Genomic DNA, 115,343 nt, shown 5'->3' with positions numbered 1-115,343 from the left:
CTTGCCGTCATCGCGGCGGCCGAACTCCTTGTCCATGTTGGCGACGAACTGCGCGGCGGCCTCGTCGAGCGGCACCCGGTCCTGCGGCCGCTTGGGGCCGGCGAGGCTGGGCTGCACGTCGCCCAGGTCGAGCGCCAGGGTGTCGGTGAACACCGGGTCGGGCGACTTGCTGGTGCGGAACAGTCCCTGCTTCCTCGCGTAGGCCTCAACCAGCTCGTTCGCCTTGCCGCGACCGGTCACCTTCAGGTAGCGCAGCGTTTCCTCGTCGATCGGGAAGTAGCCGCAGGTCGCGCCATATTCCGGCGCCATGTTGGCGATGGTGGCGCGGTCGGCCAGCGGCATTTCGTTCAGGCCCGGGCCGTAGAACTCGACGAACTTGTTGACCACGCCCTTCTTGCGCAGCATCTGGGTCACGGTCAGCACCAGGTCGGTGGCCGTGGCGCCTTCACGCAGCTTGCCGGTGAGCTTGAAGCCGATCACGTCGGGGATCACCATCGGCAGCGGCTGGCCCAGCATTGCCGCCTCGGCCTCGATGCCGCCGACGCCCCAGCCCAGCACCGCCAGGCCGTTGACCATGGTGGTGTGGCTGTCGGTGCCGACCAGCGTGTCGGGGTAGGCGGTCAGCTCCTTGCCGTCCTTCTTCACGAACACGACGTGCGAGAGGTACTCGAGGTTGACCTGGTGGCAGATGCCGGTCCCCGGCGGCACGACGCGGAAATTGTCGAACGCCTGCTGGCCCCAGCGCAGGAAGCGGTAGCGCTCGCCGTTGCGCTCATACTCCAGCTTCACGTTCTCGCCGAAGGCGCGGCTGTTGCCGAAATTGTCGACGATGACCGAATGGTCGATGACCAGGTCGACCGGCACCAGCGGGTTGATCTTCTTGGGGTCGCCGCCCAGCTTGGCCATCGCGTCGCGCATCGCTGCCAGGTCGACCACGGCCGGGACGCCGGTGAAGTCCTGCATCAGCACGCGAGCGGGCCTGAAGTTGATCTCGTGGCTGGACTTGCCTTCCTTCAGCCAGCTGGCGAAGGCCGCAATGTCCGCCTTGGTGACGCTGCTGCCGTCCTCGTTGCGGACCAGGTTCTCCAGCAGCACCTTCAGCGAGTAGGGTAGCCGGCTGAGGTCGCCGACCTCCTTCTCCACCGCCTTCAAGCTGAAATATGTGTATTCCTTGTTGCCGACCTTGAGGGTTTTTCGGGCTTTGAAGCTGTTGGGATGCGCGGCCATTGTCCGTCTCTCCTGGGGTGCATCGTCGGGGGCAGCGGAATGTTAGCGTGAAAATAGGCCGCCCCTCCGGGAGGGGCAATCCGTCAAATCAGTTCGTTGTTTCACGCGCGCTTGTGACGCGCTAGAGCAGGCCTGACCGGATACGATCGGCGTGTGCTCGCGTTGTATGCTGGATGGGCAGGTTCGTGCGGCCCGATGGGTCCATCGCCGCTGGTCTGCCCTCCGGGTCGAGATATGGAGAACCAGGGCATGCGCGGTTTCCTCCTCGGGCTTGGTGTGGCGACGATGGTCGCGGCGCTGGCCGCGGCGCTGGCCGCGCCGCTGGCCGCGCAGACCGGCGTGCCGATGGACCGTGACTGGGACCCGATGGCGCGGGATTTCAATCGGCAGGAGGGCGGCGCTGACGGCCCGCCCAACCCGCTGCCGCATGGCCTGGTCGGCGCCATCAATTCCGTGGCCGCCGTGGATCGCGAGCTGGAGCGCAGGGAGCTGTCCGCCAAGGAGCGCGGCAGCCTCCTGATGCACCGCGCCATGCTCAATCTGACCTCCGGCAACCAGGCCCAGGCCGATCGTGACATCGAGCGGGCGCTGCGGACCGACCCGACATTGAAGTACGACCTGCTGGCGAGCCGGGCCCGCGACATGGCGGCGTCCGGCCGGACCCAGCCCGCCATCGACCTCGTCGACCGTGCCCTGCAGGACCAGCCGGGCTATGCGCCGTTGATCACGACCCGGGGCCAGGCGCGGATGATGCAGGGCGACTACGCGCTGGCCCTGGCCGACTTCAACCTGAACGCCGATACCAGCGACGTGGTGCGCCGGCTGCGGGCGCAGGCCTATTACACCAACGGTAACTACAAGGAAGCGGTCGGCGACCTGGATTATCTGTTGCAGACAGGCTCGTCGGTGTCGCGGCCGATCCATCTGGTGCTGTGGCGCTACGCCAACAATGTGAAGCTGCGCCGCGATGCGCGCGGGTTGCTGACGTCGGATCTGCGCAGCTACGGCGAGCCTGAGGCCTGGCCGGCGCCGATCGCCCGTTTCCTGGCCGGGCGCCTCACCGTCGGGGAGCTGGAGATCGCTGCCGAAACGGACAAGGACGCGCGGCAGTCCGACGGGCGCTGCCTGGCGTCCTACTTCATGGCCATGGACACAGTGCGGCAGGGTAATCAGGCCCGCGCCCGGGAGCTGCTGCGCCTGACCCAGGCGCGTTGCGGCATTACCCATTTCGCCAACTGGGCGGCGGCCGCCGAGCTCAAGCGCTTGCGTTGATCGCCAGCCTCGCCTCGCTCGGGATGGCAGCGCGGATGTCTGAATGCGCTCACATGCCTTCGCTGCCCAGCGGGCCGATGAAGCGGGCGATTTCCGTGATCACCCGGTCGGGCTGCTGCAGGTGCGGGCTGTGGCCGCAATCGGGGATCAGGCGCGTCTCGCAGTAGCCGGACACCTTGCCGGCGATGATGCCGAGCTGCAGCTCGCTGCCATACTCATCGTCTTCGCCCTGAATCGCCTGCACCGGGATCTCGACGCCCGGCAGCCGTCCGGCGGCATCCATCGGCTCGAAGCCCGGCGCCAGCCAGGCGTCGCTCCACAGCCGGAACGCACCATCGACATTGCTGCCGTGGTAGCGCGCCAGGCGGGCGCGCAGATCGCCGGTCTCGAACGCCGCCTTGGCCGTGACGATGCTGGCGACACAGACCGGCTCGTTGATCGCGTGGGCCGCCAGCGTCACCACGCCGTGCAGCGGCGCCGGGTTGGTCGCGGCGTAATTCAGCGCGATCGTGCCGCCATCGCTGTGGCCCACGAGGATGCAATCCGTGATCCCGACCGCGGCGAGCAGGCGGGGCAGGACATCATCGGCTTCGATCTCCATGTAGCGCAGGCCGGGGGCGGCCGGCCATGGTGAGGATTGGCCATAGCCGGTGCGGTCATACGCCAGTCCGCGGGAGCCGGTGTGGGTGCACAGCCGCGCCGGGAAATCCCGCCACATCTCCACGCAGCCCAGGCCCTCATGCAGGAAGACGAATGTCGGGCGCGACGAGCTGCCGTCCCGGCTGATCCAACGGGCGCGGATCCGTCGGTCCGGCAGATCGACATGGAAATCGGCCATGCTCTCCTACTTCGAGGCGAGCACCATCACCATCTGGCGGCCTTCCAGCTTGGGAAACTGCTCGATCTTCGACAGGTCGGCCGTGTCGTCGCGCACGCGTTCAAGCACCTTCATGCCCAGATCCTGGTGCGCCATCTCGCGGCCACGGAAGCGCAACGTGACTTTCACCTTGTCGCCTTCCCCGAGAAAGGTCCGCATCTGACGCATCTTCACATCGTAGTCGTGGTCGTCAATGCCGGGGCGCAGCTTGATTTCCTTGACCTCGATGACTTTCTGCTTCTTGCGGGCCTCGTTGGCCTTCTTCTGCATCTCGTACTTGAACTTGCCGAAATCCCCGATCTTGCACACCGGCGGATCGGCATTGGGCGAGATCTCGATCAGGTCCAAGCCGGCTTCCATCGCCATTTCGATGGCTTCCCGGGTGTCGAGCACCCCTATCATGTCGCCAGTCTCGCTGATCAGCCGGACATTGTAGGCCCGGATCTCGCGATTCACGCGCGGACCCTCGCGGGTGGGCGCGGATTGCTGCATCGGTCTGGCTATCGTCGTCTCCTGTGTTGATGCCCCCGCGGCAGGGCCGCGGGTGGCGGGACGCGGGCAGGGCCGACCGGACCCCACCCGACTTTATGCTGCGGCGCACCGTCTAACGTGGCGGACGCGCTTCCTCCAACAATCTATGGACAGCCTCGTCCAGCGCAAGGGTTTCCTGCTTTTCCGAGCCCAGGCGGCGGATCGCGACCGTGCGATTCTCGACGTCCCGCTTGCCCACGGCGATCAGCGCCGGCGTCTTGGCCAGCGAGTGCTCGCGGACCTTGTAGTTGATCTTCTCGTTGCGCCGGTCCGTCTCGACCCGCAGCCCTGCGGCCGCAAGGGCTGATGCGACCTCGCCGGCATAGGCATCGGCATCGTTCACGATCGTGCATACCACCGCTTGCGTCGGCGACATCCAGAGCGGGAACCGTCCCACATAATGCTCGATCAGGATGCCGATGAAGCGTTCGAACGAGCCGAAGATTGCGCGGTGCAGCATCACCGGTGTCCGGCGCGAGCTGTCCTCGGCCACGTAGTTCGCGCCGAGCAGGCCGGGCACCTGGAAGTCGACCTGCAGCGTGCCGCACTGCCAGTCCCGGCCGATGGCGTCACGCAGCACGAACTCCAGCTTGGGTCCGTAGAACGCACCTTCGCCGGGATTGATCTGGTACTGCAGGCCGGCAGCCAGCGACGCTTCCTTCAAGGCGTTCTCGGCTTGGTCCCATACGTCGTCGCTGCCGACGCGGACCGGCGGCCGGTCGGAGAACTTCACGAAGAAGTCAGGGAAGCCCATGTCGCCGTAGACGCGGCGCAGCAGCTCGCAGAACCGGATCGTCTCGTCCTTGATCTGGTCCTCGGTGCAGAAGATGTGCGCGTCGTCCTGCGTGAAGTTGCGCACCCGCATGATGCCGTGCAGGGCGCCGGACGGCTCGAAGCGGTGGCACGAGCCGAACTCGGCCAGCCGCAACGGCAGGTCGCGGTAGCTCTTGAGGCCCTGGTTGAAGATCTGCACGTGGCAGGGGCAGTTCATGGGTTTCAGCGCGAAGATACGCTGGGCCTGGTTGTCCATGAACGCGCGCAGGCCTTCCTCGTTCTCCGAGAGATACATGTTCTCGCGAAACTTGGCCCAGTGGCCGGACGCCTCCCACAGGCGTCGGTCGACGAGCTGGGGCGTCTTGACCTCGAGATAGCCTGCCTCGTCCAGGCGCCGTCGCAGGTAGTCCTCGAGGACACGCCACAGCGTCCAGCCCTTGGGGTGCCAGAACACCATGCCGGCGGCCTCTTCCTGCTGATGGAACAGGCCCATCTCCTTGCCGATCTTGCGATGGTCGCGCCGCTCAGCCTCCTCGAGCTGCGTCAGGTAGGCGTCGAGCTGCTTGCGGTCGAAAAAGGCCGTGCCGTAGACGCGCTGGAGCTGCGCATTCCTGGCATCGCCGCGCCAATAGGCCCCCGACACCCGCATCAGCTTGAAGGCCTTGCCCAGCTTGCCTGTCGACGGCAGGTGGGGGCCCTTGCACATGTCCAGCCACGTGCCCTGGCGGTACACCGTGATCTCTTCACCGGCGGGCAGCTCGTCGGACCATTCGGCCTTGAACGTCTCGCCGTGCTCCAGGAAGTGCTTCTTGAGCCTGGCCCGGTCCCAGACCTCGCGCTCGATCGGCAGGTCGCGGTCGACGATCTCCGCCATCCGCTTCTCGATCTTCTCGAAATCCTCGGGCGTGAACGGCTCGGCACGCGCGAAATCGTAGTAGAAGCCGCTTTCCGTTGCCGGACCGAACGTGATCTGCGTGCCCGGATAGAGCTCCTGCACGGCCTGCGCCAGCACGTGGGCCGCGTCGTGGCGCAGCAGCTCGAGCGCATCGGGATCCTTGGCCGTGACGATGGCAACCCTGGCGTCCTTGTCGATCGGACGCGCCAGATCACGCATCTCGCCATCCACCTTGATCGCCAGGGCAGCCTTGGCCAGGCCGGCGCCGATGCCGGCGGCAAGCTCGGCACCCGTCACGGGACGCTCGAAAGACCGGACGCTGCCGTCCGGCAGGGAAATATTGATCATGGGTACAGGCTCGAATTCGGAGAACAACCGCGCCGGCCGAACAGGTCCGGGCGCCGCAGCATCCATCGTCCGTGGCTGCTGCAGGGACACCTGGGGCCGGGGGGCCATCCCGCGCAGGAGAAAGCGCCCGGCCGCCTCAAGTTCGGTCGTGAGAAGTTCGAATACCCGCTTGGCGGGCATCATGCGGCGCAGGGCGCTGAATCATGCCGAACAGGTACTTTCAGGGTCGTGCTCTGTCAAGGCGTAGCAGTCGGCGTGCAAGCATCGGCCCATTTGGCCGGGGTGGACACGGTCCGGTCCAGCCTTCGCCCGGCGCATCACCGCGTGCGAGATCGTCGAACCATACGCGGCATGGATGCAGGGAAGCGATCGCACATGTCGAGGCATCGTCATATCAGATATCTAAAAATTAGATCGATAATCCGGAGATATATGTATTTTCGCTCCTGCTTCCTCTGCGACATAGTTGAACAAGCCGGCGTGCGAAGCGGCAATGAACGAAACGTTCGGAGGAGGATGCTCATGACGAGGCTGACTCGGTCCCATTTATTCCGAGCGGGAATGCTCGCGGCTTTCGGCGGCGCGCTTCTCTTCGGTGGCGCCACATCGGCCAGCGCCCAGGAGGCGTTCGAGCCGCAATGCTTCAAGCCGATGCCGGGCACGACGAAGACGCTGTCGTATCCGGCGAAGCCAGGGCCGTATCGCCTGGCGCTGGTCAACGGCTTCGTCGGCAACAGCTGGCGCATCCAGATGATCCAGAGCCTCAAGGCATGGGCGGCGCGACCGGAAAATGCCAAGAACTTCAAAGAGTTGAAGATCATCAGCACGGGCACCGACGTGGCCACGCAGATCGCCGCGATCGATAACCTCGTCGCTGCCGGCTACGACGGCATCATCTTCATCGCGGTCAACCCGACGTCCTTCGGCCCGACGATCGCGCGTGCCCGGCGTGCCGGCACGCTGCTGGTGTCGTTCGACAACGTCGTCGACAGCACCGACATCATGCTGGTCAACGAGCCGCAGATCGACTTCGAGCAGGTCAAGTCCCAGTTCGTTTTCGACAACCTCAAGACCAAGACCGGCAAGGTCCTGGAAATCCGCGGCCTGCCCGGCAACTCGGTCGATCGCGACCGCTCCATCGGCTTCCATAACGTCTTCGGCAAGAAGCCGGGGATCGAGATCGTGAGCGTCGTCGGCAACTGGGACGACGGCACGGTGCAGCGGGTGGTGTCCGATGCCATCGCGACGCACGGGCAGTTCATCGGCTTCGTCACACAGCATGGCACGACCGGCCTGATGAACGCGCTGCTCGACGCCAAGCATCCGAAGGTGCCCGTGGGCGGCGCCGGCGAGAACGGCTCGCTGCGCATCATCAACCAGAACGACTGGACCAGCATCGCCCGCGTGCAATCGCCGGCGCTGTCGGTGGTCGCGATGAAGGGGCTCATCGGGCTGCTGCAGGGCAAGAAGCTGCCGCAGCATGTCGGGCTGCCGGTGCCGACCCTCTACTCGAAGGACCTCAAGGACGGCGCCAACTATTCCTCGAAGCTGCCCGATAATTTCCAGGCCGGCGCCGACTTCAAGGAATGCGACGTCGTGCTGCCGATAGAAGAGCTGCTGAAGCAGACGCCTGACAACAACTAGCGTCCGGTCTCCTCGTCATGAGGAGCCGCGCGGCGGCCGTTCCGGAGCATGGGCTGCAGCCGCCTCGGGCTGCACGCCCTTCGGGCACGGTTCTGCAGGCTGCTCCTCAAGGATGGGGCGAGTTGGTTACCAAGGTTTGCGCCTGTGAGCATGAGTTCCGACGCATTGCATGCGCGCGCCAGCGCCGGATCGCGGGAGGGGGTGGACGCATCGACGCCGCTCCTCGCCTTGTCCGGCGTGTCGAAGCGATTCGGCGGCGTGCTCGCGCTCGACGCGGTCGACTTCGCGGCGTCGACGCATTCGATCCATGCCATCCTCGGCGAGAATGGCGCCGGCAAGAGCACCCTGATCAAGGTGATCGGCGGCGCCATACGCCCAGACACCGGGCATCTCGCGCTGGGCGGCCAGGAGACGGCATTCCAGACGCCGCGCGATGCGATCCGCCACGGCATCGCCTGCGTGTTCCAGGAGCTGTCGCTGATCCCGGACCTGTCGGTCGCCGACAACATCTGCATCACCGACGCGCCGCGCCGGCTCGGCCTCATTGACGTGCGGGCCCAGATCCGCCGCACGGAAGCGCTGCTGGCATCGATCGGCTGCGAGGACATCAATCCGCGCCTGCACGTGAAGGATCTGCCGCTGTCGCGCCGCCAGCTGATCGAGATCGCCAAGGCGCTGGGACGCGACCCGCGCATCCTGGTGCTCGATGAGGCGACCTCGGCGCTGACCGCCGCCGATGCCCAGCGGGTCTACAAGATCGTGCGCGACCTGCGTCGACGCGGCCTTTCCATTCTCTACATCTCGCATCGTATGCACGAGATCGAGGATCTCGCCGATACCTGCACCGTCTTCCGCAGCGGCTGCCGCATCGCGAGCTTCCGCAGCGGCGAGCATGGCCACGATGCGATCGTGCAGATGATGATCGGCCGCGAGATCACCCAGGTCTATCCCGCCAAGCCGGCGCCGGTGGCGGATCGTCCGACGGTGCTGGCGGTCGACAAGCTGTCATGGACCGACCGGCTGTCGGACATCACCCTGTCGGTCGGTCGCGGCGAGATCGTGGGCCTGGGCGGCCTCGACGGCCAGGGTCAGCGCGAGCTGCTGCTGGGCCTGTTCGGCGTGTTGCGCGAGATGACCGGCGGCGTGACGCTCGACGGCCGGCCGATCGCCATCAACGGCCCGGCGGCGGCGTGCGCGGCCGGGCTGCAGATGGCCCTGGTGCCGGAGGACCGCAAGACCGAAGGCCTGGTGATGGCCATGTCGGTGCGGGAGAACATGACCCTGGCGGCGCTCGGCCGTGTCTCGCGCGGCCTGCTGATCAATCACGCCACCGAAACCAAGCTGGTGTCCGAGGCGGCGCAGGCGCTGCGGATCAAGACGGAGACACTCGACAGTCCGGTCGGCAGCCTGTCGGGCGGCAACCAGCAGAAGGTCGTGCTGGCGAAGTGGCTGATGACCGAGCCACGCGTCATCCTGCTGATGGACCCGACCCGCGGCATCGATGTCGGCGCCAAGGAGGAGCTGTATCGCATCGTGCGCCGCCTCGCGGATGCCGGCGCCGGCATCCTGTTCTACAGCACCGACTACGACGAGCTGATCGGGATGTCCGATCGTATCGCGATCCTCTACCAGGGCCGTGTCGTGCGTGTCCTGACCGGCGAGGCGATGACCGAAGCCAACATCGTGGCCGCATCGCTCAGCCTGCAGACCGACGCCGTGCACTGAAAGAGCCCCGCGGTGAGCGAGAACACCCTGAACCCCACCACGGCGCCGGGCTTGGAGCGGACGACAGCGCAAAGCCGTCACGCCGGCATCTGGCTGCGGCACAACGCCGGCCAGCTGGGCGCGCTCGGCCTGTTCATCGTCCTGTTCCTGGTCTTCAACCTGCTGCACCCGCGCGGCTTCCAGCCGCTTGTCTTCCAGACCGCCGCCAACGAGGGCGCGGCGCTCGCCTTCGTCGCCATGGCCCAGACGGTGCCGGTGCTGACGGGCGGGCTGGATCTATCGGTGGGCGCCATCCTGGCGCTGACCAATTGCCTGGCGTCCAATGTCGTGAACGGATCGCCCGTGCAGGTGGCGCTGGGCGTCCTGCTGGTCCTGGCGACAGGCGCCGCCTGCGGCGCGCTGAACGGCCTCATCGTCGTGTACGGCCGGCTGCAGCCGATCATCGCCACGCTGGCGACCGGCGCGGCTTTCACCGGCGTGGCCTATCTGCTGCGGCCCGTGCCCGGCGGCGAGATCGATGCCGATCTCGGCGACATCATGACCGGCACCATCCTGGGCGTCCCGGTCGTGCTCCTGCTGCTGCTCGCCGCTTCCGGCATCTGGCTCGCCTTCAAGCGCTCGATGTTCGGGCGTGGCTGTTATGCCGCCGGCTCGTCCGAGAACGCCGCCTACATGTCGGGCCTGAACGTCGAGCGCGCCAAGATCGCGGCCTACGCGCTGAGCGGCTTCTTCGCGTCGATCGGCGGCCTGTTCCTCGCGTTCCAGACCCTGAGCGGCGATGCGCATATCAGCGGCGACTACACGCTGCGCTCCATCGCGGCCGTCGTGATCGGCGGCACATCGCTGCTGGGCGGCACCGGCGGCGCCATCGGATCGATCTTCGGCGCCTATGCGCTGCGGACGATCACGGGCGTGCTCTTCTTCACCGGCGTCTCGCCCCTGACGCAGCCGCTCTACGAAGGCCTGGTGCTCCTGGCCGCCATCAGCATCGGCGCTGCCCGGTTCCTGCAGATCAAGAACCGCCTCGACCTCATCAGCACCCAGGACGTGACCCGCGAGCAGGTCGGGGCGCGCCAGTTCGTGAAGGGGATCGACAACCCGGTGCTGGTCTCGTGCATCGCGGTGGTGGCGATCATCCTGATCGGCAGCATCTACCTGCCCGACTTCGCGTCGGTGAAATACCTGGTGCAGCAGCTGCGCATCGCCTCGTTCCTGGGCATCGTCGCGACCGGCGCCATGGTGGTGATCCTGCTCGGCCAGATCGACCTGTCCATTCCATGGGCGATGACGGCAGCGGCGATGGTGTCCACGGCGGTCGTCGGGCTGGGTGAGGCCTGGGCGCCGTTCGCCATTCCCGCCGGCCTCATGGTCGGCGTCGTGGTCGGCCTGTTCAACGGCATCGGTGTCGGCTACGTGCGTCTGCCGTCGATGATCCTCACGCTCGCGACCAATGCGGTCCTGCTGGGCCTGGCGGTCGTCTACACCGGCGGCTTCGCGCCCCAGACGAAAGCCTCGGGTCTGATGCGCTGGCTGGGCCGCGACAGCTCGGTGCTGGGCGTCCCCAACGTGCTGTGGGTCTGGCTGTTGCTGGGCGTCGGCGTGGCCGTGGTGCTGCGCCGCTCGGCGGTGGGCCGCGCGATCTTCGCCACCGGCAACCGCGAGGTCGCGAGCTACCTGTCCGGCATCCGCACCAGCCGGGTGATCTGCCTGGCCTTCGTCTTCAGCGGCGTCTGCAGCGCGCTCGGCGGCATCCTGCTGGCCGGCCGTCTCGACCAATCCTACCAGGGCATGGGCAACGACTACCTGCTGCCCGCCATCGCCGCCGTCGTGCTGGGCGGCACGCACATCCTGGGCGGCCGCGGCACCTATCTGGGCACGGCGGTCGGTGTGCTGGTCATCAGCCTCATCTCCAGCGTGCTCGCCGTCATGCAGATTCCGGAAGCGAGCCGCCAGATCATCTACGGCGCCGTCATCATCGCCATGCTGCTGCTGCACGGCCGCGGCGCCGCGCCGGGACGCTAGATCGACACGATCCCGCGACGATTTCATCACGGGCAAAGAGTGCAAGGAGGATGGCCATGGTGGCCGCGAAGAGAGCGGATATGAAGCTGGGCCTGTTCATGATGCCGCTGCACGACCCGCAGCGGAACTACACCAAGGTGCTGCAGGAGGACCGCGAGGCGATCCTGCTCGCCGAGAAGCTCGGCTTCAGCGAAGCCTGGGTCGGCGAGCACTACAGCGCCGCCACCGAGCCGATTCCCGATCCCCTGCAGTTCATGGCCACCCTGATCTCGGTCACCAGGACGATCAAGTTCGGCACCAGCGTGATCAACCTGCCGCAGCATCACCCGGCGCAGGTCGCCGGCAACTGCGCCATGTTCGACCATCTGAGCGAGGGCCGCTTCATCATGGGGGTCGGGCCGGGCGGCCTGGGCTCCGACTTCGAGCTGTTCAAGGTCACCGACAAGAACCGCTCCGAGATGATGGTCGAGGCGATCGAGATCATCCACCGCATCTGGAGCTCCGATCCGCCCTACCGCATACCGGGCAAGTACTGGGACATCACCATCGACAGCTCTTATCAGCCGCGCCTGGGCATCGGGCCGATGCTGAAGCCCTATCAGAAGCCGTTCCCGCCGCTGGCCGTGTCGGCCATGAGCCCGGGGTCGCTGACGGCCCGCCTGGCCGGCGAGCGCGGCTGGGGTCTGGTGTCGGCGAACTTCATGCCGGTCGGCCATGCCAAGAGCCACTGGGATCAGTACTGCGCCGGCGCCAAGGCGTCCAACCGCCGTGCCGACCGCGCCAACTGGCGGCTCGCGCGCAGCATCCTCGTCACCGAGACCGACAAGGAAGCCGCCGACTACCTCGCCAACGAGAAGAGCAGCGTCGGCTGGTACTACGCCTATCTGCGCGACAACCTGGGCACCTACAAGCTGCTGAAGATATTCAAGCCGGACGAGAGCATCCCCGACGATGCCGTCACCATCCCGCAATGCATCGACTGGATGGTGATCCACGGCAGTCCGAAGCGGGTTCTGGACCAGCTTGTCGCCCTGGTCGACGAGGTCGGCTTCTTCGGCACGCTGCTGCTCACGCACAAGGACTGGGACAAGCCCGATCTTCACAAGCGGTCGATGACCCTGCTGGCCGAGCAGGTGATGCCGCGGCTGCGCCAGCATCTGGGCGCGTTGCAGGCGGCCGAGTAGGCCGCCATCAGGCTCGGAAGGGAAACGACATGGCAAGCAAGAAGGCTCTGGTGATCGGCGGCCTCGGCGTGATCGGGCGCCGCCTGGTGCAGCATCTCTCCGGGCTGCCGGATTGGGAGACCGTCGCCGTCTCGCGGCGGTCGCCCGACTTCGAAAGCCGGGCGCGGTTCATCTCGGCCGATCTGCTGGATCGCGCCGACACGGCGGCGAAGCTGGGCGATCTCGGCGACATCACCCACATCTTCTATGCCGGGCTGGATGGCGGCATCCATGCGGAGAACGTCGAGCGCAACCTGGCGCTGCTGGTCAATCCGGTCGAGGTCGTCGAGCCGCAGGCGCCGAGCCTGCAGCGGATCGTGCTGATGCAGGGCGGCAAGGCCTATGGGCGGCATCTCGGCGCGTTCAAGACGCCGGCCAAGGAGACCGACCCGCGCTACATGACGCCGAACTTCTATTACGACCAGGAGGACTTCCTGCGCGACCGCGTGAAAGGCAAGGCCTGGACATGGTCGGCGCTGCGGCCGGAGGCCGTGGGCGGCTTCGCGGTCGGCAATCCGTTGAATCTGCTGCTCGTGCTGGGGGTCTACGCCGCGGTGCTGCGCGAGCTTGGCCAGCCGCTGCGCTTTCCCGGCAAGCCGGGAGCGTATCATGCCCTCACGCAGATGACCGACGCCGAGCTGCTGGCCGAGGCCACCGTGTGGGCGGCGACCGAGCCGAGCTGTGGCAACGAGGCGTTCAACATCACCAACGGCGACACGTTCCGATGGTCGAGCCTGTGGCCGCGTCTGGCCGATTTCTTCGGCATGGACACGGGCCACCCGCTGACGCTGACCCTGGCCACGGCCATGCGCGACAAGGCGCCGGTCTGGGACCGGGCGGTGCAGCGCCATGGCTTGCGGCCCTACAGCTACGACTCCATGGCGAACTGGGCGTTCGGCGATTTCATCCTCCACACCGACTGGGATGTCATCCTGTCCGACGGCAAGCGCTTCCGTCACGGCTTCACCAGGACGTTCGACAGCGAGGACCGCATCATCGAGACGCTGGGTCGCTTCCGCGCTGAGCGGATCATCCCATGACGGCGCCGTGCTGCCGAGCCGTGCTTGCGTGCGCCGCCCGCCGATGGCTTCCCTGCCATCCCTGGCGTGGCGGCAGACGATGTCGCGCCGTCGTCGTGCGCCGCACGCGATAGCCCGCTGGCCGCGCCTACATGGATGCCAAGCAGCTCCGCTATTTCGTGCGCATCGTGGAGACCGGCAGCATCTCGCGCGCGGCCGCCGACCTGCGTGTCGCGCAGTCGGCGCTGAGCCTGCATATCGCCAACCTGGAGCATGAGCTGGGTGTCCTGCTCCTGGTCCGCAAGAAGCGCGGCGTGACGCCGACCGAATGCGGCGAGCTGCTGTTCAACCGGGCCCGGTCGATCCTCGGCCAGTTCGAAAGCGCGGTGCAGGAGATCCGCAGCTTTGCCGCCAACCCGGCCGGCAACGTCACCCTGGGCCTGCCGGCCAGCATCGCGGCGTTCTTCGCGGCCCCGCTGCTGATGCAGCTCAAGAACCGGTATCCCAGCATCACGTTGCGGATCGTCGATGGCGTGCCGAGCCGCCTGCTGGCCGAGGTGCAGGAGTCGCGAATCGATCTCGCGCTGGTGGCCGAGGCGGGCACGAACTCGGCCCTGGGCGTCGAGCGGCTGCTGTCGGAGAAGCTCTACCTGGTCGGCGCCGGCCGTCGGCGTTTCGGCAATGCCCCGGCGGTGAAGACGGCCCGCCTGGCATCGCTGCCGCTCATCCTGCCCGGCCGCGACCACGGCATCCGCCTGCTGATCGAGGAGGTCGCCGCCAAGCTCGGGATCGAGCTGACGGTCAATTTCCAGGTCGATGCCGTGACCGCGATCAAGGATCTCGTGCGGCTGGAGTTCGGCGTCACCGTCCTGCCGGGCGCCGCCGTGCGCGACGAGATCAGGCGCGGCGAGTTCTGGGCCGTCGAGCTGGTCAACCCGACGCCCTTGCGCAACATCGTCCTGGTGCGCCCCGTCAAGCCGCCGCCGACACGCGCTTCGGATGCGGCGCGCAGCGTCATCCGCGATCTCATCGTCAAGCTCGTCAATGACGGCGACTGGCCGGCGACGCTGCTGTTCACGCCGACCAGCGAGCCCTACCTCTTCGTCGAGAGCGTCGACTGGCTCTGAGCTCCTCTCACACCGCGCGGCCCATGAGCTCGGCATAGAGGGCAAGCGTGCGCCGACACATCGTGTCGACTGAAAACAACGTGCGGACATGGCGCTGGGCGCGATGCGACAGGCTGGCGCGTTCGTCCGCCGTCAGCCGCAGCGCGTGATCGAGCGCCTGGGCGAGCGCCGCCGGGGCGCCGGCCGGAGCGGCCCAGCCGGTCTCGCCGGGCACGATGCCTTCGACGGCGCCGCTGTCGGCATCGCAGACCACCGGGCGGCTCATGGCCTGGGCCTCGATCGATGCGCGGCTGAACCCCTGGCCCTGGCCGCCCACGACGACCACGTCGGACAGCATGTAGGCCGCCGGCATGTCGTCGCAGAAGGCTGTGATCCCGACGATGCCGCCGAGGTCGCGGGCCTCGATGTAGCGTTTCAAATCGCCCTCGAAGGCGGTCGGCGTCGCTAGCGCGCCCAGCAGCAGGCAATAGATATCGCGCCGGCCGAGATGCTTGATGGCATCGATCAGGCGGGTCTGGCCACGGTCGCCATCCAGCCGGGCGGGAAACAGGATGATCCGGCGGTCATCCGGCAGCCGCCACTGCGCGGCGAGCTTGATCAGGCGTTCGGCACGCACCGTCGCGGGGTTGAAGTGGTCGAGGTTGATGCCGCTGGGAATGGTGACGACACGGCCGGTGCCGGCATGGCGGTTGGCCGTGGCGCTTTGCGCCACGAAGTCCGAGACGGCGATCACGGCATCGGCCTGCGCCTGCGCCGCCTCCATGCGGCGGGCGGACCACCGTTCGCCGCGGTCCGGCCAATGCGCGCTCGCCACGAACACGAGATTGGACGACCGCGCCAGCTGCCGGGCCGTCCATGCCGCGGCACGCGAGCGCGAATGCACGATGTCGACGCCATGGTCCGCGATCGACCGGCGCAGCCGGCGGACATTCCCCAGCGCCTGAAGCAGGCTGTCACGGTCGGGCGGCAATGCGATATGCGCCACCTTCAGGCGGCGCAGCTCGCCCAGCATGGGGCCGGGCGGCGACGCGATCACCGCGCGAGCACCTGAAGCGACCAGGGCGGCCGCGGTATCCACGGCGGCGCGGGCGATGCCGCCGCCGGCCAATGCCGGGACGATCTGCAGGACGGTGGGGAGGCGGCTCGCGTCGGCGATGGGCAAGGTGCTAGCGTCGGTCATCGTCATGATGGCGCCAACGCGCCGAAGCTACAAGGAACCGTTCTTGATGTCAGTCGACCCTGCAAGCCCGCGCACCTTATCACGGCCCGACGGTGCGACAATTGCATACCATCAGGTGCAGGGCTGCAATCCGACGGTTGTGTTCTTCGGCGGCTTTCGCTCCGACATGACCGGCACCAAGGCGATGGCGCTCGATGCCTGGGCGCGGCGTGCCGGGCAAGGCTTCGTGCGTTTCGACTATTTCGCGCATGGCCGGTCGTCGGGGGATTTCCGCGACGGCACCATCGGCCGATGGCTCGACGACGCGCTGACGGTGATCGACACGCTGACGGCCGGGCCGCTGGTGCTGATCGGCTCGAGCATGGGTGGCTGGCTGTCGCTGCTGGCCGCCCGCGAGCGTCCGGCGCGCGTGACCGGATGGATCGGCATCGCTGCGGCGCCCGACTTCACCGAGGATCTGATGCTGGCCAACCTGTCGCCCGAGGCGCGGGCGAAGCTGCAGCGCGACGGCGAGCTGCGGCGTCCCAGCCGCTATTCCGACGAGCCTGATGTCCTGACATGGCAGTTGATCGAGGAAGGCCGCCAGCATCTCGTCCTGCGCACGCCGCTGCGCATCGCCGGGCCGGTGCATCTCTTCCATGGCCTCAAGGATCCCGACGTGCCATGGGTGCTGTCGCAGCGTCTGCTGAGCCATATCGAGGCCCCGGATGTCGCCGCCACCTTCACCAAGGACGGCGACCACCGGCTCTCGACGCCGGCCGACATCGCCCGCCTGCTCGCGGTGGTGGCGGCGATGTGCGGGCGCTGACGCCTCGCTATCGCGATCGGTCCTGCTCGTCGGCGAGGATGGCACGCAGTCCTTCGCGATAGCTGGGGAAGGCCAGCGCGACCCCCAGCTCGCGCTTGATCAGCGTGTTCCGCACGCGCCGGCTCTCGGCATAGAACGAGCGGGCCATCGGCGACAGGCTCGCCTCGATGGCAGCGTAGTCGACCAGGGGCGGCGGCGGCACGCCCAGCAGCGTGCAGGCGAAGGCCACGACATCGGCTTGCGGCGAAGGCTCGTCGTCGGCGACGTTGTAGATCGCCCCCGGGCGTGGCTGCTGCATCGATGCCAGCACGGTGGCGGCGATGTCCGCGATATGGATGCGCGAGAACACCTGCCCGGCGCGCGCGATGCGCCGTGCCGTTCCGGCGCGGACCTGGTCCAGGGCGCTGCGCCCGGGGCCGTAGATGCCGGGCAGTCGGAAGATGTGGGTGGCGACCGCCAGGCGGGCACCCAGATCCAGCCATTGTCGTTCGGCGGTGAGGCGCCGGCGCGCCCGGTCGCTGGTCGGCGCCGCAGGCGTGGATTCGTCGATCCAGGCGCCGCCGTGATCGCCGTAGACGCCGGTTGTGCTCAGGTAGCCGATCCAGCGCAGTCCGGGCGCATGCCGCGCCAGGTCCTCGGCATGTGCCGTCAGCGCCGGATCGCCGGCCGCATCGGGAGGGATGGAGCACAGCAGGTGCGTGATGCCGGCGAAGGCAAGCGCGGGGTCGCGAAGCGGCGCGTCTGATCCGAAGCGCAGCGCCTCGTGGCCGTCGGCGCGAAGGGTCTGCAGCTTGTCGGCCGACCGCACCGTCCCGATGGCCGTGCAGCCGCGAGGGCGCGCCTTGTGCGCAAGCTGCTGCGCCGTGTCGCCGAAGCCGAATATGAAGAGGCGGATCGCGTCCATGCTGCTGCCTGTCGTTCGCTGCTTGCGCTGTCGCCGGCGCTGGCGCAAGTGTAGCCGTATGACACGTATCTTGCTGGTCGCGGCGGTGCTGTGTGGTGCCGTCGCGACGCCTTGGGCCGCCGGCCTGGCGCAATCGCCATCCACCGACCCGGCGCGGCGCTATGCCGACTGCATGGCGACCGCACGCGCCGATCCCAAGCGCGGCATCGAGATCGCACGGGCGTGGGAGAGCGCGGGCGGCGGGGCAGGGGCCCGGCATTGCCGCGCCATCGCGCTCTTCGAGCTGGGCGACCACGTCGAGGCCGGCAAGCAGCTGGAGACGCTGGCCCGCGAGATGACCGGCCAGAGCAATGCGCTGCGGGCCGAGATTTTCGCCCAGGCCGGCCAGGCCTACCAGGCGGCGCGCCTGGGCGAGCAGGCGCTGGCGGCGCAGAATGCGGCAATCCTGCTCAACTCGCAGAACCCCGAGATCTGGATCGACCGCAGCATCACCTATGCCGCTGTCGGCGCCTATCGCGAAGCGGTATCCGACCTCACGCATGCTTTGGCCCTGTCGCCAGGCCGCGGCGATGCTCTGGTTCTGCGCGCCGCGGCCTGGCGCCAGCTCGGCAATTTCAAGGCCGCGGTCACTGACGCGGACGCTGCGCTGCGCGCCAATTCCAATGCCTCCGACGCCTTGCTGGAGCGGGGCATGGCCCGGCGGGCGCTGCGGGACAGAAACGGCAGCGACGCCGACCTGCGCAAGGTGTTGAGCCTTGTATCCGACAGCAGCCAGCAGGCGGCCCAGGCTCGCGCTGGCCTTGCAGCGCCGCTGGGGCCGCCGCCCTCGGCGTCAGCGCCGCCGCCGGCACCACGCAAGCCTGCGGAAAAGCCGAAGTGACCTGGCCGGCCTCGCCGAGGCGGGGGATGGCGCGCTACACCGGCGCGGTCAGGTCGTAGCGGCCGGACACGCGATAGCGATCGAGGTACATGGGCAGGATCGCCTCGGCCGAATGCGGCGTGATGCCGAGCTCGGACAGGCCCGGCCGGCCCGGCGTGGTGACATTGTCACGGATCATCAGGTCGATCTGGTCGCGCGTGATCGGCGGCACCGGCAGGAACTCGGCGAAGAATGCGCCGATCTTGGCCGGCCAGACGGGCAGCGAAATCAAGCGGCGCTGGCGCTGGGTGATCCTCAGCGTCAGCTCGACCAGCTCGCGGTAGGTGTAGACCCGTGGTCCGCCGAGCTCGTACGCGCCGAAAGCGGTCGTCCGGTCGACGACGGCGTGCGCCACCGCGTCGGCGACATCGCCGACAAAGACGGGTTGGAACTTCGCCAGGCCGTCACCGAAGACCGGCATGAACGGCGCCATCTGGGCGGCGGACGCCAGGCGGTTGAAGAACCTGTCCTCGGGGCCGAACACGACGCTGGGGCGCAGGATGGTGACGCCCGGGAAAGCCCGGTTCATCTCGTGCTCGGCCTGCGCCTTGGACTCGACGAACGCGTTGCCCGTGCGCGGCTGCTGCGCGCCGATTCCCGAGATGTGGATCAGGCGCTGCGCGCCGGCCTTGGCCGACGCTTCGGCGATGTGGCGGGCGCCGTCGGCATGCACGGCCTTGTAGCGTTGCCGGCCGCGCTCGTAGGGGATGCCGACGGCATTGACCACGGCGTCGCTGCCGGCCACGGCCGCGGCCACCGAGGCCGGAAACCGGAGGTTGGCCTGCACCGCCATGACCTGGCCGACATCGCCGGCGATCCGGGTGAAGTCGGCCAGCTCCGGGCGGCGCACTGCGACGCGGATACGCATGCCGCGCGCCGCCAGCGCCCGCACGACGTAGCGCCCGATGAAGCCTGTGCCGCCGAAAACCGTGACCTGCCTGATATCCATGCGCCCGTGCACCCTGCCCTGATCGTGGCCCCAGGGCGTATAGTACAGCCTGACCAGTCGGGGAAAGAGGAACTCCCATGACTGCAGTTGTTGACATCGCGATGCGTGGGCTTTAGGTGTCCCGCCGTTCGCTCGCCGGACGGATAGTGCCCTGGTGGCGGAATTGGTAGACGCGCTAGATTCAGGTTCTAGTGCCTTAACGGGCGTGGAAGTTCGAGTCTTCTCCAGGGCACCATTCGGCGCGCCGTCCTTCGGGACGGCGCTCTGCGTTTGGGGAGTCTGCTTGCCGGAGCACCATGGCCATCCACCTTCATAAGGGCGACCTGCCGGAGGGCCTCGACCTTGGTCCGGTCGTGGCCATCGATACCGAGACGATGGGGCTCAATCCGCATCGCGACCGGTTGTGCCTGGCGCAGCTTTCGTCGGGCGACGGCAACGCCCATCTGGTGCAGTTCGCGCGGGGCCAGTACGACGCGCCGCGCCTGAAGGCGCTGCTTGCCGATCCGGCCTGCCTCAAGCTGTTCCACTACGCCCGTTTCGACGTCGCTGTGATGCGCCACTACCTGGGCGTCATGGCCACGCCGATCTACTGCACCAAGATCGCGGCCCGCCTGGTGCGCACCTACACTGACCGGTTCGGCCTCAAGGACCTGGTCAAGGAGCTGGTGGGGGTCGAGCTTTCCAAGCAGCAGCAATCGTCGGATTGGGGCGCCGAAACCCTGACCGACGAGCAGCTTGCCTACGCCGCATCGGACGTCCTGCACCTGCACAAGCTGAAGGCCAGGCTCGACATCCTGCTCGATCGCGAGGAGCGCCGGGAGCTGGCGGAGGCGGCGTTCCGCTTCATCCCCCACCGGGCGGCGCTTGACTTGGAAGGCTGGCCCGACGTCGATATTTTTGCGCATTGACCGCGCATTGTCGCGGCCGGCAACCTAAATTCAAATTATTTTTGACAGGCAGCGGCGTTTTGGCGCGCTTTTTGCTTTGCGGGAGCATGTCGGGCGCGCGTAATATTCTCATCCATGAAGAGTGCGTCGCGTACGACCCAGACCAGTCAACCTCCCCCCGGCGCCAGCCACGCGGCGGATGCTGCGAGCGCGCGCCGTGTCCTGGCGACCGAGGTCGCAGGGCTGCAGGCGCTGCAGGCTTCGTTGGGCGACGAGTTCGGCCGGGCGCTCGATGTCCTGGAGCAGGGTGACCGCATCATCGTGTCCGGAATGGGCAAGAGCGGCCATGTCGGGCGCAAGATTGCCGCGACCTTGGCGTCGACCGGCGCGCCGGCCTATTTCGTCCACCCGGCCGAAGCCTCGCACGGCGATCTTGGCATGATCGCGACGGGCGACGTGGTGCTCGCGCTGTCGAACTCCGGCGAGACCGCCGAGCTGGCGGGGCTGCTCTGGTACGTGAAGCGCTTCGGCATCCGGCTGGTGGCGATCACCGGCGGCGGCGGCAGCAACCTGGCGCAGGCGGCGGATGTGGCCCTGGTTCTTCCCGGCGTGCCGGAGGCCTGTCCCATGGGGCTGGCGCCGACCACGTCGACGACCATGACGCTTGCCTTGGGCGATGCCATCGCGATCGCCTTGCTGGAGCGCAAGGGCTTCACGCCGTCGCGGTTCGGCGACTTCCATCCCGGCGGCCGCCTGGGCCAGCGGCTGATCAAGGTCGGCGATCTGATGCATGTCGGGACCGAGCTGCCGGTGGTGGCGCCCGACACGTCCATGGCGGAGGCGCTGATCGAGATGAGCGCCAAGAGCTTCGGTTGCGTTGCCGTTGTCGATCCACAGCGGCGGCTCCTGGGCATCGTCACCGACGGCGACTTGCGCCGCCACATGAATGCCGGACTCCTGAGCCAGACAGCCAGCGAGATCATGACGACCCGGCCCAAGACCATCGCGGCCGAGGCGTTGGCGGCGGAGGCGGTGCGGATCATGAACGAGACGGGCAAGGGGATCACGAGCCTGTTCGTCGTCGCCGACGACCGGCTCGTCGGCCTCGTGCATGTGCACGACTGCCTGCGGGCGGGAGTGGCGTGAGCCATGGCATCCGCATCCGACATGCCGCTGCCGCAGGGCAAGGAAGGCAAGCGCGGCTCGCGCCTGGATGAGTTCATCGGGCTGAAGCGCGAGAGCAGCGAGCCGTGGATCGCGCGCTATGCCGACCACATCCGGATCCTGCTGCCGCTGGTGGCGCTGGCCGTCGTCCTGGCCGGCGTCATCGTGCCGATGTTCAGCGAGACCACCGGCATCCTTGTGCGCGACATGCCGCTCGAGACCAACCGCGGCATATATATGCGCATGGACCGGCCGCATTTCGCGGGCAATGACAACAACCATCGGCCCTATACGGTGACGGCGGACTACGCGATCCAGAAGTCGCGGGACGAGAAGGTCTATGACCTGTTCCAGCCCAAGGCCGACATCCTCGACAAGAAAAGCCGCTGGATCGCCCTCACGGCCGACACCGGCAAGTACGACCAGCAGCTGCGCATGCTCGACCTTTCCGGCAACGTGACCGTGTTCCAGGACAAGGGCTACACCGTGACCACCGACCGGGCCCGGGTGGATCTCGAGGCCAGCGCGGCCTTCGGCGACAGTCCGGTGCGTGGGCATGGTCCGGATGGACAGGTCGAGGCCGAGGGCTTCCATGCCAGCGAGCGCGGCGATCGCATCGTCTTCACCGGGCGCTCGCGCATCGTGCTGAGGGGGCATGACGACACGTCCGAGCCGGAAGCGCCACCCGCCGACACACCGTCATCAGGAGGCTGAGATGCGCCGCCTCGGTCCCTGGCTGTGCGTGGCGCTCCTGGCGGCGTCGCTGCCGGCGCTGGCCCAGAAATCGCCCAAGCCTGCCGCCGACGACAAGGGCGGCGACAAGAGCCAGACGGAGATCTCCGCCGATCAGGGCATCGAGTGGGACAAGAACTCCCATGTCTACATCGCGCGCGGCAATGCCAAGGTCACCCGCGGCGACCGCATGATCGAGGCCGACCGCATCATGGCCTATCACCGCGGCGAAGGGACGTCCAAGAGCGACATCTACCGTGTCGACGCCGAGGGCTCGGTGCGGATCACCAGTGGCGACAACGTGATGACCGGCGACCGCGGCATCTACGACAACGACAACAAGGTCGCCCGCCTGACCGGCCGCAACCTGTCGCTGGTCAGCCCCGACAGCAAGCTGACGGCGCGCGACAGCTTCGAGTACTGGGACGACAGGCACATGGCCGTGGCGCGCGGCAACGTCGTCGTGATCCGCGGCAGCGATGAAATGCGCGCCGACCAGGTCGTGGCGTATTTCGAGCCCAAGGACGGCAGCCAGCCCGATCCCCAGGGCGGCAGCCGCGGCAAGCAGCGCGTTGCGCGGATCGAGGCCTACGGCAAGGTCTACATCGCGTCATGCCAGGGCTATGCCCATGCCGACAAGGCGCTCTACGATCCCAACACCGGAACGGCCGTGCTGACCGGCAACGTGCGCATGACCCGCGGCCGTGAGCAGGTGAACGGCGAGACCGTCGAGATGAACACGCGCACCGGCTACACGCGGGTGGTCTCCGCCGGCAGCAACAGCGGCAGCGGTGGCCGGGTCGTGGCCTTGATCGAGCCCAACAAGGACGCTGCCACGCCTGACACCAAGCCGACCGATCGTCCCGGTGCGCCGGAATGTGACGACAAGAACAGCGGCGCGCCGGCCGGGGCGCAGCCCAAGAACGGCGGCGCGCCAACCGCCGCACAGCCCAAGCGGCAGCGTTGAAACGCTTCTGAGTAGGTGGAAGAAGCCCGATGTCGAGCCGTAGCGGACGTTGGAAACCCGGATCATCGACAGCATCAGCCCAGCGCTCGGGGCCGCGGCTGGTGTCGACGGATAGCGGCCTGCAGGCGCACGGGCTGTGCAAGACCTACAACAACCGGCCGGTCGTGCGCGACGTGTCGATCACGCTGCAGCGGGGCGAGGCCGTCGGCTTGCTGGGCCCCAACGGCGCCGGCAAGACCACCACGTTCTACATGGTCTGCGGACTGGTGCAGGCGGACGATGGCCGCGTCACGCTGGATGGCCGCGACATCACGCGGCTGCCGATGTTCCGCCGCGCCCGGCTTGGCATCGGCTATCTGCCGCAAGAAGCCTCGGTCTTCCGCTCCATGAGCGTCGCGGATAATATCCGTGCCGTCCTCGAGCTCGTCGAGCCCGACCGCCGTATACGCGAAAATACCGTCGACGCGCTGCTCGAAGAATTCAACGTCGAGCACCTGCGCAACGCGCCGGCGATGGCGTTGTCCGGCGGCGAGCGGCGGCGTGTCGAGATCGCCCGCGCGCTGGCGTCACGGCCGCACTTCATCCTGCTCGATGAGCCGCTGGCGGGCGTGGATCCGATCGCCGTCGAGGAAATCCGCGAGATGGTGACGCAGCTTCGTGACCGTGGGATCGGCGTGTTGATCACGGATCACAAGGTGCGCGAGACCTTGGACATCATCGACCGCGGCTACATCATGCATGCCGGACAGGTCCTGATCGAGGGCCGCCCGTCCGAGATCGTTGCCAACGAAGAGGTGCAGCGGGTCTATCTCGGCCGGCGGTTCACCCTCTGATGGCGGCGGGGCCGCGCATGATGGGGCTGGCGCCGCGCCTGCAGCTGGGGCAGCGGCAGACGCTGGTGATGACGCCGCAGCTGCAGCAGGCGATCAAGCTGCTTCAGCTGTCGCAGATCGAGCTGGCGAACTATGTCGAGCGCGAGCTGGAGACCAATCCGCTGCTCGCCGAGTCGCCACGCGAGGACGACGCGCCGGCCGTGCCGGAGCCCGCCGTCGAGCCGTCCCCGGCCCACAGCACCGATACCGCCGATACCCTGGCCGAAGGCGCTGCCGCCCTGGGCGAGGCCGACGAGCGTTGGTCGGGCGAATATGCCGACCGCGGCGGCGATGGCATGGCCTCGCGCGCGGCCGGACGCGCCGATGGCGAAGGATTGCCGGACGCGATGGCGCGGATCGCCGAAGGCGAGATGTCGCTGCAGCGTCACGTGCTGGCGCAGATCTCCGCCGAGATCCTCGATCCCATCGATCGCATGATCGCTGTGCGCCTCGTCGAGGCGCTCGAGCCGAGCGGGTACCTGGCCGCCGACGCCGATGGCATCGCCGCGGCGCTCGGTGTCGATCCGGCACGCCTGGAGGCAGTGCGTGCGCGGCTTCGGCAGCTCGATCCGCCCGGCATGTTCAGCCGGACGCTGATCGAGTGCCTGTCGGCGCAGCTCGCCGATCGCGATCGCCTCGATCCGGCCATGCAGGCGCTGCTCGACAATCTCGACCTGCTGGCACGGCGCGACCTGTCGGGGCTGCTGCGGCGATGCGGTGTCGATGCCGAGGATCTGGCGGCCATGATCGGCGAGATCCGTGCGCTTGATCCCAAGCCCGGCTTGCGCTTCAATCATGAGCCGGTTCGGGCCGTGATCCCCGACGTGCATCTGCGCCGCGTGCGTCACGCCGAGCAGGGTGAGGTCTGGGAGGTCGAGCTGAACACCGACGCGTTGCCGCGCGTGCTGGCGGATCGGCGCTACCACACGACCCTGAGTCGTGACGCACGCACGAAGGAGGCACGCGAGTTCATCGCCGAGCGTTGGCAGACGGCGAACTGGCTGGTCAAGGCCCTTGATCAGCGCGCCAACACCATCCTGAAGGTGGCGCGCGAGATTGCGCTGCAGCAGGAAGGATTCTTTCGCCACGGCGTGTCGGCCCTGCGGCCCTTGGTGCTGCGCGACGTCGCCATCGCCACCGGCCTGCACGAGAGCACGGTCAGCCGCGTCACATCCAACAAGTTCATCGCCACGCCCCGTGGCCTGTTCGAGCTGAAGTACTTCTTCACCAGCTCGGTGTCGGCGGCCTCGGGGGCTGAGGCCGTCTCGGCGGAGGCGGTGCGCTCGCGCATGCGGCGGCTGATCGACGGCGAGCCGCCGCATGCAACCTTGTCCGACGACCGGCTGGTCGAGCTGCTGCGCGGCGAAGGAATCGAGATTGCGCGGCGCACGGTCGCGAAGTATCGGGAGGCGATGCGGATCCCGTCATCGGTTCAGCGGCGGCGTGAGAAGTCGCTCTCGGGCGCCGGGATGGCCATTCAGGCTGCGGCTTTGTGAGCGATTGCTGTGCATAGCCCGGATTGAGGTGCGGGTTTCGGTAATTTTTCCAATAAAATCATGTGGTTGGGGTTTGCTTGACTCGCTGGGGACCGGTCCATATGGTGGCCTCATCCAGCGCCCTGGCCGGCTTTTTGTCAGTGGACGCAAAAATGGCGATGAACCTTACGGTCAGCGGCAAGCAAATCGATATCGGCGATGCGTTGCGTAGTCATGTGCAGAACGCGCTCGCATCGGCCGTGGCCAAGTATTTCGACGGGGCCCTCGAAGGGACGGTGACGTTCTCGCGGCATGCGCACGAGTTTCGTTCCGATATCATTGTGCATGTGGGTCGCAATATCATGGTTCAAAGCCATGGTGCTGCCACCGACCCGTATATCGCCTTCGATGCGGCATGCGACCATGCCGCCAAGCGATTGCGGCGGCACAAGCGGCGGCTGCGCGATCACAGCGCGCGGACCGTGCGTGACGCGGAGGAAACGCTTGCCCGGCAGTCGGTCATCGATGCCGAGCATGAAACGGCCGACGAAGCCGCCGGGCATGATCCTGTGGTCATCGCCGAGATGCAGACCAGCTTGCGGACCCTGACCGTCGGCGAAGCTGTGATGCAGCTCGATCTGGGGCAACTGCCGGCCTTGATGTTCCGCAATAGGGCCAATGGCTTGCTCAACATGGTCTACCGCCGGCCGGACGGAAACATCGGCTGGGTCGATCCACAGAATACGCCGGCCTCCTGACTGTCGCGCTGCACCGCCAAGCAACTCAAATAAGGCATGCCACGATGGAACTAGCGGACATCCTCGGGCCGGACGCTGTGATCGCCGACATGCGTGCGAGCAGCAAGAAGCAGGCGCTGCTTGAGGTGGCGCAGCGTGCCGCGACCGTGACCGGCTTGCACGAGCGGACAATCTTCGATGTCCTGCTGGAGCGCGAGCGGCTGGGGTCGACCGGGCTTGGCGGCGGCATTGCCATACCGCATGGCAAGATGTCAGGCCTTGGGCGCCTCTATGGCGTGTTCGCGCGGCTGGCGGCGCCGATCGATTTCGAGGCGATCGACGCCCGGCCGGTGGACCTGATGTTCGTGCTGCTGGCGCCGGAAAGCGCCGGTGCGGATCACCTCAAGGCGTTGTCCCGTGTCTCCCGCGCGCTGCGCGATCGCGTGCTGGTCGAGAAGCTGCGCGCCACCGATCGTGCCGACGCGCTTTACGCCCTCCTGGTCGAGCCGCAGAAGTCGCGCGCCGCATAGGCCGGCGCTGCCCGGTTTTCCTGGCCGGCAGGTCTGGAAACCAAGGCACAATAGATAACTTATCCACATCGTGGCTCACGTCGTCGTGGACGGTTGTGAGTTGGCACATGCGTCCAGCGCTTCACATTCGGCGCAGGCGACGCGCGCTGCCGTCATGGCAGTCGCGTCGCTGCCGTCACGGCAATTCTGGAGGCATGATGATTCGCGTTTTCCACTCGCCATGGCGCCCGAGGATGGCGCTGTTGGCGCTCGCGCTCATGGGCACGGCAGGCGCGGTCGCTGCAAGCCCGGATGATTCGCCATTCCTTGCCGCGAACAACGCCGCCATGGCCAAGATGATGGCGGCAATGGACATCAAGCCGTCGGGCGATGTCGATGCCGATTTCGTCGCGATGATGGTGCCGCATCATCAAGGCGCCATCGACATGGCGCAGGCGGTGCTGCGCTACGGCCGCAACGAGCAGATCAGGCGCATCGCGCAGGAGATCATCGTGACGCAGCAGCAGGAGATCGCGGCGATGCGCCTGGCGATCGGCCAGACGCCGCTCCCCGCACCGTCATCCCCGCAGCCCACACACCGGGAGCACTGACGTGAAGCATCGTGTCATTCGAGCCGCATTGCTGGCCGCAACGGCCGTCGCCACTCTGCCAGGCGCATGGGCCGGACAGGTCCCTGGCGCGGCATCCGCCCCGGACGTTCCCATCAGCCATCGCGATCGCGTCTATGCTGCGGAGCAGTTCTCCAACACTGTCTCCGTCACCGACCCCGCCGACAACAAGCTGCTCGGCGTCATCCGGCTGGGGGATCCCGCACCGGGCAATCTCAGTCCGCTCTATCGTGGGCAGCTGCTGGTGCATGGCATGGGCTTCTCGCCCGACCATCGCACGCTTGCCGTCGTCTCGATCGGCTCGAACTCGGTGACCTTCATCGACACCGCGACCAACGCCGTCAAGCGGGTCACCTATGTTGGCCGCTCACCACACGAAGCGTTCTTCACGCCCGACGGCAAGGAGGTCTGGGTGACGGTGCGCGGTGAGAACTACATCGCGGTCCTCGACGGCACGACCTACGAGGAGAAGAGCCGCATCGTCGTGCCCGGTGGCCCGGGCATGCAGATCTTCTCGCCCGACGGCAAGTACGGCTATGTCTGCTCGTCGTTCAATCCCGAGACCGTCGTGATCTCCGTCGCCGATCACCAGATCGTCGGACGGATCCCGCAACCCAGTTCGTTCTGCCCCGACATTGCAGCGACGCCGGACGGGACCCAGGTGTGGTTCACCCTCAAGGATGTCGGCAAGGTCGTGGCGTTCGACGCGCGGCCGCCTTTCGCCGTGCTCAAGACGATCGACATCGGCCCGATCACGAACCACGTCAACTTCGCCCGCAACGCCAACGGCACCTTTGCCTATGTCACGGTCGGCGGCCTCAACGAGGTGCAGGTGTTCCGCACCAGCGACTTCTCCAAGGTGTCGACGATCGCGGTCGGCAAGCTGCCGCACGGGCTCTGGCCGTCCGGCGACGGCACGCGGATTTATGTCGGGCTGGAGAACGATGACCGGCTCGCCGCTATCGACACGTTGAGCAACGCGGTGGTTGCGACCATTCCGGTCGGTCAGGCGCCGCAGGCGGTGGTCTATGTGCCGGGCGCGGTTCCCGAGGGGGATGGCCTCAAGGGGATCGAGCCGCTCGGGATCGCCGGCCAGGCCGCGCATCTGGCGCTCGTGCCGTCGGCACGCGGCAGCGGAGCCGACGCATCGAAGGCACCGACCAGCGTCTCCCTGTTCGATCAGGGGTTGCTGCAGGTGCTGCAGGCGTCGGTCACCGGCCTCGAGCCCAAGCGTCCCTATGTGCTGGCCCTGGCAAGCAAGCCCGACGGCAGTGGTCCGCTCGAGCCCCTGGCGGCGTTCACCACCAATCCTGCGGGATCGGCGATCGTCAATGCGCTGGGACCGATCCGGCAGGTTGTCCATGACATGGGGGCGACGCCGCGACGGTACCTGGTGATCGCCCCGGGCACAGCCGCCCAGCCCGGCACGCCGGTCCAGATCCAATCCAGGTGATCAGGGGTACGGCAAACAGCATGACGGCGCGTCGGAGGCCCGACGCGCCGTCATTGTCAATGAAGGAAGGGATGGGCTCAGTGCACCAGGGCCGGCTCCAGCTCGTTCTGCCGCACCAGCGCCTGGGCGACTTCGATGTTGGGGGCGCCGGCCAGAGGTCGGCCGTCGGCGGCGAATACGCCGATGGCGTGCTTACCATCGGGCAGCGTCACGGGCCGGATATACGCCACCTGCTCCAGTCCGAGGGATGCGAACTCGGCGGCGGACAGCGTCTTGAGGGGTGAGGATGTTGCTGCGAGCATGGGGTCCTCCTGTGACGAACCCGTGGGCATTCAGCCCGTGACGTCGATGGTCTTGCCGCGCGCCGTCTTCGCGGACGGGGCCGTGTCGATCCGGATGGTCTTCACCTTCGGCTCGACCGAGGGCCGCGCCAGGTCGATGGCGAGCAGGCCGTTCTCCAGCTTGGCGCCGGTCACCTCGATGCCGTCGGCCAGCATGAAGGTGCGATGGAACTGCCGCCCGGCGATCCCGCGATGCAGGTAGACCCGCTCGGGATCCTCCTGCTGCTTGCCGCGCACTGAAAGCTGATTTTCCACGACCTCGATCGTCAGGTCGCCTTCGCTGAACCCGGCCACCGCCAAGGTGATACGCAACCCGGCTTCACCGATCTTCTCGATATTATAGGGCGGATAGCCATCGCTGCCGCTCTTTGCCAGCCGGTCCAGCGACCGCTCAAGCTGCTCGAATCCCAGCAGAAACGGCGAACTGAACATCGATACTCTGTTCACGGCACCCTCCTCTGGCGAGCGAGCGGTCTGGCGAGGACCCCGTAGGCATCTCCGCGTGAAGGGCATGTGGGCCTTGCTGAGTGTGCGTTCAAGGCCTGTTCGCGCGACCATGCGCTCGCTTGCCTTGACCGGCGGTGGTCTGTATAACCCGGCCTCCTTTCGGGTGGCCTGGCGTAAAGGGCATGCCATGGCGGCTCGGAAACATCCCGACGACGTTTCGTCGATAGCGCTCTTGGTGGGCGCTAAGTCTTTGAAAAGAGGATGAAATGCCCAAAATGAAGACCAAGAGCGGAGCCAAGAAACGGTTCCGGCTCACCGCCTCGGGCAAGGTCAAGATCCCCGTGGCGGGCAAGCGTCACGGCATGCGCAAGCGCACCAATCGCTTCCTGCGCCAGGCCACCGGCACCGTGATCGCTGCCGAGGGCGATGCGCGCAAGATCAAGCAATACTTCCTGCCCAACGCGTGACGGAGCGCTGAACCATGGCCCGCGTCAAACGGGGTGTCACCAGCCACGCCCGCCACAAAAAGGTCCTCAAGCTCGCCAAGGGCTACCGGGGCCGCGCCCACAACACCTATCGCACGGCGCTGGAGAAGGTCGAGAAGGGTCTCCAATACGCCTATCGCGACCGGCGCGCCAAGAAGCGCAATTTCCGGGCGCTGTGGATCCAGCGTATCAACGCAGCCGTGCGCGAGCACGGCATGACCTACTCGGCGTTCGTCAACGGCATCGCCAAGGCCGGCATCGAGATCGACCGCAAGGTGATGGCCGATCTCGCGGCGCGCGAGCCGGCGGCGTTTAGGGCCCTGGTCGAACAAGCCCAGGCCGCCCTGAAGTAATCCGGCCGTCCGGCGCGAGCCGGCGGACGAAAGCAGTGAAAAGGGAAGTCGCGGGCGACCGGGCTTCCCTTTGCGCGTTTTGGGATAAATCATGGGGACGACGATGGACGAGCTGTCGACGATCCGGTCCGAGACGCTGGCGGCGGTGGCCGCGGCGCTGGACGCTCGCGCGCTCGACGCCGCGCGCGTGGCGGCGCTGGGCCGCAACGGCCGCGTCACGGGCCTGATGAAGACCCTGGGAACCCTGCCGCCCGACGCGCGCAAGGCGTTCGGCCAGACAGTGAACGCGCTGAAGGACGAGATCGCCGCCGCGCTCGATGCCCGCAAGGTGCAGATCGACAGCACGGCGCTCGCGGCGCGCCTGGAGGCCGAACGTCTCGACATCAGCCTGCCGGTGCGGCCGGAGCGCGCGGGGACGTTGCACCCGATCGGCCAGACCATCGACGAGATCTGCGCCATCTTCGGCGAGATGGGGTTCGTGTGGGCCGAAGGCCCCGACATCGAGGACGACTGGCACAACTTCGAGGCCCTGAACTTCCCGCCCGATCATCCGGCGCGGCAGATGCAGGACACGTTCTTCCTGCCGCCGCGTGCTGACGGCATGCCGATGGTGCTGCGCACCCACACCTCGCCCGTGCAGGTGCGCACCATGCTGGACAAGACCGTGCAGAAGCGGCTCGCCGATGGCGGCGCGCTGCGCGTGATCGTGCCCGGCCGTACCTTCCGCACCGACAGCGACCAGACCCACACGCCGATGTTCGCCCAGGTCGAAGGCCTGGTGATCGACCGCGCCACGCATATGGGCCACCTCAAGGGCTGCCTGACGGATTTCTGCCGCGCCTTCTTCGAGGTTGACGACGTGCCGGTGCGCTTCCGTCCGTCCTACTTCCCCTTCACCGAGCCGTCGGCCGAGGTCGATATCGGCTGCTCGTGGAAAGGCGGCGAGCTGCGGATCGGCGCCGGCGACAGCTGGCTCGAGATCCTGGGCAGCGGCATGGTGCATCCCAATGTGCTGCGCCATTGCGGCCTGGACCCCGAGGTCTACCAGGGTTTCGCCTTCGGCATGGGCATCGAACGCGTGGCGATGCTGAAGTACGGCATTCCCGACCTGCGCACCTTCTTCGAGTCCGACCTGCGCTGGCTGCGCCATTACGGCTTCTCCGCGCTCGACGTCCCGAGCCTGACCGGAGGGCTCAGCCGATGAACATGTCGGATCGTGGGCGTCCACGCCCGCATTCGCTCGCAGCGGAGCGGAGAGCGAACCCTTGTCGGCGCTGCGCGCCGATGCGCGCGGTCCAAAGAGGAATGACAGGGGCCAGCCGATGAAATTCACCTTCTCCTGGCTCAAGGAGCATCTCGACACCCAGGCATCGGTGTCCGAGATCGCCAACAAGCTCACCGCGCTGGGGCTCGAGGTCGAGCAGCTCGACGATCGCGCCGCCAGGCTCGCCGGGTTCATCACGGCCCATGTCGTGGAGGCCGTGCAGCATCCCAATGCCGACAAGCTGCGGGTCTGCACAGTCGACACCGGCAGCGGCGTCGTGCAGGTCGTTTGCGGCGCCCCCAACGCCCGCACCGGCATGAAGGGCGTGTTCGCGCCTTCGGGCACGCATATTCCCGGCACGGGGCTCGACCTGAAGCCGAGCAAGATCCGCGGCGTCGACAGCAACGGCATGCTGTGCTCGGAGCGCGAGCTTCTGCTGTCGGAGGATCACACCGGCATCATCGACCTGCCGGCCGACACGCCCATCGGCCTGCCGGCGGCGCAGGTGCTGGGTGTCGACGACCCGGTGATCGAGATCAAGGTGACGCCCAACCGCGCCGATGCGCTGGGCGTGATCGGCATCGCCCGTGACCTGGAAGCCGCCGGCATGGGCCGGCGCAAGGCACCGGATGTCGCCAAGGTTCCCGGTGCCTACAGGAGCCCGATGCGCTGGACGCACGGTTATGACGTGAAGCCGGGCGTGGCGTGCCCGGTCGTGGTCGGCCGCCATTTCCGCAACGTGAAGAACGGTCCCAGCCCGGCATGGCTGCAGCAGCGGCTGCGCGCCATCGGCCTGCGTCCGATCTCGGCGCTGGTCGATATCACCAACCTGGTGACGTTCGACCTCAACCGGCCATTGCATGTCTTCGATGCCGACAAGGTGGCCGGCGATCTGGTGATGCGCCAGGCCCGAGCCGGCGAGACGATCCTGGCGCTCGATGGCCGCACCTACACGCTCGACGAGACCATGGCCGTGATCGCCGGCAGCACGGCGGTGCACGGCATCGGCGGCATCATGGGCGGCGAGGATACGGGTGTGTCGGCGACGACCACGAACGTCTTCCTGGAGGTTGCCTACTTCGACCCGATCTCGGTCTCGGCCACCGGCCGCAAGCTCGGCATCCAGTCCGACGCGCGCTATCGTTTCGAGCGCGGCATCGATCCCGAATCGGTGTGGTGGGGCGCCGAGGTCGCGGCCCGGCTGATCCTCGAGCTGTGCGGCGGTGAGACCAGCGAGGTGGTTTCCAGCGGCGCCGTGCCGGCCTGGCAGCGCAGCTACCCGCTGCGTCCCGATCGCGCCCGCACCCTGGGCGGTGTCGACGTGCCTGAAGCGGCACAGCTCGACATCCTGCGCAAGCTCGGGTTCGGACCTTCCGGCGACGGGCCGTGGTCCGTGGCCGTGCCGTCCTGGCGCCCCGACGTCGTCGGCGAGGCCGACCTCGTCGAGGAGGTCGTGCGCGTGCACGGCTATGACAATGTCGCGGCGGTCTCCATGCCGCACCTGACCGCGACATCGCGGCCGGTGCGCACCCCCGAGCAGCGCCGCGTGCCCACCGCGCGCCGGGCGCTGGCGGTGCGCGGCCTTTGTGAGGCGGTGACGTCGTCATTCACCCACTCGGTGCTGGCCGACCTGTTTGGCGGCGTCGGCGATGACCTGCGGGTCGTCAACCCGATCGCGTCGGAGCTCGACGTGATGCGGCCGTCGATCCTGCCCAACCTGCTGCAGGCCTGCGGCCGCAACGAGGCGCGCGGGCTGAAGGATCCGGCGCTGTTCGAGGTTGGGCCGCAATACAAGGATGCGACGCCGGCCGGCCAGCGGACGGTGGCGGCCGGGGTACGCTATGGCAAGGGCCAGCCGCGTGGCTGGACCGGGCCCGAACGTGCGGTCGACACCTATGACGCCAAGGCCGATGCGCTGGCCGTGCTGGCCGCCGTCGGGGCGCCGCTCGACAATCTCGCGGCGCAGCCCAAGGCGCCGGCCTGGTATCACCCCGGGCGCTCGGGCGCGCTGCTGCTGGGCAACCAGCCGCTGGCCTGGTTCGGGGAGGTGCACCCCGACGTCCTGACGAAGCTCGACCTGCGCGGTCCGGCGACTGCGTTCGAGGTCCTCCTCGACGCCGTGCCACCCGTCAAGGCGCGGCCCAGCAAGGCGCGTCCGCCGTTGAAGCTGTCGCCGTTCCAGCCGCTGGAGCGCGATTTCGCCTTCATCGTCGACGGTACGATCGCCGCCGACGCGCTGGTGCGCGCCGCGCGCGGCGCTGACCGGGCGATGATTACGGCAGCGCAGGTGTTCGACGTCTATGCCGGCAAAGGTGTTCCCGACGGCAAGAAGTCGGTGGCGCTGTCGGTCACGATCCAGCCCACCGACAAGACGCTCACCGACGAGGAGATCGAGGCCGTCTCGCAGAAGGTGGTGGCCCAGGTCGCCAGGCAGACCGGCGGTGCGCTGCGGGGGTAGGACGGACGCTATCCCCGTGCGATCAGCCCCTGCGGCGATATCGTCATGCCGGTGAGGTCGCGGGCGCTGGAGAGGATGCGCCAGGAGAGCATCTTCTGGGCGTAGGTCAGCATCAGCGGCGCCACGGCGGGATCGCGCGACAGGTCGTTGAGGCAATGCGGGTCGGCGGCGAGATCGAAGAAGAGCGGCGGCAGCGCGGCGAAGTGCACGTACTTATAGGCCTCGTCGCGGATCACGGCGAGGGAGCAGGCGTCCATGGGCAGCCCCAGGGCGGCTTCGGCGTCGTGCCGTCCCAGGCCGCGGAAGTCGAACTCCCAGTGCGCCTCGCGCCGCCAGTCCGGCGCGTCGCGGCCATGCGCCAAAGGCAGCAGTGATCGGCCGTCGCACTGGCGTGGCACGGCCAGATCCAGCCACTCCAGGATCGTCGGCATCACGTCGACGGCTTCGGTGAAGCGGTCGAGCCGCCGCCCGCGGCCGGCATCGGCGGCCGGCAGCGGATCGCGCACGATCAGGGGTACGTGGAAGGCTTCATCGAAATAGCCTTGCTTGCCCAGCATCCAGTGGTCACCCAGCATCTCGCCGTGGTCGGAGGTCACGACGATCAGGGTGTCGTCGTACAGCCCCCAGGCCTTGAGCGCTTCCGTCAGCCGGCCGAGCTGGGCGTCGACCGCCGTGACCATGCCGTAGTAGGTCGCGCGCAGCTGCGCCAGGTCGGCATCGCTGAGATCGCTTACCCGTCCGCGGCCGGTCACGAAGAAGTCCGCCTGCTGCTGCTTGTCCAGATAGTGCGCCAGCAGCGCGTGCTGTCGTGCGGCGTCGGCAGGAGTCGGCGCGCGGTTGGGCGCCGGCATCGCGGCCGGATCGTAGAGGTCGTGATAGGGAAGCGGCGCGATGAACGGCGGATGCGGGCTGAGATACGCCACGTGGACGAACCATGGCCGGTCGCGGCGCACGGCGATGTAGTCGAGCACGCGGTCGGTCTGGAATGCTGCCAGGCTGTGCTCGGCGGCATAGCGCGCCGGCGCCCAGGTCGGCCCGCGGTCCTCGGGCTGCGAAGCCGGGCTGTAGATCACGTCCATGTCGACGGGCACGTCGTAGCCCTTGGCCTGCAGATGGGCGATCCAGGGCAGCGGCAGGGATGGCAGCAGCAGCTCGACCGCGAATCCCGGCAGCGGCGATTCGTAGGTGGTGAGCGCCGGATCGGCCGGATCGCGGCCGCTCGGGTCGACGGTGGTGTCGGTGTAGCCGAACAGCGCCGGCTCGTAGCCGCGCTTGCGGCTTTCCAGGGCCAGGTTGGTGAACCGCAGCGACAGCGGCGTGCCGTTGCGCATGACGCCGTTGTTATGCTGGTAGGTCCCCGTCAGCAGCGCGGCGCGTGACGGGCCGCACGGCGCCGCCTGCACGAAATGCCTGGTGCAGAGCACGCCGTCGGCCGCGAGCCGGTCCAGGTGCGGGGTCTTGAGGACCGGATTGCCGGCCGCGCCAAGCGCCTCGGCGCGCCATTGATCGATGACAATGAACAGGACATTGCGGCGCGCAGCCATGGCGGGTTCCCGGCCAGAGTGGGGCGAGGCCGATCTATGCCTCAAAAACGTCATGAATATCAATATGTTAGAGACAAGGGGCGGAACCTGTCGCGAAGCCGTTGCGCCGTGCGTCCCTGGCCTCTATCTACCCGGACCGCTTTCCCGTGCTTTGGAACCGCCGCCGGCCATGACCGAGCTCTCGCAGATCCGCAATTTCTCGATCGTGGCCCATATCGACCACGGCAAGTCGACCTTGGCCGACCGCCTGATCCAGCGCTGTGGAGCGATCGAGGCGCGCGAGTTCCATGATCAGCTGCTGGACAGCATGGACATCGAGCGCGAGCGCGGCATCACCATCAAGGCGCAGACCGTGCGGCTGGACTACACGGCCAGGAACGGCCAGCGCTACGTGCTGAACCTGATGGACACGCCGGGCCATGTCGACTTCGCCTACGAGGTGAGTCGATCCCTGGCCGCCTGTGAAGGCTCGCTGCTGGTGGTGGACGCGAGCCAGGGCGTCGAGGCCCAGACGCTGGCCAACGCCTATCACGCGATCGAGGCCGGCCACGAGCTGATCCCGGTGCTCAACAAGATCGACCTGCCGGCAGCCGATCCGGAGCGCGTCAAGAAGGAGATCGAGGACGTCGTCGGGCTCGACGCCTCGAACGCGATCCCGATCTCGGCCAAGACCGGACTGGGGATCGACGACGTGCTCGAAGCCCTGGTTGAGCGCCTGCCGCCGCCCAGCGGCGACCGCGCCGCGCCGCTGAAGGCCCTGCTGGTCGACAGCTGGTACGATCCGTATCTCGGCGTCGTCACCCTCGTGCGCGTGCGCGACGGCGTGCTGAGGAAGGGCATGAAGATCCGCATGATGTCGACCGGCGCCGCCTACGACATCGACAAGGTCGGCGTCTTCCGGCCCAAGCCCAGCGACGTCGCGGAGCTGGGCCCGGGCGACATCGGCTTCATCATTGCCGGCATCAAGACCATCTCGGACTGCAAGGTCGGCGACACCATCACCGAGGAGCGGCGGCCGGCCGATTATCCGCTGCCCGGCTTCAAGCCGTCGGTGCCGGTGGTGTTCTGCGGCCTGTTCCCGGTCGACGCCAGCGACTACGAGAACCTGCGCGATTCGCTGGCCAAGCTGCGGCTCAACGACGCCAGCTTCCACTTCGAGCCCGAGAGCAGCGCCGCGCTGGGCTTCGGCTTCCGCTGCGGCTTCCTGGGGCTGCTGCATCTTGAGATCGTGCAGGAGCGCCTGGAGCGCGAGTTCGACCTCGACCTCGTCACCACGGCACCCTCGGTGGTCTATCGCATCACGATGACCAACGGCGAGGCGATCGAGCTGCACAACCCGACCGACTATCCCGACCCGGCTCAGATCGAAACGGTGGCCGAGCCCTGGATCAAGGCCACGATCATCGTGCCCGACGAGTATCTCGGCCCGGTGCTGTCGCTGTGCCAGGAGCGCCGCGGCGTGCAGGTCGACCTCACCTATGCCGGCACGCGTGCGATGGTGGTCTACCGCCTGCCGCTCAACGAGGTGGTGTTCGACTTCTACGACCGGCTGAAGTCGGTGACGCGCGGCTATGCCAGCTTCGACTACGAGATGGCGGGCTACGAGGAGGGCGACCTGGTCAAGGTCACGATCCTGGTCAACGGCGAAACCGTCGATGCGCTGTCGATCATCGTGCATCGCAGCCACGCCGAAAGCCGCGGGCGGACGTTGTGCGAGCGGCTGAAGGACCTGATCCCCAAGCAGCTCTTCAAGATCGCGATCCAGGCCGCCATCGGTGGGCGCGTCATCGCGCGCGAGACCATCAGCGCCTTGCGCAAGGACGTGCTGGCCAAGTGCTACGGCGGCGACATCTCACGCAAAAGGAAGCTGCTGGAGAAGCAGAAGAAGGGCAAGAAGCGCATGCGGCAGATCGGCAATGTCGAGATCCCGCAATCGGCGTTCCTCGCCGCCCTGAAGACGGGCAGCTGAAGCGGGCCGGGGTATCGTGCCCCGGCCGGCCTCCACGCCCGCCACGAACGTCATGCCTGAACGTACAGCCATCCTCACCCTGGCGTGCCCGAACCGTCCGGGCATCGTCGCCGCGGTCTCGACCCTGTTGTTCGAGGCCGGCTGCAACATCCTCGATGCGCAGCAATTCGACGACGTCGAATCCGGGCGCTTCTTCATGCGCGTCGTCTTCAACCGGCTGGAGGAGAGCCGCGGCCACGCGGCCATCGCGGCGGCGCTGGGCGACCTGGGCAAGCGCTTCGGCATGGAGCTCACGATCCGTGAGAGCCAGGCCCGCAAGCGGGTCATGCTGCTGGTCTCGAGGTTCGACCATTGCCTGGCGGACCTGCTCTATCGCTGGCGCATCGGCGAGCTGCCGATGACGGTCACGGCGGTCGTCTCGAACCACGACCGCGGCAGCATCACGTCGAACGATCTGGGCGACCTGCCCTTCCACCATCTGCCGGTGACGCCGCAGACCAAGATGGAGCAGGAGGCACGCCTGTGGCAGCTGATCCAGGAAACGCAGACGGACCTGGTCGTGCTGGCGCGCTATATGCAGATCCTGTCGGACGGCCTCTCGGCGAAGCTGCTCGGGCGCTGCATCAACATCCACCATTCATTCCTGCCCGGCTTCAAGGGGGCACGACCCTATCACCAGGCGCATGCGCGCGGGGTCAAGCTGATCGGCGCCACGGCCCACTATGTCACCGCCAACCTCGATGAAGGTCCCATCGTCGAGCAGGATGTCGAGCGCATCTCGCACCGCGACACGCCCGACGACCTGGTGCGCAAGGGGCGCGATATCGAGCGCCGCGTGCTGGCGCGCGCGGTGCTGCACCATCTCGAGGACCGGGTGATCCTGAACGGGCGGAAGACCGTCGTCTTCACCGATTGACGGGCCGGCCGGCCGAGCCCGTCAGCGCCGCCGCCGGCGCCGGCGAGGGCCGCCGGTGCTGCTCTCCCCGCGGCGGCGGAAGATGTTGCCCACGACCAGGCAGAACAGGGCGGCGCCGCCGAACACCAGCAGCGCCGGCTGCAGCAGCACGGGCCGGACGGCATAGTCCCAGACCGCCTCATGCAGGTAGCGCTGGACCACCGCCTGCGCCAGGTTGAGGCTGGACGCGTGGACCTTGAACCACAATTCGCCCAGGGCGGTCAGGGCGTGCTCGCCGTTGTCGACATATTCGGCGACCTCGTAGACCCCGACCACCGCCGTGATAAGGAGCAATAGCCAGCCGAGCCCCCGCAAGACCGCCATCAATCGGCCCTCCCGCCGCCGTTTGTCACCTGAGGATTGGCCGACGCTAGCAGCCGGCCGGCCCGGATAAAAGCCGGCATAACCAGTTTCCCCTCGTACAATGGCGTTTTCCGGCAGTTGGCAAAGCCCCGCCGGGAGTATAGTTTGCGCCGCCGTCGGGGGCACCGCCCCGCGACGCGTCGTGGAGAGGTGGCCGAGCGGTTTAAGGCACACGCTTGGAAAGCGTGCGTGGTGTAACAGCCACCGCGGGTTCGAATCCCGCCCTCTCCGCCAACCAGACGCGCTAACTCTTCTCCAGCGCTCCGGCACAGGGAGCGTGCCCCGACCGGCGGGGTCTTCCGGTCGCAGAACGAACCCCGGCTAAGACGAATTCGTGAATCATCCCAGACAGGTTAGGTCGCCTTGGTCGCCTTTCCTCCCGGCCCTGATGGCTGAGCGCAGGATCGCCTTGAGTTTGGAAAAGACCTGCTCGATCGGATTGAGGTCCGGTCACAGACTTGCCCGAGCCGGATTCGCCGACGATTGCGACGGTCTCGCCGGGCATTGTGTCGAGGCTCACATCGTCAACCACACGTGTCGCGCTGCACCGATTGCGAAACTCGACCGAGAGTCTGTCGACCGCGAGCAGCGGCGTCATGGTGAGCCCTGCTTTGTCGCGAGCAACTGTTCAACTTTCTGCCGACGCAATTGCGATTCGGAGATCGGCACATGGCTCATGATGGCGAGTGGACGATCGGCCGCACGCACGATACCGGCAAGCCAGAGCACATCTGCTTCCGTCAGAACAAGTCGTGGGGCCACCGGATCAACGAATCGGCCTGCCACATCACAAGTCGCCAGCCGCCCACGTCCAGGATCTGATGCCGCATCGATCGTCCGAAGATCTTTTCGTTATCGGCCACGCTCAGATGATCCCGGTCGTGCCGACGATGTGAAATCGCGGCTGCGCAACAGGAGCGAAAGCCTCAGCGACCTCCCTTTTCATGACATCATCGATTCCATTGGCGCCATGGATGCCGACAGCGTGAAATGATTCTGCAGACTCATATTTTGATCACTGTTGATGCAGCTACGCTTGACTCCCGGACCTGAAGCGGGAACGTGTCTCTTGTATGGAAGCACGACGTCCCGGCGTTTTTGAACGCGGGCCAATTGCGTCAAAATTCTGCCGCCGGCTGACGATAGCGTGCGTGGCGGGATAGCGAGGCAAAGCGCATCGTCGATGAATCATAGCCAGAACGCCGCATTCGTCCCGACAGTGGCGAGTGGCCCGCAGAGCGCGGGCGGCGTGCCGATGGAGCGGCTGGCGGCCTTGCCGCCGGGCACGCGCATCGGGCGCTATGAGATCATCGCCGTGCTGGGCCAGGGCGGCTTCGGCATCACGTACCACGCGCGCGACACTCAGCTGGGGCGTGATATCGCGCTCAAGGAGTATCTGCCGGTCTCCTGCGCCGTGCGGCAGGGCGACCACACGGTCCTGCCGCGCTCGACCCAGACGGTGGAAACCTTCCGATGGGGGCGCGAGCGCTTCCGTGCCGAGGCCACGACCCTGGCGCGTCTCGAAAGCGTGCGCGGCGTCGTCGCCGTCCATGACTTCCTTGAAGCCAACGGCACCGCCTACATGGTGATGGCGCTGGTGAAAGGCGAGACGCTGGACGCGCTGCTGCGACGCGAGCGGCGGTTGTCGCCGGCAATGCTCGAGCGCTGGCTGTCGTCGGTCCTGGAGGGGCTGGAGCGCGTGCATGCGCTGGGCTTCCTGCATCGCGACATCAAGCCGTCCAACATCGTGATCGATGCCCAGGGGCAGCCGACCCTCATCGATTTCGGCACGGCCCGCCTGGCGCTGCAGGATCATACTCAGGCGATGACGGCCGTCTTCACACCGGGCTATGCGCCGCTCGAGCAGGCGAGCTCGGCGCATCAGGGGCCGTGGACCGACATCTACGCCTTGGGCGCCACGCTCTACCATGCTGTCACGGGCGCGCCGCCGCCCAACGCCAAGGATCGCACCGTGCGCGACACGATGGTGTCGGCGACCCAGGCTTGCGCCGGGCAGTATCCGGCCCCCTTGCTTGCCGGCATCGACGCCGCGCTCGCCATCCATCCGCAGCAGCGGCCGCAGACGATCGCGGCCTGGCGGCGCATGCTGTTGCCCGGCGCGCCGGCGGCGGCAGGCGTGCCATCGTCGAGGGCATCCCGTGCCGGCGCCCTCACGCCCAACTGGATCATGCCGGTACCGGGCGCAGGCGCGATCGCCATGGTGGCACCGCTCATGCCGGCAGCACCGGCAATGCCGAACGCGGCCGGCAATACAGATTTTGCTCCGCCGCCGCATGTCGTGGCCCGCCCGGCGCCTGGCGGCACCCGCGGCGGCCCGCCGCTCTGGCTGATCGTCCCCGTGATCGGGGTTCTGTCCCTGAGCCTGGTGGCGATGGTCGGCTACATGGTGTGGGAGGCCCAGGGCGAGGCGGCGCGCCACGCCGCCGGCCCGCCGGTGCAGTATGCCGACGCGCCGCGGCGCACGGATGCGCCGGCGCCGCGTCGTAGCGAGGAGGGCACGCCGCTGCCCGGCAACGGCGCGGCTTTCTCCGGCGGATCGGGCAATCCGGCGATCACCAACGATGCCGTGCGGCGTGCCATCGACGACACGGCCCGCCGTATCACACAGGAAATCACCCGGCAAGGCGGCATCGGCTCGGGCGAGCTGAAGGAATGGTGCTCGAACACACGGGGCCGCCCCCTGATCGACGTCGTCGTGGCATGCACCACGCTGATCACGCTCAGCCGCGACAAGCCGCCTGTCGTTGCCATCATCTATGCCAACCGCGCCGTCGCCTACCGGGATCTGGGCGAGCCGGTAGCGGCGTTGCGCGATCTCGACAAGGCGGTCGCCCTCGATCCGGACAGTGCCGAGCTGATCCGGGCGCGCGGCACCATGCATCTGCGCATGAAGCAGTACGAGCGCGCCATCGCCGACTTCGACACCGCCATCCGCCTCGATCCGCGCAACATCGATGCGATCCTCGGCCGCGGCAACGCCAATGCCGAGCGCGGACGCATCGACCTGGCGCTGCAGGACTACAACCTCGCGACTCAGCGCAACCCGACGGTGCCGGACCCGTTCTTCAACCGCGGCCGGGTCCACCTGATGAAGCGCGACTATCAGAACGCCGTCCTGGAGTTCAGCCAGGCGATCCGGCTCAACCCGACGCGCAGCGCGTACTTTGCCGCCCGCGGCGGCGCCTATGCGTTGAAGGGAGACTACCCCCTGGCGCTGGCCGATCTCGACCAGGCCATCCGCCTCAATCCACGCGACGCCGACTCGTTCTTCAATCGCAGCGGCGTGAAGCTGCGCATGGGCGACAAGGCAGGGGCCGACGCCGACATGGCCCGCGCCAAAGCCTTGAACCCGACGATCCAGTGAGGCGGACAGGATCCGCCGGAGGCAACCAAGGTGGCACAGAACACCTATTCAGCCGGACCGGGCATGGATCGCAACGCGCAAGCCGGGGATACCGCGATCGACACGTTCGGCACGCTGCCGGCCGGCGCGCGGGTCGGCCGCTACGAGATCGTCTCGGTGCTGGGGCGGGGCGGGTTCGGCATCACGTATCGTGCCCGTGACGTACAGCTGGCGCGCGACGTCGCGCTCAAGGAATATCTTCCGGTCCATTTCGCCGAACGCCACACCAATCAGCACGTGCTGCCGCGCTCGACGCAGGTCGCCGCCGACTTCACATGGGGCCGCGACCGCTTTCTGAACGAGGCCAGGACACTGGCACGGCTGGGCGGGGTGAGGGGCGTCGTTGCCGTCCATGACTTCCTGAAAGCCAACGGCACCGCCTACATGGTGATGGCGTTGATCCACGGCGAGCCGCTGGACGCGATCCTCAAGCGCGAGCGGCGTCTTCCCTTCGCCGTCCTGGAACGGCTGATCCATCCCTTGCTCGACGGCCTCGAGCGTGTGCACGCCGACGGCTTCCTGCATCGCGACATCAAGCCGGGCAATGTCATCGTCGGCGCGGACGGGCAGCCGACGCTGATCGATTTCGGCGCCGCCCGCATCACCCTGCATGATCGCACGCAGTCGCTGACGGTGATCTTCACGCCCGGCTACGCGCCGTTCGAGCAGACCAGCGCCAGCGGCCAGGGCCCGTGGACCGACATCTACGCGCTGGGCGCGACGCTCTATCACGGCATCACGGGCGCGCCGCCGCCCAATGCCATCGAGCGCATGCTGGGCGATCGGATGGTCGCGGCCGTCGATGCCGGGCAAGGACGCTGCCCACCTGCGTTCCTGGCCGCGATCGATGCGGCGCTGGTGCTGAAGCCGGAAGACCGGCCACAGACCATCGCCGCATGGCGGCGCATGCTGACAGGGGAAGTGGTCGCGGCGCCGCCAGCCCGGTCCCAGGCGTCGCCTGCCTGGCAGGCTTCGGCCACGGCGCCGGCGGCCGTCCCGCCGCCCGCCGCCAGCAACCCGGCATATGCGCCGCGCCGCCGCTGGCCGGCTTGGGCGGCGGTCGGATGTGCAGCCGTGGCGCTTCTGGTTGGCGGCGGATATCTGGCCTGGTCCAACTGGGCGGCCGTCAAGCCAGCATCGCAGACGGCATCAGCGCCGCCGCGCGAGCGCACGTCGGCGGCGCAAGCGCCGGTCGACGCCGCCACTATGGCGTTGCGCGATCAGTGCGCCAACATGCAGCGCGTCTACACGTCGGCGGTCGTCGTGCAGGCCTGCACCAGGCTCATCCAGTCGGACGGGCAGCCATCGTCGGATCGGGCGCGCGCCTACAGCGATCGCGGCATCGCCTACGGTGTCATGGGTGACCATGATGCCGCGATCCGCGACTTCGATGCCGCCATCCGGCTCGAGGCCGGCGATCCGCAATTCTACGAGAACCGGGCAAAGGCCTACGCCAGCAAGGGGCAGATCGAGCGGGCGGTTGCCGACTACAATCAGGCGATCGCCATCGATGGCCGCGATGCGGACCTGCTGGTCGGGCGCGGTGACATTCACCTGCAGGCCGGCAACACGGACCCGGCGTTGCGCGACTACGACCAGGCCATCAAGCTCGACCCCGGCAATGCGGCGGCGCGCTACAAGCGGGGACTGATCTTCGCCGGCAGGAAGCAGTTCGAGCAGGCCATCCGCGAGTACGACGTCGCAATCCAGTCAGCCCCCAACAACTTCGGTTTCCATACCAGGCGCGCCGAGGCCCATACCGCGATCGGCGATCTCGATCGTGCGCTGGCCGACTACGACGTCGCGGTCAAGGTCGATCCGCGCGATGCCACCGCCTACTACAGGCGCAGCCTGCTGAAGCGCCGGACGGGCGACACTGCCGGTGCCGAGGCCGACATGAGGCAAGCGAAGCTGCTCGATCCCAACATCAAGTGAGCTGCGATCATCATCTCGGCCTGACGCGACTGCAGCCGCAATCATCGGCCGGATTGCAAGCAGGCTTTTGCCGGGCCACACCCGCGACCCTGTCTACGCCCTTTTCAGGCGCAGCCCTATTTCTGTCGGAACGCCTGCCTGAAGGACATCGTCAGCGGCCCGACGACATAATCGAAGGCGGTGCGGCTCTCGGTCGGAATCAGCACCGTTGCCTGCATGCCGGGCTGAAAGCGTATGTGCGGCAGGCCGGCGAGCTCGGCCGCATCCGGACGGATCGAAGCGACGAAGTACGAGTTGCCGGTCTTCGGGTCGGTGAGCCGATCGGCGGAAACACGGACCACGTCGCCGTGGATGGCCGGTGTCGTACGCTGCTTGTAGGACGTCAGATGCAGCTCGGCCCGGGCGCCCGGGTGGACGTCGCTGATATCCTCGACGGCGATCTGCGCCTCGATTGTCAGCTCGTCCTCATCGGGCACGATATCGAGGAGCTTCTCGCCGCGCTGGATCACGCCCCCGATCGAGAACACGTTCAGACCCACGACGCGGCCGGCATAGGGCGAGCGGATCTCCATGCGGCTCAGCACAGCCTCGGCGTTGGTCCGCTTGGGGAGCACCTCGGCCAGCCGGGCGTGGACGTCGCGCAGATCCTTGGTGACCTCGGCCATGCGATCGTTGCCGAGCTGAGCGCTCTGCAGCTCCTGCTCGGCGATGGCCTGTCGAAAGCGGGCGATATTGGCCCGCGCATCGGCGATCTGCCCTTCAAGGCCGAACGCCGCACGCTCGAGCTGCAGCAGCCGGGCGCGTGGCAGGAGCATCTTCTCCACCAGAGGCGCCACGCTCTGGGCCTCGGCGCGCACAGATTCGATCTGCTCGACGTAGGCCTTCACCTGTGCTTCCGTACCGTCGATCTGCGACTGAAGCTGGTGGATCTTCTCGACGATGACCTTGCGCTGGCCCTCGATGGCGGCGCGCCGGGTCTCGAACTGCTGGACCTGGCCGGCCCAGATTCTTGTCGCGTAAGAACCGGCTTGTCCGGCGGCCAGCTCCGGCGGTTTGACCAGTTCCGGCTCTCCGGCCAATTCGGCCAGCAGGCGGACCTCGGTCGCGCGCAAGACGACGTACTGCTCGTAGAGGATATCGAGCTCCGCCTTGGCCTGTGTATCGTCGAGCACGATCAGCACATCTCCGGCCCTGACGCGGTCGTCTTCCTTCACGCGCAGCTCCTTGACGATCCCGCCATCGAGATGCTGCACGCTCTTGCGGTTGCCGTCGACCTTCACCACGCCGCTGGTGACGACCGCTCCATCGAGCGGCGCGGTGCCGGCCCACACGCCCAGGCCGCCGAAGAATGTGGCGATGATCAGCCAGCCGGCGAGAGCAGACCGAAAGCCCGAATCGTCCGGGACGTCGCTGATGGCCGTCACGCCGACCTCACGGCCTGAAGCTGCGGGCCGCGGGCCAGCCGCGCGAGGATCTCGGCGCCCGGGCCGAACAGCTCGACCTTGCCGTCCTTGAGCACCAGCAGCTTGTCGGCAAGGCCGACCGTGCTCAGGCGGTGGGAGACGAGGACGACGGTCGTGCCCTGTTGCCGGAGCTCGCGAATGCACTGGCTGAGCGCCGCGTCACCCTCGGCATCGAGGTTGGAGCTCGGCTCGTCGAGAACGACCAGGCTCGGATCGCCGTAGACGGCGCGCGCCAGCGCTAGGCGTTGGCGATAACCACCGGAAAGCACCGCGCCGCCTTCTCCCACCTGGGTGTCGTAGCCCTGCCGCAGGCGCAGGACCAGCTCATGCACGCCCGCCATGCGCGCGGCGCGGACAATCGCGTCGTCATCACCCGGCTTGAAGCGATTGATGTTGGCGGCGACCGTGTCGGCGAACAGCTCGATATCTTGCGGCAGGTAGCCGACATGCTGCCCCAGCGTGCCGCGTGCCCAGGCGCTGACGTCGGCGCCGTCGAGCCGCACCGCGCCGGCGCTCGGCGCCAGCACGCCGACAAGATGGCGTGCCAAGGTGGACTTGCCGGCGCCCGACGGGCCGATAACGCCCAGCACCTCGCCCGGTTGAAGCGCGAACGAGATGCCACGCAGCAGCGGCTTGGGGGTGCCCGCCACCGCGAAGCTCAGCTCCTCGACGGCAAGATGTCCGCTTGGCCGGGGCAGCGACACGGTCGGGGCGCTGACGGCACGGGCCGCGAAGAGATCGCTCAGGCGTCGCCATGCGCTACGCACGGAGACCAGCGTGCGCCAGGTGCCGACGATCTGCTCGACCGGCTGCAGGGCACGGCCAAGCAGCAGGCTCGCCGCGAACATCGCGCCGCCAGTCACATTGCGCTCGATGACTAGCCACGCGCCGAGCCCCAGGATCACGGACTGCATGGAGAGCCGCAAGAACTTCACGCCGCTCTGCATCGCCGCCGCGCGATCGGAGGCCACGACCTGACGCTCCAGCGTGCGATCGCGGTCCTGACCCCAGCGCCGCAGCAGACCCTCCGTCATGTCCATGGCGCGGATGGCATCGCGATTGCGCAGGCTCATCTCGGTGAAGCTGTAGTTGCGCGCTGCCGCGATGTTGGCGTCGGCCAGCGGGGCGCGTATCAGCCATTCATTGACCAGCGCCAACAGGATCAGCAGAAGGGCGCAGCCCAGCGCGAAGGCGCCAAGCGCCCAATGCAGCATGAAGATGACGACGATATAAAGCGGCGCCCAGGGCAGGTCGAAAATGGCATGGATGCCCGCGCCGCCAAGGAACTGGCGCACGCTGTCGAAGTCGCGCAGAAGCTCGCTGCGCGCCCCGCCTGCGCCTGCTCGACCGTCGATGATCGCCGTCATGACCTTTGGGGCTATCTGCCGGTCGAGGCGTACGCTTACGCGCGTAAGCACGCGTGCCCGCACGGCATCGAGGCCGGCCAGCGCCAGATAGGCCAGCAGCAAGACAAGCGTCAGCATCAGCAGCGTGATCTCGCTGCTGCTGGGCACTACGCGGTCATAAAGCTGCAGCATGTAGAGTGGACCGGCCAAATAGAGCAGGTTGATGGCCAGGCTGAAGGCAGCAGCGGTCCCCAGGTAGGGACCGCTGCTGCTGCGCACCAGACGTGCGATTTCTGTCTTCATGCGTGATGGAAATCGCTGGCGCCGAGACCGAGATTCACCCCCAGCAGCATGATCTTCATGTCGGCCGCATGGGTGTCCGTGGCAGTCACGGTCTCGGGCGTGTCCGTCGTGTTGACGAGCACTTGCGTGTTCCCGCCTGCCTCGACATACGCGACACTGTGCGCCTCCAGCGTCGCGCTGCCGCTGCCGGTGATGTCACCCTGGAACTGCGGCACACCATCAGTGGCTTTGATGCCCGCGATGTTGGTGAAATCGATCTTGTCGTAGCCCGGCTGGAAACCGGTGATCGTGTCGGGCGCCGTTGCCGTCGAATCGTCCACGGTGCCGTAGACATAGGTGGTCCCGCTGGAACCACCGGTCAGCACGTCGGCGCCGGCACCGCCCATGATCTCGGTGGTGCCGCTGGTGCCCTCGATGACATCGTCGCCGACCGTTCCGACCAGAGCCTGCGCGTGGTCGGTTTCGACCGCGCTCTGCCCTGCAGAAAGCGCCACGTCCGTCGCCGCGGCTCTGCTCGGATCGCCACCCGTCACCGTCACGTTCGGCCCCACCACGACGTTGCCGCCACTTGCGATCGCAAGCGTGCCGTCACCCTGGACATTGGCCAGCGTCGTCGGGTCGGTGCCCTCGCCGTAGTATTCACTGCCGATGCCTGTCAGTGTGATCTGCCCGCCGTCCAGAAAGCCGCCCACGCCGACCTCCTGCACGCCGTAGGTCGAGAACGAGTCATCAATGAAGGCTGCAGGTCCGTGAACGATCGCGCCGGCCCCGTGATTGTTCTCGAAGCCGCTTCCCTGCACCAACGTCATGCCGGATGTCGCGGCGATGCCCGGACCGCTGTTTTCCACGAAATATGCGCCCTTCACAGCGACGTCATGCGCGCCGTTGTCGACGATCAGGCCGGCGACGTCGTTCTTGCGGAAGCCGCCGCCCACCCATTCGATTCCGCTGACAATGCCGCCGCCAGCGCTGTTGGCGAAGCGCGCGCCACCCTGGCCGTCACCGTGCATCCATGAATTGAACACGGTGCCCTGCGAGATGTTGCCCACGACATCGAGGCCGATGCCGCCAACGTACTCGACGTTGACGTTGCTGATGCGCAAGTCCTGGATCGAACGATCGCTGCCGTCGGCGATGATCCTGATCCCGTCTCCCTCGCTGCCGTTGCCGAAGACCGAGAAGTTCGACAGCGTGAGGTTGCTCACGTCCACGCCGGGAGCGACGATGATCTCGATGACCGGCCTGCCATCGGTAATCTGCGAATCGATCTTGGCGCCGCCAAGGTCGACGCCTATGGCCGTCTGGCTCGAGTCGGTGATGTTGATGACGATCGGCGAAGTGACCGTGTAGGCCCCGTCCGTCAGGTGGGCGATGATGCCGCCTGCGATCCCCTCGGCCAGTGCCGCCTCCAGCGCGCTGCTGCCATCGCTGCTCGCGTTGTTCTGCGTTGTGGCGGCGGTGACCGGTGCCAGCATGGGCGACACCACGCCCTGCGCGTCGACCGACACATCGGCCATGTTGCCAGCGCCTGCATCGTTCACCGAGACAGCCGGCCCGGTGACGATCTTGCCGCTCTCGGCCGACAGGAACACCCCGCCGCTGCCCTGCAGGTCGGCCAGCGCAGTCGGGTCGGATCCCCCGCCTGTGTATGTGCTGGTGTTGCCGACAAGAGTCGCGCTGATCGTGTCGCCGCCGGCCAGATAGCCGCTGATGCCGACTGTCTGCGGGCCGGAGGTTACGAATTTGTCGTCGTAGAAGTTGCCATAGTTCTGGAACCACACCCCGGGACCATGATTGTCCTCGAACGTGCTGGAGCTCACGGAGGTGATGCCGTATGGCGCGCTGATGCCCGCCCCATTGTTGCCGACGAAGGAAGCACCGTCGATGCTCATGTCGCGGGCGCCATTGTCGAGCGTGAGGCCGTCGCCGCCATTGTCCTTGAAGCCGCCGCCAAACCAGCGCAGCGCGCTCACCTGACCGTCGTCGGCGCTGTGCGCAAAGTGAGCACCACCCTTGGCATTGTCGTTCATCCAGGAATTGGAGACGACACCCTCGAACACGCTGCCCTGCACATCGAGGCCGTAGCCGCCAACCTGCTCCACGGTCACGTTGTCGATGGACCAGTTGTAGACCCAGCGGTCGTTGCCGTCGGCGACGATCTCGATGCCATTGCCCTCGCTGCCGTTCCCCACGATCTTGAAGTTCGACAGAGTGAGGTAGCGGAGATCCACGCCGGCATCGGCGACGATCTGAATAAGAGGCTCGCCGCTGGTCACCTGCGATACAAGCGTGGCGCCGTGGCCGTCGATGCCGAGCGCACCTCGGTTGATGTCGGTGGCACGGACGACGATCGGCGACGTGATCGTATAGGTGCCGCCATCGAGATGGGCGACATGGCCGTCCTGAATGGCGGCGGTGATGGCTGCTCCGAGGTCACTCGTGGTCATGTTGGTACTCATGCGTACTTTGTGCGTCCCGCTTGAAATAATTGTGAGAGAATGATGCCGAGGGGTAACGACGGCACCGGTGTCACTCAACGCGTCACGCCGTCGCTTTGTGGAATAGTCGCCGTGCGGTGCCGCGTCGTCGGCACTGTCGGATCGATGCACGGCCGGCTTGCCACGGCACGAAGGTTGCCGCGGCTTTTGCGTCGATCACAACTGCGGCTGAAATGAGTTCGATGTCCCGCCGAGTGCGCGCTGGGCCGGTGTGCGAAATGCCGGTGACGCTGGCAAGGCTTGCGCCGACACCGCAAGATCCTTGCATCAGCGCCGGTGCATGAAGGTGGTGTCACGGTGCCGATCGACACCTGGAATCGCGGGTAGGTGACACATCTGTCATCCCGAGCGCAGCGAGGTAGCGCCAGGGTAAGCCCTGGAAAGGAGGAAGGGCATGTGAGTGACCTGAAACCTTTTGAAGCGATCCAGCGGGTTCGACTCCCGCGCGGTAGAGGCTGAGAGCCGGCCAGCCGGAAGCGAGTCTTGCCTGGGTACCTGCGAGGGTACTCTTGAAGCGTAGACAGCGTGTGCTGAAGCCCCGTGGCAAGCCCCGAAATCGCTCTGATCGCCGGAGCCTTCGTGGTCCTCGCTGCGGGGGCAGCATCGTCGCTGCGTGATTGGCCAGGAGCGACGGTCCGACCGGGGTCCTGGAGCGGGGCAGAGGCACAGGATGGGTCGCCAGGGAACCTGGGAGGTCCCGTATTGTCCACGCGACGAGAGCCGGGATTGTGGACCACCGGCGAAACAAAGGTCCTGGCCCGTGCGGCGCCTCCGGCCGTGCGGGAGCGCTGCGGCGAGCACGAAGACAGGAGGTCGGCGTGGTACCTGCGAGCGAACCCAATAAGCGAGCGGGGATGCGGTGCGGGGCGTCGTAGCGCCTTCATAGTACTGATGACGCTGGGGAACCGTGCTTGGCGGGACCCGGCCGAGGGAAGGGAGGCGCCGCGGCATGGAGAGCCATTGGCGGGCAACACGGGAGGGGACACTGAGCCTGGCGAACCTGTCCACGAAACGACAATGGATAGCCGATCTGGCGAGGAGCAAGCGCGGCGTGGCGCTGAGCTCGCTGCATCACGTGATCGACCTTGAGTGGATGCTGGAGGCGTGGCGGCTGACGCGCAAGGATGGCGCCCCGGGCATCGACGGCGTGGTGGCGGCCGACTACGAGGCGACCCTGCAGGCCAACCTTGAGGACCTGCTGGGGCGCATCAAGTCGGGCCGCTACCGGGCGCCGCCGGTGCGACGGACGTACATCCCGAAGGCGGACGGCACGCAACGGCCACTGGGCATCCCGACCCTGGAAGACAAGGTGGCGCAGCGGGCGATCGTCATGGTGCTGGAGGCGGTCTACGAGCAGGACTTTGTGGACTGTTCGTATGGCTTCCGACCGGGGCGCTCGGCCCATCAGGCGCTGCAGGATCTGCGCAATGCCTGCATGGACCGGAGACTGCGCTGGGTGCTGGACGTCGATATACGCAAGTACTTCGACACGATCTCGCACCCGCATCTGCGAGCCTTCCTCGACCAGCGGGTCACGGACGGTGTGATCCGTCGGATGATCGACAAGTGGCTGAAGGCAGGGGTCCTGGAAGACGGGCTCCTGCAGCACCCGACGCAGGGCTCGCCGCAAGGCGGGGTCGTATCGCCGTTGCTGGCCAACATCTTCCTGCACCACGTGCTGGACGAGTGGTACGTCAAGGCGGTGCGGCCCCGGATGCGCGGTCCGAGCACCCTGGTCCGGTACGCCGACGACTTCGTGATGGCGTTCGCGGCGGTCCGCGACGCCGAGCGGGTGCTGGCGGTGCTGGGCAAGCGCGTGGCGAAGTATGGGCTGATGCTCCATCCTGAGAAGACGCGCTTCGTCGACTTCCGGCCTCCCCGGTCGGGTGGGGACACCCACCCGGGCACGGGCGGCACGACGTTCGACTTCCTGGGCTTCACCCACGTGTGGGGCAAGTCACGGCGAGGCTACGACGTGGTGCGGCAGCAGACGGCCAAAAGCCGGCTGGCGCGGGGGCTGGCTGCGGTGGACGACTGGTGCCGGCGTCACCGGCATCGGTCGATCACGGAGCAGCACCGCCATCTGACACAGATGGCGCGAGGCCACTATGCCTACTATGGCATGTCGGGAAACTTCCGGCGGGTGGGGTGGTACGGGCATGAGCTCGTGCGGGTCTGGAAGAAGTGGCTGTCACGGCGGGACAACGAAAGTACGTTCTGCTGGAGTGACATGAACGAGCTGCTCAAGCGGCTGCCGTTGCCACGGCCCAGCATCATCCATCGCTACACCACGTGAGCGAAGCTCCAGCGCGAAGAACCGGATGCGGTAATTCTGCACGTCCGGATCTGTGGGGGGTGGGGGCGGAAACGTCCCCACCTACCCGGCGATCTCCCGCGAATGGCGCACCGTCCGTCGCTGGCAGGAGATCCCTCGCTGCGCTCGGGATGACAGGTGTGTCAGCGACCAGCGATTCCAAGTACTAGCGCTGCCGCGTCTCGTGCTCGTGGACCTCGCTCATGAACGGGGCCGCCACGGCGGCATTCAATTTGCAGTCCAGGAACACCGGTCCGTCCGGCTTGGCCAGCAGCGACGCCAGCGACTGCAACTCGTCGAGCGTGCGGACGGTCGCGGCGCGGAAGCCGAAAGCCTCGGCAATGGGCGCGAAGTCGACATCCGGGAACACCGACTTCGCCACCGGCAGGTTGCGCAGCTTGAGGAAATGCAGCTCGGCGCCGTAGGCGCAGTCGTTCATCAGCACAATGACCAGCGGCAGGTCCTCGCGCACCACGGTCTCCAGCTCGCCCATGGTCATCAGGAAGCCGCCGTCGCCGACCACCAGCACCGTCGTCTCGTCGGGGCGGCCGCGCGCCACGCCCAGCGCGGTGCCGAAGCCCATGCCGATCGACGCAAAATCGCTGGTGAACTTGAAGTGCCCGGGGTTCGGCACCGACAGGTACGGCACGATGCCGAGGAAGTTGCCGGCGTCGTAGACCAGGTTGCGCTGCTGCGGCAGCAGCCGGTCGAGCGCGACGCCCAGTGACCGATGATCGAGCGTGCGCGGCGTGTTGGCGGGCTGGAAGTCCTTGGCAGGGTCGAAATCGGCAAGGAACCGGCGGGTCGCCTCGGCGTGGAACGGCCGCTCGGCATTGGAGCCCGCCGGCAGGGCTTCGAGCAGGGCCTCGGCCGCCAGGCGTGCGTCGCCGACCACGGCGAGGTCGGCGGCTTGCCAGCGGCCGATATTGCCGCGCACCGCATCGACGTGGATCAGCGGCACCTTGGGCAAGGCATGGCCAAAGCTCATGGTCAGCAGGTTGAGGCTGGCGCCGAACACCAGGACGCAGTCCGCCTGGTCGATCAGGCGGCGTCCGGCCGAATGCGAGAACGAGCCGATGATGCCGAGGTCACCGGGATGGCCGCGGAACATGTCCTTGGCGCGCACCGTGGTGACCATCAGCGCGCCGATGCGCTCGGCCAGCGCCTCGATCGCGGCCTTGGCGCCGGCCCGGTGGGCGCCCACGCCGGCGATGATCAGCGGCTTGCGGCTCTGCTGCAGCAGGCTGGCAGCGGCCGCGATGGCCTGCGGTCGTGGTGCCACCGGCGCTGCGCGCGGCGGCCGCGGCGTCGGCGCCGGAACGCCGGCCGTAATCTCCATGTCGGCGAGCTGCACGCTGGTCGGCAGCAGCAACGCGGCCAGACCGCCCTGCATCGCGGTGCCGGCGGCGTCGGCCAGCGCCGCGCGCGCCGTGCCGGGACTGCTGGCGGCGAACACCCGGATGCCGGCAGCGCCCAGCACACCGGTGGCGTTGAAGCTCTTGTAGTCCGGCCCCATCGTGTTGGCGGCGCCGGCGGCGGCCGCCGCCTCGCCATAGATGATCAGCACCTTCGAGCCGGTGCGGTTGGCGTAGGTGGCGCCGTGCAGGCTGTTGGCGGTCGCCGGTCCACGGCCGATCACGGCGATGCCGAGCTTGCCGGTGGCGGAGGCGAAGCCCTCCGCCATGGCGATGGCGTTGTTCTCGTGACGAGCGCCGTAGAAGCGCACGCCCGAGCTGTCGAGGGCCGTGGCGAACACGGCGGTGTCGTCGCTCATCAGGCCGAAGACCTGCTCGACGCCGAGCGCCTTGATGTCCTCGGCCAGGATCTGGTGGGTCGGCACCCGTTGGACGTTGCCCTCTTGCCTGATCGCGCTGCTCATCGCTGTCCTCCGCATTTGTCAGCGTGTCGTCGCCGGGCCGCCGGGCGATCCGCCCCCTGCGGGCTAGGCCACGGGATCGAGCATGACCACGGGGATCTCGCGCGCGGTCGCCTTGCGCTGGTAGTCGGCATAGGGCGGCCAGAACACGACCGCCTCGTCCCATAGCCGCGTCCGCTCGGCGCCGGTCACGGTCCGGGCGCGCATCCGCTTCTTCTCGGTGCCGACCTGGACCTCGACCTCGGGATTGGCCAGGATGTTGCGATACCAGCCGGGATGCTCCGACGCGCCGCCCTTGGATGCGACCACGAAGTAGCTGCCGCCGTCCTCGCCGTAGAACAGCGGGAATAGGTACTTCTCGCCCGACTTGCGCCCCCTGGTGATCAGCAGCAGCGACGGCACGGTCAGCGTCGGGCCGTTGGGCAGCGTGATCGTGTACATGTGGCCGTCGGTGCCGCCGCTCGAGAGGTAGCGGTCGACATGGTCCTTCATCCACTGCGGGAGATTGGGGGCCAGCTTGACGTCGGTCATCGTTGTCTCCTCATGTGCTTGCGGTCGGCCATCAGGTCGGCAGCCGCGTCGACTGCCACGTTACCATTTGCCAGCGTCCGTCGCGCCGGGCGTAGACATCGGTGAAGCGCACGACGAAGGCATTGGGCGTGCCGTTCGAGGTGACCCTGATCTGGGCGAGCCCGGTCAGCACCACGGCCTCGCCGAGGTCTTGCGCTGTGACATCCGACGGGTCGACGCCGGTGTAGACGGTCGCGCCCGACACCATCGCGTCGATCAGGCTCCGCTTGGTGTCGACCCTCGCCGAGGAGTGGGTATAGACCAGGTCGTCGGCCAGCACGGTCTCGAGCATGGCGATGTCCTTCGTCGCCATCGCCTGCATGCGCTTCCTGTCGAGCTCGACGATCATCGATGCATTGTCCGCCATCGAGGTCCTCCGTGATCTGCCTTCCGGTCGGGTCCGACCTGCGGCCCGGCTCGAGGAGTGCATGGTCGCGGGCTGGTCCGCGTTCGGCAACCCAATTCGCGTCGTCGCCCCGATCCCGTGCCGGCGCTCTTGGCCGGCACGCCATCGAGCCGCTACGCTGGCGGCACATGCCAGGAGCCTCATCGTGACCGACCGTGCCCATGTCCTGCTGTGGACCGATTCCGCTGCCGCCTACCTCGATGCCGTCGCATCGGCGGGCTTGTCCGATCGCGTCGTGATCGACGCGCTCGCGCGCAAGGACCGGCCGTCACCGGAGCAGCTCGCCCGCACCGTCGCCATGATGGCGCCGGCGGTTCCGGCCGGCCTGCTGCCGGAGATGCCGAAGCTGCGCTGGGTCCAGGCGATGAGCGCCGGCGTCGAGGGCTGGCTGGCGCTGCCGGACCTGCCGCCCGGTCTCGTGCTCACCTGCGCGCGCGGTACGCATCGCGAATCGATGCCTGAGAACATCATCGGCGCGCTGTTCTACGTCAGCAAGCCGTATGCGATGGCGGTCGAGAACCAGAAGCGGCGCGCCTGGGTCGGCACCGTGGCGCAGCCGCTGACCGGCAAGACCCTGGGCATCCTTGGCCTCGGCGCCATTGGCCAGGAGGTCGCCCGGATCGCCGCGGCGCTGGGCATGCGCGTGATCGGCACGCGTCGCCGGCCGGCGCCGATGGCGCATGTCGCCGAGATTCTGCCGCCCGATCACACCGATACAGTGCTGGCGCAATCCGACATCCTGCTGCTGTTGCTGCCGGCGACGCCTGCCACCGAGAACCTGATCGATGCCCGCAGCCTGGGCCTGATGAAGCCCTCGGCATGGCTGCTGAATTTCGGCCGCGGCCACCTGATCAACGACAACGACCTGATCGCCGCCGTGAGGCAGAGGAAGATCGCCGGCGCCATGCTCGACGTCTTCCGGCAGGAACCGCTGCCGGCGGACCATCCGTTCTGGACGACCGAGGGCATCATCGTGCTGCCGCATATCGGTGGCCCGCACCCGCAGCGCGACAAGATCGTCGCCCGCCTGTTCGTGGACAACCTGGACAGGTTCCTGCGCGGCGCGCCGCTGAAGGAGGTCGTCGACCGCGACGCCGGCTACTAGGCTTCGCTGTCATCCGTCATGGCGCGAGCCATCCAAGGCCGCTGACACGATCCTCCGGCTCTGCTCTTATCGGCGGTGCAGACAGACCGGGGAAACGTCCATGAAGATCAGCACACAGGCCGATATCGACGCGCTGGAGCGCGTGCCCGTCACCGAGCGCATCCGCCACGCCAACGTCGTCGACCTGCTGCGCGATACCGCTAAGCAGAACGCTGACCGCGTCGCGTTCCGCTATCTGTCCGGCACCGGCCCGTCCGATCCCGTCCGCGACATCACCTATGCCGAGCTGCAGCGGCGCGTGACCCAGACCGCCAACCTGCTGCGCGCGCACGGCATCGGCCCGGACGATGTCGTCACGCTGCTGATGCCCAGCGTGCCGGAGACCTTCTTCGCGCTGTGGGGCGCCGAGATTGCCGCCGTCGCCAACCCGGTGAACTATTTCCTCGATGCCGCGCAGATCGCGGGCATCATGAAGGAGGCCGGCGCCAAGGCGCTGATCGCCGCCGATGCGTCGATCTTCCCCGATATCTGGCCCAAGGTCGACACGATCCGGGCCGCGATGCCGGACCTGAAGGTGTTCCGCGTCGGCGGCGGCGACACGCGCATCCCGGGCGTGATCGCTTACGAAAGCGGCCTCGATGAGCAGCCCGCCGACCGGCTGGTGGCGCCCAAGCCTGCCGATCGCGACACGGTGGCGGCGCTGTTCCATACCGGCGGCACGACGGGGCTGCCCAAGCTGGCGAAGCATACGCACGGCGCGCTCACGCTGATGGCCTGGACCAACACGCTGATGTTCGATCTCGGTCCCGGCACCGTGCTGCTCAACCCGCTGCCGCAGTTCCATGTCGGCGGCTCCCTGTTCGGCGCGCTGGCGCCGATCGCCAATGGCTGGACGGTCGTGATCCCGACGCCGCTGGGCGCGCGCAATCCCAACGTGGTGCGCGACTACTGGGGCATCGTCGCGCGCAACCGCGTCACAATCGGCGGCGCCGTCCCGACCAGCCTGGCCGCGATCATGAATGTGCCGCGCGAGGATCATGACATCTCGTCGCTCAAATGCTTCGTCACCGGCGGCTCGACCGTGCCGGTGGAGCTGATCCGCCGCATCGAGCGCGAGATCGGCACGCCGGTGGTCGAAGGCTACGGCATGACCGAGGTGCATTGCTATTCGACCATGAACCCGCTGCACGGCGAGCGTCGCACCGGATCGGTCGGGCTGCGCGTGCCCTATACGGCCGTTCGCATCGCCGACGTCGCGCCCGACGGCACCATCCGCCGCGACTGCGCCATCGGCGAGATCGGCCATGTCCTGATGCGGGGGCCGCAGGTGACGCCCGGCTACCTCGACCCCCGCCACGACCGGGGCGCGATGCTGGCCGATGGCTGGCTCGATTCGGGCGATCTCGGCCGGCTCGATGCCGAGGGCTATGTCTGGCTGACCGGCCGCTCGAAGGACCTCATCATTCGCGGCGGCCACAACATCGATCCGGCGGTGATCGAGGAGGCGCTGAACCGCCATCCCGCGGTCGAGACCGCGGCCGCGGTCGGCCTGCCCGACACCTATGCCGGCGAGCTGCCGATGGTCTTCGTGCAGCTGCGCCCCGGCGCCACCGCCACGGCGGAGGAGCTGCGCGAGTTCTGCCGCAAGGAGATTCCGGAACGGGCCGCGGTGCCGGTGCAGGTCGTGCCGATCCCGGTCATGCCGCTGACCGGGGTCGGCAAGATCTTCAAGCCGGCTCTGCGCCTGGAAGCGGCCAAGCGTGCCTTCGATGCGGCATTGGCGCCGCTGCACGCCGACGGCGTTGCCGCCACCGTGACGGTGCGCAACGACCCGACGCACGGCACCCTGGCGGAAGTCCGCGTGCCGGCCGGCGCGGCCATGCCCAGGGATGCGATCGTGGCGCGTTGCGGTGATCTGCTGGGCGGCTTCCAGATCCGCCACACGGTCGTGTTCGAACCCTGAATGGCGCCAAGCTCCGCCGAGTCAGCGTTTCCCTTCGATCGACTGCGCCAAGCTGCACCGGGCGGTGTTAGGCACCTTCGGACTTTCGGTTACGTAGGGCAGCAGGCCGTTGTCCATGTCCGCGAAGGTATCAACATCCTCACCACTTTTGCCGAGTTGGACCTTCGCAGAAATCCCGAGAGCCGTTGCACCTGAAGAGATGTTCATACCTCAACGATGATCCCGGTTGCGATGATTGCCAGTACAAGAGCCGAAATAACGATGTAGGGGTAGTCGCGCTCGCGCAGAAAGATGATCAGCATCAGCGCCACCCGAGCAACCGGCAGGAGAATGAATACCGCAACGCCGGCCTTCACCGCGTCATGCCCACTCAGAGGAACGACAAGCGAATCCTGGAGTGGCTCGACCGCCGTTAAGAGGACGCCGACAGCAATCAGAGCGGAAGCGAACCATGTTCCGTACCAGAGCAGCCCGGCAATGATCTGATCCCCGCGCTCAAAATTGTCTGCCGTAGGCTTCATGCTCACGCTCCGAGGATATGGATGCCGAAGGCGCTCAGGAGCATCTGAACCGCCAACAGCGCGAGAACGATCACGAAGAAGATGCGCACCTTGTCGGCTGGAAGCCCCATCAGCAGACGTGCGCCGACAAGCGCGCCGACGACCGAGCCAAGCGCGATGGGACCGGCAATACCCATGTCGATATCGCCCCGCACGAAGTATGCGCCCGCGCTTGCGGCCGCCGTCACCCCGATCATGAAGTTTGATGTGGCGGATGAGACTTTGATGGGGAGCCGCAAGGCAGTGTCCATCGCCGGGATTTTCAGGACGCCGGAGCCGATGCCCAGCAGCGCAGAGATCAGGCCCGCCCCGTACATTAGCACCATGCCGAGCGGGACTCGGGCAACCTGATACGGCACCTGCTGTCCCGACACATGATCGGGAAAGCTCGAGTGCAGGCGCAATGCCGCGGCCCAGTTCTTCACGTTCGGGGCATTCGCGTCGACCACCTCACGCCGCCGCACAAGCATCTGTTTCGCGGAAAGCGCCAGAATGGCCGCAAACAGGCCATACAGAAGCGAAGTCGAGACGATGCCGATCAGGAACACGCCGGTAAGCGCGCCGAGCGTGGTGGCCGTCTCAAGGACGATGGCAAGCCGGATGTTGGTCAAGCGACCTTTCAGGAAGGGAGCTGCGCTACCGCATGAGCAGGCGATCACCGAAACGATGCTCGCCCCGATCGCGACATGAATGTCTACGCCGAAAACCAGCGTCAGGATCGGCACGATAAAGATGCCGCTGGCCATGCCAAGCACGCCGCCGAGGGCACTTGCGCCGAAAGCGGCTACGGATAGCCACAAGATTTCCATCGCTCCGCCTTCGGGTCATGAACGTTCGCGCGGACGTCGGGCCAAGCGAGTGACGAAGCTGATCAAGTCGCCGCGATAGTGGAGCTTTTCGTAGTCGATGGGCCGATGCCCTTTTGTGTATGACGTGCGCTCGATCAGGAAGACCGCGCTGCCGGGTTCGACGGCGAGGGCCTGGGCTACACCCGGCGCGGCGGTGATGGCTTCAAGCCGATATTCCGCCTCGGTGAGCGGCACATCGTATTTGCCTTCAAGCAGCGAGAAGATCGGCTCGGCGTCCAGATCGTGAGTGACGACCTTCTCCCCGATCTCGCGCGGCAGGTAGGTTTCATCGAAGGACATGGCAACGCCATCGGCCAGCCGCACGCGCTGAATTCTCATGACGAGGCTGCCAGGGGGCACGGCGAGCTGCCGGGCAACGTCGGTATCGGCTGGCACAACCCGCTTATCCAGCAGCCGGGCGGTTGGCGTGCGGCCGAGCGCCTGCATGTCCTCGACGAAGCCGGTCAGATTAGTCAGTTCCTGGGTGATCTTGGGCTGCGCGACGAAGGTGCCTTTGCCGCGCCGGATTTCTACCAGGCCGCGCGCCACGAGATTTTCAATCGCTTTGCGAACCGTCGTACGGCTGACGCTGAAGCGCTCGATCAAACGATCTTCCGGCGGGAGCTGGCTGCCCGGAGGGAGGATCTCCATCGAAATGTCGGAAGCCAGAGTCGCTTCTACCTTGGCGTATAACGGCCTGTTCTCAAGTTCGTTGCTCATGAAGAGGTGGTGACATCATGACGTCGTTATGTCAATGAAAGCGTTAGAATGCGGCGCCCACCGTCCGCGCGCGGATCGCTCGCCAGCCGACGAACGAGTGTGCCATGCTGTGAACGAGGCGTTGACCGCAGGCCAGCACCCCAACGCAGTTGTTCAATGCGCCTGAGGTGCGGCCAGCGCGGCTGGAAGGCCGGGCGGACTTCTGCGCGCCCACCTTGCTGCGTCCCAGGCGACAAGGATGCGCACCATCGCGGCTCCTGTAAGAGCGCCGATGCTCGACGGTTCCGGTCTCATCGGATGGCGCTGCCCGGAGCAGGAGCGTACGATAGGCTTTATCGCTGCCCATGGAGGAACGCATGCTGCCGTTGAAGGTCTTCTGGCAGCCTGGTTGAACCAGCTGTCTGAGGCTCAAGGAGTTTCTATCGATCCGTGAGATCGAATTCGTATCGGTGAACGTGCTTGAGGATCCGGCCGGCCGCGCCGAGCTGGAGCGGCTGGGCGCGCGCTCGATCCCGGTGCTGTCGCGCGGCGATGCCTTTGTCTTCGGCCAGAGCCTGCCGCAGATCATCGCGTTCCTGGGCCTTGACGAAGCCGGCGGACCAGCGCTTTCGACAGCCGAGCTGCACGCGCGGCTCGACAAGTTCCTGACGGCGGCGCTGGAGCTGCTGCCGCTGATGCCGCACGACCGGCTTGGCATCCATGTCCCGGGGCGGCCGCGCAGCTACCGCGCGCTCGGCTTCCATCTTTTCCGAGTCGTGGTTGCGTTCCTCGATGCCGGCGATGGGGCGACGCTGGAGCAGGCCAGCTTCCGCGAGGAGCCCGCGGCCGATGCCGGCACCGCTTCCCTCGTGGCCTATGGTGAGGACGTGCGCCGGCGCTTCCGTGATTGGTGGGCGTCCGGCGACACCACGGCCACCCGGGTGCTGAGCACCTACTATGGGCCGCAAAGCCTGCACGAGCTGCTTGAGCGGACGACCTGGCATGCCGGCCAGCACGTGCGGCAATGGATGATGCTGCTGGAGCTGGAGGGCGTGGACCATCACCGCCCGCTGGTCGACGGCGACTTCGCCAAGCTGCCCATGCCGCGTGATGTCTGGGACGGCTGATGCCCGATGGTGCCGAGGTGTCCTACTCCTCGTTGCGCCAGCTTCCCAGGAGGAACACCTTTCGTCGGCGCCGGTTCTGCCCGGCAAGGTCTTGCATGTCGGACAGGCTTGAGCCTTCCATCCGCTTCCGGATGATCATCCTGGCGATCACGCCGATGATGAAGAACGGCGCAAGGTATATGAACGCGCCCGCAAGTGCCTTCATCGGTTGCTTCCCTGACCGCGGCATCGCGTAGCCCTGCCAGGGACAATACGCCCGCCGGCGGGTTGGCGCCAGAGCCCGCTGTCGCACCGAACCGCTGTAACACCGCCCGGCCGGCTGCGGGCGGTCGGCCCCCTTGCCCCGCTTGCACGCCGGGAACCGGACGGGCTTCATTTCGTTGCGACCCTCACAGGGACCTACGACGCATTCGCGCTTTTGGGGGGCGAATAATCATGAACGCTCTGCTGAGGCTTGTACCCGCCGGTCCACCCCGGCGGGCCGGGCATATCGCGAGCAAGACGACAACCGAGCAGCCTGGCAACGGCCACCAGCGTCCGTCGACCGTCCTCGTCGTGGAGGACGAGATACTCATCCGCATGCCGGTCGCCGACTATCTCCGCGACTGTGGCTACCGCGTGCTCGAGGCGTCGAATGCGGCGGAGGCCCAGGCCTTGTTCAGGGCCAGCGAGCCGATCGAGATTGTCTTCTCGGATGTGAACATGCCGGGCGGGATGAACGGGTTCGCCCTGGCGCAGTGGGTCCGCCAGGAATACCCCGATGTCAGGATCATCCTGACGTCCGGCATCGCGAGCACTGCCCGGAATGCGGAGCAGGTTTGTGCCGAGGGTTCGTTCCTGGAGAAGCCGTACTCCTATGAGGCGCTCGCCGCGCACATCAAGCGGCTGCTCGCGGCAGGCGTCTGAACCGCTGGCTCATCTATCCGTCACCGTCGTCGCCGAGCGCCGCGACCACGATCAGCTCCTTGCCGTATGCCGGCGGAGCGCCAAAGAAATCGCTATGCTCGGTCCTGACGCTGAAGCCGCAGAGCTCCAGCAGGTAGCGCAGCTCCCACCGGTAGGTCCACCGCACCGCCAGCTCGCGCGTGGCCGAGGCGATCACCGCGCCGTTGCCGTCGTGCTCGGTGTAGCGCCACAGGTCGTGGCGCACCTGGGCGACATGGTCGAGACGGCAGCTCAGGACGTCGGCCTCGTAGTACCGGCCGGTCGCGGGATGCATGCCGGCCAGCACCGGCCCCACGCCGCCGTCGCCGATCAGCACGTCCAGCCGCGGATCGTACAGATGCAGGGCCAGCCGGCCCGCGGGCCGCAGGTGGCGGCGGATCACGTGCAGGGCCTGGCGCTGCAGGTCGGCGGTCAGCAGCTGCTGGAATGACCGGAAGGGCACGATCACACAGCCGAAGCGCTGCCCGAGGTCGAGCCGGGTCATGTCGCCGTGCAGCAGCGTCAGCCGGTCGCGCACCGGCGCCGGCGCGGCCTGCCGCTTGCCGCGCGCGATCGCCAGCATCGCCTCGGCGGTGTCGACGCCCGTGATGTCCAGCCCCGCCGTCGCCAGGGGCAGGGCCACGCGTCCCGTGCCGCATCCCAGCTCGAGCACCGGCCCGCCTGTCGCGCGTGCCAGCCGCTCGTAGAAGGCGATGTCGCCGGCAAGCGGATGCTGGCCGGCGCCGTGGAACGCGTCATAGGCTTCGACAAAGATCGATCCGACGCCGTCGTAGAACGAACCCACCGATACTCTCCCGGCGTCCCCGCCTCTATCCGCCTATCGCAGCTCGCGAGGATCGAGCTTCAGGACGAAGGGCTTGCGCGCTTCCCCCGTGCTCGGCAGGGGCTGGCAGCGCGGGTCGAGCACGGCCCGCAGCGCCGCTGCCGCGAAAGCCCGCAGGGGCGCGTTCTGCGCCAGCGCCGCCTGGGTTTCGCCCGCGAGCTTCGCATCGTCGACCCGGCCATCGGATGTCATGTCGACGATGACGAGGACGGTCATCTGGGCCGGATCGCCGCCTGCGTTCCTGACCTGCCAGCAGCGCTTCAGCTTGCGCACCATCTGGGTATTCTCGCCCGTCGCCAGGGGCTCCGCGGCCGCGGCGGCCGTATCCGCCATTGGCCGCGGCTCGCCGGTGGCCGATGGTGGCGTGACGGGCTTGCAGAAACCGTAGACCTCGACGATCCGGTTGAGGTCGGCCGAGCGGGCCTCCTCGCCGCCATGGCGGCCGGCCAGGGCGTAGGGTTGCCGCCACGCATCGGGGATGGACATCGAAGCGGAGAAATAGAACCAGAGGAGAAACCGTGTCGCTTCCGACTGCGGGACGCGGCCGGACAATTGCAGCTTCTGCGCCGCGTCCCCGTTGGGCTCGAAGAAGGCGGCGCAGTAGCCCGCCCTCAACGCCAGGCTGCGTGCGGCCTGCTCGCCGGCTGCCGGCTGCTGCTCTGTCGCCGATCGCTGCTGGGCTGCTGCCGGGTTCGACAGGCAAACGCCCACCGCGATGCTGGCGATCAGCACGATGCGAGGCCACCCGGTCGTGGGACGTGCGCGCATGGGCCTATCCAGAATGCCTTCTTGAACCGCTGTCGGCAACAGCGCCCCGCCCGCCGACAGCTTGGCATCGCAAGATTGCAACGAGCCTACGCGAACGCCTGCCGGATGCGGGCCCAGTCGGCGAGCGCCTGCTCCTGGCCGGGCACGAGCTGGATCGTGAACTGGGTGTAGCCTGCAGAGCGCAGCGCATCGATGCGCTGCTTGATCTCTGCCTCGGTCGCCGTGAACGAGGTTGCGCGGATCAGGTCGGCCGTGACGAAGGATTTTTCTTCCGGCTTGATGAACATCAGATGCCCGCGATGGTTCTGCAGGTAGCGGGCATCGGCGGGCTCGAAGGTGCGCGCCAGCGCAATATAGCCATCCAGCTCGGCGCGGCGCTTGGTCGGCATGCTGACGCCGGGCGTCAGGCCGGACAGCGCCTCGTCGGCGGCCCGATGCAGCATCACAGCCGCACGCGGCCCGGCCTGCGCCATGGCTCGCGCCGAATCGGCCGGCTCGCCCTCTTGCAGCACGCAGCCCAGGGCGAAGGCGGTGGCGAGCAGGTCGCTGCCGGCACGTCCGGCCTTGCGCCATTCCTCCTGCATCGCCGTCACTTCCTTGATCCCGGTCTCGACATTGCCGACGAAATCGATCCACCCGGCGCCAAGCTTGGCCGTCAGCGCGCGGGTACGGGGGCCGAAAGCCGACAGGTGCAGCGCGATCGGGTCGTGGGTGTTGAAGAGGTCCATCTCGGGATTGAGGAAGCGGATTCTGCGCTGCTGGCCTTCCATCTCGAAATCGACGATCTCGCGGCGCAGGAGCCCGTACACCTGGTTGATGTAGGTCTCCATCGCCTTGATCTTCATCGCGCCGAACCCCATGGCGCGGCGGGCGGTGAAGCCGGTGCCGACACCGAAGTCGATACGGCCGGGCGCCAGCTGGTTGAGCGAGGCCAGCGCGCCGGCGGCAACCGGCGCGATGCGGTTCGATGGGACCAGCACACCGGTGCCCAGCCGGATGCGCTTCGTGTTGACCGCTGCCGCTCCCATGGCCACGAAGCAATCGGCGTTCAGCATCTGCGTGTCATAGAACCAGGTGTGCGTGAAGCCGAGCTCCTCGGCGCGTTGCACCACCTTCCAGGAATCCGCCGCCGTGGGCAGTGCGATACCGAAATCCATCGTTTCCCTCCCTCGCCGCCATGGAACCTGCGCGGCGCCGACCCTGCAGCCCGTGCTGCTGCCACACAGCAATGTCAATACGCGATCCGGCATCGCTGCCTGAAACGGTGATTGCCTCGAGGCCACGCGAGCGTGAGGATGGCGGCCATGAAGAGGCAAGACGAACCGGCCGTGGATGCCATCGCGCGGCTTGTGCCCGCGACCCTGCGGGCGCTGCATGCGCTGGAGTTCACCGGCCGCCATCTCGCGCCCGCGACCTTGCGCCAGCTGATCGATGCCGTCGCCGGTCGCGAGAGCGATGTGGCGGCGGCCCTGGAGGCGTCGCAGGCGCTGGCCTGGCCGGAGCGCCTGGGCCCGGTGCGGGATTGCCTGGAGCGTGCTGCTGCGGCGGCTGGCGAGGGCATCACCGGGCTGCTTGCCGCGGGCGATGCGCCGCAGCCGATGCTCGCGGCCTATCGTGCCTTGCGGGCCTACGCCCGCGCCGCCGAGGCGATCTACCCCATGGCGGCGCACCTGCGGCCCGTCAGCCAGTTCTTCCTCGAGTCGCCCGCGCGTGATGACGCTGCTTTGGCCGAACGCCTGGCCGCGATCGACCCGCGGCGCGAGCATGTCGGGGTGATGCATGTCGGCGGCCCGCCCGGCACGCGCGGCGCGTTCTCGCTGTACGTGCCGGAGTGGTACGACGCCGCCCGCGCCTGGCCGCTGGTCGTGGCGATGCATGGCGGCAGCGGCAATGGCGGGGCATTCCTGTGGAGCTGGCTGCGCGAGGCGCGCACCCGTGGCTTCATCCTGATGGCGCCCACCGCCAGCGGCTCGACCTGGTCGCTGATGGAGCCGGAGATGGACGGGCCGAGCATCGACCAGATGGTCGAGCAGGTGGCCGGCCAGTGGTCGATCGACGCGACGCGTCGGCTGCTGACCGGCATGAGCGATGGCGGCACGTTCACCTACGTGCTGGGCCTGCGCCAGGAATGCCGCTTCACCCATCTGGCGCCGATCGCCGCCAGCTTCCACCCGATGCTGATGGCCTTCGCCGACGCCGATCGCGTGCGCGGGCTGCCGGTCCATATCGTGCACGGCGCGCAGGACTGGATGTTCCCGCCGGAAATGGCCCGCGGCGCGCAGCTGGCGCTGACGCAGGCTGGTGCGGCCGTGGTCTATCGCGAGATCGCCGACCTCTCGCACACCTACCCGCGCGACGAGAACGCAGCGATCCTCGACTGGTTCCTGGGCACGGCTGCTGCATCCGCGTCGGCGGAGGCATAGCTGCCGCCAGCGCTGGAACGGCCGCTCCAGCGCGGCTTTGACGGCGACCGGCGCAGCAAGGCAGGGTGCGCATAGGAGATCGGACGCCAGTCCATCAATCGCCGGTGGCATGCCGGCGCGGGCCGGGGCAGATTTCGAGCGGCGAGTGCGAGTGGCGAGAAAGGAAACGCGACATGGCGAACAAGCTGAAGCAGCGGCTGAAGGCGGGCAAAGCGTGTGTCAACGGCTGGCTGGCGATCCCCAACGGCTTCTCGGCCGAGACCATGGCCCAGTGCGGCTGGGACAGCGTCACGGTCGACATGCAGCACGGCGTGCAGGACTACCAGTCGATGGTGCATTGCTTCCAGGCCATGGACCGCCATCCGGTGACGCCGCTGGTGCGCGTGCCCTGGAACGAGCCGGGCATCGTCGGCCGCGTGCTCGACGGCGGCGCCTGGGGCGTGATCTGCCCGATGATCAACACCGCGGCCGAGGCCAAGGCGCTGGTCTCCTACAGCCTCTACCCGCCCAAGGGCAAACGCAGCAACGGCCCGATCCGCGCCGGTGCCTACGGCGAGGCGACGCCCTACCAGGCGACCGCCAACGACGAGGTGCTGGTGATCCCGATGATCGAGACCCAGGAGGCGATCGACAACCTCGAGGCCATCCTCGACGTGCCCGGCGTCAACGGCGTCTATGTCGGCCCCAGCGATCTTGGCCTGTCGCTCGGCCTCAAGCCGATGCTCGATCGTGACGAGCCGCAGGTGCTGGCGATCTACGAAAAGCTGGTGCACGAGACCAGGAAGCGCGGCCAGTTCGCCGGCCTGCACAACGGCACCCCGGCCTACGCCGCGCGCATGATCGCCATGGGCTTCCAGTTCGTAACCATCGCCAACGACAGCGGCCTGATGGCCAAGGCCGCCCGCGAGGCGGTGCAGGCCACGCGCAAGGCCGCCGGCGACGTGGCGGCGCCGTAGCGCGTTGCAGGCGCAACGGGCGCCGAACGGCGCCCGTCCGCTGACATCAGCGTGTGACTCCCAGATTGGGGTCCGTCGGCGGCAGTCCCAGCAGTGAATCGACGCGCGCCACGACGGCGGGCGTCAGCGTCTTGTTCGACGCGGCGGCCAGCTGCCTGCGAGCGCCGGCGATCGCGGGATCGCGGCTCGACAGCGGCATGGAAAGCGCCGACAGCATGGCCTTGTCATAGGCCGCGATTGTGCCGACCCGCGAGTTCGGCGCGGCAACGCTGCGCGCCTGGGCTGACGCATGCGCGGCGTTCAACGCACCCAGCGCGCTGGCCAGCTGAGCGTTGCTGGCCGACACGGGCCCCCGACCACCGGGACTGTGGGCAACGGCGCCACGGCCGTTGCCCGCTCCGTTCGCCGTCGCGACGGCAGCCCCATGCCCGGCGCCGCTGCCATCGGCGTTGCCCAGGGCATTGCCGTTGCCGACTCCGTTGCCGCTCCCCGCGCCATTCCCGTTTCCATTCCCTGAACCGCCTCCACCACCTCCTCCTCCGCCGCCGCGTGCAACAGCTGCCTTGCCGTCCAGCGTCAGCAATGAGTTGAAGCCAACGGGTGCCGCGACAAGGGCCAGTCCCAGGGCAACGCTGATGCAGCAGGAGCTCCATCGGATGCATCGGATCGTAGGGCGACATTGCGACTGCATCTTGGCTCGGGTGGTCAGGTAGCGATCAGCGGCGCTGCGCAGTTTGTCCTGCATCGGTATCTGCTGCTCACGCTGCAAACGCCCCGCGCAGGAAGGTGGCGACCGCTTGCGCCACCAGGCGGTCGATATCGGCGCGCGCGTGCTGGGGCGGTGCCGCCTTGAGTAGCAGGCGGAGCTGGGCGTGGCCGAGCACCATGCCGAGGAACTGCTCGGCCGCCAGCCGGACATCGGCAACCATCAGGGCTGGCTGCCGTTCGAGATACGTGGCCAGGGCATCGGCAAGGCGCGCCGGCCCCGTACGGTAGATCAGCTTTCCCAACCCCGTGGTCCTGGCCGCTTCGACGACCACCAGGCGGTGCAGCGCCAGCGACCGCGCCGCCAGCGCGAGGTCTAGGTAGGCCCTGCCGACCTGCGTGAGCACCTGCTCGGGCGGCGCCTGGTCGACGGCCAGACGCCCGATATCGATCACCATGCCCTTCACCAGCGCGTCGATGATGGCGCCGAACAGGGCGTCCTTGCTGGTGAAGTGCGAGTAGATGGTCGCCTTGGAAACGCCAGCATGGAGGGCCACCATGTCCATGCTGGCGGCATCGTAGCCACGCTCGAGAAAGATCTGTGTCGCGGCGCCCAGCATGCGCGCGTGCTTGGCGCGGCTCAGCGGCCGGCCACGGCCGGGCCGATCATCGAGGACACCATTCTTCAAACGAGGAGATTGGTTCCCTGGCCGCCGCTTGTTGTCGGTCATTTTCTAAACTATACAGTATCGTTTTCCCAACTATAGCCGGTGCGTGCGAGGGTGCAAGGTGAAGCCAAGCTGGTTGACCGCGATAGGCCTCATTGGTGGCCTGGCTGTCGCCGGGTATGTCTGGTTGTCCCTGATGCCGCCGGGGCAGGCGGGGAAGCCGGCGCCGTCGGCCAATGCCGGGCCGGCCCCGGTTGCGGTCGAGATCACGCCGGTGGGGCGTGGCACCGTGCAGCGGGAACTGCAGGCCGTCGGCAGCCTGCGCTCCAATGAAGCGGTAATGATCCGCCCGGAGATCGCCGGGCGCATCACCCAGATCCTGTTCGACGAAGGTCAGAAGGCGCGCAAGGGCGACCCGCTTGTGCGGTTGGATGCCGCCATTGCCCAGGCGCAGGTGGACCAGGCCACGGCGAGCCTCATCCTGAGCCGCGCCAACCACGAGCGCGCCGCTGACCTGGTGCGCAAGGGCGTCGGCACCCAGCGGGCCTACGAGGAGGCGCTCGCCAAGCTGCGCGCCGACGAGGCAGCGCTTGCCCTGGCGCAGGCCACACTGGACAAGACGACGCTGGTCGCGCCGTTCGACGGCGTGCTGGGGCTTCGCCGGGTGAGCGTGGGCGACTACGTCAATCCCGGGCAGGACCTCGTCAACATCGAGAACATCGACACGCTGAAGGTCGATTTCCGCGTGCCGGAGATCCACGCGCTGCGGCTGGCGACGGGCCAATCCATCAAGGTCGTGCTCGATGCCATTCCGGACTCGGCCTTCGACGGCAAGGTCTACGCGATCGACCCGGCGCATGACCCCAATGGCCGCGCGGTGATCCTGCGCGCGCGCATTTCCAACAGCAAGGGCCACCTGCGCTCCGGCATGTTCGCGCGCGTGACCCTGCTCATCGACGAGCGCGACGATGCGATCATGATTCCCGAGACCGCGCTCGTGCCCGTCGGCGACGAGAAGTTCGTGTACCGGGTGGTCGACGACAACGCCGTCCTGACCAAGGTCCGGCTTGGCCAGCGCCGCGGCGGCAAGGTCGAGATCGTCGACGGCCTGACGGCCGATGCCATGATCGTCACCGAAGGCGCGATGAAGCTGCGTGACGGCGTTGCGGTGCGTCGTGCCGCGTCAAAGGCGCCGTAGCCCATGGTCCTGTCCGACATCTGCATCCGGCGGCCGGTCTTCGCGACGGTGCTGAGCCTGGTCGTCGTCCTGGTCGGCCTGGTCTCCTTCAACCGCCTCACGGTCCGCGAATACCCCAACATCGACCCGCCCGTCGTGCTCGTGAAGACCGTGTATCGCGGCGCGAGCGCGGAGGTGATGGAGAGCCAGGTCACGCGCGTGCTCGAGGAGTCCATCGCCGGCATCGAGGGCATCGACTACATGCGCTCGACGACGCGGCAGGAGGAGAGCCAGATCGCGGTGCGCTTCACGCTGTCGCGCGATCCGGACGCCTCCGCCAACGACGTGCGCGACCGCGTCGGCCGGGTGCGCGGGCGCCTGCCCGACGAGATCGACGAGCCGGTGATCTCGAAGGTGGAGGCCGACGCGCAGCCCATCCTCTACCTCGCCTTCTCTTCCAGCCGGCATACGCCGCTGGAGATCACGGATTTTGCCGATCGCTACGTCAAGGACCGCCTGCAGTCGATCGACGGCGTGGCCGAGGCGCGGATCTTCGGCGAGCGGCGCTACGCCATGCGCATCTGGCTCGATGCGGCGCGCCTGGCGGCCTACAACCTGACGCCGCAGGATGTCGAGAACGCCCTGCGGCGGCAGAATGTCGAGGTGCCGGCCGGGCGCATCGAGAGCAATGAAACGGAATTCACGGTCCTGGCGGAGACCGACCTGCGGGTGCCGGAGCAGTTCGGGGCGATCATCATCCGGGAGGTGTCGGGCTATCCCGTCCGCCTGCGCGACGTCGGCCGTGCCGAGCTGGGCGCGGCCGACGAGCGCGTCAGCGTGCGCTTCAACCAGAAGCCCGCGGTCGCGCTCGGGATCGTCAAACAGGCAGTGGCCAATCCGCTCGATATCTCCCGCAATGTGCGCGCCGAGCTGCCGCGCATCGAGGCCAGCCTGCCGGCCGGCATGAAGGTCGAGGTTGCCCACGACACCTCGGTCTTCATCCAGGCGTCGATCGATTCCGTCTATCGCACGATCGGGGAAGCCGTCGTGCTGGTCGTGATCGTGGTCTTCTTCTTCCTGCGCAACGTGCGCGCCACGCTCATCCCGGTCGTGACGATTCCAGCCTCCCTGCTGGGCGCGTTCGCGATCATGTACGCGCTCGGCTTCTCGGTGAACACGCTCACCCTGCTTGCCATGGTGCTGGCGATCGGGCTCGTCGTCGATGACGCGATCGTCGTGCTGGAGAACATCTATCGCCATGTCGAAGAGGGCATGTCGCCCATGGCGGCCGCCTTCAAGGGCAGCAAGGAGATCGGCTTCGCCGTCATCGCCATGACGCTGACCCTGGCGGCGGTCTACGCCCCGATCGGCTTCATGTCCGGAACGACCGGCCGGCTGTTCACCGAGTTCGCCTGGTCGCTGGCCGGCGCCGTGCTGATCTCGGGCTTCGTGGCCCTGACGCTCAGCCCGATGATGTGCGGGCGCCTGCTGCGCCACGATGCCCGGCATGGCTGGGCCTATAATCTCGTGGAGAACGCGCTCGAGCGCCTGGTCCGGGGCTACCGGTCGGCGCTCGGCGCCGCATTGCACGTGCGGCTCGTGGTCATCCTCCTGGGACTGGCGGTGGCCGGCAGCAGCTATTTCGTCTTCCGCACGATCAAGCCGGAGCTGTCGCCGGTCGAGGACCGTGGCACCATCATCGCGATCTTCATCGGGCCCGAAGGCGCCACGCTCAAGTTCATGGAGAAGTACGCCCATCGCATCGAAGGCATTCTCCATGGCATCCCCGAGGCGCAGGGCTATTTCGCGGTATCGGGCACGCCGATCATATCGCAGGGCATCACCTTCACACGGCTGACGCCGTGGGGCGAGCGCAGCCGCAAGCAGCAGGAGATCGTCAACCTTCTTGGCCCGCAGATGGCCGAATTGCCGGGCGTGATGGCCTTCGCCTCCAACCCGCCCTCGCTGGGGCAGAACGCGAGCTCCAAGCCGGTCTGGATCGCCATCCAGTCTTCGGGCGACTACGCCGGGCTCAACCGCATGGTCGAGGCGGTGATGCTGGCCGCCGAGAAGGAGCCGTCGCTGGCCAACCTCGAGACCCGGCTGAAGCTCAACAAGCCCGAGATCAAGGTGGCGGTCAATCGCGACAAGGCGAGCGACGTCGGCGCCGAGGTCGAGACCATCGGGCGCACCCTGGAGACCATGCTGGGCGGCCGCCAGGTCACGCGCTTCAAGCAGAACGGCAAGCAGTACGACGTCATCGTCCAGATCGCCGATATCGACCGGACCAATCCGGACGATCTTTCGCGGATCTACGTGCGCAGCCGCCAGGGCCAGATGATCCAGCTCTCCAACCTGGTCGATGTGCGCGAATCGGTTGCGCCGCGCGAGCTGGGCCGCATGAACCAGCTGCGTGCCGCCGACATCACCGCCAATATCGCGCCCGGCTACTCTCAGGGCGAGGCCCTGGCGGCCCTCGAGCGGGCGGCGCGCGGCGTGCTGCCGGCCTCGGTGCAGATCGACTACATCGGGCAATCCCGCGAGTACAAGCAGGCATCTGGGGACATCTACTTCACGTTCGTCCTGGCGCTGCTGTTCATCTATCTCGTGCTGGCGGCGCAGTTCGAAAGCTTCATCGATCCGCTCATCATCATGCTGACGGTGCCGCTGTCGATGACGGGCGCGCTGCTGGCGCTGAAGCTCGGCGGCGGCACGATGAACATCTACAGCCAGGTCGGCCTGGTCACGCTGGTCGGGCTCATCACCAAGAACGGCATCCTGATCGTGGAGTTCGCCAACCAGCTCCAGGATCAGGGCCGCTCGCGCCTGGACGCGGTGATCGAGGCCGCGACCCTGAGGCTGCGGCCCATCCTCATGACCACGGCGGCCATGGTCCTGGGCGCGGTGCCGCTGGTGACGGCGGGCGGCGCCGGCGCCGAAAGCCGCAACCAGATCGGGCTCGTGATCGTCGGTGGCCTCGTCCTGGGGACGGTGCTAACCCTCTTTGTCGTGCCCACGGTCTACACCCTGCTGGCGCGTGACCGCTCAGCAGGACGGTCGGCTGAGACGCGCGATCACCCGCATTCCGGCGAGCAGCGGCTGCCGGCGGAATGATGTGGTCAGCGGGTGACGCCCAGATTGGGGTCCGTCGGCGGTAGCCCCAGCAACGAATCGACCCGTGCCACAACAGGGGCCGTCAGCACCTTGTTCGAGGCTGCGGCCAATTGGCGGCGTGCGCTGACGATCGCGGCATCGCGTGTCGACAGCGGCATCGCCAGGGCCTGCGCCATGGCCTTGTCGTAGGCGGCGATCATGCCGACGCGGGAGTTCGGCGCGGCGACGCTGCGCGCCTGAGCCGACGCGTGCGCAGCATTCAAGGCGCCCAGCGCGCTTGCCAATCGACCGTTGCTGGCCGGCGCCGCGCTCCGGCCAGCGCCGCTCGCCGGGGCCGCGCCACGGCCGCTGTCCGTGCCGTTCGTGGTCGCGACAGCCGCGCTGTGCCCGCCGCCGTTGCCGGTCGCGTTGCCCACTGCATTGCCGTTCCCGTTCCCTGCGCCATTGCCGTTTCCCACACCGTTTCCACCGCCACCACCATTTCCTCCGCCTCCGCCACCGCCACCACGGGCGAATGCCGCCTTGCCATCGAGCGTCAGCGGCGAGGCAAGGCTGATCGGGGCTGCGACCAGAGCCAGGCTCAAGGTGACGGTCATCCATCGGCGGGGCTGGATAGTCATGATCCTCTCCTGTGCGGCGTCTGCTTTCGTCTCTTCGGACGGCACGACGTTAAAATCACAATGCGACTGATTCTTGGCTTGGCGCGTCAGGCAGGGGTCAGTCGGGGCGCCGGCTTTGAGGCGGTCAGCCCGCCGGCACGGGCGCGGCCGGGTCGAGCAGCCCCTCGCGCACCAGCTCGGCCCACAGGTCGGGCGGGATCGGCTGCTGCATGTGCCTGGTATTCTGCTGGACCTCGGCGATGCTCAGCGCGCCGGGGATCACCGAGCACACCGCGGGATGGGCCAGCGGGAACTGCAGCGCCGCGGCCGCGAGCGGCACGCGATGGCGGGCGCAGACCGCCTCGATCCGCTGCGCCCGCTCGGCGATGGCGGGCGGGGCGGCGGCATAGTCGTAGGTGGCTCCCGGCTTCGCGCCGCCGGCCAGGATGCCCGAGTTGAACGGTCCGCCCAGGATCACGGAAGCGCCGCGCTGCACGCAGGCCGGCATGAAGGCTGCCAGCGCCCCCTGCTCCAGCAGCGTGTAGCGTCCGGCGAGCAGGACGCAGTCGAAGTCTCCAGCCTGCAGGAAGCGCAGGCTGGTGTCGGACTCGTTCAGGCCGATGCCGATCGCGCCGATCACGCCGGCGCGGCGCAGCTCGTCGAGCGCCCTGAAGCCGCTGTCCATGACGGTGCGGAACCGTTCCTCGAGGACGGCGCGATCCTGGGTGGTCCAGAAATCGACGTCGTGCACCAGCGCCACATCGATGCGGGAGATGCCCATGCGCAGATGCGACTGCTCCAGCGAGCGCATGACACCGTCATAGGTATAGTCGAAGGTCGGCGCGAAGCCGGGCAGGCAGTTGGGCCGCAGGTCCGCGACGGTCTCGCCGGGCCGCAGCGTGCGCATGACGCGGCCGATCTTGGTCGACAGCACGTAGCTGGCGCGCGGCTTCTCGCGCAGCGCCGCGCCCATCCGCAGCTCGCTGCGGCCATAGCCGTAGAAGGGCGATGTGTCGAAGAAGTTGACACCGGCGTCATAGGCCGCATTCACCAGCGCGACGGCGTCGGCATCGGGAATCGTGACACGGAAGCCGCCGATCGGGGCGCCGCCGAGGCCCAGCTCGGTGACGTCCAGGGCCGTGCGGCCGATCCGGCGGCGCGGGAGTGTAGTCATGCGACCTCCATCGGATGGTCATGGTGATGCGGGCCGCTGGAAGCATACGCCATTCCGGAGCCCTTCATGCAGGTGGCATCGGGGTTGCATTCAGCGCCTTGCCCGGGGTCACCGAATCCCCTCAGACTGTGCCGGATATCGCGGGAGGCTTCTCCAGTGGCAACTACGCCCGATCCGATCGCCTTCGAGCTGTTCAAGAACGCGATCTTCTCGATCGCCGACGAGATGGCGCTCACCGTCGTGCGCACGACCTATTCCGGCGTGCTGAAGGACAACATGGATTTCTCCACCGGCTTCGCCGACGCCGAAGGCAAGCTGGTGGCGCAGGGCCTGACCCTGCCCGGGCATCTCGGCAGCGTGCCGACGGCGATGGAAGCCATCATGCGGCATTTCCGCGACGACATGGCGCCGGGCGACGTGTTCATCATGAACGACCCGTTCGACGGCGGCATGCACCTGCCGGATATCTTCGTCTTCAAGCCGCTGTACCATGAGGGCGAGCGCCTGGCTTTCGCCTGCACGGTCTGCCACCATACCGATGTCGGTGGCCGGGTCGCCGGCTCCAACGCCTCGGACTCGACCGAGATCTACGCCGAGGGCCTGCGCATCGCGCCGATGAAGTTCTACGAGGCCGGCAAGGTCAACAAGACCCTGATGAGCTTCATCGAGAAGAACGTGCGCCTGCCAGTGCGGGTGTTCGGCGACCTACGGGCGCAGCTCGCCGCCTGTCACATCGCCGAGACGCAGTTCGCCGACCTGGTGGGGAAATACGGTGCATCCCAGACCAGGTCCTTCATGCGCGAGACGATCGACTACGCCGAGCGCCTGACGCGGGCGGCGCTGGAGAAGCTGCCGGATGGCGAATGGAGCTTCGAGGACTGGATCGACGACGACGGTGTCGACTACGGCGTGCCGATCCGCCTGTTCGTCACCATCCGCAAGACAGGCGGCCACATGGTGGTCGACTGGACCGGCACCCATCCCCAGGTGAAGGGCGCCATCAACAACACGCTCTCGTTCACCAAGGCGGCGTCCTACACCGGCGTGCGCTCGGTGCTGCCGCCGGGCATCCCCAACAACGAGGGCGTGTTCCGCGCCATCGAGGTGATCTGCCCGCCCGGCACCGTGGGCAACGGCGTTTTGCCGGCGGCCTGCGCGGCGCGCGGGCTCACCGGCTTTCGCATGACCGACTGCATGTTCGGCGTGCTGGCCATGATGCTGCCCGACAAGGTCAAGGCGGCAGGCGACGGCGGCAACACCGGCATCTCGATCGGCGGCTACCACGCCGACCGCTCGCCCTTCATCTATGTCGACTTCACGTGCGGCGCCTGGGGTGCGCGCCCGTGGGAGGACGGGCTGGACGGCAACTCGCACATGATGGCCAACATGGCCTCGCATTCGATCGAGGTGACCGAGGTCGAGCAGCCGATCCAGATCACGGCCTACGAGTTCGTCGCCGACAAGGCCGGGGCCGGCAGATATCGCGGCGGCGTGCCGTTCCGCCGCGACTACCGCTTCCTCGAAGCCGAGGGCATGCTGCAGGTCCGCTCCGACCGGCGCGACCACCGGCCGTTCGGCCTGTATGGCGGCAATCCCGGCATGCCCTCGGAAAACTATCTCAACCCTGATGGCGAGAACCGTGTCCTGCCCAGCAAGCTCACCATGACCATCAGGCGCGGCGACGTGTTCCGCCACGTTCTGGCCGGAGCCGGTGGCTGGGGCGATCCGCTGGAGCGCGACCCAGCCGCCGTGCTCAAGGACGTGCGCAACGAGCTGCTGTCGCCGGCCAAGGCGCTGGCCGACTATGGCGTGGTGATCGACACCGCGCGCTGGACGATCGATGTGGCGGCCACAACCCGGCGGCGCGAGGCGATGCGCCGCGCCCGTGGCTGGCAAGCGGTGCCCAAGGTGCAGTGGCACGACCCGCAGCCGCTGGCGCGCGCGGCGGAGTAGCCGGACATGGTGCAGTACCGCGTCGGCGTCGATATCGGCGGCACCTTCACCGACATCGTCCTGCTGGGTGATGACGGCACGATCCACACCAAGAAGATCTCCTCCAGCGTCGGCAACTACGCCCAGGCGATTGTCGACGGCCTCGCCGAGGTCTTCCGCGAGACCGGGTTGGACGGCGCCGCGATCGCCGAGCTGCGGCACGGCACCACGGTCGCCTCCAACGCCATCCTGGAGCACAAGGGCGCGCGCGTCGGGCTGATCACCACCAAGGGCTTCCGCGACGTGCTGGAGATCCGCACCTTGCGGATGCCGCGGCTGTACGACCTGGCCTGGAGCAAGCCGCCGCCGCTGGTCGAGCGCTACCTGCGGCAGGTGGTCGACGAGCGCGTCGATGCGTTCGGCAAAGTCGACCGTGCGCTCGATCCGGCGGACGCCGAACGTGCCGTCGATGCGCTGCTGGCGCAGAAGGTCGAGGCGATCGCGATCTGCCTGCTGCATTCCTTCACCAATCCTGCGCACGAGCTCGCCATCAAGACCATCGTCGAGCGCAAGGCGCCCGGCCTGCCGCTCAGCGTGTCCTGCGAGGTGCTGCCCGAAATCAAGGAATACGAGCGGACCTCGACCACGGTGGTGAATGCCTATGTCATGCCCATCGTCGCGCGCTATCTGCGGGCGCTGCGCCAGGGCCTCGATGCCGCCGGCATCCCGGCACGCCTGCTGCTGATGCAGTCCAACGGCGGCCTCACCACCGACCAGGCCGCGGCCGAACGGCCGATGAACATCATCGAATCCGGCCCGGCCGGCGGCGTGATCGGCGCCCAGGCGCTGGCGCGGGCCAAGCAGCTGCCCAAGATCATCACCTTCGACATGGGCGGCACGACCGCGAAGGCGGCCATGGTCGAGGACGGCACCGTGACACGGGCGGCCGAGTACTCCGTCGGCGCCGGCATCATGATCGGCTCGCGCCTGCTGACCGGCGCCGGCTACACGCTCAAGGTGCCCGCGATCGACCTGGCGGAAGTCGGTGCCGGCGGCGGCTCGCTGGTCTGGATCGATCCCGCCGGCTCGCTGCAGATCGGGCCGGAAAGCGCCGGCGCCGCACCGGGGCCGGTCTGCTACGACAAGGGCGGCGAGATCCCGACCGTCACCGACGCCAACCTGCTGCTGGGCTATCTCAACCCGGCGCACCTGGTCGGCGGCGCGGTCAGGCTCAACGCCGCCAAGGCCGAGCAGGCCTTCGTCAAGAAGGTGGCGACGCCGCTGGGCCTGCCGCTCGATCAGGCGGCCCATGGCGCGCATCTGATCGCGGCGTCGAACATGATCCGCGCCATCAAGGCGGTGTCGACCGAGCGTGGCCGCGATCCCCGCGACTTCGCGCTGTTCGCCTTCGGCGGCAACGGTCCGGTGTTCGCCTGCGGCATGGCATCGGCGCTGGGCATGAGCCGCGTCGTCGTGCCGCCGTCGGCCGGGCTGTTCTCGTCGTTCGGGCTGCTCTACGCCGATGTCGAGCACCACTACGCGCGGACGTTTCGCCGCCTCTTGCGCAAGAGCGACCTCGACGAGATCCAGCGTGCCTGGGACGCGCTTGCGTCACAGGCCACGGCGCAGCTCGCGGCCGAAGGCTTCACCGGCGCCAGGATGCGCCTGCGGCGCGCCGCGGCGCTGCACTATCACGGACAGAGCTACGAGCTGACGGTGGCGGTGCCCGACGGGCCGATCGACGCAGCGATGGTGGCGCATCTGGAAGAGGCGTTCGGCCAGGAGCACGAGAAGACCTATGGCCACCGGGCCGGTCCCGAGGAGCCGGTCGAGCTCGTATCGATCCAGGTCGTGGGCCTGGGGCTGCGCGAAGGCGGTGGCGTGCCGCAGCGCGTGCGATCAAGCCGTGCGGAGCCGGTGCCGCCGCCGCCGCGCCGCGCCTATTTCGGGCCGGCGCATGGCTGGATGCAGACACCCGTCCTGCGGCGGTCGGATCTCGCGGCGGCGCAGGCCGGGCCGCTGATCGTCGAGGAGTACGACGCCACCTGCGTCGTTCCGCCCGGCGCCAGGGCCAGCCTCGATGCCGGCGGCAACATCGTGATCGAGCTGGGGTAGCGCTCAGTTCGACACCGCTCGTGCCAGCCAGAGGGCGATCCCGGGCCAGAGCGACAGGATCGCGATCATCACCAGCATGGTGACGACGAACGGTGCCGAGCCGATGATCACGTCGTCGATCTTGCCGCGCTGGCGCAGGCCCTGCACGACGTAGAGGTTGATGCCGACGGGCGGCGTGATCATGGCCAGCTCCATCAGGATCACCACCAGGATGCCGAACCAGATCGGGTCATAGCCGGCTTTGAACATGATCGGCGCGATGATCGGCACGGTCGCCACCATCATCGACAGCGTTTCCATGAACATGCCCAGGATGAAGTAGAAGATCACCACGACGACTAGCAACTCGACCGGGGTCAGGCCCAGCGACGTGATGTACCTGTTGATCTGGCCGGTGAGTCCGATCGAGGTGATGACGAAGTTCAGGAAATAGGCGGCGATCAGGATGGCCATGATCATCGCCGTGGTGCGCATGGTGCCTTCGAAGGCTTGCAGCAGCATGCGCGGGGTGAGGCGGCCGCGCCAGGCGGCGACGCCCAGCGCCGCGATCACGCCCAGCGCGGCGGACTCCGTGGCGGTCGCCCAGCCGGCATAGATCGAGCCGATCACCGCCAGGAAGATCACCAGCGGCGGCAGCAGGTCGGGCAGGGCGCGGATGCGCGCGTCCCAGCTGGTCGCCACACGCCGGCCGCCCAGGGCCGGGCGGGCCAGGCAGAAGATCAGCACGGTCAGGCTGAACAGGCCGGCCAGCAGCAGGCCGGGGATGATGCCGGCCAGGTAGAGCTTGGGGATCGACGTGTCGGTGAGCACGCCATAGACGATCATGTTGATCGAGGGCGGGATCAGGATGCCCAGCGTCCCGCCGGCGGCGATCGTGCCCAGGAACAGGCGTTCGGAGTAGCCGTGCTTCTCGATCTCGTCCATCGCCACGGTGCCGATCGTGGCCGCGGTTGCGACGCTGGAGCCGGAGGTGGCCGCGAACATGGCGCAGGCGGCGATGTTGGAGTGCATGAGGCCGCCGGGTAGCCACGGCATCCACAGCACCAGCGCGTTGTACATGCGTTCGGCCATGCCCGAGCGCAGCAGGATCTCGCCCAGCAGCACGAAGAACGGGATCGCGACCAGCAGGAAGTTGTTGGACGTGCCCCACGCCATCTCGCCCATCGCCAGCGACAGCGGCAGCTTGGAGAACAGCTCGGACAGGCCCAGGCCGAGGATGCCCAATCCTGCCGCGACCGGCACCGCCACCGCCAGCACGACGATCAGGATCACCAGCGCCGCCCAGATCATCATGTGCTGCGCTCGCTCGACTGGCGCTGCTTGAGATCGCGGATCTCGTCCTCGACCTCCTCTTCCGCCGAGCGCGTGCTGATCAGCCGCGCCATGCCGTTGAGCTCACTGCGGGCAGCCAGCGCCAGGGCATGCCCCAGCAGGACGATTCCCACGATGACGAAGCTGATCAGGCCCAGGATCCAGATCAACTGCGGGATCACCGTCGGCGTCTCGAGCGCCGACTGGCTGCGCGAGCCGGAGACCCAGGATTGTTCGACCACACCCCATCCATGCCAGGCGACCAGGCCGAAGAAGCCCAACAACGCCAGCACGCCCACGACGTCCAGCACCAGGCGCAACCGCATCGGGAAACGCACATAAAGCGAGTCGATGCGGATATGGGCCCGGTCGACCAGGGCGGCGCCCAGGGACCAGGCTGTGCCGATGGCCAGGGCATAGCCGGCCAGCTCGTCGGCACCGCCGATCGAAGCCGCGAAGAATTTGCGCAGGATGACGTCGATACCGATCAGGACCGCCGCCAGCAGCACCAGCGCGCCGCCGAACCACAGCCCGATCTGGGTGAAGCGGCGGAGCCAGGTCATGTCTCTTGCCGGGAGCGCGCCACTCCAGTGGCGTACCGGCCCGAAGGGCCGGCTCTTGTTTTGGCGTCCATCATCATCCGGCGCTACGCGCCGGTGCGCCACTGGAGTGGCGCGCTCCCGGCGGTCCTTTGTGTTCAGAAAGGCAGACGGTGCACATCACGGCATCGGCGCCTTCAGGCCGAGCAGCTTGCCGACGGTGTCGTTCCACTCCGCCACGCATTCCTTGCCGCAGCGCTTGGCCCAGTTGGCGAGCACCGCGCCCTCGACCAGCTTCTTGTGGGTCTCGGCCTCCGACGGCTTCACCGGCACGATCGTGATGCTGGCCAGCTTGCCCATGGTGCAGGGCTGCTTGTTGGTGTTGCAGTTGTCGGCTTCCTCGGCAGCCTTCTTCAGTGTCGCCCACATCTTGTCTTCGTAGGCCTTGACCTGCTCCTGCAGGAAGGCCTGCACCTTGGGATCGATCCGCTTCCAGGTGCCGAGGTTCACCGCGAGCACGTTGATGCTCCAGCCTAGCGACATCGGGTAGAGCGACTTGGTGACCTCGGGCCAGCCGGCCGTATTGCCCGACAGGCTGCCGGTGACGCCGCAATCGACGACGCCGTTGTTGAGCGCCGGCACCACCTCGGCGAACGCCATGCTGACCGCGGTGGCGCCGACGCCGCCCAGGAAGTCGCGCATGGTGTTGTTGAACACGCGGATCTTCTTGCCCTTCAGGTCGTCCAGCCCGCTCAGCACGTTGCGGCACCAGAACACCTGGGGCGGGTTGCCGCCGAACGCCAGCAGCTTGGCGTTCCAGTTCTTCTGCATCTGCCGGTCGATGACCTCGCGCCAGGCATTGCAGGCGGCACGTGCCTTGTCGGCATCCAGGGTCAGGCCGGCGAGATCGCAGCCCTCGAAGCGCGGGTCGTCGCCCGCCATCTTGGAGATGTCCATGCCGGCAAAGTCCATGACGCCCAGCTTGAGCAGCCGCAGCATGGTCTTGTCGTCGATGCCGGCCTGGTCGAGCGGCGTGATGTCGGCGGTGATGGCGCCGTTCGATGCCTTGGGCACCGTCTCGCGCCAGAACGGCACCTCGTCGACGATCGAGGCGACGGTCGGGCCGTTGAGGCCGACAACCTTGAACTGGGTCTTCGGCAGGTCCTGCGCATTGGCGCCGACGGTCATCACCGTCGCGAGCGCAATGCCAGATGTGAACCATCGCAGCATGGCTGGCCTCCCCCAACAGGTCTGTGGACTCGATATCCTCCGGCCGGCTTAGTCAATAGGGATGCCGCAATATGCGTGCCAACCCGCTGCGCTCGCGAAGGTGGCTGGCGGCTTCAGGCGCTGCGCGGCAGGCGGATGAGGGCGCGCAATCCGCCGGAGCGATTGGCCAGCACGACATCGCCGCCATGGGCGCGGGCGATGCTGCGGGCGATCGACAGGCCCAGCCCGACGCCGCCGGTCTCGCGGTTGCGCGAATGCTCCAGCCGCACGAAGGGCTGGAACACGCGGTCGAGGTCACAGTCGGGGATTCCCGGTCCGGCATCGTCGACGGTGATCTCGATGCCGTCCGTGGCCTGGCTCAGCGCGACGCGTGCCTGGCCGCCGTAGCGCACGGCGTTCTCGACGAGGTTGCGCAGCGCGCGCCGCAGCGCGTCGGGCCGGCAGCGATAGGTCATCGGCTCGGCCTCGGCGAAGCTCACGTTCCAGCCGAGGTCGGCGAGGTCGGCACAGGTGCTTTCCAGCAGGGCAGGGAAGTTGACCGTCCGGGTCGCTTCACCGGTTGCGTCCTCGCGCGCGAACACCAGCGTGGCCTCGGTCATGGCCTGCATCTCCTCGACCGTGCTCAGCAGCTTTTCCCGCGTCTCCTCGTCGCTCACGAATTCGGCCCGCAGGCGCAGCGACGTCAGCGGCGTGCGCAGATCGTGCCCGATGGCGGCCAGCATGCGCGTGCGATCCTCCACGAAGCGCCGCAGCCGGGTCTGCATGCGGTTGAACGCCTCGGCGGTGCGGCGCACATCGAGCGGCCCGCGTTCCGGCAGCGGCGCGACGTCCTCGCCGCGGCCGAGCTTCTCGGCCGCATTCCCGAGCTGCTGCAGCGGCTGGGCGATGCGCCGCGCGATGAAGACGGCAATGATCGACAGCGCCAGCGCCGTCAGACCCAGCGACAGGTAGGATTGCGACGACCACATCGACGGCATCCGCTTGGCGAAGAAGGCGTTCAGCCATCGTCCGTCGCCGAGCTGGACCGTAAGCCCCATCGCGTTGGCTTCTTCCAGGTAGAGGAACCGCGCCGGCCCGGTGAAGAGCCCTGCACGCGGCGGAAGATCGCGCCAGGCGGCGGCGTTCGTCGCCGCCGCTGCGGTGGCGATCCAGGATGCCCAGCCATCCGCCAGCGGGTCGGGTATGGGATGGCCGTGCCGGGTCCTGGTCATCATCCCTTCGGCGAGCTGGTTCCAGGCCTCGCGTGTCCATTTGCCGGCGTCGGTGGTGTTCTCGGTGGCCACCCAATAGCGCGTGTAGCTGGCGCCGACGGCGCGCAGGATCTCGGCGTGCAGCGCCGGCGGCGTGGCTTCCAGCAGGCGCGCCGTCGAGGCGCTGCGCATCAGGAACTCTTCCTTGGCGGCGCCCTTCAGCATGACGATGCGCTCGTCGCTGACGACGACGAACGCGATGGCCTGCGACAGCGCCAGCGCCAGCAGCAGCAGCCCCACCATCTGGCCGGTGAGGCTACGCGGCAGCAGGTGCCGGATCAGGGCGCGCATATCTCGCCCTCGAAGCTGTAGCCGCCGCCCCAATGGGTCTTGATCAGGATCGGGTTCTTCGGATCGGTCTCGATCTTCTTGCGCAGGCGGCTCACCTGGTTGTCGATGCTGCGGTCGAAGACGTCCGCGGCCTTGCCGACCGTGAGGTCGAGCAGTTGCTCGCGTGACAGCACCAGGCCGCGATGATCGAGGAAGACATGCAGCAGGCGGAACTCCGCCGTGCTCAGCGGTACCGCGACACCGTCGCTGTCGACCAGCTCGCGCCGGCCCAGCTCGAAGGTCCAGCGATCGAAGCGCACGACATCGGCCGGCCGGCGCCGCTGGCGCGGCGGCAGGCTGTTGGCACGCCGCAGCACGGCACGGATGCGCGCCAGCAGCTCGCGCGGATTGAACGGCTTGGTGAGGTAGTCGTCGGCGCCCATCTCGAGGCCGATGATGCGGTCCGTATCCTCGGTGACCGCGGTCAGCAGGATGATAGGCAGGTCCGTGGTCGCGCGCAGATGGCGGCAGAGCTGCAGGCCGTCCTCGCCCGGCATCATGATGTCGAGCACGACCAGATCGAGCGCGCTGCGCTCGTGCATGCGCCGGAACGCCGCCGCGCTTTCAGCCACGCTGACGCGGTAGCCGTTCTGGGTCAGGTAGCGGCCGACGAGCTCGCGGATATCCCGGTGGTCGTCGACCACGGCGACATGCGGTGTGGGTTCCATCGGTATTCTCTCGCACCCTGAAGCTATCACGGCGGGACAGGCGGGGCGCCGACAAAACTGTATCAAAGTTTGTCGTCACGGCCTTCTGCGGCACGCTGCGACAATTCAACAGGACCGATGGCAAAGTCCTGCCATAGCTTGGCGGCACTATCGCGGCGTCCCAGGGTCATTCCCCTCCAACCGCAGGTGCCCAAATGCTGAGCTCAGCACTACGCCGTGCGACATGGTCGAGCCAGAACGGCGCGGAAGACAATCTGTCGCGCTTTGTGCCACCGCTGCTGGCGATTGATCCGGCCGCGTTCGACGTGCCACGCCAGGCTACCGTGACGGTGCTGTTCGCCGATATCGTGGGCTTCACCCGGCTGTGCGAGGAGCTGGCGCCGGCCGATGCGATCTCCTTGCTGGGCGATTTCCATCGCCGCATGGCGCGGATCATCGCCGCCCACGGCGCCGGGATCGACGACTATATCGGTGACGGTGTCATGGCCGTCTGGGGTGGCATGCGCGACGCATCCGACGACGCAGCCCGCGCCCTGCGCTGCGCCGTCGCCATGCTGGATGCGGTCGCGCGTTGGAGCGACCGGAGCACCACCGACCCGGCGCGCTCGATCCGCATCGGCATCGGCCTGCACACGGGCCAGGCGATGATCGGCAACAGCGGCGATGCGCAGCGCGCCAAGCTGCTGGTGCTGGGCGATGCCGTCAACGTCGCCAGCCGGCTCGAGCGCGCGACCCGCCAGCACGGCGCCGCGCTCATCGTCTCGGACGATCTGATGCGGGCGGCCTGCCGCAATGCGCCTTTCAATATCGGCCTGGACGTGTGCCGGCGAAGCCCGCTGAGCCTGACCGTGCGTGGCCGGCGCCGCCCGGTCGACGTCTGGGTCATGCGCCACAGCCGCGACGCGCAGACCCGGCTCGCGCTGTGCCGGACGGACGCGGCGTGATGCCGATGTCGCGGGACATGCCCGGCATTTGTATCAAAGTGTGTCAGCACACCGGCCGGAGACAGTTCGCGACAATCGCGGGCGCCGGGGGACAACCTTCTGCGACAGCTCCCGCCTAGCGTCCCGCTGATATTTGGTGTCCACCCGATCGACGAGGTTCGGCATGGTCCGGCTGACCAACGCGCTCTTCGCGACCACCGGCAGGCGCGATCTTCCGGGGGATTCACGGATGGCGCCGCCCGTGCCGTCGCTCGGCGGTGCGTCGACTGTCGAGGCGCGGCGCCACGCCGCCCTCGATCACGGTCTTCTGCTGAAGGCGTTTGCTACCGGCAGCGCGCCCCTGATAGGCGCGCCGCAGGTGCTGGCGCTGCGGCCGATTCCGATCGTGGTGGTTGGCGGTGGCTTTGCCGGCGCCAGCTGCGCGCGCGAGCTGCAGCGCCACGGGGGGCGGCTGGCGATCACGCTGGTCGAGCCGCAGTCGCGCTTCACCGCCTTTCCGTTCGCCAATGCCGTGGTCGCCGGCCTGCGCGATCTGGAGCTGCAGCAATTCGGCTACGAGGCCTTGGCGCGGGACGGCATCACCGTCGTGCGCCGCCGCGCCGTCGCGATCGACGCGCAGGCTCGGCGTGTGACGCTGGACGATGGCAGCACGCTTGCCTATGCCCGGCTCGTGCTGGCGCCCGGCATCGATCTGCGCTTCGATGCCTTGCCCGGCTATGACCGCGCGGCGGCACAGGTCATGCCGCATGCCTGGAAGGGCGGGCGGCAGATCCTGGCCCTGCGCAGCCAATTGGAAGCGATGGAAGACGGCGGCATCGTCGTGATGTCCGTTCCGGCCGATCCGTTCCGATGCCCCCCGGGACCTTACGAGCGCGCCAGCCTCATCGCGCATTTCCTCAAGACGCGAAAGCCGCGCTCCAAGCTCGTCGTGCTGGACGCCAAGGACACATTCTCCAACCAGCACCTGTTCCAGGCCGCCTGGAAGGCGCTGTATCCGCGCCACCTGGAATGGGTGTCCTTGGCCGGCGGTGGCAAGGTCGTCGAGGTCGATGCCGTCGGCAGCATCCTGCGGACGGAGCGCGGCAGCCACCGCGGCAGTGTCATCAACGTCATCCCGCCGCAGCTTGCCGGTGCGATCGCGCACGCCGCCGGGATTGTCGATCGCACCGGCTGGTGTCCGATCGACCCAGTCTCGTTCGAATCTTCCCTGCAATCCGGCATCCACGTGATCGGCGATGCCGCGATTGCAGGCGCCATGCCCAAGTCGGCCTTCGCGGCTCATGCCCAGGCCAATGTCTGCGCCGGCGCCGTCGCGAGCCTGGTGCGTGGCCTGGCGCCCGTCGATCACCGGCTGACCAACACCAGCTACAGCCTGGTCGCACCGGACTACGGCATTTCGGTCGCCGGCATCTATCGTCCGGCAAACGGCGCGCTCACCGAGGTCACCGGCCGCACCAGCGCGGCCGAGGTGCCGCCTGCATCGCGCCAGGACGAGGCCCGCCACGCCGAGGCCTGGTTCCAGACCCTCACCCGCGTGGTGTTCGGTTGACACGGCAACGGCGCTGCGGGGACGCACGCATGCTGCCTCCTCGCCCCGCTGCACCCGGAAAATAGGACTGTCATCCCGAGCGCCAGCGAGGGATCTCCTGCGAAGGACGCACGGTGCGCCACTTGCGGGAGATCCTCGCTGGCGCTCGAGATGACAGATGTGTGAATACCGTAGCCCCACTGCCGCGGGGCGATCTCCGGAACACGAACCCCTCGGCCCGATGCGCGCCGGCCGGTCAATCGCGGATGAACTTTGACGGATCGACCTGCTCGCCGCGCAGCTGCCGCAGGGTCACCATGGCGCCGTCGCGGGAATCGTAGAGCGCTTTGCGCACCAGGCGTTCGGCGCGCCGGCCGTCACTTTTGCGGATGGCCACCGCCACGGCCATCCAGTCGGCTGCCGTCTCGAGCCGGCGCTGCGCGGTCAGAAAATCCAGCGGCCGTTCGCGCCAGATCAGGCCCCATAGCGATCCCTGGTTCTGCTGCCGCAGCATGCGGATGAGATGCGGGTTGCCGCAGCGACGGTACATGATGCCGCCGGTCCGCCCGACGGCGAGCGCAAAGGCGACCGGGTCCACATCCTCGGCCGCGGCCAGGCGCCGAACACCGTTGGTGTGCTCGACCAGCTCGGCCACCGCGTCGCCGGCATCGCTGCGCATCGCGAGGTTGCGCGCCGCCAGCCCCAGCAGCACGGCCCGGATGTTGAAGATGTCGGCGATGGCGTCGAGCGTGATGTCGACGACATAGGCGCCGCGCCGCGGGAACAGCTCGACCAGCCCGCGCTTCTCCAGCGCCCGGATCGCTTCGCGCACCGGCCCGCGGCTGACGCCGTAGAGTGTCGCGACCTCCTGCTCGGAGATCCGCTCGCGCCCGCGATAGTCGCCGTTGAGGATGGCGATGCCGAGATGGTCGGCGATCTGCTCGGGAATCGTGCGGGCACGCTCGCCGCGCCGGCGCTGCGCGGCGTCGGCGGAAATCGCGGTTCGGGCCGGGACCGTGTCCATCACTGCGCTCTGCAATGCCGCGGCGAGCGCCGCGATTCGCGCTCTCTACCAAGCTCGATGCATTTCAGGAAGTAGAATTGTCGACAAGTGACATTTGACATTGATATCGGGTTCGTGCTGCTTTCGGGTCAATGAACGGTAATTCACGGCAGCAGCGCCGCGTGAGATGGAGGAACGTTGTGCCCAGGACGTCGACGCTCTGCTTGGCGCTGTCGCTGTCATTGTTGTCCGGTCCCGTCTTGGCGCAGAGCGCGCCAGCGCGTGGCAGCCTGACCGTTGCGTTTGCGGCTGAACCGACGGTGATGGACCCGCTGAAGTATTCGGCCGGCGTCGACCACTACTTCATGGGCCAGATGTTCGAGCAGCTGGTGCGCCCCGACCCGACGCTGCGCAGCGTCAATTGGCTCGCCGAATCGTGGAAGGTTATAGAGGACAACGGCAAGCCGATCATCGACATCCACATTCGCAAGGGCGTGAAGTTCCACAACGGCGATCCGCTGACCAGCGCCGATTTCGAGTTCACCTTCAGCAAGCTGCGCGATCCCAAGATATCGCGCTGGTCGCACCTGCAGGCCTCGGTCGAACGCTTCGAGATCGTCGACGACCACCATTTCCGCCTGCATTTCAAGGAAGGCGACGGTTCCTACATCTCGGGCCAGCTGCAGTTGTGGGCTGTCCCCAAAGCCTACTACGAGCGCGTCGGCGAGGAGGGCTTCGCCAAGGCGCCGGTGGGCACGGGGCCGTGGAAGTTCGTCTCGCGTGTCGTGAAGGACGAGCTGAAGCTCGAGGCGTTCGACGACTACTGGAACAAGGAACACCGGCCCACAGTCAAGAACCTCACCATCAAGATCATCCCCGAGGATCTCACGCGCGTCGCGGCGTTCAAGACCGGCGCCGTCGACTGGGTCGACGCGGTGCCGCTGGCGATGGTCGAGGAATTCAAGAAGATGCCCGGCGTGAAGACGGTCAGTGTCGTGTCGGGCAACAACCTCTTTCTCGACTTCAATACGGACCAGCCCAACTCCCCCTTCCGCGATGTGCGGGTGCGGCAGGCGGCGGCGCATGCCATCGACGTCAATGCGATCATCAAGAGCGTGCTGTTCGGCCAGGGCGAGCGCTACGTGGAGGTCGGCAAGGGCGGCATCGGTTACGATCCCGAGCTCAAGCCCTATCCTTTCGACCCTAAGAAGGCGCGCGAGCTGCTGCGCCAGGCCGGGCATCCCAACGGATTCGAGACACCTTGCTACAATCTCACGACGCCGCGCGAACCCAATGTGAAGGAAGTGGGCGAGGCGATGTTCGCGTACCTCACGGCCGCGGGGATCCGCTGCAAGGTGCAGGGCCTGGAGTATGGCGCCTGGATCAACCTCATGCGGCGCGGCCGCAATGGGCCGCCGGAGATGGACGGCGTGATCAGCATGATGTGGAGCCAGAACCTGCCCGGCGATCCCGGCACGGCCTGGGCCGGCCATCTGCACAGCTTCGTGCCCGGCAAGGGCTGGGGCAGCTATTCCTTTGCCCAGGACGCCGAGGCCGACGCCATGGTCGAGCAGCTGAAGCTCACCATGGATCCGCAGAAGCGCGACGAGCTTGCCCGCAAGATCGCACGCTACAAGCATGAGAAGGTGCTGGGCGGCCTGACCACCTACCGCCCGATGATCACGCTCGCCTGGCGCGACGCCAAGGTCGATTTCAAGCCCTGGCCCTATCCCGGCTACTGGCGCGGCTTCCAGGAGATCGGGCTCAAGCAATGACGGGCCGGGAGCGCGCCACTCCAGTGGCGCACCTCCGGCGAAAGCGAATGCTTTCGCCTATGCGCGCAGGGCCGGGTCATGGCGGACGCCGGAACATGAGCCGGCCCTGCGGGCCGGCGCGCTAGGACCGTCGCTGATGCTCCTCTACATCCTCAAGCGCGTCGGCCAGGGGCTGATCAGCATCGTCGGCGCCAGCATCGTGATCTTCTTCGTCTCGCGGCTGAGCGGCGATCCGATCGTGCTGCTGCTGCCGACCGAAGCGCCGCCGGCCGTGGTCGAGCAGGTGCGTCGCGACATGGGCCTGGCCGAGCCGCTGTGGCGCCAGTACCTGATCTTCGCCGGCAACGCGCTGACCGGCGATTTCGGCAACTCCTACCGCTGGCAGGCGCCGGCGCTGTCGCTGGTGCTGGACCGTTTGCCGGCCACCATCTACCTCGCGTTGGCGGCGCTGCTGTTCTCCATCCTGCTGTCGGTGCCCTTCGGCGTGCTGTCGGCCGTCTATCGCGGCTCCTGGATCGACACGCTGGGCAAGGGCTTCGCCATGCTGGGCCAGGCGATGCCCAATTTCTGGGTCGGGCTGCTGCTGATCCTGGTGCTGGCCATCGGGTTCAACCTGCTGCCGGCCTACGGCTATGGCACGCCGGCCCATATCATCATGCCGGCGATCGCGCTGGGCTGGTATCCGGTGGCGGCGCAGACTCGCATCGTGCGTTCGGCGATGCTCGACGTGCTCGACAGCGACTACATCCGCATGGGCCGTGCCGTCGGCGCCAGCGAGCGCGTGCTGATCTGGAAATACGCGCTGCGCAACGCCGCGATTCCGCTGGTCACGATCCTGGGCGTCTATTTCGCCGCCATGCTGGGCGGCGCCTTCGTGGTCGAGACCATCTTCGCTTGGCCCGGCGTCGGCCGCACCGTGGTCGAGGCCGTGTTCTCGCGTGACTTCCCGGTGGTGCAGGCCGGCGTGCTGCTGACCTCGATCCTGTTCGTCACGTCGAACCTACTGGTCGACCTGTCCTATGGCCTGATCGATCCGAGGATCCGCTATGACCGCTGACGCCGGGGCGCTCGCGACGCTGCCGGCGCGGGGGCCGCTGGCGCTGCTGATGGCGCGGCTGCGCGGCCGCGGCCTGCCGTGGCTGTCGATGCTGATGCTGGCGATCGTCATCGTGGCCGCGATCGGCGGCGAGGCGCTGGCGCCGCACGATCCCAACGGCCTCGATCTCGGCGCCGCCTTCCGGCCGCCGGCCTGGGCCGAGAAGGGCAGCTGGGCCTATCCGCTGGGCACCGACAATCTCGGCCGCGACATCCTGAGCCGCATCATCGCCGGCGCGCGCGTGTCGGTGGTGTCGGCGCTGTACGCCATTGTCTTCGCCGGCAGTATCGGCGGCCTGATCGGCATGATCTCCGGCTATTTCGGCGGCATCGTCGATGCCGTCATCATGCGGCTGGTCGATATCCAGCTCTCGATCCCGGCGCTGGCGCTGGCGCTGGTGATCGCGGCCGTGTTCGGCGCCGACTTCGGCACCGTGATCGTGGTGATCATCGTCACCTACTGGACGTGGTACGCCCGCATCGTGCGCGGCGAGATCCTGTCGCTGAAGGAGCGCGAGTACGTGGCGCTGGCCAAGGTCGCGGGCTGCGGCACCGGCACGATCTTCTTCCGCCACCTGCTGCCCAACATCATGAACACGCTGCTGGTGCTGTCCACCCTGCAGGTGGGGCAGGTGATCATCTTCGAGGCGTCGCTGAGCTTCCTCGGCCTGGGCATCCAGGCCCCCGACGTGTCCTGGGGCCTGATGCTGTCGGACGCGCGCAACTATCTCACCAATGCCTGGTGGGCGATCACCATGCCCGGCATCGCCATCATGCTTACCTGCCTGTCGGCCAACATGGTGGGCGACTGGCTGCGCGACACCCTCGATCCCAAGCGGCGGCAGCTCTGACATGTCGCAACCGCTGCTGCGCGTCGAGAACCTGCGCACCCATCTCTTCCTCAAGCGCGGCGTCGTGAAGGCGGTCGACGGCGTGAACCTGCATGTCGATGCCGGCGAGACGCTGGGCCTGGTGGGCGAGTCCGGATCGGGCAAGAGCATGACCAGCCTGTCGATCCTGCGTCTTCTGCCGCGGCAGAGCGGCCGCATCGTCGAGGGCCATATCTGGGTCGACGGTGTCGATCTGGCCTCACTCAGCGAAGAGGAGATGGCGCGTGACTGGCGCGGGCGGCGCGTCTCGATGGTGTCGCAGGACCCCATGACCTCGCTCAACCCGGTGTTCACGGTCGGCGATCAGGTCGGCGCGCCCTTCCGCTACCATGGCCTGGCGCATGGCGCCCGCGCCGTGCGCGAGGCTGCGGTGAAGGTCCTGCGGCGGGTGCGTATCCCGTCGCCCGAGAAGCGGCTGGACGACTATCCGCACCAGTTCAGCGGCGGCATGCGCCAGCGCGTCGTGGCGGCGATGGCGATTGCCTGCGCCCCGCGGCTGCTGATCGCCGACGAGCCCACCAGCAACCTCGACGTCACCATCCAGGTGCAGATGATCGCGCTGTTCCGCGAGCTGCAACGCGACAGCGGCCTGGGCATCATCCTGATCACCCACGATCTGGGTGTCGCGGCATCGATCTGCCAGCGCGTCGCGGTGATGTATGCCGGCCGCATCGTCGAGGTCGGCGACGTGCGCACGATCTACCGCAGCCCGGCGCACCCCTACACCCAGGCGCTGCTGAACGCGATCCCGCACCTGGGCCAGCGGCGCCGTCGCCTGCACGCCATCGCCGGCCAGCCGCCCAGCCTGATCGATCCGCCCGTCGGCTGCCGCTTCGCCGCGCGCTGCTCGCGCCGCACGGCGCAGTGCGATGCCGAGTATCCGCCCGAGGTCGAGCTGGCGTCCGGACACAAGGTGGCGTGCTGGCGGCCCGGCCCGGAGGCCGCCTGATGCTGCTCGAGGTCCGCGATCTGAAGAAGCATTTCCCGGTCGGCAGCGGGCTGCTGCGCGCATCGGGCGCCGTGCGCGCCGTCGATGGCGTCAGCTTCTCGGTCGATGTGGGCGAGACCTTCGCGCTGGTGGGCGAATCAGGCTGCGGCAAGACCACCATCGCCAGGATGGTGCTGATGCTCGAGCGCCCCACGGCCGGCGCCATCCTGTTCGACGGCAAGGATCTTGCCGGCATGTCGGGCGCCGGGCTGAAGGCTTATCGCCGCCAGGTGCAGGCCGTGTTCCAGGATCCCTACGCCTCGCTCAATCCGCGACTGCGGGTGCGCACGATCATCGCCGAGCCGATCCTGGCGCATGAGCGTTCCGGGCGTGCGGCGCTGCGCCGGCGCGTCGAGGAGGTGCTGGACGTCGTCGGCTTGCCGGCGGCCGCGGCCGACCTCTTTCCGCATGAGTTCAGCGGCGGCCAGCGGCAGCGCATCGCCATTGCGCGGGCGCTGGCGGTCAACCCGCGCTGCATCGTGCTGGACGAGCCGATCTCGGCCCTGGATGTCTCGATCCGGGCCCAGGTCCTGAACCTGCTCGCCGACATCCAGGAGCGCTTCCGCCTCACCTACCTGATCATCGCCCATGACCTGGCGCTGGTGGAGCATTTCAGCACCCGCGTCGGCGTCATGTACCTGGGCAACATGGTCGAGGCCGGACCGACCGACGCGGTCTTCGACCGTCCGCGTCATCCCTATACCCAGGCCCTGCTGGCATCGGTGCCGCGCCCGGATCCCGATCACCAGCCGCCGCTGGACGCGATCCGCGGCGAGATCGCCAGCGCCATGGCGCCGCCGTCGGGCTGCAAGTTCCATCCGCGCTGCCCGCGCGCCATCGACCGCTGCGCCGTCGAGGTGCCGGCATGGCGGTCGCTGGGGCGCGATCATGCCGGTGCCTGCCACCTTGCGGAGGGAGCATGAGCGGTCCGCTTGCCGGATTGACCGTCCTGGAATGTCCGGACGGTGTCGCCACGCGCTATTGCGGCCGGCTGTTCACTGCCCACGGCGCCACCGTGCTGCAGGCCGGTCCGCCCGACGCGACCGGTGTCGGCTATGGCGGCAGCGCCAGCGCGGCGTACGCGGCGTGGCTCGATCACGGCAAGCGTCCGGTGGCGCGCGATCTTAGGCAGGCCCTGGGTCAGGCGGTCGACCTCGTCATCGCCGGCCAGCGGCCGGCCGATGTCGCGGCTGTCGATGCGGCGTTGGGTGCTGCGGGCGCGTCGAACCCCATCCGGCTGGGACTGACATGGTTCGCTCCGGACGGGCCGTATGCAGGCTGGGGCGGCTGCGATGCGTTGATCCAGGCGATGAGCGGCGTCGCCTATGCCACCGGCCCGAAGGACGGTGCGCCGATGCTGCCGCGCGGACATGCGCCGCAGGTCGTGGGCGGCGCGACCGCGTTCATCGTGGCCATGGCGGCCTTGATCGGTCGTGACGCGGGCTGGCGCGGCCGGCGCATCGACGTCAACATCCTCGACGCCAATTTGTGCTTCTCGGAAAGCGGTGCGGCCGGCCTGGCGCTGACCGGCGACAAGGTCGTGCGGCGCGGCGTCAACCGCTTCACGCCCACGTTTCCGGGCGGCATCTACCAGGCCAGCGACGGCTGGATCGGTGTCACCGCGCTCACGCCGCCGCAATGGACGGCGCTGTGCGACATGATCGGGCACCCCGAGCTGGCACGCGATCCGGCGAGCCTGGTGACGCTGCAGCGGCTGAACGCCGCCGACGCGTTCGACCGCGTTCTGGTTCCCGCGTTCAAGACGCGGCCGGCGGCCTACTGGCTCATCGAAGGCCAGGGCCGGCGCATCCCGCTGGCGCCGGTGCCCGACCTTGCGGCCTTGCCGCGCACGCCGCATTGGCAGGGACGCGGCAGCTTCGCGCCCGTGCCCGGCACGGCATCCGCGGTTGGCCCGACCCAGCCATTTCGGATCGAGCCGTCGCCTGCCGTCCAGAGTGCGGCGACGGAACCAGCGACCGCACCCGACCTGCCGTTGCGCGGGGTGCGCGTGCTGGACCTGACGATGGGCTGGGCCGGGCCGCTGGCGACGCGCCACTTCGCCGACCTTGGCGCCGACATCGTGAAGGTCGAGTCGTGCACGCATTTCGACTGGTGGCGTGCCTTCGATGGCCCGATGGACGGCGATCCGCCGCCGTACGAGACGCGTCCGTCCTTCCTGATGGTGAACCGCAACAAGCGCGGCATCACGCTCGACCTGAAGACCGACGCCGGCAAGGCGCTGGTGCGCCGGCTGGCGGCCCGCGCCGACATCATGATCGAGAACTATGCGCCTGGCACGCTCGACAAGCTCGGCATCGGGCCCAAGGCCCTGGCCGGCGCGACACCCGGGCTGATCGGCATCTCCATGGGCGCCTTCGGCGCTGCCGGTCCCTGGAGCGGCTTTCGCGCCTATGGCTCGACGGTGGAGCAGGCGTCGGGCCTGCCCTTCGTGAATGGCGAGCCCGATGATCCGCCCACGATGCAGCATGTCGCCTACGGCGATCCCATCGGCGGCCTGTACGGCGCCGCTGCCTGCCTGGTGGCGCTCTATGGACGGCGCCACGGGCGCGGCGGCGCGGTGATCGATCTCAGCCAGGTGGAATGCCTGTTCCAGCTCTGTGCCGATGCGATCGTTGCGCAGTCGACGCAGACGGACCTGCTCGCCCGCAGCGGCAGCCGCCATCCGCTGTCGCTGCTGCGTGCCGTGGCCGGCACTGTGGCGCCCGCGGCCTGGATCGCCGTTTCAGTCGAGACGCCGGCACAATGGACGGCGCTGGCGGCGCTGATCGGCTGCCCCGGCCTGGCGCCGCTGAAGGAGAACGAGCCGGACATGGAGGCGCGGCTGCGGGCCTGGGCTGCCTCGCGCGAGGCGCGCGACGCGGTCGATCGGCTGCAGGGCGCCGGCGTGCCAGCCGGCCCGGTTTACGCGGCGCAGGATCTGCTCGCGGATCCGCAGCTCGTGGCCGCCGGCTTCTGGCGCCGCGCCGAGCGGCGCTTCATCGGCACGCACATCACGCCGCTGGCGCCCTATCGGCTCGACGGCCGGACGCCGCCGCTCGTCTGCCCGTCGCCGACGCTGGGCGAGCACAACGGGCCGGTGCTGATGGGCGATCTGGGGTTGTCGCGCAACGAGTTTGCCGCGCTGGAGGCCGATGGTGTGATCGGCACGCGGGCTGTCATGGGGTCATTGCAATGAAGGGTCTGTTGATCGCCAACCGCGGCGAGATCGCCATCCGTATCGCGCGCACGGCGGCGGACATGGGCATCCGCACGGTCAGCGTGCATGCCGAGGACGACGCGCTATCCCTGCACACCCGCCGCACCGACGAGACGCGCCCTCTCAAGGGCGTCGGCGTGGCGCCTTATCTCGACATGGCGCAGATCGTGGCGATCGCGCGCGAAGCCGGCTGCGACGCCGTGCATCCCGGCTACGGCTTCCTGGCCGAGAATGCCGCCTTCGCGCGCGCCTGCGCCGGCGCGGGCATCGCCTTCGTCGGGCCCTCGCCCGAGACGCTCGACCTTTTCGGCGACAAGGCGCAGGCGCGGGCTTTGGCCGAACGCTGCGGCGTGCCGGTGGTGCCGGGCCTGTCGAAAGCCGCCAGCCTCGCCGAGGCGCGCGCCTTCTTCGAGGCGCTGGGCCAGGGCGGCGCCGTCATGATCAAGGCCATCGCCGGCGGCGGCGGGCGCGGCATGCGCCCGGTGTTCCGGCTTGACGAGCTCGACGAGGCCTATGCGCGCTGCCGCTCGGAAGCGACGCAGGCCTTCGGCAACGGCGATGTCTATGTCGAGCGTCTGTTCCCACAGGCCCGCCACATCGAGGTCCAGGTGGTCGGCGACGGCAGCGGCGCCGCGAGCCATCTCTGGGAACGCGAATGCAGCATCCAGCGCCAGCGCCAGAAGCTGATCGAGATCGCGCCGGCGCCCGGGCTGCATCCTGTCGTGCGGGCGCGCCTGCTCGAAGCAGCCGTGCGCCTGGCCTCGGAAGCCCGCTACCGCAGCGTCGGCACCTTCGAGTTCCTGGTCGATGCCGCCGCTTCCGGTGCCGACGCGGCCATCGCCTTCATCGAGGCCAACGCCAGGCTGCAGGTCGAGCACACCGTGACCGAGGAGGTGACGGGCATCGACCTGGTGCGAGCCCAGCTCGAGATCGCCGGCGGCGCGACCCTGGCAGATCTCGGCCTGGATCAGGCCTCCGTGCCTGAACCGCGCGGTATGGCGCTGCAAGTCCGCGTCAACATGGAGACCATGACGGCCGACGGCGCGGCCAAGCCGGCCGGCGGCACGCTCGCCGCCTTCGAGCCGCCCAGCGGCCCGGGCATCCGCGTCGATGCCTTCGGCTATGCCGGCTATCGCACCAGCCCGCGCTTCGATTCGCTGCTGGCCAAGGTCATCGTGCACGTCGCGTCCGGCAAGCTCGGCGACGCCGCCGCCAAAGCCTGCCGCGCGCTGTCGGAGTTCAAGATCACCGGCGTGCCCACCAACACCGGGTTCCTGCAGAGCCTGCTCAGCCACGCCGACGTGAAGGCCAACCGCACGCATACGCGCTTCATCGACGAGCGCATCGGCGAGCTGCTGGCCGGCCCCGCTCACCCCAGCCGCTATTTCACACCGCCATCCGCGCCGACGCCGCGCCTGGCCGGCGCGCGTGTCGATGCCGCCGACCCGCTGGCTGTCCTCAACCACGGCCGCACGCAAGGCGCGCCGTCGGGTGGCGCCGATTTTCTCCCCGTCGCAGTCGGCGCCGAGCCGGCGGATATCGCGGGACCGGATGGCACCGTGCCGCTGTCGGCGCCCATGCAGGGCACCATCGTCAACCTCTCCATCGCCGAGGGTGATGTCGTGCGCATCGGCCAGCAGGTGCTGGTGATGGACGCCATGAAGATGGAGCACGTGATCAAGGCGACGGTCGGCGGCACGGTGCGGGTGCTGACGGTGGCCAAGGGCGATACCGTCTTCGAAGGCCATCCGCTGCTGTTCGTCGAGCCCAGTGATGCGGTGGGCGCGGCGGTGGAGGAGGCGGCCGAGATCGACCTCGACGAGATCCGCCCCGACCTCGCCGAGGTGCTGGCGCGTCATGCCGGCACGCGCGATGCGAACCGGCCCGATGCCGTGGCGCGGCGGCGCAAGACCAACCAGCGCACCACGCGCGAGAACATCGCCGATCTGTGCGATCCCGGTTCCTTCGTCGAGTACGGCGCGCTGGTGGTGGCCGCGCGCCGGCGCACCACGCCGATGCCGGACCTGATCAGGACCACCCAGGCCGATTCGCTGATCATGGGCCTGGGCCGCGTCAACGGCGCGCTGTTCCCGCACAAGGACAGCCGCGTCGCCGTCGTCGCCTATGACTACACCGTGATGGCCGGCACCCAGGGCAAGAAGGGTCACGAGAAGAAGGACCGGATGTTCAAGCTCGCCGAGCAATGGCGCCTGCCGCTGGTGATGCTCGCCGAAGGCGGCGGCGGCCGCGGCAGCGACACCGACACGGTGTCGGTGGGCAGCCTGCAGCTCGACACCTTTCACCGCTTCGCGCGCCTGAGCGGCCTGGTGCCGCTGGTCGGCATCACGTCGGGCCGCTGCTTCGCCGGCAACGCCGTGCTGCTGGGCTGCTGCGATGTCGTGATCGCCACCGCCAACTCGACCATCGGCATGGGCGGTCCGGCGATGATCGAGGGCGGCGGGCTGGGCGTCTATCGGCCGGAAGAGGTCGGGCCGATGTCGGTGCAGGTGCCCAACGGCGTCGTGGACCTCGCGGTCGAGGACGAGGCCGAGGCGATCAAGGCAGCGCGGCAGTACCTGTCGTACTTCCAGGGGGCGGTGGCCGACTGGACGTGCGCCGACCAGCGCCACCTGCGCCATGCCGTGCCGCTCAACCGGCTGCGCGCCTACGACATGCGGGCGCTGATCGAGACCCTGGCCGATTCAGGCTCGGTGCTGGAGCTGCGCCGCGGCTTCGGCGCCGGCATGATCACGGCGCTGATCCGCATCGAGGGCCAGCCGATCGGCGTCGTGGCCAACAACCCGGCGCATCTGGCCGGCGCCATCGACAGCCCCGCCGCCGACAAGGGCGCGCGCTTCATGCAGCTGTGCGATGCGCACGACATCCCGCTGCTGTTCCTGTGCGACACGCCCGGCAACATGGTGGGGCCGGAGCACGAGAAGACGGCGCTGGTGCGCCATTGCTGCCGCACCTATCTCGTGGGCGCCAATGTCTCCGTGCCCACCTTCACGGTGGTCATCCGCAAGGCCTATGGCCTGGGGGCGTTGGGCATGGCCGGCGGCAGCTTCCACGCGTCGGTGTTCGCCATCTCCTGGCCCACCGGCGAGTTCGGCGGCATGGGCCTGGAGGGCCAGGTGAAGCTGGGCCGGCGCAAGGAGCTGGCGGCCATCGAGGATCCCGCCAAGCGCATGGAAGCCTATGAGCGCATGGTCGCGGAGATGTACGAGCGCGGCAAGGCGCTCAACACCGCCTCCCTGTTCGAGCTCGACGACGTGATCGACCCGGCCGAGACGCGCAAGTGGATCATGACCGGCCTGCGCTCGATGCCGCCGCCGCCGCCGCGCACCAGCAAGAAGCGGCCCTGCGTCGACGGGTGGTGAGGTCCTGTCCTTCTCCCTGCGAAGGCGGGGAGAAGGCGGCGCGATAACGACGTTTCGACGCCTCTCGTCGAAACGTCGGAGCGGTATGAGCCGCGCGATCGCACCCTTGCGCTTGATGATATCGCTGTAGAAGTACTGTTTTTGCGCGTTTGGCGACGCTGGCGAACTGCGATCGATGTATGTCGTGCTACACGTATAAAGTGTGTATTTGAAAATTATCTTCAATGTGCTATATTATCTCTGGTTGAATAAGGAGCGTGCAAAGCGCTGTGAAGCTGGGGAGGCGTCGATGACATCGGAGGTGTCAGACGTGCGGGTCGGTCCCTCGGGATTCGGCGGATGGTTTATGCTGGTCGTGATTGGTCAGACGATGGCGCCGGTCGCGACCATCCTCAACGCGGCGCTCAGCATGACCGCCTATTCGCGCATGATGGCGACGTCGGATGGTGCGATCGCATTCTTCGGAGAAGCCGCGTTCAGCGCCGCTTTCCTGTACATCCAGATTAGCTGCACCTTGGCGATGTACAGGCGAAGCAAGAATTTCCCGACGTTGTTCCTGCTTCAGTGGTTCGCCATGATTGTGATGGGCATTGGCGACATCCTGCTGTTTTCCATCGAGGCCAACAGGTCGCCGTGGGCGCTCGGCGAGCAGATCGAACTTCGCAAGATCCTGTCGCCCATCGTCACGACCGGGCTGTGGGTCTGGTACGTCTTCGCATCGGTCCGGGTGCGGAACACTTTCACCCGATAGCACGGGCGGCTGCCGCTCACGGCGCGATGGTGCCCTTGCGCAGGATGACGTTGCCGTGGAAGCGTCGTTCGCCGGTGGCGACGACGGCAAAGGCATCGCGCGCCCGGGCGTAGAACGCGTGGCGCTCGATCAGCTCCAGGCCTGCCCCTGGCTGCGCCTGCGTCGCCAGGAGCCGTGCGATGTCGTCATGGACCGGCTCGCGCCGGCCGGGGGCGCCCACCACCTCCATGCCCACGACGGCGGCGGGCTCGACCTGGTCGATCGGTAGCACCTTGAGCACGGCCGCCAGCAGGCGCGGCAGGCCGCAATCGTCGCAGCGGATCAGGCGCCTTCCCACCGACTGCGCCGGGAAGTTGGCGTCCGCCAGCACGATGTCGTCGCCATGGCCCATGGCGCGCAGCGCCTGCAGCAGGTCCGGGCCCAGCAGCGGGTCGAGTCCGATCAGCATGAGGTCTCTCCGATCGCCAGCCGATACGCTGCCGCGGCGTTGGCGCCGCGCGCCTTCTGCAGCGCCTCGGCGCCCAGCGCCGCGAGGCCCGCTTCGGCCGCTGCCGTGATCTCGGCATAGCTGCCGGCCAGCAGGCAGACCGGCCAGTCCGAGCCGAAGATCAGGCGGTCGGCGCCGAAGCAGCGGCCGGCATGCGCGATGTAGGGCTGCAGGCGCGCGGCGTCCCAGGCCCGCCAATCGGCTTCCGTGGCCAGGCCCGAGATCTTGCACCAGACATTGGGGCAGGCGGCGAGCGCCGCGAGCTGGTCGGCCCAGCGCTGATCGAAGCCTGATGTGATCGGCGGCTTGGCGGCATGGTCGAGCACGAACCGGCCCTGTGGCAGGTCGTGCGCGGCGGCGATCGCGGCCGGCAGCTCGCGCGTGCGCACCAGCAGGTCGTAGGCCAGCCCGCGCGCGAGCACGGCCTGAAGGCCGCGTCGCACATCGGCACGCGACAGCCAGTCGGCATCGGCTTCGTCATGCACCTGGTGGCGGATGCCGACCAGCTTGGCGCCGCCGGGCAGGGCCCGCAGGCGATCGATACTGGCGCCGGCATCGGCCGCGGTCAGATCGACCCAGCCCACCACCCCGATCACGAACGGCGTCGCCGCCGCGATGGCGAGGAACTCTTCGGTCTCGGCACGCGAGGATCGGCACTGCACCACGATGCTGGCATCGACGCCGTTGGCGGCCAGCAGCGGCGCGAGGTCGCCAGGCCCGAAGGCGCGGCGGATCGGCGCCAGCGCCGCATCGTCCATCCATGGATAATGGGCGCGCGCCGGATCCCAGAAATGCTGGTGGGCGTCGATGGTCGGGCTGCTCATGGCCCGCCTCCCGGCACCGGCGCCTCGGGATCGACCAGCCCCTCGCGCTGTATCTCGGCCCACAAGGCGTCCGGCACGTCCATGCGCGCCATCGCGACGTTCTCGTCGATCTCCTGCGCCGAGCGCGCGCCCAGCACGATGCCGCTGACGGCGGGATGGGCCAGGGCGAAGCGGATGGCGGCGGCCTTCAGCGCTGTGCCGTGGGCACGGCAGAGCCCGTCGAGGCGCTGAGCGCGCGCCAGCAGGGCCGGGGCGGCTCGCTGGTAGTTGAAGGTCGCGCCCTCGTGCGGGTTGGCCAGGATGCCGCTGTTGTAGACGCCGCCCAGCACCAGCCCGATGCCACGCGCGGCGCAGGTCGCCATCAGGCCAGCGCGCGCGCTCTGGTCCAGCAGCGTGTAGCGCCCGGCCAGCAGGAAGGCGTCGACCGGCGCTTCCGCGGCGAAGCGCGCCAGCATCCCGTGCTGGTTCATGCCGGCGCCGATCGCCCGCACGGTCCCGTCGCGCCGCAGGCGGTCGAGCGCGCGGACGGCACCGCCGATCGCCGCGTCGTAGTGGTCGTCGGGATCGTGGATGAAGAGGATGTCGATGCGCTCCAGTCCCAGCCGCGCCAGGCTCTCGTCCACCGAGCGCATGACGCCGTCATAGCTGAAGTCGAACACCGGCCGCTCGGGCGGCGTGCCCTTGTAGGCGGGATCCGGCGGCGGCTCGCCCGCGGTCGTGCGCCGCAGCAGCCGACCGACCTTGGTCGAGAGCACGAAGGAGTCGCGCGGCTGCGTGCGCAGGAACGCGCCCAGCCGCTGCTCCGCCAGGCCGAAGCCGTAGAGCGGCGCGGTGTCGAAATAGCGGATGCCCAGATCCCAGGCCCGCGCCACCGTCGCCGCGGCGTCGGCGTCGCTGACGGGCGAGAACAGCCCGCCCAGCGGCGCGCTGCCCAGGCCGAGGCGCGTGATCTCGATGGGGGTGCGGCCCAGGCGGTGGCGCGGAATGGGCTGGGTCATGACAGCCGTCCCTTCTCCCCGCGAAGGTCAGGGGCGCGAAGCGCGCCCGAGGGAGAAGATGGCGCGAAGCGCCGGATGAGGGGCTTCGCGGCTTCGCGATTATCGCGATAGATCATGTGAAGCCTCCTTGCACGATTGGCGTCGGGCAGAAGGAAGCCCCTCATCCGCCTCCGGCGTTTCGACGCTTCGCGTCGAAACGCCTCTATCGGGCACCTTCTCCCCGCCTTCGCGGGGAGAAGGGTTTTCCTCACTGCGCCGGCTCCAGCCGGGCGACGATGTACTTGAAGTTCGACCACCACCACCACGGCCCTTCGTAGTAGTTGGAGGCCGACGGGTAGTTCTTCCAGTACGTCGTGTTGACCGGCACGAACTTGGACGTGCCGAACATCGGGATCACCGGCATGCCCTTGACCAGCTCCTGCAAGAGCGCCGTGCCCTGCTCGACGTTCTTCGGGTCGGTCACCGGCAGGCGCGCCATCTGCTCGATGATGCGGCTGACCTCGGGGTTCTTGTAGCGCTCGCGGTTGAACGACGCCGGCTGGCCGTTGGGGCTGACATAGCGCTCATGCCACCACTCCAGCCGCACCCAGATATCGGGACCGATGGCGCAGTTCTGGTTCCAGTAGGAGCCGGCCTGGAAGTTGCCGGTGGCGTACTCGGTGGCGAACACGCCGCCCTGCTGCTGCTGCACGTTGACGTCGATGCCGAACTTCTTCCACTCGTTGGCCACGGCGAAGGCCAGCCGCTGCGACTGGATCTCGAAGTCGGCCGGCGCGTTGATCGTCATCTTCCACGGCGTGCCGTCGGGCAGCAGCCAGGCGTTGCCGTTCTTCTTGAAACCCACGCTTTCCAGCAGCTGGCGCGCCTTGGCCGGGTCGTGCTTCCACCAGCCGACGCCGAACAGCTGGCGCAGCCCGGCCTCGTCCTTGGGCAGGCCCTCGATCCGCTCGGCCGCCAGGCGCTTGCCCATGCGCAGCGCGTAGTCCGGATCGAACGGCTTGTAGCCGTCCGGCAGCGCGAAGCCCTTCAGCCACGCCGTCATCGGCTCGTGGTAGCTCTTCATCAGGATCGAGATCGGCGGCACGTGGATGGGCGAGGCGCGCAGCATGCCGGAGAAGGTGGCGATGCTGACGTCGTCGATCTTGGTGGCCAGCGCCAGCGCCCAGCGCACCTCCCACTTGTCGTAGGGCGCCGTGGTGGCGTTGAACGAGATGCCGCGCTGACAGGGGTCGTCCAGGTTGGCCCAGGGGAAGGCATCGTACCAGGCCTTCACCTTGGGATTGCGCAGGCGCAGGATCTCCAGCGCCTCGGGCGTGATGTCGGTGAGGATGTCGATCTCGTTCTGCGCCATGGCGATGACGCGCTTCTCCTCCGGCCCGTAGGAGCGGAACAGCACGTATTTCGGCTTGGGCTCGCCTACGAGCTGGCCGACGTCGGTGCGCTGCCAGTCGTCGCGCTTCTCCCACAGGAACCAGAAGCCGTTGGGATCGGAGTCCTTGAGCTTGTACGGCCCGATGGTCACCGGCGGATAGTTCTCGAAGGTCAGCGGATCGACCTTCTCCCAGATGTGCTTGGGCACCACGCGGAACGAGTTGCCGAAGATCACCGCGCCGAAGGAATAGGTGAGCTTGGGCAGCGGGTTGACGGTCTCCAGCTCGACCGTCTCGTCGTCGGTCGCGCGGATGTCCTTGATGTTGTTCACGATGAAGCGGTGGTAGGGCAGCTTCGGGTTGTCCAGCGCCATGCGCGCGGTGAACACCACGTCGGCCGAGCTGAACGGCGCGCCGTCCGACCACGCCAGGCCCTTGCGCACCTTGAAGCGCCACTTGGTGAAGCTGTCGTCGAGCGCCTCGGGCAGGGTCGCGGCCAGCGCCGGGTACTGCGTGCCTTTGACCGTGTCGATCTCCCACAGGATGCTGTAGCCAAGCTGGTGCAGGCCCTGCACCAGGGCGTTGCCCTCCAGGTACGGGTTCATCCGGCGCGGATTGCCCACCCTTCCGGTCAGGATGTCGACCACCAGCGTTTCCTTGCGCGGCGTGCCGACGTCGGTCATGCCCTGCGACCAGGCGGCCTCCGCCCAGCCGATCGCGGCCAGCGCCGCCGCGGCGATCCATGTGCGCAGTCTCATGCTGTTTCCTCCCTCCCTCGTTTCCGCTCAAATGCTCCAACGACGATCCAGCGTCGGGATCGCGTCCAGCAGGGCGCGTGTGTAGTCGTTGCTCGGTGATTGCAGGATCGCCTCGGGCCGGCCGAATTCGACCAGCGCGCCCTGCCGCATGATCGCCATGACGTCCGACAGGTAGTAGGCCGTGCTGAGGTCGTGCGTGATGTAGACGAACGCCACGCCCAGCTTCTGGCTCAGCTCCTTGAACAGGTTGACGATGGTCATGCGCAGCGAGGCGTCGACCATGCTCACCGGCTCGTCGGCCACGATCAGCCGCGGCCTGGCGATCAGGGCCCGCGCCACCGAGAGGCGCTGCAGCTCGCCGCCCGAGAAGGCGCGGATGCCCTTGCCCGCGACCCGGCTGTAGCTGAGGCCGACCGCGGCCAGCGCCTCGTCGATCGCTGGCCGCGGGTCGCGTCGCATGGCGGCGTCGCCGAGATTGATGGCCGTGCGGAAGAGGTACTCCTCGACCGGCAGCTGCAGGCTGAAGGCCTCGAACGGGTTCTGGAAGATCGGCTGCACCAGCTTGCGCAGCGCCCGGTTGTCGATGGTGCGGCCGCCTTGTGCCATGATCGGCTCGCCCGCCACGCTCACCGTGCCGGAATCCGCCGTCACCAGGCGCAGCACGATGCGCGCCAGCGTGGTCTTGCCGCTGCCCGATTCGCCCACGATCGACAGCACCTTGCCGTCCTCCGGGCGCAGCGTCAGCGACACGTCGTCCAGCGCCGCCGGCCCGCCGCCGCTGCCGCCGCCGAACAGGCCGCCGCGCCGGTAGACCTTGCGCAGGTTGCGCACCTCCAGCAGCGGCGCCGTGCCTGTCATGCCGCGACCTCCTCCAGCTGGATGCAGGCAGCGGTGCGGTCGCTGCCGTGCGGGCGCGGATCGGGGTCGCTGCCGGCGCAGGCCGCGATCGCGCGCCGGCAGCGCGGCGCGAAGCGGCAGCCCGGTGGCATGGCCATGAAATCCGGCGGCCTTCCGTCGATGCCCTGGCGTGGCTGCCGGTCGCCCAGGCGCGGCAGCGAGTCGACCAGGCCCTGGGTGTAGGGATGCGCCGGCCGGCCCAGCACGGCGTCGTTGCTGCCGATCTCGGCCAGGCGGCCGGCATAGAGCACGGCGACGCGGTCGGCGACCTGGCGATGCAGGCCCAGGTCGTGCGAGACGATCACGATCGTGTTGCGCCGCGCCCGCTGCAGGCGCACCAGGTTCTCCAGGATCTGGCGCTGCACCACCACGTCGAGCGCCGTGGTCGGCTCGTCGGCCAGCACCACGTCAGGATCGACGTACGCCGCCAACCCGATCATCACCCGCTGGCGCATGCCGCCTGACAGCTGGTGCGGATAGAGGCGCTGGGTGCGCGCCGGCAGGTCGAGCTCGGCCAGCGTGCGCGCGATGCGGGCCCGCCGCGCCGCCATGTCGGCCCGGTTGGCGCCGGTGCCGGCGTCCAGCATCTGCGGCGCGATGCGCATCAGCGGGTTGAGCGCGCTCATCGAGCCCTGCGGCACGTAGGAGAAGATCTCCCACCAGTGGCGATGGAAGTCGGCGCAGTCGATGGTGCGCCTGCCGTCGGGATCGCGCCAGTAGACGCGGCCGGAGAAGATCTCCAGCCCGTCGCCGAAGCTGCCGTAGAGCAGCTTCAGCAGCGTGGTCTTGCCGCAGCCCGATTCGCCCGCGATGCCCAGGATCTCGCCGTCGCGCACTTCGAGCGACACGCGGTCCACCGCCTTCACCAGGCCGGCAGGCGTGCGGTAGCCCGCTACCACGTTGTCGACCACGATCATCGCGCTGCCATCGGGTTGACGCGCAGCCGGTCGGCCAGCGCGTTGGACAGCAGGAAGAAGCCGACGAAGATCACGATGATCGAGATGATGGGCGGCAGCAGCCACCACCAGCGTCCGGCGATCAGCGCCTGGTACTTCAGCGCCCAGTAGATCATGGTGCCGATGGTGGGCACGTTGTCGTTGGACAGTCCCAGGAAGGCGAGGCTCGACTCGACGGCCACCACCACCAGGATGGTGTTGATGAAGTTGGCCACCGCCCAGCCGCGCAGATAGGGCACCATCTGGCGCCACAGGATGCGGCCCACCGACTCGCCCGAGTACCAGGCCAGGTTCACGAAGTCGCGCTCGCGCATGGAGAGCGCCACGGCCCGGATCTGGCGCGCCGGGAACGGCCAGTTGAAGATCACCAGGATGATCCCGACCGCCAGCAGCGAGGTCTGGCCCTTGGTCATCGACGACAGCAGGATCAGCAGCGGCAGGCTGGGGATCACGATCAGCGCGTCCATCAGGAACGACAGCACGCGATCGACCATGCCGCCGCGGTAGCCCGCCAGCAGCCCGATGCCGACGCCGATCAGGGTGGCCAGCGCTGCCACGCTGACGCCCAGCATCAGCGAGTTGCGCACCGACCAGCTGAGCAGCCAGAACGTGTCCTGGCCCAGCGCCGTGGTGCCCAGCAGGTGTTCGGCGCTGGGCCACTGGTTGCGCGGATGGGTCTGCCAGACGCGCGGATCCTCCGGCGCCACCAGGGCGGCCAGCGGCCCGACCAGGATGATCAGGCCGATCAGGACGGCGCCGAGGGCGAGCTTGCCGGGCAGGCGCATCATCGGTGCCGGATGCGCGGGTCGAGCAGCGGATAGAGCAGGTCGACCAGCAGGGTGGCGGTGGCGACGGCGACGATCGACAGCGACACCGTGCCCATCAGCAGGTTGTAGTCGCCCTGCAGGATGGCGGTGTAGATCAGCGAGCCGACGCCGGGATAGCTGAACACGATCTCGGCGATGATCGAGCCGTTGAACATCAGGCCCAGCTGCAGCGCCAGGAACGTCACCTGCGGCAGCATGGCGTTGGGCAGCACGTAGCGCAGCAGGACGCGCGAGCGCGCCAGGCCCTTCAGCCGGGCATAGACCACGAAATCCTCGTCCATCAGGGTCGAGGACAGCGCCCGCATCGACAGCATCCACCAGCCGAAGGTGACGGCGATGATCGATACGGCCGGCAGGAACGAGTGGTAGACGATGCTCCAGACCAGCTCCCAGCTCCACGGCGCGCCGCGCACCGTCGTCGTCAGCGGGAACACCTTCCACACGTAGCTGAACAGGATGCTGAGCACGAGCGCCAGGATGAAGTAGGGGATCGGGTAGAAGATGATCGCCACGGCCTCCAGCATCCTGGAGGTGCGGCTGTCGGGCATGGTGCCGATGATCAGGCCCAGCGCGTTGCCCACGACCCAGGCGATCAGCACCGACGCCAGCAGCAGGCCGAAGGTCCAGGGCAGCGCCTGGCCGATCAGCTCCTTCACGGGCGTCGGGTACATCGCCAGCGACGGGCCGAAATCCTGGCTCAGCAGCGTGCGGCGCAGGAAGCCGAGATACTGCTCCAGCAGCGTGCCGTTCAGGCCGAAGGCATCGGACAGCGCCTCGCGCAGCGCCTTGACCTGGTCCTCCTGCATGTAGGCGCCCTGCGACATCATGCGGCCCAGCATGGCTTCCACCGGGTTCACCGGCAGCAGGCGCGGGATGATGAAGATGAACGTGATGCCGACCAGCACCACGGCCACGTAGCCGGCCAGCCGGCCGATCAGGAAGCGCGCGTGGCGGGCCATCTGCGATCTTTCCCTTCTCCCCGCGCAGGTTAGGGGCGCGAAGCGCGCCCGAGGGAGAAGGTGGACGCCGCGGAGCGGCGGCCGGATGAGGGGCTTCGCGATGTCGGCAAGGAACACGATGTTGCTGACGAGATTGGACTTGTCACCTCGATCGCGAAGCCCCTCATCCGCCCTTCGGGCACCTTCTCCCCGCCTGCGCGGGGAGAAGGGAGCGGCCGCTCTGTGCCTCGGTGGTCGGTTTTCATCCGCGACGACCCCGCCCTCTCAGATCACCTCGAGGAAGTCGCGATCCGGCAGCGCCTGCAGCGGCGCGTGCGGCAGCGCCTGGTACCAGAACGCCACCGAGGCGATGTCGTCCTGCAGCGGCAGGTAGCGGCGCTCCTTGTCCGGCCGCCAGCCCAGCGCCTGGATGGTGACGCGCAGTTCGCTCTCGAAGCGCACCGGGTCCATGATGTGCCAGCGGTACATGCCGAAGCGCTGCTGCGATCTGTAGACGCCGTCGGGCCGGATCACCTGGCACAGCCCGGCATAGGCGGTCGAGAAGGTGCTGTAGGCGTGCGGCTGGTCGGGCTCGCAGATGCCGACATCGAAATTGTAGGCGCCGCAGAAATAGTCCTCGGTGCCGGTGCCGCAGATGGTGGGGAACTGCCGGTCCCCGTCCATGAAGAACTTGATCTCGCCTTCGCCCCACCAGCCGGTGTTGTTGCTGCCCCAGGCCATGTAGGTGCCGACATAATGGCCCTTGCCCTTGATGCCGTCGATGATGACGTGGTCGGTCTTGTAGGCCAGCGGATTGGAGCGCCGGAAGCTGGCGTGGAAATATGCCGCGTCCGCCGGCACGTCGGTCAGCGTGTAGTCGACCTGGTAGTAGATGCGCGTCTCGACCTCGTCGAGGTTGGTCAGCGTGATGCGGCAGCGTTGGCGGAACGGCATCTCCCAGTAGCAGTTGAAGGCGCGGCCGGGATTGACGCACACCGGCAGCGAGCTCACCGGCGCATAGCGCTCCCAGCCGTTGGCGAAGAAATCGCCGATCGGGCATTCGACCGAGGGATTCTCCTGGTCGTCCCAGTAGATGCGCAGGATCAGGAACCGCCAGCGGCCGCCGCGGATCGTGGCCCAGATGTGCTGGATCGCGCCCGGCCCCGCGATATCGGCCAGCACCGCTGTGGTGCCCGGCGCGACGTCGATCGAGGGCGATACCTTCCAGCCCTGGCCCAGCGAGCGCGCCGGCGAAGCGCCGGTGCCCTCGATCGCCACGCCGCCCTGGCCCGGCGCGCCGGTGAAATTCTCCGGGCTGATGGAGCGCGTCCTGGCGTCGGACAGGCGCGAGAGATTGCCGAGATGGAGTCCGAGCCCGTTGAACCCTGGCATTTGCCGTTCCCTCCCAGGAGCGGTTTGTCTTCAGCTTTGATGCAATTCGTATCGAAACGTTTCGACGACGTCAATCAGCTTGCTGTAGCAACGGCCGAGCGCGACGTGGAGTTGAAGGCAGCGGTCGATTATGCGATCAATGAAATCAAGGGAAAATCACGATGTCTGGTTGGGGAGCAGAGAAGGAACCAAGCGGATTTCATGCCGAAACGATTAGATAAAGCTGCTGCGCCATCCCCATCGAGGGTACGGCGCGCGTCGGGGTCGCATCGTGCGCCGACCATGGTCGACGTCGCCAAGGCCGCCGGCGTGTCACTGGCCACCGTGTCGGCCGCGGTCAACGGCTCGGCTCCGGTCAGCGCCGCGCTCAAGGGGCGCATCCACAAGGCGATCAGGCAGGTCGGCTACAAGACCAACGCCATCGCGCGCAGCCTCAAGACCGGGACCACCTCGACCATCGGCCTGATGGTCGCCGACATCACCAACCCGTTCTTCACCACCACCATCCACGCCATCCAGGAGCTGGCGCATCGCCACGGCTACGGCGTGATGCTGTGCTGCAGTGACGAGGATGCCGACAAGGAGCGTATGCATCTGCGGCTGCTGGCCGACCGCATGGTCGACGGCTTCATCGTCGCGAGCGCCGGCGAGACGCCGGAGCTGCGGGCGCTGGTCGAAGGCGGGCGCACGCCGGTGGTCCTGATCGACCGCCTCGTGGATGGCCTGGAGACCGACGCCGTGGTCATCGACAACGTGGCCGCCACGCGCGATGCGGTGCGCCATCTCGCGGCCGCCGGCCACCGCCGCATCGGCCTGATCACGGGGCGGCGCACGCTGTCGACCGGCCGCGAGCGCTACGAGGGCTATCGCCAGGCGCTGGAGGAGGCCGGCATCGCCTTCGAGCCCGCGCTGGTCGGCAGCGCCCGCTTCGGCGCCGACGACGGCTACAAGGCGGCCGCCAAGCTGCTGTCGCTGGCCGACCGCCCGACCGCGATCTTCGCCTGCAACAATCTCTCCGGCATCGGCCTGATGCGTGCGATCCACGATGCCGGGCTGCGCTGCCCTGACGACATCGCCGTGGCCTGCTTCGACGATTTCGACTGGGCCAACGTCTTCCATCCCCGCCTGACGACGGTGGCGCAGCCGACGCAGGCCATCGGCGTGCAGGCGATGCTGCTGCTGCTGGAGCGGCTGAAGGACGCGACCGCGCGCGCCCTGCCGCCGCGCGTCGTGCGGCTGAAGGCCGAGCTGCGCGTGCGCGATTCGTCGGTGCGGCCGGCACGATGAGCGGCTGCGTTTTCGGACCGCGCGCGTCCACGCGCGCATTTGCTCGTAGCGAAGCGAAGAGCGAAATACGTCGCCGCTGACGCGCCGATGCGCGCGTGGACGCGCGCGGTCCTAACGATAATTCACTCCACGAAGTCCCAGCTCTTGCCGTTGAAGCGCTGCAGGCGCACCGTCTCGATCACCTTGTAGTCGGTCGGGCTGGTGTTGATCAGGCTGCCGGGCAGCAGCACCGGGATGCGGAAATCCTTCAGGTTGGCGGCCTGCTTCATGATGTTGTCGCGGGTGAGGTTGTCGCCGGCCTGGCGCAGCACCTGCTCCAGGGTCATGGCGTAGGCGTAGCCCGCCAGGTTCAGGGTGTCGGACATGTCGGCGCCCGGCATGTTGGCCTTCATCCACTCGGCCCAGACCTTGATATCGGGATCGTCGGCCCATTTCGGATCGTTGGGGTCCTTCATGAAGCCGGCGGTCATGATGCCGGCCGACGCCTCCAACCCGGCCGGCTTGAAGGTGGCGCCGACCGAAGCGGCGCCCAGATGCAGGTAGGTCGCCGGCTTCCACTGCAGGTCGTCGAGCTTGCGGATCGCCTGCGCCGCCTGCTTGGCGTAGGTGAACAGGAACAGCGTGTCGACCCCGGCCCCGCGCAGCGCGATCACCTGCGACTCGATGGTCGGGTCGGTGGCCATGAAGCTCTGCTCGGAGACGATCATCTTGGCGGCCTTGTCGCCGAGGCCGGCTTTCAGGCCGTGCACCATCTCCTTGCCGAAATCGTCGTCCTGGTAGAGCACGCCGATCTTGGCGTCAGGCTTGGTCTTCAGCGCGTGCTGGGCATAGAAGCGGGCCTCGTCGAGCAGGTTGGGCTGCCAGCCGATCGTCCAGTGGTACTTGGCCGGGTCGGCGAAGCTGATCGAGCCGGCGGCGATGAACAGGTGCGGCACCTGGCGGCGGTTGAGGTACGGGCGCACGGCGGTGTTGATCGGCGTGCCCAGCACATTGAAGATCAAGGCGACATTGTCGCTCTCGACGAGCTGGCGCACGCCCTCGACCGCCTTGGCAGGGCTGTAGCCGTCGTCCAGGGTGAGCAGCGTGATCTTGCGGCCGTTGACGCCGCCCTTGTCGTTGAGCGTCTTGAAGTAGGCCGCCTCGGCGCGCGAGAGCTGGCCGTAGGCCGAAGCCGGGCCGCTCAGCGGCGCGGTCTGGCCGACCTTGATCTCGGTGTCGCTGACCCCGGGACCGTATTGCTTCTGCGCCAGCGCCGTGCCGGACAGCAGCGCCAGCACGGCCACGCCGGCGAGCGAACGAGCAAAATGCATCATATGTCGTTTCCTCCTTTTATTTCGATCAAACTGTCATCCCGAGCGCAGCGAGGGATCTCCTGCGACGGGTGCACCGTGCGTCTTTCGCGGGAGATCCCTCGCTGCGCTCGGGATGACAGGGGCGCAGGCAACCTCACTCGATCTTGCCCAGCACCTCCGCGTTGTGTTCGCCAAGCCGGGGCGAGTCGCTGCGTGGATGCGGCCGCTGGCGATCGAAGGAGATCGGCAGGCCTACGACCTTCATGCCGCTGCCCGGCAGGGTGCGCATCAGGTCGACGGCCTGCATCTGCTCGCTCCTGGCGAGGTCGGCGATGTCGTTGACGGGCGCGCATGGCACGCCGGCCTTCTCCAGCGCCGCGATCCAGTCGTCGCGGCGGCGGGTGCGCAGCACGTCCTGCATCGCCTCGATCAGCGCCGCGCGGTTCACCACGCGCTTGCGCCCGTCCTCGAAGCGCGGGTCGCGGGCCCATTCGGGACGGCCCAGCACGGCGGCGCATTTCACGAACAGCCGGTCGTTGCCGGCGGCGATGCAGATCGGCAGGTCCAACGTGTCGAACACCTGGTACGGCGCCAGTATGGCGCTGGCGGTGCCGTGGCGCGCCGGTACGTTGCCGGTGAGGTGATAGTTGTTCAGCGCGCCGGAGACCCAGCTCGCGGCGGTCTCGAATAGCGACGTATCGATCACGCAGCCGCGGCCGGTGGCATGGCGCTGCTGCAGCGCCGCCAGCGCGCCGATCACGCACCACATGCCGGTCGCGGCATCGTTGATCGCCGGGGCGCAGAAGGTCGGCGGGTCCTGCGGCCGGCCGGTCAGGGTCATCACCGCGCCATAGGCCTGCAGCAGCGGGTCGAAGCCGGGGGCGCGCTTCAGCGGGCCCTGGGAGCCGAAAGCCCAGATCGAGCAGTAGATCAGCCGCGGGTTGGCCGCCAGCATGGCGTCGGGGCCGATGCCGCAATCCTCGACGATGCCCGGCCGCAGGTTCTGGATCAGGATGTCGGCCTCGCCCGCCAGCTTGAACAGCCGCGCGACGTCGCCCGCGGCCTTGATGTCGAGCGTGATCGACTTCTTGCCGCGGTTGTTGGCGTGGAACATGGCGCTGTCGTCGCCCACGAAAGGCGGGCCCCACAGCCGTGCATCGTCGCCGCCGTCGGCCTTCTCGACCTTGATGACGTCGGCGCCCATGTCGGCGAGGATGGCGCCGGCCAGCGGCCCGGCATAGGCCTGCCCGATCTCGATCACCTTGATGCCGGCCAGCGGCAGCATCGTCATCTCCTGCAACGCGTTTCCTCGCCACTACAGCAAACGCTTCCGTCGAGCACCAGCATGTCCGGCCGCACAGCGGTTGCCGCGCGTCGAAAGGTGCTTTGCGTCTGGAGCATATGCCGGGCCGCGATCAGTCCGTTCGCCGCGTGATACAGAGGCGATATGAACGTCGCAGTTTCCTTCACGCCGGACTTCTCCGGCGTGCCCCGCATGGCGGATGGCCGCGCCGCGGCCGAGCATATCGCCGAGGTCGCGGCCCAGGGCGAGGCGCTGCGCGTGCCGATGCCCAATGGCGGGCGCATGATGTGGCATGTCTGGGGCGGCGGCAGCGGTCGGCCGCCGCTGGTGCTGTTGCATGGCGGCTCGGGCTCGTGGATCCACTGGATCCGCAACGTCCTGCCCTTGTCGCAGCGCTACACCATCTACGCTGCAGACCTGCCCGGCCTGGGCGACAGCGATCCGCCCGACGACGTGCGCGACGTCTGGTCGGTGACGCGCTGCGTGAAGGCCGCGATGGATCAGATCATGCCGCGCGATTGCCGCTACGATATCTGCGGCTTCTCGTTCGGCGGCATGATCGGTGGCCATGTCGCGACCCTGCTCGATGAGCGGCTGCGCAGCGTGACCCTGGTCGGCCCCGGTGGCTTCCGCCTGCGGCGCCAAGCCCGCGGAACCATGGCGCGGCTGACGGCGGACATGCCGCCGGCCGAGCTGGCGGCCCAGGCGCGCCACAATCTCGAGGTGCTGATGGTGGCTGATCCGGCCGCGATCGACGGCGTCGCCATCCACATGCAGATCCTGAACTCGACCCGTGCGCTCACCCGCAGCCGGTCGATGTCGAAGGCCGGCGTGCTGAGCGACGTCCTGCCCAGCATCCGCACGCGGCTGAACGCGATCTGGGGCGAGTTCGACGTGACCGCCTATCCCTTCATGGCCGAGCGCGAGACCTTGCTGCGCGGCCACCAGCCCGACATCGACCTGCGCTACATTTCAGGCGCCGGCCATTGGGTGGCCTACGAACGCGCCGACGCGTTCAACGCCATGCTGCCCGACATGCTCGACCGGCTGCCGCCGTGACGTCCCGCTGGCGCAGCGCAGCGAGGGATCGACTTCTCCTTTCTTCTCGCCAGCGCGCTATGGAGTGGACGCGTCTTACGTGAAGCAGTCGTCTGTCATCCTTATATGAGCATTTGGAAGTCAAGAGGCATTCATCGACAAAGCATCCCTTTGTTTGATCGGCACAGACCATCCCTTCGTCCCGACCATGAAGATTGCAGAGCGCCGCGCGCAAGACGGGTCAAGGCTGGCCGCAGGCCACCGCCGCAGGCGGCGCGAAGCGGCCTTGAGGCGTCGAGCACGGCGCTAAGCTGTGGTGGTCGGGGGAAAGGCCGGTTCATCGATGCCGGTTGAAGTGGGGTGTTGAGGGAGCGCCAGGCGGCAGTGCTTGGCTTACGGCTGTGGGACGCTGGGCATTGGGCTGTAGCGCGTCGAGCTGACGGCATCACCTTATATCCGGTCGAGTGTCGCAGCACTCTGCACCCTAATTCCTCATGCACGCGGCAGTGACCGCGGGCGGGGTTGCCCAGGAGACGATGAGACCCATCTGAGACAGCGGTGCTGTATGGTCCATGGATGACAACGGTCATCATCCGTCCCCCTTGGTAAGCGCTTGCCGCCGCGGGATTAGCGCTGCGGTGCGCTCAAGACGGCGCCCTCAGGCAGCAGGCCATGCTCCAGGAAGCGCCACAGGGCGACCATGAGCTTGCGTGCCAAGGCGACGATGGCGACGCGCCGGGTGCGGCCCTTCTGGGTGCCGGCACGCTCTTCGAACCAGCGGCTCAAGGCGCTGCCCGGCTGGTAGCGGCGCCACAGCCAGGCGAGCTGGACGGCGACCCTGCGGGCGCGGGCGTTGCCGGCCTTGCTGATGCCTTGCTCGCGGACGGATTGGCCGCTGTTGTAGGGCGAGCCGGTGAGGCCGAAGTAGGCGCCGACCTGGCGCCGGTTGTCGAAGCCGCGCCAGAACACCTCGGCGACCAGCAGCTGGGCGCCCACCGGCCCGATGCCCTTGAGATCGACCAGCTGGTTGATCTTGGCGGCCATGGTGCCGTCCTCGGCGTCGGCGCGCTCGGCCTTGGCCTGGGCCTCGAGGCGATCGATCTGCCGTTGCAGCACCTGCAGGCGCTCAAGCTCGTCGAGGATCTCCTGCTTGAGGAACGGCGGCAGGGGCCGGCCGTCGCCGGTGCGTGCAT

Annotated in this window: 97 protein-coding genes, 2 tRNA genes and 1 pseudogene (1 of these 100 running past the window's edge); 54 read left to right on the top strand and 46 right to left on the bottom strand. The window is 67.8% G+C overall.

The genetic code is table 11. The annotated features are described in order from the left end of the window. Nucleotides 1-1,227, bottom strand: the beginning of a protein-coding gene (gene acnA / locus FHP25_RS19015; RefSeq protein WP_147848524.1) for an aconitate hydratase AcnA. Its footprint begins 1,467 nt before the window's first position; only the first 1,227 of its 2,694 coding nucleotides appear in the window; the start codon lies at nt 1,225-1,227; its stop codon lies beyond the left edge, outside the window. 249 nt (nt 1,228-1,476) lie between these two features. Between acnA and FHP25_RS19010 the strand changes: the two genes are divergently transcribed. Beyond that, nucleotides 1,477-2,499, top strand: coding sequence for a tetratricopeptide repeat protein (locus FHP25_RS19010; RefSeq protein ID WP_147848523.1), 1,023 nt, complete (start codon nt 1,477-1,479; stop codon nt 2,497-2,499). 49 nt (nt 2,500-2,548) lie between these two features. On the opposite strand, the gene FHP25_RS19005 is transcribed toward FHP25_RS19010, so the two are convergent. From FHP25_RS19005 to thrS, 3 genes are all read right to left on the bottom strand, one after another. Then, complete coding sequence (locus tag FHP25_RS19005) at nt 2,549-3,337, bottom strand: alpha/beta fold hydrolase (RefSeq protein ID WP_147848522.1); 789 nt, start codon at nt 3,335-3,337, stop codon at nt 2,549-2,551. 6 nt (nt 3,338-3,343) lie between these two features. Next, a complete protein-coding gene (gene infC / locus FHP25_RS19000; RefSeq protein WP_147848521.1) occupies nt 3,344-3,868 on the bottom strand; it encodes a translation initiation factor IF-3 in 525 nt (174 codons plus the stop codon). 112 nt (nt 3,869-3,980) lie between these two features. Beyond that, a complete protein-coding gene (gene thrS / locus FHP25_RS18995) occupies nt 3,981-5,924 on the bottom strand; it encodes a threonine--tRNA ligase (RefSeq protein WP_147848520.1) in 1,944 nt (647 codons plus the stop codon). A gap of 522 nt (nt 5,925-6,446) precedes the next feature. Between thrS and FHP25_RS18990 the strand changes: the two genes are divergently transcribed. The 7 genes and pseudogenes from FHP25_RS18990 to FHP25_RS18960 all read left to right on the top strand — a co-directional run bounded on the left by FHP25_RS18990 (nt 6,447) and on the right by FHP25_RS18960 (nt 14,684). Continuing rightward, complete coding sequence (locus tag FHP25_RS18990) at nt 6,447-7,568, top strand: substrate-binding domain-containing protein (protein WP_218578447.1); 1,122 nt, start codon at nt 6,447-6,449, stop codon at nt 7,566-7,568. A gap of 201 nt (nt 7,569-7,769) precedes the next feature. Next, the gene (locus FHP25_RS18985; RefSeq protein WP_178133632.1) at nt 7,770-9,293 is read left to right on the top strand and encodes a sugar ABC transporter ATP-binding protein; all 1,524 of its coding nucleotides are present in this window, start codon (nt 7,770-7,772) and stop codon (nt 9,291-9,293) included. 12 nt (nt 9,294-9,305) lie between these two features. Next, nucleotides 9,306-10,259, top strand: a pseudogene (locus tag FHP25_RS42640) (ABC transporter permease); the annotation flags it as partial. Nucleotides 10,260-10,325: 66 nt separating this feature from the next. Further along, nucleotides 10,326-11,315 (top strand): ABC transporter permease, encoded by a 990-nt coding sequence (locus FHP25_RS42635; RefSeq protein WP_147848557.1) that lies wholly within the window; start codon nt 10,326-10,328, stop codon nt 11,313-11,315. Nucleotides 11,316-11,371: 56 nt separating this feature from the next. Further along, on the top strand, nt 11,372-12,499 hold the full coding sequence (locus FHP25_RS18970) for an LLM class flavin-dependent oxidoreductase (RefSeq protein ID WP_218578445.1): 1,128 nt from the start codon (nt 11,372-11,374) through the stop codon (nt 12,497-12,499). A 29-nt stretch (nt 12,500-12,528) separates the two neighbouring features. Then, nucleotides 12,529-13,578: an SDR family oxidoreductase gene (locus tag FHP25_RS18965; RefSeq protein WP_147848518.1), complete on the top strand. Its 1,050-nt coding sequence runs from the start codon at nt 12,529-12,531 to the stop codon at nt 13,576-13,578. Between the two features lie 131 nt (nt 13,579-13,709). Then, nucleotides 13,710-14,684, top strand: coding sequence for a LysR family transcriptional regulator (locus FHP25_RS18960; RefSeq protein ID WP_147848517.1), 975 nt, complete (start codon nt 13,710-13,712; stop codon nt 14,682-14,684). 7 nt (nt 14,685-14,691) lie between these two features. Here the strand turns inward: FHP25_RS18960 and FHP25_RS18955 are convergent, their stop codons facing one another. Then, entirely contained in the window at nt 14,692-15,870 is a 1,179-nt protein-coding gene (locus tag FHP25_RS18955) for a glycosyltransferase (protein WP_147848516.1), read from the bottom strand. Between the two features lie 40 nt (nt 15,871-15,910). On the opposite strand from FHP25_RS18955, the gene FHP25_RS18950 reads away from it, so the two are divergent. After that, a complete protein-coding gene (locus FHP25_RS18950; protein WP_147848515.1) occupies nt 15,911-16,672 on the top strand; it encodes an alpha/beta hydrolase in 762 nt (253 codons plus the stop codon). A 7-nt stretch (nt 16,673-16,679) separates the two neighbouring features. On the opposite strand, the gene FHP25_RS18945 is transcribed toward FHP25_RS18950, so the two are convergent. After that, nucleotides 16,680-17,576, bottom strand: a complete 897-nt coding sequence (locus tag FHP25_RS18945; protein WP_147848514.1) for an SDR family oxidoreductase — start codon at nt 17,574-17,576, stop codon at nt 16,680-16,682. 58 nt (nt 17,577-17,634) lie between these two features. Here FHP25_RS18945 and FHP25_RS18940 point away from each other — a divergent pair, with 58 nt between their 5' ends. Continuing rightward, on the top strand, nt 17,635-18,456 hold the full coding sequence (locus FHP25_RS18940; RefSeq protein WP_178133631.1) for a tetratricopeptide repeat protein: 822 nt from the start codon (nt 17,635-17,637) through the stop codon (nt 18,454-18,456). Nucleotides 18,457-18,490: 34 nt separating this feature from the next. Here the strand turns inward: FHP25_RS18940 and FHP25_RS18935 are convergent, their stop codons facing one another. Then, a complete protein-coding gene (locus tag FHP25_RS18935; RefSeq protein ID WP_147848512.1) occupies nt 18,491-19,444 on the bottom strand; it encodes a complex I NDUFA9 subunit family protein in 954 nt (317 codons plus the stop codon). A gap of 148 nt (nt 19,445-19,592) precedes the next feature. Here FHP25_RS18935 and FHP25_RS18930 point away from each other — a divergent pair. From FHP25_RS18930 to FHP25_RS18880, 11 genes are all read left to right on the top strand, one after another. Further along, nucleotides 19,593-19,679 (top strand) — tRNA-Leu (locus FHP25_RS18930). A 61-nt stretch (nt 19,680-19,740) separates the two neighbouring features. Beyond that, nucleotides 19,741-20,352, top strand: coding sequence for a ribonuclease D (locus FHP25_RS18925; RefSeq protein WP_147848511.1), 612 nt, complete (start codon nt 19,741-19,743; stop codon nt 20,350-20,352). Between the two features lie 114 nt (nt 20,353-20,466). Then, entirely contained in the window at nt 20,467-21,477 is a 1,011-nt protein-coding gene (locus tag FHP25_RS18920) for a KpsF/GutQ family sugar-phosphate isomerase (RefSeq protein WP_147848510.1), read from the top strand. 3 nt (nt 21,478-21,480) lie between these two features. Beyond that, a complete protein-coding gene (lptC, locus tag FHP25_RS18915) occupies nt 21,481-22,209 on the top strand; it encodes an LPS export ABC transporter periplasmic protein LptC (protein WP_147848509.1) in 729 nt (242 codons plus the stop codon). Between the two features lies 1 nt (nt 22,210). Next, a complete protein-coding gene (locus FHP25_RS18910) occupies nt 22,211-23,194 on the top strand; it encodes an LptA/OstA family protein (protein WP_178133630.1) in 984 nt (327 codons plus the stop codon). 29 nt (nt 23,195-23,223) lie between these two features. Further along, on the top strand, nt 23,224-24,027 hold the full coding sequence (gene lptB / locus FHP25_RS18905; protein WP_147848507.1) for an LPS export ABC transporter ATP-binding protein: 804 nt from the start codon (nt 23,224-23,226) through the stop codon (nt 24,025-24,027). Then, the gene (gene rpoN, locus FHP25_RS18900; protein ID WP_231712389.1) at nt 24,027-25,562 is read left to right on the top strand and encodes an RNA polymerase factor sigma-54; all 1,536 of its coding nucleotides are present in this window, start codon (nt 24,027-24,029) and stop codon (nt 25,560-25,562) included. The genes lptB and rpoN overlap by 1 nt, the downstream gene beginning before the upstream one ends. 101 nt (nt 25,563-25,663) lie before the next feature. Then, nucleotides 25,664-26,299: a ribosome hibernation-promoting factor, HPF/YfiA family gene (gene hpf / locus FHP25_RS18895; protein WP_231712388.1), complete on the top strand. Its 636-nt coding sequence runs from the start codon at nt 25,664-25,666 to the stop codon at nt 26,297-26,299. Between the two features lie 44 nt (nt 26,300-26,343). Further along, nucleotides 26,344-26,808 (top strand): PTS IIA-like nitrogen regulatory protein PtsN, encoded by a 465-nt coding sequence (ptsN, locus tag FHP25_RS18890; RefSeq protein WP_147848506.1) that lies wholly within the window; start codon nt 26,344-26,346, stop codon nt 26,806-26,808. Between the two features lie 257 nt (nt 26,809-27,065). Further along, nucleotides 27,066-27,398 carry a DUF305 domain-containing protein gene (locus tag FHP25_RS18885; RefSeq protein WP_231712392.1) on the top strand — a complete coding sequence of 111 codons (333 nt, stop codon included), beginning with the start codon at nt 27,066-27,068 and terminating at the stop codon, nt 27,396-27,398. Nucleotides 27,399-27,414: 16 nt separating this feature from the next. Continuing rightward, nucleotides 27,415-28,869: a YncE family protein gene (locus FHP25_RS18880; protein ID WP_408068534.1), complete on the top strand. Its 1,455-nt coding sequence runs from the start codon at nt 27,415-27,417 to the stop codon at nt 28,867-28,869. 77 nt (nt 28,870-28,946) lie between these two features. On the opposite strand, the gene FHP25_RS18875 is transcribed toward FHP25_RS18880, so the two are convergent. Both FHP25_RS18875 and FHP25_RS18870 read right to left on the bottom strand, forming a co-directional pair. After that, entirely contained in the window at nt 28,947-29,171 is a 225-nt protein-coding gene (locus FHP25_RS18875) for a DUF1150 family protein (protein ID WP_147848503.1), read from the bottom strand. Nucleotides 29,172-29,201: 30 nt separating this feature from the next. Then, nucleotides 29,202-29,657 (bottom strand): Hsp20 family protein, encoded by a 456-nt coding sequence (locus tag FHP25_RS18870; RefSeq protein WP_231712387.1) that lies wholly within the window; start codon nt 29,655-29,657, stop codon nt 29,202-29,204. 266 nt (nt 29,658-29,923) lie between these two features. Between FHP25_RS18870 and rpmI the strand changes: the two genes are divergently transcribed. The 4 genes from rpmI (at nt 29,924) to pheT (ending at nt 34,217) form a co-directional block, all read left to right on the top strand. Beyond that, the gene (gene rpmI / locus FHP25_RS18865; protein ID WP_147848502.1) at nt 29,924-30,124 is read left to right on the top strand and encodes a 50S ribosomal protein L35; all 201 of its coding nucleotides are present in this window, start codon (nt 29,924-29,926) and stop codon (nt 30,122-30,124) included. Between the two features lie 14 nt (nt 30,125-30,138). Beyond that, nucleotides 30,139-30,495: a 50S ribosomal protein L20 gene (gene rplT / locus FHP25_RS18860; protein ID WP_147848501.1), complete on the top strand. Its 357-nt coding sequence runs from the start codon at nt 30,139-30,141 to the stop codon at nt 30,493-30,495. Nucleotides 30,496-30,598: 103 nt separating this feature from the next. After that, nucleotides 30,599-31,699, top strand: a complete 1,101-nt coding sequence (pheS, locus tag FHP25_RS18855; RefSeq protein WP_147848552.1) for a phenylalanine--tRNA ligase subunit alpha — start codon at nt 30,599-30,601, stop codon at nt 31,697-31,699. Between the two features lie 118 nt (nt 31,700-31,817). Next, on the top strand, nt 31,818-34,217 hold the full coding sequence (pheT, locus tag FHP25_RS18850) for a phenylalanine--tRNA ligase subunit beta (RefSeq protein ID WP_147848500.1): 2,400 nt from the start codon (nt 31,818-31,820) through the stop codon (nt 34,215-34,217). Nucleotides 34,218-34,225: 8 nt separating this feature from the next. Here the strand turns inward: pheT and FHP25_RS18845 are convergent, their stop codons facing one another. Further along, nucleotides 34,226-35,761 carry an alkaline phosphatase family protein gene (locus tag FHP25_RS18845; RefSeq protein WP_147848499.1) on the bottom strand — a complete coding sequence of 512 codons (1,536 nt, stop codon included), beginning with the start codon at nt 35,759-35,761 and terminating at the stop codon, nt 34,226-34,228. A gap of 169 nt (nt 35,762-35,930) precedes the next feature. Between FHP25_RS18845 and lepA the strand changes: the two genes are divergently transcribed. Both lepA and purU read left to right on the top strand, forming a co-directional pair. Further along, a complete protein-coding gene (lepA, locus tag FHP25_RS18840; protein ID WP_147848498.1) occupies nt 35,931-37,730 on the top strand; it encodes a translation elongation factor 4 in 1,800 nt (599 codons plus the stop codon). A 52-nt stretch (nt 37,731-37,782) separates the two neighbouring features. Further along, a complete protein-coding gene (gene purU / locus FHP25_RS18835) occupies nt 37,783-38,646 on the top strand; it encodes a formyltetrahydrofolate deformylase (RefSeq protein ID WP_147848497.1) in 864 nt (287 codons plus the stop codon). A 21-nt stretch (nt 38,647-38,667) separates the two neighbouring features. Here the strand turns inward: purU and FHP25_RS18830 are convergent, their stop codons facing one another. Beyond that, entirely contained in the window at nt 38,668-39,009 is a 342-nt protein-coding gene (locus FHP25_RS18830) for a hypothetical protein (protein ID WP_147848496.1), read from the bottom strand. 183 nt (nt 39,010-39,192) lie between these two features. On the opposite strand from FHP25_RS18830, the gene FHP25_RS18825 reads away from it, so the two are divergent. The 4 genes from FHP25_RS18825 (at nt 39,193) to FHP25_RS18810 (ending at nt 44,407) form a co-directional block, all read left to right on the top strand. Beyond that, nucleotides 39,193-39,282, top strand: a tRNA-Ser gene (locus FHP25_RS18825). 435 nt (nt 39,283-39,717) lie between these two features. Next, nucleotides 39,718-39,870, top strand: a complete 153-nt coding sequence (locus FHP25_RS40850; RefSeq protein ID WP_178133628.1) for a hypothetical protein — start codon at nt 39,718-39,720, stop codon at nt 39,868-39,870. A 361-nt stretch (nt 39,871-40,231) separates the two neighbouring features. Next, nucleotides 40,232-42,433 carry a protein kinase domain-containing protein gene (locus FHP25_RS18815; protein ID WP_147848494.1) on the top strand — a complete coding sequence of 734 codons (2,202 nt, stop codon included), beginning with the start codon at nt 40,232-40,234 and terminating at the stop codon, nt 42,431-42,433. A 30-nt stretch (nt 42,434-42,463) separates the two neighbouring features. Further along, nucleotides 42,464-44,407, top strand: a complete 1,944-nt coding sequence (locus FHP25_RS18810) for a tetratricopeptide repeat protein (RefSeq protein WP_147848493.1) — start codon at nt 42,464-42,466, stop codon at nt 44,405-44,407. Nucleotides 44,408-44,523: 116 nt separating this feature from the next. Here the strand turns inward: FHP25_RS18810 and FHP25_RS18805 are convergent, their stop codons facing one another. The 3 genes from FHP25_RS18805 to FHP25_RS18795 are packed head-to-tail and all read right to left on the bottom strand — an operon-like array spanning nt 44,524 to nt 49,966. Continuing rightward, on the bottom strand, nt 44,524-45,831 hold the full coding sequence (locus tag FHP25_RS18805; protein WP_147848492.1) for an HlyD family type I secretion periplasmic adaptor subunit: 1,308 nt from the start codon (nt 45,829-45,831) through the stop codon (nt 44,524-44,526). Continuing rightward, entirely contained in the window at nt 45,828-47,519 is a 1,692-nt protein-coding gene (locus tag FHP25_RS18800) for a type I secretion system permease/ATPase (protein ID WP_147848491.1), read from the bottom strand. The genes FHP25_RS18805 and FHP25_RS18800 overlap by 4 nt, the downstream gene beginning before the upstream one ends. Beyond that, nucleotides 47,516-49,966: a M10 family metallopeptidase C-terminal domain-containing protein gene (locus tag FHP25_RS18795; RefSeq protein ID WP_178133627.1), complete on the bottom strand. Its 2,451-nt coding sequence runs from the start codon at nt 49,964-49,966 to the stop codon at nt 47,516-47,518. Before FHP25_RS18795 ends, FHP25_RS18800 begins: the two co-directional genes overlap by 4 nt. 1,102 nt (nt 49,967-51,068) lie before the next feature. Here FHP25_RS18795 and ltrA point away from each other — a divergent pair. Beyond that, nucleotides 51,069-52,313: a group II intron reverse transcriptase/maturase gene (gene ltrA / locus FHP25_RS18790; protein WP_147848489.1), complete on the top strand. Its 1,245-nt coding sequence runs from the start codon at nt 51,069-51,071 to the stop codon at nt 52,311-52,313. 184 nt (nt 52,314-52,497) lie between these two features. Here the strand turns inward: ltrA and FHP25_RS18785 are convergent, their stop codons facing one another. The 3 genes from FHP25_RS18785 to FHP25_RS18775 all read right to left on the bottom strand — a co-directional run bounded on the left by FHP25_RS18785 (nt 52,498) and on the right by FHP25_RS18775 (nt 55,144). Beyond that, nucleotides 52,498-54,210, bottom strand: coding sequence for a thiamine pyrophosphate-binding protein (locus tag FHP25_RS18785; protein WP_178133625.1), 1,713 nt, complete (start codon nt 54,208-54,210; stop codon nt 52,498-52,500). 63 nt (nt 54,211-54,273) lie between these two features. Continuing rightward, nucleotides 54,274-54,738: a nitroreductase family deazaflavin-dependent oxidoreductase gene (locus FHP25_RS18780; protein ID WP_147848487.1), complete on the bottom strand. Its 465-nt coding sequence runs from the start codon at nt 54,736-54,738 to the stop codon at nt 54,274-54,276. Between the two features lie 31 nt (nt 54,739-54,769). Then, the gene (locus FHP25_RS18775) at nt 54,770-55,144 is read right to left on the bottom strand and encodes a nuclear transport factor 2 family protein (RefSeq protein WP_178133624.1); all 375 of its coding nucleotides are present in this window, start codon (nt 55,142-55,144) and stop codon (nt 54,770-54,772) included. Between the two features lie 184 nt (nt 55,145-55,328). Here FHP25_RS18775 and FHP25_RS18770 point away from each other — a divergent pair, with 184 nt between their 5' ends. Together FHP25_RS18770 and FHP25_RS18765 are read left to right on the top strand one after the other, a co-directional pair. Continuing rightward, nucleotides 55,329-56,288 carry a D-2-hydroxyacid dehydrogenase gene (locus FHP25_RS18770; protein WP_178133623.1) on the top strand — a complete coding sequence of 320 codons (960 nt, stop codon included), beginning with the start codon at nt 55,329-55,331 and terminating at the stop codon, nt 56,286-56,288. Between the two features lie 100 nt (nt 56,289-56,388). Beyond that, on the top strand, nt 56,389-58,251 hold the full coding sequence (locus FHP25_RS18765; protein ID WP_147848485.1) for an acyl-CoA synthetase: 1,863 nt from the start codon (nt 56,389-56,391) through the stop codon (nt 58,249-58,251). A 203-nt stretch (nt 58,252-58,454) separates the two neighbouring features. On the opposite strand, the gene FHP25_RS18760 is transcribed toward FHP25_RS18765, so the two are convergent. Genes FHP25_RS18760 through FHP25_RS18750 form a run of 3 tightly spaced genes read right to left on the bottom strand, consistent with a single transcriptional unit; the run spans nt 58,455 to nt 60,379 of the window. Further along, nucleotides 58,455-58,772, bottom strand: coding sequence for a DUF1634 domain-containing protein (locus FHP25_RS18760; protein WP_147848484.1), 318 nt, complete (start codon nt 58,770-58,772; stop codon nt 58,455-58,457). A gap of 2 nt (nt 58,773-58,774) precedes the next feature. Next, nucleotides 58,775-59,620, bottom strand: coding sequence for a sulfite exporter TauE/SafE family protein (locus tag FHP25_RS18755; protein WP_147848483.1), 846 nt, complete (start codon nt 59,618-59,620; stop codon nt 58,775-58,777). Between the two features lie 15 nt (nt 59,621-59,635). Next, nucleotides 59,636-60,379, bottom strand: a complete 744-nt coding sequence (locus FHP25_RS18750) for a GntR family transcriptional regulator (RefSeq protein ID WP_147848482.1) — start codon at nt 60,377-60,379, stop codon at nt 59,636-59,638. Between the two features lie 401 nt (nt 60,380-60,780). Between FHP25_RS18750 and FHP25_RS18745 the strand changes: the two genes are divergently transcribed. Further along, nucleotides 60,781-61,485 carry a DinB family protein gene (locus FHP25_RS18745; protein ID WP_147848481.1) on the top strand — a complete coding sequence of 235 codons (705 nt, stop codon included), beginning with the start codon at nt 60,781-60,783 and terminating at the stop codon, nt 61,483-61,485. A 22-nt stretch (nt 61,486-61,507) separates the two neighbouring features. Here FHP25_RS18745 and FHP25_RS18740 read toward each other — a convergent pair whose 3' ends face one another. Beyond that, the gene (locus FHP25_RS18740; protein WP_147848480.1) at nt 61,508-61,690 is read right to left on the bottom strand and encodes a hypothetical protein; all 183 of its coding nucleotides are present in this window, start codon (nt 61,688-61,690) and stop codon (nt 61,508-61,510) included. A 230-nt stretch (nt 61,691-61,920) separates the two neighbouring features. Here FHP25_RS18740 and FHP25_RS18735 point away from each other — a divergent pair, with 230 nt between their 5' ends. Continuing rightward, entirely contained in the window at nt 61,921-62,391 is a 471-nt protein-coding gene (locus FHP25_RS18735; protein ID WP_147848479.1) for a response regulator, read from the top strand. 13 nt (nt 62,392-62,404) lie between these two features. Here FHP25_RS18735 and FHP25_RS18730 read toward each other — a convergent pair whose 3' ends face one another. The 3 genes from FHP25_RS18730 to FHP25_RS18720 form a co-directional block, all read right to left on the bottom strand. After that, the gene (locus FHP25_RS18730; RefSeq protein ID WP_147848478.1) at nt 62,405-63,214 is read right to left on the bottom strand and encodes a class I SAM-dependent methyltransferase; all 810 of its coding nucleotides are present in this window, start codon (nt 63,212-63,214) and stop codon (nt 62,405-62,407) included. Between the two features lie 33 nt (nt 63,215-63,247). Continuing rightward, complete coding sequence (locus FHP25_RS18725; protein ID WP_147848477.1) at nt 63,248-64,021, bottom strand: hypothetical protein; 774 nt, start codon at nt 64,019-64,021, stop codon at nt 63,248-63,250. A gap of 86 nt (nt 64,022-64,107) precedes the next feature. Next, nucleotides 64,108-65,178: an LLM class flavin-dependent oxidoreductase gene (locus FHP25_RS18720; RefSeq protein ID WP_178133621.1), complete on the bottom strand. Its 1,071-nt coding sequence runs from the start codon at nt 65,176-65,178 to the stop codon at nt 64,108-64,110. A gap of 147 nt (nt 65,179-65,325) precedes the next feature. On the opposite strand from FHP25_RS18720, the gene FHP25_RS18715 reads away from it, so the two are divergent. Beyond that, the gene (locus tag FHP25_RS18715) at nt 65,326-66,444 is read left to right on the top strand and encodes a carboxylesterase family protein (protein ID WP_147848475.1); all 1,119 of its coding nucleotides are present in this window, start codon (nt 65,326-65,328) and stop codon (nt 66,442-66,444) included. 173 nt (nt 66,445-66,617) lie between these two features. Then, entirely contained in the window at nt 66,618-67,400 is a 783-nt protein-coding gene (locus FHP25_RS18710; protein ID WP_147848474.1) for an HpcH/HpaI aldolase family protein, read from the top strand. A 46-nt stretch (nt 67,401-67,446) separates the two neighbouring features. Here the strand turns inward: FHP25_RS18710 and FHP25_RS18705 are convergent, their stop codons facing one another. Together FHP25_RS18705 and FHP25_RS18700 are read right to left on the bottom strand one after the other, a co-directional pair. Then, the gene (locus tag FHP25_RS18705; protein ID WP_147848473.1) at nt 67,447-68,145 is read right to left on the bottom strand and encodes a hypothetical protein; all 699 of its coding nucleotides are present in this window, start codon (nt 68,143-68,145) and stop codon (nt 67,447-67,449) included. A 13-nt stretch (nt 68,146-68,158) separates the two neighbouring features. After that, nucleotides 68,159-68,794 (bottom strand): TetR/AcrR family transcriptional regulator, encoded by a 636-nt coding sequence (locus tag FHP25_RS18700; protein WP_178133620.1) that lies wholly within the window; start codon nt 68,792-68,794, stop codon nt 68,159-68,161. A 115-nt stretch (nt 68,795-68,909) separates the two neighbouring features. Between FHP25_RS18700 and FHP25_RS18695 the strand changes: the two genes are divergently transcribed. Together FHP25_RS18695 and FHP25_RS18690 are read left to right on the top strand one after the other, a co-directional pair. Next, entirely contained in the window at nt 68,910-69,971 is a 1,062-nt protein-coding gene (locus tag FHP25_RS18695; RefSeq protein WP_147848471.1) for an efflux RND transporter periplasmic adaptor subunit, read from the top strand. A gap of 3 nt (nt 69,972-69,974) precedes the next feature. Further along, the gene (locus FHP25_RS18690; protein ID WP_147848470.1) at nt 69,975-73,064 is read left to right on the top strand and encodes an efflux RND transporter permease subunit; all 3,090 of its coding nucleotides are present in this window, start codon (nt 69,975-69,977) and stop codon (nt 73,062-73,064) included. Nucleotides 73,065-73,069: 5 nt separating this feature from the next. Here FHP25_RS18690 and FHP25_RS18685 read toward each other — a convergent pair whose 3' ends face one another. Together FHP25_RS18685 and FHP25_RS18680 are read right to left on the bottom strand one after the other, a co-directional pair. Further along, nucleotides 73,070-73,684 (bottom strand): hypothetical protein, encoded by a 615-nt coding sequence (locus tag FHP25_RS18685; protein WP_147848469.1) that lies wholly within the window; start codon nt 73,682-73,684, stop codon nt 73,070-73,072. A 124-nt stretch (nt 73,685-73,808) separates the two neighbouring features. Continuing rightward, nucleotides 73,809-74,837 (bottom strand): aldo/keto reductase, encoded by a 1,029-nt coding sequence (locus tag FHP25_RS18680; protein WP_147848468.1) that lies wholly within the window; start codon nt 74,835-74,837, stop codon nt 73,809-73,811. Nucleotides 74,838-74,993: 156 nt separating this feature from the next. Between FHP25_RS18680 and FHP25_RS18675 the strand changes: the two genes are divergently transcribed. Both FHP25_RS18675 and FHP25_RS18670 read left to right on the top strand, forming a co-directional pair. Then, on the top strand, nt 74,994-76,790 hold the full coding sequence (locus tag FHP25_RS18675) for a hydantoinase B/oxoprolinase family protein (RefSeq protein WP_178133619.1): 1,797 nt from the start codon (nt 74,994-74,996) through the stop codon (nt 76,788-76,790). 6 nt (nt 76,791-76,796) lie between these two features. After that, nucleotides 76,797-78,884 (top strand): hydantoinase/oxoprolinase family protein, encoded by a 2,088-nt coding sequence (locus FHP25_RS18670; protein ID WP_147848466.1) that lies wholly within the window; start codon nt 76,797-76,799, stop codon nt 78,882-78,884. 3 nt (nt 78,885-78,887) lie between these two features. Here the strand turns inward: FHP25_RS18670 and FHP25_RS18665 are convergent, their stop codons facing one another. The 5 genes from FHP25_RS18665 to FHP25_RS18645 form a co-directional block, all read right to left on the bottom strand. Then, on the bottom strand, nt 78,888-80,174 hold the full coding sequence (locus FHP25_RS18665) for a TRAP transporter large permease (protein ID WP_147848550.1): 1,287 nt from the start codon (nt 80,172-80,174) through the stop codon (nt 78,888-78,890). Continuing rightward, entirely contained in the window at nt 80,174-80,758 is a 585-nt protein-coding gene (locus FHP25_RS18660; protein ID WP_147848465.1) for a TRAP transporter small permease subunit, read from the bottom strand. Before FHP25_RS18660 ends, FHP25_RS18665 begins: the two co-directional genes overlap by 1 nt. Before the next feature lie 156 nt (nt 80,759-80,914). Beyond that, nucleotides 80,915-81,964, bottom strand: coding sequence for a TRAP transporter substrate-binding protein (locus FHP25_RS18655; RefSeq protein ID WP_147848464.1), 1,050 nt, complete (start codon nt 81,962-81,964; stop codon nt 80,915-80,917). Between the two features lie 113 nt (nt 81,965-82,077). Continuing rightward, nucleotides 82,078-83,505, bottom strand: a complete 1,428-nt coding sequence (locus FHP25_RS18650) for an ATP-binding protein (RefSeq protein WP_147848463.1) — start codon at nt 83,503-83,505, stop codon at nt 82,078-82,080. Further along, entirely contained in the window at nt 83,493-84,212 is a 720-nt protein-coding gene (locus FHP25_RS18645; RefSeq protein WP_147848462.1) for a response regulator, read from the bottom strand. Before FHP25_RS18645 ends, FHP25_RS18650 begins: the two co-directional genes overlap by 13 nt. Before the next feature lie 194 nt (nt 84,213-84,406). On the opposite strand from FHP25_RS18645, the gene FHP25_RS18640 reads away from it, so the two are divergent. Together FHP25_RS18640 and FHP25_RS18635 are read left to right on the top strand one after the other, a co-directional pair. Further along, nucleotides 84,407-85,156 (top strand): adenylate/guanylate cyclase domain-containing protein, encoded by a 750-nt coding sequence (locus FHP25_RS18640; protein WP_147848461.1) that lies wholly within the window; start codon nt 84,407-84,409, stop codon nt 85,154-85,156. A gap of 163 nt (nt 85,157-85,319) precedes the next feature. Continuing rightward, complete coding sequence (locus FHP25_RS18635) at nt 85,320-86,705, top strand: NAD(P)/FAD-dependent oxidoreductase (RefSeq protein ID WP_231712385.1); 1,386 nt, start codon at nt 85,320-85,322, stop codon at nt 86,703-86,705. 235 nt (nt 86,706-86,940) lie between these two features. Here FHP25_RS18635 and FHP25_RS18630 read toward each other — a convergent pair whose 3' ends face one another. After that, the gene (locus FHP25_RS18630; RefSeq protein ID WP_147848460.1) at nt 86,941-87,708 is read right to left on the bottom strand and encodes a GntR family transcriptional regulator; all 768 of its coding nucleotides are present in this window, start codon (nt 87,706-87,708) and stop codon (nt 86,941-86,943) included. A gap of 179 nt (nt 87,709-87,887) precedes the next feature. On the opposite strand from FHP25_RS18630, the gene FHP25_RS18625 reads away from it, so the two are divergent. From FHP25_RS18625 to FHP25_RS18590, 8 genes are all read left to right on the top strand, one after another. Continuing rightward, a complete protein-coding gene (locus tag FHP25_RS18625) occupies nt 87,888-89,462 on the top strand; it encodes an ABC transporter substrate-binding protein (RefSeq protein ID WP_218578444.1) in 1,575 nt (524 codons plus the stop codon). A gap of 136 nt (nt 89,463-89,598) precedes the next feature. Beyond that, nucleotides 89,599-90,519: an ABC transporter permease gene (locus FHP25_RS18620; protein WP_147848458.1), complete on the top strand. Its 921-nt coding sequence runs from the start codon at nt 89,599-89,601 to the stop codon at nt 90,517-90,519. Further along, nucleotides 90,509-91,408, top strand: coding sequence for an ABC transporter permease (locus FHP25_RS18615; protein ID WP_218578443.1), 900 nt, complete (start codon nt 90,509-90,511; stop codon nt 91,406-91,408). The genes FHP25_RS18620 and FHP25_RS18615 overlap by 11 nt, the downstream gene beginning before the upstream one ends. Nucleotide 91,409: 1 nt before the next feature. Beyond that, nucleotides 91,410-92,396: an ABC transporter ATP-binding protein gene (locus FHP25_RS18610; RefSeq protein WP_147848457.1), complete on the top strand. Its 987-nt coding sequence runs from the start codon at nt 91,410-91,412 to the stop codon at nt 92,394-92,396. After that, nucleotides 92,396-93,358: an ABC transporter ATP-binding protein gene (locus tag FHP25_RS18605; RefSeq protein ID WP_147848456.1), complete on the top strand. Its 963-nt coding sequence runs from the start codon at nt 92,396-92,398 to the stop codon at nt 93,356-93,358. Before FHP25_RS18610 ends, FHP25_RS18605 begins: the two co-directional genes overlap by 1 nt. Then, nucleotides 93,355-95,631: a CaiB/BaiF CoA-transferase family protein gene (locus tag FHP25_RS18600; RefSeq protein ID WP_178133618.1), complete on the top strand. Its 2,277-nt coding sequence runs from the start codon at nt 93,355-93,357 to the stop codon at nt 95,629-95,631. Before FHP25_RS18605 ends, FHP25_RS18600 begins: the two co-directional genes overlap by 4 nt. Then, nucleotides 95,622-99,032 carry a carboxyl transferase domain-containing protein gene (locus FHP25_RS18595; protein ID WP_147848547.1) on the top strand — a complete coding sequence of 1,137 codons (3,411 nt, stop codon included), beginning with the start codon at nt 95,622-95,624 and terminating at the stop codon, nt 99,030-99,032. Before FHP25_RS18600 ends, FHP25_RS18595 begins: the two co-directional genes overlap by 10 nt. A 289-nt stretch (nt 99,033-99,321) precedes the next feature. Continuing rightward, nucleotides 99,322-99,783, top strand: coding sequence for a DUF2569 family protein (locus FHP25_RS18590; RefSeq protein ID WP_147848454.1), 462 nt, complete (start codon nt 99,322-99,324; stop codon nt 99,781-99,783). Nucleotides 99,784-99,799: 16 nt separating this feature from the next. Here the strand turns inward: FHP25_RS18590 and FHP25_RS18585 are convergent, their stop codons facing one another. From FHP25_RS18585 to FHP25_RS18545, 9 genes are all read right to left on the bottom strand, one after another. Then, nucleotides 99,800-100,231, bottom strand: a complete 432-nt coding sequence (locus FHP25_RS18585; protein ID WP_147848453.1) for an RbsD/FucU family protein — start codon at nt 100,229-100,231, stop codon at nt 99,800-99,802. Next, complete coding sequence (locus tag FHP25_RS18580; protein WP_147848452.1) at nt 100,225-101,094, bottom strand: amidohydrolase family protein; 870 nt, start codon at nt 101,092-101,094, stop codon at nt 100,225-100,227. Before FHP25_RS18580 ends, FHP25_RS18585 begins: the two co-directional genes overlap by 7 nt. Beyond that, nucleotides 101,091-102,080, bottom strand: a complete 990-nt coding sequence (locus tag FHP25_RS18575; RefSeq protein WP_147848546.1) for an aldo/keto reductase — start codon at nt 102,078-102,080, stop codon at nt 101,091-101,093. Before FHP25_RS18575 ends, FHP25_RS18580 begins: the two co-directional genes overlap by 4 nt. Before the next feature lie 259 nt (nt 102,081-102,339). Then, complete coding sequence (locus tag FHP25_RS18570) at nt 102,340-104,220, bottom strand: ABC transporter substrate-binding protein (RefSeq protein WP_147848451.1); 1,881 nt, start codon at nt 104,218-104,220, stop codon at nt 102,340-102,342. Nucleotides 104,221-104,247: 27 nt separating this feature from the next. Then, nucleotides 104,248-105,078, bottom strand: coding sequence for an ABC transporter ATP-binding protein (locus FHP25_RS18565; RefSeq protein ID WP_147848450.1), 831 nt, complete (start codon nt 105,076-105,078; stop codon nt 104,248-104,250). Then, the gene (locus FHP25_RS18560; protein ID WP_147848449.1) at nt 105,075-106,034 is read right to left on the bottom strand and encodes an ABC transporter ATP-binding protein; all 960 of its coding nucleotides are present in this window, start codon (nt 106,032-106,034) and stop codon (nt 105,075-105,077) included. The genes FHP25_RS18565 and FHP25_RS18560 overlap by 4 nt, the downstream gene beginning before the upstream one ends. Next, the gene (locus tag FHP25_RS18555; RefSeq protein ID WP_218578440.1) at nt 106,031-106,861 is read right to left on the bottom strand and encodes an ABC transporter permease; all 831 of its coding nucleotides are present in this window, start codon (nt 106,859-106,861) and stop codon (nt 106,031-106,033) included. The genes FHP25_RS18560 and FHP25_RS18555 overlap by 4 nt, the downstream gene beginning before the upstream one ends. Beyond that, complete coding sequence (locus tag FHP25_RS18550) at nt 106,858-107,859, bottom strand: ABC transporter permease (protein WP_147848448.1); 1,002 nt, start codon at nt 107,857-107,859, stop codon at nt 106,858-106,860. Before FHP25_RS18550 ends, FHP25_RS18555 begins: the two co-directional genes overlap by 4 nt. Nucleotides 107,860-108,123: 264 nt before the next feature. Next, nucleotides 108,124-109,230, bottom strand: a complete 1,107-nt coding sequence (locus FHP25_RS18545) for a glycoside hydrolase family 172 protein (RefSeq protein WP_147848447.1) — start codon at nt 109,228-109,230, stop codon at nt 108,124-108,126. Between the two features lie 282 nt (nt 109,231-109,512). Here FHP25_RS18545 and FHP25_RS18540 point away from each other — a divergent pair, with 282 nt between their 5' ends. After that, nucleotides 109,513-110,517, top strand: a complete 1,005-nt coding sequence (locus FHP25_RS18540) for a LacI family DNA-binding transcriptional regulator (protein ID WP_147848446.1) — start codon at nt 109,513-109,515, stop codon at nt 110,515-110,517. Between the two features lie 122 nt (nt 110,518-110,639). On the opposite strand, the gene FHP25_RS18535 is transcribed toward FHP25_RS18540, so the two are convergent. Together FHP25_RS18535 and FHP25_RS18530 are read right to left on the bottom strand one after the other, a co-directional pair. After that, on the bottom strand, nt 110,640-111,830 hold the full coding sequence (locus FHP25_RS18535) for an ABC transporter substrate-binding protein (protein WP_147848445.1): 1,191 nt from the start codon (nt 111,828-111,830) through the stop codon (nt 110,640-110,642). Nucleotides 111,831-111,963: 133 nt separating this feature from the next. Beyond that, the gene (locus tag FHP25_RS18530) at nt 111,964-113,094 is read right to left on the bottom strand and encodes a CaiB/BaiF CoA transferase family protein (RefSeq protein WP_147848444.1); all 1,131 of its coding nucleotides are present in this window, start codon (nt 113,092-113,094) and stop codon (nt 111,964-111,966) included. A gap of 162 nt (nt 113,095-113,256) precedes the next feature. On the opposite strand from FHP25_RS18530, the gene FHP25_RS18525 reads away from it, so the two are divergent. Beyond that, nucleotides 113,257-114,171 (top strand): alpha/beta fold hydrolase, encoded by a 915-nt coding sequence (locus tag FHP25_RS18525; protein WP_147848443.1) that lies wholly within the window; start codon nt 113,257-113,259, stop codon nt 114,169-114,171. A 606-nt stretch (nt 114,172-114,777) separates the two neighbouring features. Here the strand turns inward: FHP25_RS18525 and FHP25_RS18520 are convergent. Further along, on the bottom strand, nt 114,778-115,343 hold a 566-nt coding region (locus FHP25_RS18520; protein WP_147848442.1), incomplete at its 5' end, for a transposase.

The sequence above is a fragment of the Vineibacter terrae genome (assembly GCF_008039615.1).
In the GTDB taxonomy this organism is placed as follows: Bacteria; Pseudomonadota; Alphaproteobacteria; order Reyranellales; family Reyranellaceae; genus Vineibacter; species Vineibacter terrae.
This window is presented reverse-complemented; position numbering and strand designations above follow the sequence as displayed.

Bases quoted from the DNA above. Each gene is read 5' to 3' on its own strand.
- FHP25_RS18760 (WP_147848484.1), bottom strand. From the start codon at position 58,772: ATGAAGCCTACGGCAGACAATTTTGAGCGCGGGGATCAGATCATTGCC.
- FHP25_RS18555 (WP_218578440.1), bottom strand. From the start codon at position 106,861: ATGATGCGCCTGCCCGGCAAGCTCGCCCTCGGCGCCGTCCTGATCGGC.
- FHP25_RS18935 (WP_147848512.1), bottom strand. From the start codon at position 19,444: ATGGATATCAGGCAGGTCACGGTTTTCGGCGGCACAGGCTTCATCGGG.
- pheT (WP_147848500.1), top strand. From the start codon at position 31,818: ATGAAATTCACCTTCTCCTGGCTCAAGGAGCATCTCGACACCCAGGCA.
- FHP25_RS18780 (WP_147848487.1), bottom strand. From the start codon at position 54,738: ATGACCGACGTCAAGCTGGCCCCCAATCTCCCGCAGTGGATGAAGGAC.
- FHP25_RS18710 (WP_147848474.1), top strand. From the start codon at position 66,618: ATGGCGAACAAGCTGAAGCAGCGGCTGAAGGCGGGCAAAGCGTGTGTC.
- FHP25_RS18765 (WP_147848485.1), top strand. From the start codon at position 56,389: ATGAAGATCAGCACACAGGCCGATATCGACGCGCTGGAGCGCGTGCCC.
- purU (WP_147848497.1), top strand. From the start codon at position 37,783: ATGCCTGAACGTACAGCCATCCTCACCCTGGCGTGCCCGAACCGTCCG.
- FHP25_RS40850 (WP_178133628.1), top strand. From the start codon at position 39,718: ATGGCTCATGATGGCGAGTGGACGATCGGCCGCACGCACGATACCGGC.
- FHP25_RS18740 (WP_147848480.1), bottom strand. From the start codon at position 61,690: ATGAAGGCACTTGCGGGCGCGTTCATATACCTTGCGCCGTTCTTCATC.
- FHP25_RS18750 (WP_147848482.1), bottom strand. From the start codon at position 60,379: ATGAGCAACGAACTTGAGAACAGGCCGTTATACGCCAAGGTAGAAGCG.
- FHP25_RS18545 (WP_147848447.1), bottom strand. From the start codon at position 109,230: ATGCCAGGGTTCAACGGGCTCGGACTCCATCTCGGCAATCTCTCGCGC.
- FHP25_RS18570 (WP_147848451.1), bottom strand. From the start codon at position 104,220: ATGAGACTGCGCACATGGATCGCCGCGGCGGCGCTGGCCGCGATCGGC.
- lptB (WP_147848507.1), top strand. From the start codon at position 23,224: ATGTCGAGCCGTAGCGGACGTTGGAAACCCGGATCATCGACAGCATCA.
- FHP25_RS18815 (WP_147848494.1), top strand. From the start codon at position 40,232: ATGAATCATAGCCAGAACGCCGCATTCGTCCCGACAGTGGCGAGTGGC.
- FHP25_RS18670 (WP_147848466.1), top strand. From the start codon at position 76,797: ATGGTGCAGTACCGCGTCGGCGTCGATATCGGCGGCACCTTCACCGAC.
- FHP25_RS18920 (WP_147848510.1), top strand. From the start codon at position 20,467: ATGAAGAGTGCGTCGCGTACGACCCAGACCAGTCAACCTCCCCCCGGC.
- FHP25_RS18955 (WP_147848516.1), bottom strand. From the start codon at position 15,870: ATGACGATGACCGACGCTAGCACCTTGCCCATCGCCGACGCGAGCCGC.
- FHP25_RS18550 (WP_147848448.1), bottom strand. From the start codon at position 107,859: ATGGCCCGCCACGCGCGCTTCCTGATCGGCCGGCTGGCCGGCTACGTG.
- lptC (WP_147848509.1), top strand. From the start codon at position 21,481: ATGGCATCCGCATCCGACATGCCGCTGCCGCAGGGCAAGGAAGGCAAG.
- FHP25_RS18830 (WP_147848496.1), bottom strand. From the start codon at position 39,009: ATGGCGGTCTTGCGGGGGCTCGGCTGGCTATTGCTCCTTATCACGGCG.
- FHP25_RS18680 (WP_147848468.1), bottom strand. From the start codon at position 74,837: ATGACTACACTCCCGCGCCGCCGGATCGGCCGCACGGCCCTGGACGTC.
- FHP25_RS18925 (WP_147848511.1), top strand. From the start codon at position 19,741: ATGGCCATCCACCTTCATAAGGGCGACCTGCCGGAGGGCCTCGACCTT.
- FHP25_RS18720 (WP_178133621.1), bottom strand. From the start codon at position 65,178: ATGGATTTCGGTATCGCACTGCCCACGGCGGCGGATTCCTGGAAGGTG.
- infC (WP_147848521.1), bottom strand. From the start codon at position 3,868: ATGCAGCAATCCGCGCCCACCCGCGAGGGTCCGCGCGTGAATCGCGAG.
- FHP25_RS18630 (WP_147848460.1), bottom strand. From the start codon at position 87,708: ATGGACACGGTCCCGGCCCGAACCGCGATTTCCGCCGACGCCGCGCAG.
- FHP25_RS18990 (WP_218578447.1), top strand. From the start codon at position 6,447: ATGACGAGGCTGACTCGGTCCCATTTATTCCGAGCGGGAATGCTCGCG.
- FHP25_RS18950 (WP_147848515.1), top strand. From the start codon at position 15,911: ATGTCAGTCGACCCTGCAAGCCCGCGCACCTTATCACGGCCCGACGGT.
- FHP25_RS18800 (WP_147848491.1), bottom strand. From the start codon at position 47,519: ATGAAGACAGAAATCGCACGTCTGGTGCGCAGCAGCAGCGGTCCCTAC.
- FHP25_RS18605 (WP_147848456.1), top strand. From the start codon at position 92,396: ATGCTGCTCGAGGTCCGCGATCTGAAGAAGCATTTCCCGGTCGGCAGC.
- FHP25_RS18940 (WP_178133631.1), top strand. From the start codon at position 17,635: ATGACACGTATCTTGCTGGTCGCGGCGGTGCTGTGTGGTGCCGTCGCG.
- FHP25_RS18970 (WP_218578445.1), top strand. From the start codon at position 11,372: ATGGTGGCCGCGAAGAGAGCGGATATGAAGCTGGGCCTGTTCATGATG.
- FHP25_RS18960 (WP_147848517.1), top strand. From the start codon at position 13,710: ATGGATGCCAAGCAGCTCCGCTATTTCGTGCGCATCGTGGAGACCGGC.
- FHP25_RS18525 (WP_147848443.1), top strand. From the start codon at position 113,257: ATGAACGTCGCAGTTTCCTTCACGCCGGACTTCTCCGGCGTGCCCCGC.
- FHP25_RS19005 (WP_147848522.1), bottom strand. From the start codon at position 3,337: ATGGCCGATTTCCATGTCGATCTGCCGGACCGACGGATCCGCGCCCGT.
- rplT (WP_147848501.1), top strand. From the start codon at position 30,139: ATGGCCCGCGTCAAACGGGGTGTCACCAGCCACGCCCGCCACAAAAAG.
- ptsN (WP_147848506.1), top strand. From the start codon at position 26,344: ATGGAACTAGCGGACATCCTCGGGCCGGACGCTGTGATCGCCGACATG.
- FHP25_RS18560 (WP_147848449.1), bottom strand. From the start codon at position 106,034: ATGATCGTGGTCGACAACGTGGTAGCGGGCTACCGCACGCCTGCCGGC.
- FHP25_RS18845 (WP_147848499.1), bottom strand. From the start codon at position 35,761: ATGGCTGCGCGCCGCAATGTCCTGTTCATTGTCATCGATCAATGGCGC.
- thrS (WP_147848520.1), bottom strand. From the start codon at position 5,924: ATGATCAATATTTCCCTGCCGGACGGCAGCGTCCGGTCTTTCGAGCGT.
- pheS (WP_147848552.1), top strand. From the start codon at position 30,599: ATGGACGAGCTGTCGACGATCCGGTCCGAGACGCTGGCGGCGGTGGCC.
- FHP25_RS18945 (WP_147848514.1), bottom strand. From the start codon at position 17,576: ATGGACGCGATCCGCCTCTTCATATTCGGCTTCGGCGACACGGCGCAG.
- FHP25_RS19010 (WP_147848523.1), top strand. From the start codon at position 1,477: ATGCGCGGTTTCCTCCTCGGGCTTGGTGTGGCGACGATGGTCGCGGCG.
- FHP25_RS18690 (WP_147848470.1), top strand. From the start codon at position 69,975: ATGGTCCTGTCCGACATCTGCATCCGGCGGCCGGTCTTCGCGACGGTG.
- FHP25_RS18610 (WP_147848457.1), top strand. From the start codon at position 91,410: ATGTCGCAACCGCTGCTGCGCGTCGAGAACCTGCGCACCCATCTCTTC.
- FHP25_RS18910 (WP_178133630.1), top strand. From the start codon at position 22,211: ATGCGCCGCCTCGGTCCCTGGCTGTGCGTGGCGCTCCTGGCGGCGTCG.
- FHP25_RS18530 (WP_147848444.1), bottom strand. From the start codon at position 113,094: ATGCTGCCGCTGGCCGGCATCAAGGTGATCGAGATCGGGCAGGCCTAT.
- FHP25_RS18705 (WP_147848473.1), bottom strand. From the start codon at position 68,145: ATGCAGGACAAACTGCGCAGCGCCGCTGATCGCTACCTGACCACCCGA.
- FHP25_RS18535 (WP_147848445.1), bottom strand. From the start codon at position 111,830: ATGATGCATTTTGCTCGTTCGCTCGCCGGCGTGGCCGTGCTGGCGCTG.
- FHP25_RS18875 (WP_147848503.1), bottom strand. From the start codon at position 29,171: ATGCTCGCAGCAACATCCTCACCCCTCAAGACGCTGTCCGCCGCCGAG.
- rpoN (WP_231712389.1), top strand. From the start codon at position 24,027: ATGGCGGCGGGGCCGCGCATGATGGGGCTGGCGCCGCGCCTGCAGCTG.
- FHP25_RS18640 (WP_147848461.1), top strand. From the start codon at position 84,407: ATGCTGAGCTCAGCACTACGCCGTGCGACATGGTCGAGCCAGAACGGC.
- FHP25_RS18580 (WP_147848452.1), bottom strand. From the start codon at position 101,094: ATGAGCAGCCCGACCATCGACGCCCACCAGCATTTCTGGGATCCGGCG.
- lepA (WP_147848498.1), top strand. From the start codon at position 35,931: ATGACCGAGCTCTCGCAGATCCGCAATTTCTCGATCGTGGCCCATATC.
- FHP25_RS18620 (WP_147848458.1), top strand. From the start codon at position 89,599: ATGCTCCTCTACATCCTCAAGCGCGTCGGCCAGGGGCTGATCAGCATC.
- FHP25_RS18655 (WP_147848464.1), bottom strand. From the start codon at position 81,964: ATGCTGCGATGGTTCACATCTGGCATTGCGCTCGCGACGGTGATGACC.
- FHP25_RS18725 (WP_147848477.1), bottom strand. From the start codon at position 64,021: ATGCGCGCACGTCCCACGACCGGGTGGCCTCGCATCGTGCTGATCGCC.
- FHP25_RS18565 (WP_147848450.1), bottom strand. From the start codon at position 105,078: ATGACAGGCACGGCGCCGCTGCTGGAGGTGCGCAACCTGCGCAAGGTC.
- FHP25_RS18685 (WP_147848469.1), bottom strand. From the start codon at position 73,684: ATGACTATCCAGCCCCGCCGATGGATGACCGTCACCTTGAGCCTGGCT.
- FHP25_RS18885 (WP_231712392.1), top strand. From the start codon at position 27,066: ATGGGCACGGCAGGCGCGGTCGCTGCAAGCCCGGATGATTCGCCATTC.
- FHP25_RS18965 (WP_147848518.1), top strand. From the start codon at position 12,529: ATGGCAAGCAAGAAGGCTCTGGTGATCGGCGGCCTCGGCGTGATCGGG.
- rpmI (WP_147848502.1), top strand. From the start codon at position 29,924: ATGCCCAAAATGAAGACCAAGAGCGGAGCCAAGAAACGGTTCCGGCTC.
- FHP25_RS18615 (WP_218578443.1), top strand. From the start codon at position 90,509: ATGACCGCTGACGCCGGGGCGCTCGCGACGCTGCCGGCGCGGGGGCCG.
- FHP25_RS18755 (WP_147848483.1), bottom strand. From the start codon at position 59,620: ATGGAAATCTTGTGGCTATCCGTAGCCGCTTTCGGCGCAAGTGCCCTC.
- FHP25_RS18600 (WP_178133618.1), top strand. From the start codon at position 93,355: ATGAGCGGTCCGCTTGCCGGATTGACCGTCCTGGAATGTCCGGACGGT.
- FHP25_RS18735 (WP_147848479.1), top strand. From the start codon at position 61,921: ATGAACGCTCTGCTGAGGCTTGTACCCGCCGGTCCACCCCGGCGGGCC.
- FHP25_RS18775 (WP_178133624.1), bottom strand. From the start codon at position 55,144: ATGGCGGACAATGCATCGATGATCGTCGAGCTCGACAGGAAGCGCATG.
- FHP25_RS18635 (WP_231712385.1), top strand. From the start codon at position 85,320: ATGGTCCGGCTGACCAACGCGCTCTTCGCGACCACCGGCAGGCGCGAT.
- FHP25_RS18715 (WP_147848475.1), top strand. From the start codon at position 65,326: ATGAAGAGGCAAGACGAACCGGCCGTGGATGCCATCGCGCGGCTTGTG.
- FHP25_RS18585 (WP_147848453.1), bottom strand. From the start codon at position 100,231: ATGCTGATCGGACTCGACCCGCTGCTGGGCCCGGACCTGCTGCAGGCG.
- FHP25_RS18795 (WP_178133627.1), bottom strand. From the start codon at position 49,966: ATGACCACGAGTGACCTCGGAGCAGCCATCACCGCCGCCATTCAGGAC.
- FHP25_RS18785 (WP_178133625.1), bottom strand. From the start codon at position 54,210: ATGAGCAGCGCGATCAGGCAAGAGGGCAACGTCCAACGGGTGCCGACC.
- FHP25_RS18645 (WP_147848462.1), bottom strand. From the start codon at position 84,212: ATGGAACCCACACCGCATGTCGCCGTGGTCGACGACCACCGGGATATC.
- FHP25_RS18540 (WP_147848446.1), top strand. From the start codon at position 109,513: ATGGTCGACGTCGCCAAGGCCGCCGGCGTGTCACTGGCCACCGTGTCG.
- FHP25_RS18590 (WP_147848454.1), top strand. From the start codon at position 99,322: ATGACATCGGAGGTGTCAGACGTGCGGGTCGGTCCCTCGGGATTCGGC.
- hpf (WP_231712388.1), top strand. From the start codon at position 25,664: ATGGTGGCCTCATCCAGCGCCCTGGCCGGCTTTTTGTCAGTGGACGCA.
- FHP25_RS18665 (WP_147848550.1), bottom strand. From the start codon at position 80,174: ATGATCTGGGCGGCGCTGGTGATCCTGATCGTCGTGCTGGCGGTGGCG.
- FHP25_RS18660 (WP_147848465.1), bottom strand. From the start codon at position 80,758: ATGACCTGGCTCCGCCGCTTCACCCAGATCGGGCTGTGGTTCGGCGGC.
- FHP25_RS18650 (WP_147848463.1), bottom strand. From the start codon at position 83,505: ATGCGCGCCCTGATCCGGCACCTGCTGCCGCGTAGCCTCACCGGCCAG.